Source organism: Jeotgalibacillus haloalkalitolerans (genome assembly GCF_034427455.1).
Taxonomy (GTDB): domain Bacteria; phylum Bacillota; class Bacilli; order Bacillales; family Jeotgalibacillaceae; genus Jeotgalibacillus; species Jeotgalibacillus haloalkalitolerans.
The window spans coordinates 172,285-287,627 of the sequence record NZ_JAXQNN010000003.1; the positions used below are offsets into that span (position 1 = coordinate 172,285).

Here is a 115,343-nt window from a genome sequence, read left to right on the forward strand (position 1 = left end):
ATTTCCTCTTCAGTTGCCTCACCGATAATTGTCCCCGGAGGCGGCATCATTTCATACACGTTATCAAATTCAATTACTTCTTCATCATCATGATGATTTGACATGTATAACACTCCTTACCTGTTAAATTATTCTAAATATATCACGGTTTTTGCGAAAAGATATGAATCTTAAGACCTGTAAATTGTGAAAAGGTAGACCCGGGATGGACCCTGCTCTACCTTTCCACATCGCCAAATCGTCTAAATCCTTCAAGCTTCGATTGCCAATATGAGTTTGTTAAACTTGTGATTTGTACACCATCGCCATCGTTAGCATGGATAAACTGGTCGTTACCAATATAGATTCCTACATGGGATATACCAGTTTTATAGGTATTTTCAAAGAAAACTAAATCTCCTGCTTGTGGAGGGTTTACGTAATAGGAACGTGCATGCTGATCCTCTGCATTCGTACGACTAATCTCCAAGCCGGTTTCCCTGAATACATAATAGACAAAACCGCTGCAATCAAACCCATCAGGTGTGGACCCGCCCCATACGTAAGGGACCCCAAGCTGTTTCATAGCAATATCCATAATGGTTTCCACCAAAGAAACACTGGTTTCCGTTGGAGTTGAAGTAATCGCTTCATCTGAGACAGTTAATTTTTGTCCCGGGACGATTAGATTCCCGGAAAGTTAATTAAGTTCCCTCAGTTTATCTACTGTCGTACTCTGATTTCTGGCAATAGATGCTAAAGTATCACCGGATGCTACAGTATAGATCCTACTCTCAGTGTCTGTTGTAAGCACAGCTTCCTCTGAAACTGCAGGGATCTTTAGTACTTGATTCGTTATAATTTCATTTGAGGAAAGCTGATTCAGAGTCTTGAGTTTAGCTACACTCGTCTGATGCTCAGTAGCAATTCGCCATAATGTATCCCCTGACTGGACTTGATAATGATCAATATTCTCTTCCGCTTCAGCCACAATCCCTGTAAAAGAGAAAATAATTGCAAGTGTCATAACCGCTGCTGCAATCTTCATCGTAACGCCTCCAATTGGTTAATAGATGATTTGTAAGAGTAGTATAACCAGATTTTAGATATTTTAACTGCGAGTGTAGAAGCGGAAGAAGAGGCAGCTAACCTTCAGCTCTCTTGAAACTTTCATTCATCTGAATCGTAGAGATTTATAAAGACATTAGAGATGAATACATACCAAAGGAGAAGGTCTCATGTACTTACTTGCGCTCATTGCGATCATCATCATTCTGTTCATCAGTTCGATTACAGTTGAAAAATACTTAAAAGAGCATTCGCGTCAAAATGAAGAGATTATCCGGATTTTAAATGAAATAAAAGGTAGATGACAATAGATTTAGGTGTCATTATTCTCAAACAGTATTGAGATTTTCTACCGGACAGGTTTTATGGGCAGTGTGAAGATTTCGCCGGAAGAGATTTGGACAAAAGGTAAAAAATGAGTTTCTAACAACTCTGATGATTGAGATAAAGCTTAGTTTAGTGGAGCGTAAGACGGCGACTCCGGGATGAATAGAGGGAAGCTGAGACCCCGCAGCCAAAGGCGAGGAGGCTTAGCGACCTCCGTCCGGAAAGCGTCCGCCTGAAGCGCAGCCAAACGATTTTAAAGAGCTGAGACATTTTTATGTCCCAGCTCTTTCTTAAATGATCTTTATCTATTTGAAATTAAGCAGCCAGCCGGATCGTCACTTTAAACAAATCCCCATCTGCATCAAGATCAAATTCACCGTCATGAAGGTCAATAATTGATTTTGCAATGGCAAGACCGAGCCCTGAACCTTCTGTATGGCGGGAGTCGTCACCTCGTTTAAACCTTTCAAACAGTTCATCAATATTGCCATTTAACTCATAGGCAGAAACATTCTTAAATGTAATGACATTCATGCCATCTGCAGGTTCCAATTGTATATAAACCCTTGTGTTCGGCAGTGAATACTTCATCATATTGCTGATTAAATTATCAAACACCCGCCAGATTTTCTGCCCATCCACATGTGCTGTCAGCGGAAGATCCGGCTTGGATACACGTAATTGGAGCGTACTTTCCTCGATCGCTTCGCTGTGTTCAGCAAGAGACTGCTCAAGCAGCTGATTCAGGTCGACCCGTGTTTTGGCTAGTTCAATACTGCCGCTTGCCATTTTTGAAGCTTCAAATAAATCCTCAATCAGCATTTTCAGCCGCTTTGATTTCTGATCAATTACATTCACGTACTGATTGCGTTCCTCATCAGTCAGCATCTGATCCTTTAGCAACTGCGTATACGTCATGATAGAGGTGAGCGGGGTACGCAGATCATGGCTGACGTTTGTGATCAGTTCAGTCTTCAGACGCTCGCTTTTTGCCTGCTCTCTTTTGGACACATTCACGTCCCGCTTGAGCTGATTAATATGGGCAGCATGCTGTGCAAGTGCAGAATTGCCACGGACCCTTACATCATCAGTCACTCTGCCTTCAGAAATTGCAGCGGTAGCAGAGGCAATTTTATTGAAGTCTCCGGTCCGTTTTAAAATGACAATGAGAAGAATGAATCCGATTACCAGCACAGGAAACAGTACAATGGGTAAGATGTATATATTCAGTCCGACCCCGACAATCGCTGCAACTGTAGCACCACCCGAAAAAAACAAATAGCCTGACATCAATAAAATCTGTGTACCGGTGCGTTTGTTCAAAAATGATTCTTTCAGGGCCTGGTAGCTGCGGTACAGAAGTGTGCGGTGCCAATCAGCTATTAAATCTGATGAGTATTTTATCCGTCTGAACAGATAAGTGATCTGGATCATTGTAAAACCAGTGATCAAAAGACCGAAAAGAGAATAAGTAACAAAATAATAAGCAATATCACCGATGTATTCTGAATATAGAAATGATGGATTTTCTAATTGCTCTATTACTGAAAAAATTGAAATCAGTAATATGAAGGCAGCCAGATCCAGAGGCAATCGATTATATTGTTTTTGCCATTTCTCAGGGGCCAGCTGATTAGCAAAATAAATATTTCTCTGCCATACATAAAGTGTCAGAAGTGATGTCAGACAGCCGCCGAAGTAGATCCAGTAATAATAAGGCTGTTCTGTAAAATAATATAAACGGTTCCATGCGTGAAAAATGCCTCCAACTCCATAAGATAGAAGCAATAGCCAGATCAGCAGCAGTGATTTATTTTTCAATTTTATATCCAATGCCCCACACCACCTTTAAATATCTCGGATTTTTAGGATTAATTTCAATTTTTTCACGGATTTTTCTGATATGTACGGCGACTGTATTTTCCGCATTAAAAGAAGGCTCTTTCCATACTTTTTCATAGATTTCATCAATCGAGAAGACACGTCCCGCGTGAATCATCAGTAATGATAAAATTTTTAATTCAATCGGCGTCAGCCTTACTGATTCACCGTCCACCGTAACCTGCTTAGCCTGTTGATCGAGGACAAGCCCGTTCACTCTGACAATATCTGTATCATCCTCGAACTGTCCGAACGTTACGTATCTTCTAAGCTGGGATTTTACCCGTGCGATCAGTTCAAGCGGATTGAACGGCTTCGTCACATAATCATCTGCCCCAATTTGCAGACCGAGAATTTTATCTGTATCCTCGCTTTTTGCACTCAGCATAATAATCGGTATATTGCGCTGTTCTCTTATTTTAAATGTTGCAGTGATACCATCCATTTGCGGCATCATAATATCAAGCAGGATCAGATGAATGTCATGCTCACTGAGTGCTTCAATCGCTTCGACACCATTTTGCGCCTGCACAACCTGTAAGCCTTCATTTTTTAAATAGATTTCGATCCCGTCTCTGATTTCTTTATCATCATCAACAATTAATACTGTATGTAATGTCACCTTGCATTCCCCCTTTCCGAAGTATATCACTGCAGCCGGCTGTGACTTAAGTATAGAAAGGAAATCTTAACAAATAGTGAGTGTAAATATGAAGAATTTCTTAAGAAGTATTACAGGTGCTCTGGTTATCAGTTCGCGAAATCAGTTGAAGGCGGGAGCGATGAAAGATGATGAAGAGCTGAAGGGAATCGTTCAGGATTGAAGGAATGACAGAAGGTGTCTGAAGGAATATAAGATGCTGCTGAAGGAAATATCATGGTTTATCGTCGATCTGAAGTGAAAAATATTATAACTGAATGAATCATTTCTTCTATGAGGGAATCGAGTCAGTCATTGAGGGGGAAGTTGCCATAATTGATGGAAAAAGATCACACACCATACCTGCACGATCTCCAGGATTTCCACTGCAAAACCGAGCGCTTAAGCATTTGAATAATGCAAAAAAGACCCGGTCGTTACATCCCGGGTCTGCAGCTTAATGCGCCATCATCTCATGCGCAATCTCTTCACCATCCATATCAGAGGGGTAATACGTCGGCCAGTTCACAACTTCTTCAAGCAGCGCTTCACGGTCATCGCCCCAGTACAGGTGATAATGATGCGCATCTGTCGGTGAAATGCCATGGTCACTGAACTGGATATAAGCAGGCATTGTGCCTTCCTGTGTTTCTTCAAGCTTAAAGATATAGCGTACACCACGATTACCTGCTTCATATGTCAGGACTTCATAGCCATCATAAGTATATACGCCGGAGGACTGTTCACCGTCCTCATAAAAAGTAAACGTGTCATCCTCAATCACAATACGATTCACGCCTGTTACATAGCCTTCTGTATAATATTCTTTATATTCCTCAGCTGTTTTGTCGCCTTCTTCAGCTTTATGGGCGAATACTTCATCAAGCGTTCCGTCCTTAAGGTAAGGATAGACTGACTGCCAGTCACCTTCCCAGTCAGAAAGCGGGCGGTCCTCAATCTGGTCATCTTCAAAGTAGCCATCGTAAATCTTCTGTGCCTCTTCATCAAGCTCATGGCTGTGATCGTGGTCATGATCATGATCATGACCTTCCGGCTCCACAGCAGGTGCTGCTTCAAGTGCAATATTCAGCTGCTCAAGATTATGTCTCATCAAAGAGAAATAGTCCTCATCGTTCTCGATGTCCTCATCTGTCAAAACAGAGAGATTATGCAGCATAAGCGTTTCTGCGCCAATTTCTTCTCTGATGATTTCAGCAATCTTTGTTGTAATATTCTGCTCAAAAAAGACATGCTGTAAGCCAAACTCTTCGGCTGTTTCTACAATTGATTGCAATTCTTTTTGAGATGGTTCCTGTGTTGGACTCAGTCCTGAAACAGCAATTTGATGAACTCCATAAGCTTCTTCCCAATACCCGTAAGCGGCATGGGAAACGATGAAGTGATTGCCGGATGCAGTTTCAATTTCTGATGAGAATTCCTGGTCCAGCGCTTCAAGTTCAGCTTTTAAGGCTTCGAAGTTTTCATCAAACATTGCTTCATCTTCCGGTTTTAGTTCTGTGAGTAATTCCTTAATGTTTTCAGCCATTTCAATTGAGTGGACCGGATCCAGCCAGACGTGGGGATCATAGTCTCCGTGATCATGATCGTGTCCATCTCCATGATCATGATCATCCCCCCCTTTACTTAATTCAAGACCTTCAGTCGCTTCAGCTATAGTAACATCCTCAGACTCTACCGCATCAACAATACTGTCAGCATAACCTTCAAGACCTGCGCCGTTTAAGATAAAAGCATCCGCTTCAGCGATCTCAATCATATCCTTGGATGTGGGCTCGTATGTATGTGAATCAGAACCAGGGGGGAGGATAGAGTTGACTTTTGCTACATCACCGGCAATCCGCTCCGCAAAGAATTGTAGTGGATAAACCGTCGTATAAATTGAAAGAGCGTCAGACTCATCTGATGAACTCTCCTCATTACTATTTCCACACGCAGCGAGCACGCCAATACTTAATAAACCTAAAGGCAGTAACCATTTTTTATTCATTGTTTTCCTCCTCATTTAAAATCACAAAAAACAATATATCGTAATGATTACGATTTGTAAATAGGAATGATTCTTTTTTGCAGAAACTAAAACATTTAATTATGTAAAGATATCTTTACTTTTTAATAGTCGAACAATATACTGAATGTAAAGATGTATTTACATTTTGAAATCCGGAAGGTCGTGATCAGGGATGCCGGTCAGAAACAATATTCAAAAGATCCGGAAAGAGAGAGGGATTAAGCAGATCAGGATGGCTGAAGACTTACAGGTCACACGCCAGACATTCACAGCGATCGAAAAGAATAAATACAATCCCAGTCTGGAGCTTGCTTTAAAGATCGTGCAATATTTTGATCTTCCCATAGAGGAAGTGTTTATTTTGGAAGAGGAGGAATCATGATGAAAAAGAAAAAACTGCAGAAATGGGGATTTACACTCGCTGGTTTTGGTGGGCTTGTTGGAATGATTGTTGGAACGCTGATTTTTAATGGCGCTGATTTTTCTGCGATCTTAGGTGCATTAACTGCTTTTATCATTATTTTCATTGTTAATGTTATCTATGTAAGATCCAAAAAAGATCAGACACCTGAAGTGGATGAACGGATCATACATAATATGCGCAAATACTACGCTGTTATTGCAAATGTGTTTCTTTGCATTCTTTTTGTAGCACTGTCAGCGCTTACATTTTTGGACTATGAACAGATTTCTATTTCTTATCTGTGGATGTTTGTCATTGCTTATATGCTGATTAGTGGTGTTGGGGCAATTGTTGTTAGTAAAAAATAATATATGATTTAAATACACTGCTTAAAGATTATTTCTGACTTGAATTATCGGATTTATTCAAATTTATGGTTGACAGCCCAAATTCTGAGCTGTAAGATGGGCTTTATAATTTAATCATCTTATCGAGATTGACTGAGGGAATGGCCCGATGAAGTCAAAGCAGCGGACCGCATATTGCGGAACTGTGCTAATTCCACGTACTTAAAGTACGAAGATAAGAGTGGATCAGGAAGCTTTAATCCCTCTTCTTTTCGTGGAAGAGGGATTTTTTTATCTCTAATTCCGATTAAATTGATTGGTTAAATAAGTTTTTGGAGGGAGGCTTTATTTTATGAGTCTGAGTACATTCAGTGAGATAGAACAGGAAATCGAAAAGAACTTCCAGCAGGTTGTCTCATGGAGGCGTCACTTACATATACATCCTGAACTCAGCTTTCAGGAATCAGCTACTGCTGCATTTATAAAAGATCAGCTGATCAGTTTTGGTTATGAGCATATCTCGTCTCAGGTTGGCGGTCATGGTGTCATCGCGACTTTAAACGGATCAGAACCGGGTCCTTCCATTGCTTTAAGAGCAGACTTTGATGCCCTGGCAATGCAGGACGAAAAGGAAGTCGATTACCGCTCCCAAAATCCCGGTGTAACCCATGCGTGTGGTCATGATGGACATACGGCTGCTCTGCTCGGTACAGCAAAAACGCTGTTAAAGTACAAACAGCATTTGAAAGGAAAAGTGATTTTTATCTTTCAGCCTGCTGAAGAAGTGCCACCTGGAGGGGCGAAGGCGATGATTGAAGAAGGTGTACTTGAAGGTGTGGATTATATCTACGGGATTCATCTGGATTCATCGATTCCTGTAGGGAAGGTAGCAGTTGGATCAGGTTACAGAATGGCTGCTGTTGATAAATTTGCGATTACAGTTAAGGGAAATGGAGGCCATGGAGCAGCACCACATCACACGACAGATCCGATCGCGGTCGGCAGTGAACTTGTGAATGCTTTACAGAAAATTGTAAGCAGACAGACGAATCCGCTTGATGCAGCTGTTGTTTCAATAGGGGTCTTTCAGGCAGGTCACGCTTTTAATGTGATTCCTGATAAAGCAGTGCTGGAAGGAACCGTCAGGTCTTTTGATCCGGAAGTCAGAAAGCAGATTAAGCGGTCAATTTACCGGATCGTTGAACATATCACTGCAGGGTTTGAAGCAGGTTACGAGATTGAATACATAGATGGCTATCCGGCTCTTTATAATCACCCGGTCGAAACTGAGCAACTGTCTTCACTGTTCAACCAGCTATTTGGCAATGAGAATGTTGAGGAATTTCCCGTCAGAATGGGAGCGGAAGATTTTTCGTATTACCTTAAAGAAGTTCCCGGAAGCTTTTTCAGAGTAGGGTCAAAAGGAGACGATCCTGCCACTCATTTCAATCATCATCATCCAAAGTTTGATATTGATGAGCGTGCGCTATTGATTGCTCAAAAGGCTTATATTCAATTAATTTATTCTAATTTAGCAATACAGGGAGGAAAACAATGAAGAAATTATACTTTTTAATCATCAGCTTATTTGTACTTGCAGCTTTAGCAGGCTGCTCAGGTTCAGAAGAATCAGCGGAAACAACGGGCGCATCTGCGGATTCAGGGCCTGTTGAGGGAGGCGAGCTGAATGTGGCGATCAGTGCAGACCCTAACACGCTCGACTGGATGTATACCGGTGAAAGTGCAGCGCGTAAAATCGGCTGGCATATCTATGAGGGACTGTTTGCGCTGAATCAGGATTATGAAGCGACGCCACTTTTAGCTGACAGCTATGAAGTCAGTGAAGATGGTCAGACCTATACGATCAACCTGCGTGAGGGCTTAACATTCCATAACGGTGAAGAGGTGACCGCTGAAGATGCAGTTGCATCAGTTGAGCGCTGGCTGAAGATCTCTTCAGTTGGAAAAATTACAAATGAACATGTTGAGTCTGTTGAAAAGGTTGACGACCTTCAGCTGAAAATTAACTTAAATAAAGCCTACAGTTCTTTGCTGTCAGATCTTGCGGCACCAAAGTCAGCTGCAGTTGTCCTGCCGGCTTCCGTGGCAGAAGAAGCGGGGGAGAATCCGCTTGACCATGATCAGTTTATTGGAACCGGTCCTTTTAAGTTCGATTCATGGAAGCGCGGCGATGAGATTGTACTTGGAAAGTTTGAGGATTATGTATCGCGAGAAGATGAAACAAGTGGTTTAACAGGTGAGAAAAAGGCTTATGTGGATGAGATTCATTTTAAAATCGTGAAAGATCCCCAGGTTGTACTAAACGGACTGAAAACCGGTTTATACGATTATGGGGAAGACATTCCGCTTGATCTTCATGAAGTAATTGAAGCAACTCCTGGTATTGAAGCAGAAACAGCTGTTAACGGTTATACAATCTTAACGCCGGATAAATCTGAAGCACCTTTCGATGATATGAAGGTTCGTCAGGCGTTACATGCAGCGCTTGATAAAGAAGCGATTGCAAAAGCGACCTATGGTAACGATGCGTTTTATGATTTAGACGGTGCACTGTTTACGCCGAATCAGACAGCCCTTTACTCTGATCAGCATATTGAAAACTTCAATGGCTTTGACACTGAAAAAGCCAAGCAATTATTAGAAGAAAGCAGCTATGACGGTGAGCCGATTAAAATCATTTTTTCAAATGATCACAGTGACTATAAGAAAATTGCAGAGATCTCAGAACAGCAGCTTGAAGCAGCAGGATTTGATGTAGAGCTGGAATCATTTGAATGGGCAACTTATCTTGAAAAATGGAGTGAAGCATCTAATTGGGACCTGGTCGTGATTGGCTGGTCGCCGTTCTTTTCACCAAATCAGGCAGGTATGCTCAGTCAGGACTCTAACAGCAGCGGCTGGTATAACAGCGAAAAGTGGCAGGGGCTGATTTCTCAGTGGGCGACAGCCGAATCAGATGAAGAGAAGGAGGACATTCTTGCTGCCCTGAACCAGACGCTTTCAGAAGAGCTCCCGTTTGAAAAGGTGACGAATGTATCTAATCTGGATGCACGTTCATCTGCGTTGGAAAACTTCAGCGAATGGTATGGTCCGAGATACTGGAACACATGGAAGTCTGAGTAACATAACTGGAAAATTGTCAGTGTCACAGCTGACAATTTTCTTTCTTTATTCATAAAGGGGAGAAGATGATTGATTAAGTATACCATTCACCGATTATTATCCGTTATTCCTGTCATGCTGGTTGTCAGTGTGATTGTCTTTATGATTGTGCATTTAACACCTGGAAATCCTGCGTTTTTGATTTTAGGAGAGGATAGTTCTCCGGAAGCTGTTGCAGCACTTGAAAAGCAGCTTGGTCTTGACCAGCCCTGGTATATACAGTTTTTCAGCTGGCTTTCACAAATTGTTACTGGTGACCTTGGTACCTCTGTCTACTCCTCTCAGCCTGTTACAGCATTGATTGTTGAAAACTTTGGTCCAACATTCAGTCTCATGATGTTATCAATGCTCTTGCTATTACTGATTGCAATTCCGACAGCCATTGTGATTGTGGCCCTGCGTAAAACAGTAATGGACCCGATTTTTACGACAGTTTCACTATTTGGTGTCTCGATACCGGAATTCTGGCTGGCTATTTTACTCGTGCTCGGTTTCGGTGTGGCGATACCGGTTTTTCCTGTCGCGGGTTATATACCGATTGCAGAGGGCGTGGGAGACTGGCTGCATCATTTACTGCTTCCGGCATTTGTGCTGGCAATCGTGGAAGTCGGGATTATTGCGAGAATGCTGCGTGACAGCATGCTTGAATCTGTGAATCAGGACTATACGAAAACAGCACGTGCCAAAGGAATCAAAGAGCGCGATGTACTGATGAAACACGTGTTTACAAATGCTCTAATTCCGACTACAACGGTTTTTGGTGCAACAGTTGCAGGGCTGCTTGGAGGGACTGTGATTATCGAAACCTTATTTACAATACCAGGAATTGGACAGCTGCTGATTGATTCCATTCACCGGCGTGATTATCCGGTTGTGCAGGGAGTTGTACTGTTTATCGCCGGAATTTATGTACTGGTCAATCTGCTTGTGGATCTGCTTTATACGCTTCTGGATCCGCGCATCCGCTATGATTGACCGTTAGAGGAGGAAAAGAAGTGATACTGAAGAAAAAGACAAATCTGATTGCAGTCACAACCTTTTTCATCATTGCACTAGCAGCAGTGACTGCAAATCTCTGGCTTCCGGTGTCACCGGGCACGATTGCACCTGATCAGCGGTTGACCGGGCCCAGTGCCGTACACTGGTTCGGTACAGATGATTTTGGACGTGATGTTTTTGCGAGAACCATTGTGGCAGCAAGAGTCTCGCTTGCTGTTGGGCTCATTGTGGCAGTCACAGCTACTGTCATTGGCACGGTTATTGGGCTGGCTTCCGGTTATTTTAAAAAAGTGGATTTTATTCTAATGAGAATCATTGATGGTTTTCTTGCTTTTCCTGCCATTCTTTTGGCACTGGCACTGGTAGCTGCACTTGGTGGCAGTATGACCAACATTATCATTGCACTGACGCTCGCTTTTTTCCCGGTTATGGCGAGAGTCGTCAGATCAGCTGCTTTACAGGTGAAAAATGAAGCCTATATTGAAGCTGCGCGTACGTCAGGTGTGAGTCATCCGGTGATCATCATGCGATATATTCTCCCAAACATTCTGTCGCCGGTTATTGTACAGAGTACATTTATATTTGCAAAAGCGATTCTTGCTGAAGCAGCGCTCAGCTTTCTGGGTGTAGGGGTGAACCCATCGACTCCGACATGGGGAAATATGCTGCAGGAGGCACAGATATATCTGACGATTGCGCCATGGTACTCTATTTTTCCAGGCCTGGCTATTGTCATCACTGTTCTCGCGCTGAATTTGTTTGGTGATGGTCTGCGTGATGCGAATGATCCGCGTCAAATTAAACAGAAGCGCAAGCTTAAAGCTGCTTAAAGGAGTGTGTAGCCAATGTTGAAAGTCGAAAACCTTCATGTTCATCTTAATACACCAGCAGGGGTCGTAAAGGCAGTTGATGGCATTACCTTCAATATTCAGCCAGGCGAAACTGTCGGTATTGTAGGGGAATCCGGAAGTGGAAAAAGTGTACTGGCGCATTCTCTGATCAGACTGAATCCGGAGCCGCCTGCCGTTTATCCTGATGGTGAAATCTATTTTGAAGACCGTTCAGTGTTACATATGAATAAAAAAGAGCTTCAGACCTTCAGAGGAAAAGAGATTGCAATGATCTTTCAGGATCCGATGTCGAGCCTGAACCCGGTGATCCGGATTGGCAGGCAGCTGACTGAAGCCATTCTTGCGCACAGGAAAATATCTAAATCTGAAGCGAAGAAGAAAGCTATTGAGCTGTTGAATGATGTTGGAATTCCTGATCCAGCTGTACGTATGAGAAGCTATCCGCATCAATTCTCAGGCGGCATGCGTCAGCGCGTGCTGATTGCAATGGCACTTGCTTCAGAGCCGAAGCTGCTGATTGCTGATGAACCAACAACGGCGCTTGATGTTACCATCCAGGCACAGGTGCTGGATCTGCTGAAAAGCATTCAGCAGAAATATGGCACGGCTATTATGATCATCACTCATGATATGGGAGTTGTCGCAAGGCTGGCTGACAGGATCATGGTCATGTATGCAGGGAAAATCGTTGAGTCCGGAAAGGCTGAAGACATTTTTTATCACACATCCATGCCTTATACATGGTCACTTCTCCGCTCTATGCCAGTTCTCGGCTCAACAAGGCATCGGCTGATTTCAATAGAAGGACAGCCGCCTGATCTGATCAATCCGCCAAAAGGCTGTGCATTTCAGCCCAGATGTCCATTTGCTATGGAGGACTGTGCACACAGTCAACCGGCGCTTGAACCCCGGTCTGAAGCGCATCACCTGGCTGCCTGTCTGTTGTCTGAATCAGCATTCGAGGAAAAGAAAAATCAAATGAAAGGAGTCCTGTCATCATGAGTGCGCTACTGGATATAAAGGATCTGCATGTCCATTTCCCCGTCAAAAAAGGAATCCTTCAGCGTCCCAAAAGCTATGTGAAAGCCTTAAATGGTGTCAGCCTGCAGGTTGAAAAAGGTGAAACACTCGGAATCGTAGGGGAATCAGGCTGTGGAAAAAGTACGCTGGCGAGAAGTATAGTCGGGCTTCAGCAGCCCACTTCAGGTGACATTCTGCTCAATGGTAAAAATTATTCCGGTGCCGGCGCAAAGGAGCTTTATCAGATGCGCAGAAATGTACAGATGATCTTTCAGGACCCGTATACAAGTCTGAATCCCCGCATGAAAGCAGGCGAAAGTATTGCTGCGCCATTGAAGGCTTACAAAAAAACGGAGCGTATGCAAACAAGAGTAAAAGAACTGCTCGAATTAGTCGGATTGAATCCTGATCAGCATTTTGATAAATACCCTCATGAATTTTCAGGCGGACAGCGGCAGCGGATCGGTATTGCAAGAGCGCTTGCATTAGAGCCTGAATTAATCATCTGTGATGAACCGGTCAGTGCCCTTGACGTTTCGGTCCAGGCTCAGGTGGTCAATCTTCTGCAGGATTTGCAAAAACTTCTTGGATTGACCTATATATTTATCGCACATGATCTTTCGGTGATCAGTCATATGGCGGATCAAATTGCTGTCATGTACCTTGGCAAAGTGATGGAAAAGCTCGATCATCATGCGTTTCAGAACCAGGTAAGCCATCCCTACACGCAATCATTATTATCAGCAGTTCCATTTCCGGATCCGGTCATGGAAAGAACGAGAGAACGGATCGTGCTGAGCGGGGAACTGCCATCACCTGCAAATCCTCCATCAGGCTGCGTGTTCCATACAAGATGTCCACGGTCTACTGATCGCTGCAGACAGGAAACACCTGCCTTGATAAAAAATGAAACGACAGGAAATGAAATCGCATGCTTCCATCCGGTTGAAAATGAAGAATATCAGGCGGTGGATAGAGAACGTGTGCTGACTTTTTAAATTGTTTGAGGTTAGAAGAAGCTGATGCATGACACATCAGAAACAGCTCTGTGTCATGCATTTTTTTCCAGTAGAATTTACGAAAATCTCGTCTACCCAATGAAAATTGGAATCTTTATGGTAAAATGAAGACAAATGTTTTAATGGTGGTGGGATTATGGTGAAAGTAGTCGATACGTTTAAAAACATGTTTTTGGATTTATTCTCAATGGGAAAAGGATTTGTGTACGGATTTGTGATGGTAGGATTATTCATTATTATTTGCGGAGTTCTGATATATGGAGCGCTCTATCTTAAAAACGTTGTTTTTTAAAGAGGCAGCTGTAACAAACAGCACTTGCAGGAGGGAATTTTTATACATAAATGAAAAACCGGTCGTTTCATTGGCGTGTGAGACGACTGGTTTTTGCTTGCAGCAGGGTATGCCTTGCATTAAGTAGATTTGTATAAGATTTATTGTAAACCTGCTGTAATTGATATGAAACTGAGAGAAGTCGAAGTTACACACTCATTTTCAATTTCTCGGCATACCCATCAATTTTTGCAGCAGTCTCAGTCAGCTCCTGAAAATCACTGATTGTCTCCCTGATTTGAGAAGAACCTTTCTGAATGATTTTTTCAACCTGTTCTGTTCCATTGCTGATTTCTTTTACCTCTGAACTGATTCCTTCTGCTGAGCTCCGGACTGTTAAAATGGACTCTTCAACTTTACCTGCAAGCTTTTTCACTTCTTTTGCTACAACATCAAAGCCCCGGCCATGTTCACCTGCACGTGCAGCTTCAATCGCAGCATTCAGTGCGAGCAGATTAGTTTGCGAAGCAATTTCCCGAATAGCAAACGTCAGCTGCTGGATATTCTCGGCCTGCATCATCAGTTGAGTAAGGGTTTCAAGGTTCTTTTTCGAATATTCAAGTGTATGATCAATACTTTCACGCAGTTCATCACTTCTTTTAATTCCGTACTCAGCTTTTTCGCTCATATTCCCGGACACATTTGAAAGGGAGGAGACGAGCTCTGATACGCCTGCCTGTCTGTTTGTAATATCTGTTGCAACTTTTACAACACCAGTCACTTTGCGATTCTCAAAGATTGGCATGTACGTTGCCTCAAGCCAGATCACTGAGCCATCACGTTTCTTTCGTTTGATTTTATCCTGAAACTGAACACCTGCTGATAAGTCTCTCCAGAATCGCTCATAGTCAGCTGATCCCGAAAAATCCTCAAAACAGAAAATCTGATGATGGCGTCCGATTAATTCTTCCGGACGATATCCTGCAGCACCGGCAAACAGGTTATTTACATACGTGACTTTTCTATCGAGGTCAAACTGAATCATCGCAAGGTTTTTCTTGAAAGCCTCCATTACATTACTTTCTGCTATCATGTTCATTTTACCCATCCCTCTTTTTATCTTTATCTATAAGTCTTATTACCTATTTCTTCATTCACTAAACGTATATTATGAATTAAAGATATAAGCTGAAAAGCTGCATCTAATCCGATGTTTTATATTCAGATCGAATAAACAATATTATATATTAAAATTAAACCAAAAGACCTGTATGAATGAAAATATTTTCTAATGAAGAATCGAAAATAAAGGAAATTCAGAAGAAAATGTCGTATGTTCTGATTATTGAACATTTTCTAAGGGGGCATTCATATGAAGGCAGCAATATGCACAGCTTATGGACCACCGGAAGTACTAAAACTTATGACGGTCGCACAGCCCGAACCAAAAGAGTTTGATCTGCTGATCAGGGTATATGCATCGGCAGTACAATCTGGGGATCGCAGAATCAGAGCACTTGATGTACCACCAGCCGGCCGTCTGCCAATGAGAATTGCACTTGGGTTCAAAGCGCCCAGAAAACCAGTCCTGGGCGTTGTTGTTGCAGGAGAAGTTGCAGCAGTCGGGAGTCGTGTTCAGCATTTTAAGGTGGGGGACCGGGTCTATGGACTCACAGGAATGAGACTCGGCGGTTATGCTGAATATGCCTGTATACACGCCCACAAGTGTATTCATCTGATGCCGTTGAATGCAAGTTTTAATGAGGCTGCAAGTCTGCCTTTTGGGGGTACAACTGCTCTTCATTTCCTGAGAAAGGCACAAATTGAGCAGGCAAATTCAGTACTGATTTATGGAGCTTCAGGTGCAGTAGGATCGGCTGCTGTTCAAATCGCTAAATATTATAACACTCATGTCACGGCTGTCTGCAGTGATCGTCATGCGGCTATGGTCAGAGACTTTGGGGCAGATGAAGTTATTGACTATCATATGGACGATTATGACAATCAGCTTTCGACATATGATGCTGTCTTTGATGCTTCAGGTAAAATCAACAAATTATCAGCCCGTAAACACGTTGAAAGGAACGGACAATTCTGCAGTGTGGCAGGGCAGGGGGTCGCCAAAGAACTGAGGGAAGATCTCACTTTGCTCAATCAGATGTTTGAAGCCGGACACTTTAAAGCAGTCATTGACCGGGTATATCCATTAGAAGAAATTGTGGAAGCGCACAGATATGTTGATTCCGGACGGAAATATGGGAATGTAATCGTTCAGGTTGTGGAGGAATAGAAATGATTAAATGTATGATACTAGATTTTGATGGATTGATCATTGATACAGAAACAAGTGAAATTGAATCTTTTGAAAAACTTTATGATACTTATCAGGTAGAGTTCCCTGTTGAAAAGTGGATGGAGGGAATAGGGAGTGCTTTAAAGTTTGATCCATATGAGCCACTAAGCGTCACAGGCGTTAAAAGAGAAAAATTGAGAAAACAGCGGGCACAGCTGTTTGAATCATTGATAAAAGATAAATCAACACGTGCAGGAGTAAAAAAATATTTAATTCGTGCAAAAGAGCTGGGAATGAACATCGCTCTCGCATCAAGCTCCTCAAAAAGCTGGATTGATCAGCATATGGAGCAGCTCGATATCAGACAGTATTTCGATTTTATCTGTACAGCGGATGATGTGGAGCATGTGAAGCCGGAGCCAGACCTGTACCTGAAAGTCCTGAACCATTTTAATATTCGGTCTGATGAAGCGGTGGTATTTGAAGATTCACCAAACGGAGCGCTTGCAGCAATCCGGGCAGGTATCCGGTGTGTCGCAGTCCCAAATCCTACAACTGAATCAATGAAATTTGATCCGGGAATTGTGCTCCGTTTGACTTCAAAAGAAGAGATGAGTCTGGATGAAGTGCTGAGCAGACTATGACTTTGCAGCTTTTATGAAATCAATTAATAGATGAAGCAGATCAATCAAAATAAAACCGGAATTCTTATTAAAGTAGAAAACTCCGGTTTTATTTCATTCAATTTTTAGTCAGGCTTTCACATCCACCAGCTCAAACCGCTCACAAACCAGCATCATATCTTCCTTATACTCAAGTCCGACCTCGCTCAATTCTTTTCTGAAAAAGCGCTCATGTGCTTTCTTCCAATAGCGATACGTTCTGTCACCTTCACCCTCAGCAATCGCAAACTCCTCAGGGACTTCATTCATCGGCATCTGATCCACCTGAGATGTACGGATAATGGCTAATGGTTCATCTTCGCTGCTGAGAATAATACTGTAATCATCAACTGCCGGAAGCGGTTCATTTTCCATTTCGTAAAAAATCAGGCCGGAGCAGGTAGCTGTTTTCACTCCGTCGATCACTAACTGTGCAAGTTCATCAGGCGCTGCGCCAAATTGCCATGCAGTCACTGATGACGGCTGTTCTTTCCCCTGTGCGTTCCAATATTCATTCCAGTATTTTTTCGATGCTTCATTCATATTGATTTCCCCTTAAATTGTGTAGTTCAGGTAGAGACCCGCCTCTACCTAGTGTGCATGCTCATTCTGATGACAGCACATCACCGTCTCGTCATGCGGATGTGCCTCATCCTCAAGCTGAATGGTCACATGACCGATCATCTCATGTGCAAGCTTGTGCTCTACTTCCCGCAGCAGCTCCTGACATTCAAGAATGGAAAGACTGCCGTCCACAACGGCATGGCAGGAGAGTGCATTGTTTCCGCTTGTAATGGACCAGACGTGCAGGTCGTGAATATCCCTGATTCCACTCACGCTCTTGATTGTTCCGATAACACGCTCCAAATCAATATTTTCCGGTGTACCCTCCATCAGCACATGGATCGAATCCTTCGTCACGCGCCATCCGCTGATCAATACAAGCACTGCGACAATGACACTTGCCAATGGATCAGCCCAGCCCCAGTTAAAGAAGATGATCAGAAGGGCGGCTGTAATAGCACCGACTGATCCAAGCAGATCGCCAATTACATGAAGAAATGCAGCGCGCAAATTCAGGTTATCCTTTGTATCTCCTTTACGCATCAGTAGCCATGCGACCACAATATTAACAATCAGTCCAAGTATAGCAATGATCAGCATCCCGGTTGAAGCAATTTCGGGCGGGTTGCTGAAGCGCTGAAAAGCCTCATAAAAAATATAGAACGCAATCAGTACGAGTGTGACGCCGTTGAACACAGCCGCTAAAATTTCAAAGCGCTTATAACCGTAAGTTTTACTTCGGTCAGCAGCCCTTTCACCCAGTGTAAAAGCGAGCAGCCCGACACCAAGCGAAATCGAATCACTCAGCATATGACCGGCATCTGATAGCAGTGCCAGGCTGTTTGTCAGAAAACCACCGATTGCTTCTACAATCATAAATCCGGTGATGATGATGAAGCTGAACAGCAAAGCTTTCTTATTGGATGTATGCGCATGATCATGTCCGTGTCCCATCATTTCACCTCCGTTAGTTTTAATGGCGGGCGTGCTCTATCATTTGTTCAAGTATCTTCATAACGTGCTCATCATCATGGGAATAGTATAGTGTTGTCCCTTCCCGGCGATACTTGACAAGCCGGAGATTTTTCAGAAATCTCAATTGATGAGAGACAGTAGATTGACGAAGGCTTAACGCTTCAGCGATTCCATTCACTGAATATTCATTGGCAAACAGCAGATGTAAAATCCTGATTCTCGTCGGATCACCGAGTGCTTTGAATGTTTGTGATACGACAAACAGCGTTTCTTCATCCAGGTTTTCAGTATTAGTATCCAAAAGACCACCTCCAAGGAATATATGTGTATATGAGTATGTATTCATATATTAAAACTGCAGAGTGAATTTGTCAATCGTATGAAAATGTTAATGAAGTACAGTACATTCAATAATGAGCACACCAGTCAGCAGTCCGGCTCAAAAGAAATCGGACTGCCCGCGTATTTATCAGTAGGATTGGTTTTTAAAAAAGCAGGTGAATTTTCTTTGCATTTTCATGTAGTGAAGGATGATCATGGCCTGTCGTCCTTCCGGTGTATGAAGTGATTGGAGGGGGGAAAGTCTTTGTATCAAGTCTGCATCACAGACACACCAGTTTCCTGTATCTCTGTAACATTCATCGTGGGCTTTACACGCGGCATCTAATTCATTAATCGGATCCCCGGGACCACTGCAGCCGGGGCCGCACCACCGGTAACCTGGAAACACACAAAACCTGATCCGTCTGCATCTTCTTCTGCGGCGCACAAATAATCACCTCCTTTGTTAATATCAAATAGCCGGAAAAGAGTCTTACGCTATCAGATTATGTATCAGGAAAATTCAATTACATAATAAATTATGAAAAAATGTCGTCTCGTGTATGGTTAAGTGTCTATTGTTTTGAAATAAAGCTCCTTTTTACAAGACTGGTTTAAGCACAAGAAAAGGTGCAGCCCTTTAATCAGAGCTGCACCTTTTCTCTATAGGAAAAACACAATAAATCCCTGTAAATAAATCTGTACCATCAGATAAAACGCAATCGCAAATTTATAGTTAAATAGAAAGCTGTTCTTCACAATACTCAATCCGTTTACCGAACTCAGTACGATTGTCGGCAGGATCAGCGGTGAAATCATAATGGATATGACACTTCCTGACGTGATGCCAAGCAGGACGATTTCAGGCGGATAGGGTACTTCAACGCCCTGCAGAATGCCCGATACTAAAACGATCACCGTCAGTGGACCAAGTCCGATAAAGCCGAGGATAATCACTACAAAAGGCAGCACCCAGAGGAAATTCAGAAATGGTATGGCATCTGATACGAAAAATAAACCGTCTACGATATATTCACCGTAGCCCGACTGATTCACGGCATCAATTAAAAATCCTGCGGCCAGCAGAATGGAGAATTGCTGGGCTTTATTTGGGATGCCTGTTTTAGCATAATCTTTACCTTTACCGATGATTTTTCCGGGCTTTTTGCGAATGATGAAGTTCACGATGACCCAGGCGATAATCACGAGTGGAATGATCAGCAGGAGGCTGGCACTCCATATTGAATTTAATAGAAAAATAGAGCCGAACAGTGTGACAAATAGAAAGATAAACTCTCTGACTTCTTTATTGCCTCCGGGCTGCTGACTGCCAGCAATATTAGCGAGCTGTTCCTGAATGCCTGCTGTCAGATCCACGCCATATCTCCGTTCGCGGATATAGGAGGTAAAGACAGATAACAGAATGCCGGCAAACGAGATCACAAAGCCCTGCAAAATCGACAGACCCAGTGACGCGCCAAGTGCATCCACTGCGAAGATAAAGCTTGGAATGCTGATGACCCACATCGTCGTTAAAGCGAAACCGCGCAGCAGGGCAGTACCCTTGTAATTCTCCCAGGCCTCACCGCGCTGATCACTTAAAAAGTTATTGACCATCCCGTACACCATGGGTATGGCACCGAATAATAGAAAGTAAGAAATAATCTGCGTAATCATCATCATGCCAAAGTAAAACTTTCTACTCGTATTCAACAGCCTTTGTGCAAAATGAATCACAGACTCTATATATGGTTTTTCCTCAAGCACCCAGCTGATAATCGGCACAATCAGAAGCAGCGCAATCAGTCCGCTCATTACGGTGAAACCTGATACAGATGCCTCTAAAAGAGAGGTGCCTGCAGAAAAGTGTATAATAACTGCAATGACTAACAGCATGAGTGAAATCGATGCCTGTTTTAAAGGCAGAAAAAAATAACCGATCGCAAAAGCTGTAAGTCCGAATAAAGAGAGCGGCGTTGTCAGTGAATCAGCTTGCGTCAGCGAAACGATAAAATGTGTAATTACATACAAAAGGATAAAAAGTGTGTAGCCCCATTTAGCAGTTTGTTTCATCACAGATACTCCCATCTGCTTTGTGTTATGTGCACAGTTATCGTATCATAGCGCGTGTGTATAATCTTATTTTGTGATTTTGATAGTAGCCTCAGATCCTGATATGCTTTTTACATGAGGTTCGTTTTAAGTGCAATCCATCATTATTTTCTTTCCTGAGGTTTGCGTATAAAAGGAGACAGGGAATTCTATATCATAAACAATTTATTTAAAGCTGAGGAGTGAAGATCAAATGAAAGCTGTACAAGTAATCGGATATGGCGATACAGATCAGCTTAAAGTAGTTGATATCCCAATTCCGGAACCAAAAAGTGATGAAGTATTAGTGAAAATAAAGGTGTGTGCGATTAATAACACGGAAATCTGGATGAGAGAAGGTGCTTATGGAACTGGTGAAAAATCCGGCTGGCGTCCTGAAGGTGTAAAGTTTCCGCGGATACCCGGCTCTGATATTACAGGTGAGATTGTAAGTGCCGGGAGTCAGGTTGATAAAGACATGGTTGGCAGACGTGTAGTGCTATTCCCTTTCACATCAAGTGGTGAAGAAGGGACAGAGCATATTGCAGAAGATATGTCATTTATCGGATCAGAATATGACGGCGGTTATGCAGAATACGTCGTCTGGCCGGCAGACCTCTGTTATGAGATGCCGCTTGAAGACTTTGCAGAGAGCGCGGTGTTTTCTGTCAGTGGACTGACTGCCTGGCATATGGTCAATCAGATACAGGCAAAGCCCGGTGAGACGATTCTTGTGACAGGGGCAAATGGCGGCGTCGGCTCATTAAACGTCCAGATCGCAGCGAATGTATTTGGCGCAAAGGTGATTGCGGTCGTTGGGGACTTGAAGGATGAGGAAAAACTGAAGGAGCTGGGTGCTCAGCAGGTGGTATCCTATCAGTCAGAAAGGCTGACAGAGGATATTTTAGAAGCTGCAGGTGGACCTGTTGATTCTGTACTTGATGTAGTAGGAGATGCGCTGTTTAAAACCTCTTTAGACGTTTTGAAAAAAGGCGGGAAGTTCTGTATCTCAGGTTCTGCAGGAGGTCAGCAGACAAACCTCGATTTCAGAACGCTGTATTTGAAGCATATTACAATGTACGGATCAGTGCTTGGAACGAGATCAGAATTTAAGGAAATGCTGGTGGCAATTGCAGAGGGAAAAATTGTTCCGGTGATTGATAGACGTTTTCCGCTGGATGAGGCAAGGGAAGCGCAGAAGTATTTCAAGAATAAAGGGAAGCTGGGTAAGATTCTTCTCATTCCATAAAAAGCTTTTTATATTGGACAGCAAAAAACTGAGGCACATGTGCCTCAGTTTTTTCAATCTATTTATTATTAAAATACCTTCTTCTCATCACGATCCTCAGTAATCAGCATAACAGCTTCCTTAAACCGCTGTGCATGAATAATCTCCCGTTCTCTCAGGAACCTGAGACCATCATTTAAATCCGGATCATCTGACTGGTCAATGATCCACTGATAGGTGGCGCGTGCTTTTTCTTCTGCGGCGATATCTTCGTAGAGGTCAGCGATCGGATCGCCTTTTGCCTGGATGTAGCTGGCTGTAAATGGAACGCCGGCTGCATTGCTGTAAAAGAGGGCGCTGTCATGACTGACGTAGTGTTCTGCCAGACCTGCTGCACGGAGCTGGTCTGGGGTGGCGTCTTTTGTGAGTTTACAAACCGTTTATTTTTTGCAACCTTGTGATATAATGCTGTCAAACATTATTATAACGGAGGTTGAAGCGTTATGGAGAGGGAAATTAAGAAGGTTGCGGTTTATGTCCGTAAGTCTCGTGAAGAAGAAACGGAAGACACATTGAACCGTCAACAATCAGTTCTTATTGACCTTTGTGAAAAGAATCAATGGGAATATGAATTGTTTAAAGAAGTTGGATCATCACAAGAATATGATCGTCCGCAATTACAAGAAATGTTGGAGAATATTAGAGCGTTTATGTATGACGGGATTGTTATTGCCGACCTTGACCGACTTTCAAGGAATACGGTTCACTTTGGACAAATTAAAGAGATCATTGTGAATAGTGGGGTTATTACAATCACACCAAGTAAAACATATGACTTCTCAAAAGATGATGATGATTTTATTAGTGACGTTCAAAGTGTTCTCTCAAAGCAAGAGTACAAAACAATCAAAAGAAGACTTGTTCGTGGTACAAGACAATCCGCAAAGGACGGGAATTGGCTTGGTAAAAAGGCTCCCATTGGTTACAAATATAATCGTGAAACAAAGCGATTAGAACCAAGTGAGGACGCTCATGTGATCCAAAGAATGTTCCAAGAATACATTGGAGGAAAATCCACAAAAGATATTGCATACGAATTTGACCTTGAAGGAGTTACAACAAGTGTTGGAATGATATGGACTCCAGCGGGTGTAACAAGAATGTTGAGTAATATTGTTTACGCTGGTCACTCTCTTTATGGACGAACCACACAAAAGAAAGTGAATGGTAAAAGAGTTGTGGAGAAAACAAGAGAAGAAGAACAAATTCTCGTTGAAAATACTCATGAAGCATTGGTTTCTCAAGAAGATTATGATGAAGTTCAAAGGATCAAAAAACAACGTAACTCAAGGCCTGTTCCTCTCAAGTTAGGAAAGCACAAGTTTAGTGGTCTCATTCGTTGTGGTATTTGTGGAAGAATCCACTCCTTTCAAACTTCAAAATACAAACGTAAAAGAATCTCCTCTTGTCAAACAAGGAATTACAATGGTGACAAATACGTTGTTTGTTCCAATAAGGGAGCCAATGTGAGTGAGTTTGAGAAACTATTCTATGCTCATTTCAAAAAGTATGTGGATCAAATTGAAGAATACGTTCACCTTATTGAACCAAAAGAGACAAACAATGAAGGGGAAATTCAAAGGAAAGAGACACAAGTCAAAAAGTTGAATCAAGACATTAAGAGAGTTCAACAAGGTTTCCTCATGGAAATCTTCACCGAGGAAGAAGCACATGAACAAATAAAAGGATTCAAGTCAAAGATAGAAGAACTTGAAAACGACATTGAAAGGTTGAAGGAACAAGAGAGTTTCAATGAGCAAGACTTCTTAAAAGAAAAATTGGATCGAATGAAATTGTTCTTGACCAATGGAGACGACATGGAGGAACGTGAAGCAAACATGATCCTTCAAGAATTTGTGGAAACAATCATATACACCAAGACGGATAATGAAATGGAATTGAACATTGTTATGAAAGACTTGAGTTGAATTGACTTGAGTCCTTTTTTTATGATTCAATAGTCCAAATTCTTACAATCTTATGTTATATTTGAAGTTATAATATGGGGGTGTGACAATGGATAAAGAAATATCTATTCCAACAGATAGTGAAGGGTTCTATTCTCTTCAATGTCCACATTGTAAGACAAGGTTTAAAGGATATGCTGGGGATCATGATTCAATAGATTACATAGAGCTATATTGTCCTTCTTGTGGATTATCTAGCAATAAATCATCTTTCACTCCAAAAGACGTTATTGACCATGCTATTACGATTGCAAGGAATTACATTCAGCAAGAATTTTATAATACTTTAAAGAAATCAACTAAAGGGAAAAATGGTTTATCATTTAAAGGGAAGAAACCTAGATTGGAAACGCCAAAATTACTGACGGAAGATGAAATTTTGGAGCAAATTGAATTACATTGTTGCGAGAAAATAATTAAAGTCAATATTGATCAAATCGCTTCAAATGTATATTGTCCATATTGTGGGGTGAATTAAATGAGTCAAGACGTGAAACTAGACGAAAAAGAATATCAAAAATTATCGTTACACTTTAGAAATGTTGCAAGTAGGTTTTTGAACTCTAATATTGATGACGCACCAGATAATTTGGAAAGATTCCTAATTTTTATTGAAGATTCACCCATTATCAATGAATTTATCCACGAGAATAATAAAGTTACCTATGATATTGAGAAGGTGTTGAAAAGTAGGAATTACAATGACCAAATAAAATTACCTATTCGTAAGTCAGAAGAAATTGCTTTTATATTTCAACTGATCAATTACGTTTCAATTAATAAATTTAGTTATTATAGTTTGGTTACAGGGTATGGAAGAAACTTTAATGATATGTGTAATAATTTTCATAATAATACAATTAAACCACTAGTGGATCATATTGTATCTTATTTAGGGGAGATGGCAATCGATATGGGGTTAAACAAAAAGTCAGGAACTCAATTCAATATTGGAGACTTTCGTGGGCAACTAAACCATGCGGAAGGACAGGCTTCAATTAGTGCTGAGCAAACATATAATGAAACCAAGGTTGAAGAACTAAAAGACGTTGCACAAAAGTTTGCTAAAGCGTTAATGGAAGACACGTCTATTCCTGATACCGATAAAGAGGACACTGTGGAATTAGTGGAAGCTGCAGTTCAAGAGGTTGAGAGTGAAAAACCAAAGAAGATCATACTAAAAACTGCTATTGAAAACGTAAAGAACATTAAAGAAGTTGCCACAACTGGAACCGCAGTCTACACATTGGGTGACCAACTTTTAACTTTAATACAATCATTCTCATAACCGTCTAATCAAGGCGGTTCTTTTTTATGATTGATATATTCTTTTGTTGTGAGTCGAAGATTCGAAGGCTTTGCCTTCACAGTACAGTCTTTCAACCTTGTGGAATAACAAGTTTTATTAACTATAACAACATTGGAAAAGAGTTGTGACAATTCACGTACGTATGTAAACCTAATTGAGAACGCATTGAGAATGACAAGTGTTCTTTGATAACCCTTGTGGCAGTAAGAGAGAAAGCATGTTAGTTTACATTGTAATATGCTAATTGAGAATCCATTGAGAACAGATTTTGTTGTCGAATGGGTGTCAACAAGTAGCGTAACGTACGGTTTAGAGACTTGCTAAAAATATTTGATCCACATAGAAAAAAGAGAACCCTCATTGTGAAGATTCCCTTTCCTTGATTTTACGATATAACGTTGCCTTGCTTACATTGGTCATTTCCACAATCTCACATATTGTATATTCCTTGGAGTCATAAAGTTTAAGAGCCTTGTGAACGTCCTTGGAGTTCTTCTTTGGTCTCCCTCCAACTCTCCCTCTTGACCTTGCCGATTCAAGACCAGCCTTTGTTCTCTCACTTATTATGTCTCGTTCCATTTCATTGAGGACAGTCATCATTCTAAACATTGCCTTTCCCATTGCGGTGGTTGTATCAATCTTATCTTGAAGGGAAACAAGTTCTACTCCCTTTTCTTCAAGTTGTTCCGCTATCTCAAGGACGTGTCTTGTGGATCGTCCAAGGCGGTCAAGTTTCCACACAAGGAGAATATCTCCCTTTCTTAATTTCTCCACAAGAGAGGTCAATTGAGGACGTTCCGTGTCCATTCCACTCTTTCTCTCCTTGTAAATTTCATCATACCCATATTGCTTTAAAGCGTCCTCTTGTAGACTCAAGTTTTGATCCTTTGTTGATACCCGTGCATATGCAAAAATCATTGTGTATCTCCTCCTTTGTTTTGTGCAGCCAGACAGTAACAAAAAGGGTTCAATATAGCAATAGTGAGAATTAGTTTTTGAGACGGTTATTGAGACCATGTGAACCCTCATTGTTCCGTTCATTGTGAAGTATCACAAGAACAGTATCATTAATGACCGTTATTGAGACTAACAATGAATGATCCTTGTTGTGACACACTCAAATAAAGGCTCTCACAAGACTTACACAATGTTTTGAATGGTTTAGTATTCGATACACAAGAACGCTTGTTCTGACTCAATCTGACAGCTCTGAAACACATTGATTGGGACACACTGGAGCACACAAAAAGAATCACAAAATGAGACACAAAGAGAGAACAAGGAGAACCGCAAAAACTTTGGTGAGACAAAGAATTGGAAGGGTACGGGTATGGGGAGCCACCCTCTCTCACCGCCACAACTCATTGTTGAAAAATATAGTGGAAAATTACAAGTTGAGTTTACATTCCTAATTGAAACAAGTTCAAATTCTTGTGAACGGTCATTGTTGAAGCAAAGGAGCAACAAAATTCACACACAATTTCTAAATACTTTGGTTTACATTGTGAAACACATTGAGTAGCAACTTATATTACATGAGGGTTTACAATGACTCTCATAAAAAATATCTCTCAATGAGTGAGTTATTTGTTTCATTCAATGACCTAAACAATGAGGGTATATGTGCTCTCATTGAAGCGTTCGTTTCCTTACACACATAGAACTCTCTTATTCCTTCTCTTTGGTAACCGCCAAGGAGTAGCTAGTAAAAAATAATGTAGAAAGTTACATGAAAATTGACTAGTAAAAAATAATGTAAGAAGTTACATGTATATGAATAGGGTGTTCATTTTAACGTAAGTTTTTACATGTATATGAACACACTGTTCATTTTTTCGCACATTTTTACACGAAAATAGACAGAGAACAATACCTAAATAACAGTACAATACTTAAATAACAGAAACAGTATATAGTGCGGTAATTCTAAAGAATTAATTCCTGACGGAACACAGTACCCACAAAATAGATAATATTATTTAAAAGATTCCACAATAATTAATTAAAATAAACTGGTTAAAGATCGGCGGAACTTTGTGGAACTGAATTAAAGATACTGGTATTAATGATTATTCCGCACCTCATCTTGTGGAGGTTGTAAAATTAATAGCATAGCCAATCTATATAATTAGGAAATAGCATACTTCTTTTCTCCAAAGCACGGGTGGACGCACTCGTGTTTTTCTTTTGAAGTATTAGCTATTAAACCCAATACAAAGGAGAGATTGTGGATATGAAAATTCATTTTACGGTAGAAAAGATTGAAGCAATGTTGAAAGCATTTAACCTTTCACAAACCGAATTGAGTAAACGTCTTGGAATTTCTCAAGTCTATATAAATCAAATTATTCGTGGAGAACGAAATATTTCAACCCGAGTTCAAAAAGAATTGAATCGTGTGTATGGAGAGTTATTAGATCGAGTCAAAGTCTTCGAGAACCAAATATCATAAAAAGGAGAGAATTATTGTGAAGTATGCTGTAAAAATTAATTCAAAACATATTGATCCGAGGAATGAAAATAAAATGAGTCCCAAGGAATTATTCTTGTTCGCTCAAATGAAATCACGAGTATCCTATTTTGGAAATCTCGATACAACAATTGACATGCTTTCATGCTTTGTGTCATTCAAGTCTAGGAAGTCTGATAACAAGAAGGAGATCAAGTCAATCATTTCAAACCTTGTTCAAAAAGGTGTAATTGTGGTGGATCAACAAGAGGAATACTTGCGGATCACTTTCCCACACATTGGAGGAAATTATGATCTCATTCCAATGGAGATTCTTGAAAAAGCAATGAACCCTCATGAGTTCATGTTATTAGTTTACATTTACCGATTTGACCACATGAACGGAGAATGTTTATTGTCATATTCTCGTATTATGGAACTCCTTGAGACTTCAAGAGGGAAAGCATTTGACATTGTGGAAGAACTGCTAATGAAAGGTATGATCCACAAGAAAAGTGGTGAAAGATTACAAGATTCTAAACGTCAAGAAATGAACAAATATCAAGTTGCTTTTGTGAAAGCACCTAGTGAAGTTGTTCTTCACGTGGAGCCACTAGACGCTGTTTCTGATTCCTCTGAACCCTCTCAAGAACCACAAGAGACCAATCTTCCTCAAGAACCTCATACCGCTCCAGGAACTGTTTCTGAGACTTTTCGTAAAGAAACAAAAAAAGAGGAGCCTTCTCAAGACCTTCCGCAAGATCAAGAAAAGACTCCAATTAGTGGGCCTGACTATTTCGCAATGTTAGAAAAAGAGAAAAAGGACGACCAACCAAGGGAGAAAAAGTTGGAACGTCCACAAGAACCAAACCTTGAAGGACTACCTGCATTTGTAAAGAAAGCAAAAATGAAAAAGTATGAGAAAGACCTTGGAAAGTATGAAAGAGATTTGAGAGCGGAACAAGGAACCACGGTGGAATTGGTTTTTTGATCCTATCTTCTATAACAATTTTCAATATGTATTGTGACAATCCTCTTGCTCATTTAAGGCTTGGGGATTTCTTTGTCTAAAGGTAGGGTTGTAAAACCACACGTATAGAAGCCTTTAAAAGTAGGGAAAGTTATTCCCTTTGTAATCATGAAGACCTCATGAAAGTTGGCAAAGAGAGAGCGAAGGAACCTAAAACGGTTCCACTTTCTCCTTTGTTCTTAATGTAAAAATAAATATTACATTCAATAAGGAGTTGAGAAAATTGAAAAGAAAAATGAACAAAAAAGAATTGAAAGCTGTTCGTCTTATTCTTGGATTGCAGCAACAAGAGTTTGCGGATATTTTGGGAGTTTCAAAAGGTCACTTATCACGTACTGAAAGCAATGGAAAAGACTCCTATGACGTGAGTGACAAACTTGATGAACTTGTGAAATACAAATTGAATGCAATGGAGATCAACGTTGTTGAAATCCTTGAACTTGCAAAGAAACGAGGAATGTTGAAATGACTTCACAAAGATTAAAAACCATTGGAATGTTCATTGAGAAATATCATTCCGCTTACACGGATCAACAAAGAAAATTGATTGTGGAAATGGCTTATAAATTTTTGAAAGAAAAGGAGAATGGAAATGAGTAAAAAACGATTACAAGATATTCAAAAAGAAATGGATAAACTTCAAGCCACGGGAGAAGACATTGAACTTCAAGTGAAAATGTTGAAATCACAAGCACATGAAAAACGTCAAGAACGTTATTCCCTTATGAAAAAAGATTTTGCAAAGAACAAAGAAGAAATTTTCAAACTTGATAAAGAAGAAAAAGAGTTGTGGGATTCCGTCAACTCCTTGAACGATTTTAAAGAAGAATTGGAAAAGGAGAAGGAAGAAAAAACAAAGGTTCTTGTCTTTGAAGCGGTTGAAATCCGATCGCAAATGGAGAAAAAGTTGAAAGAGGATCAACAAAAAGTGATCCAAGACCTTTTGAAAAAGAAATATATGTATCTAGTGGAAATTGAAAAGACGGTGAAGAAAAACCGCTCCAAGAACGCACAAGAACTTGAAGAAGTGAATGAGTTCATTCTTGAATATGGAAACGCAAAAATGCTTCCACGTGGACAATATACGGAAAAGACTCTTTCCATCGAAACGGGTTACGGGAGAAAGAACCTCCCTTCTCACATGGTTTCTTCTGATGACTACTCAACTTTATTTGGACGTGAAGACCAACAAAACTTCTCATATCGTTTGTTCAAGGAAACGGGAGAAATTGAACTTGATTCAACACAAGCACAAAAGAAATTACGGGAGTTGAAGAAATAAAATGAAGATTGTAAAACGTGAAGGAGAAACGGTTGAGGAATTGCTTGACCGTATGAAGAAACAAACAAAGAAAGACAAGAAACTTCATAATTTCTATGAAAAGAAATGTAAAAAGAAAGGTGGAAAATAACATGAGTGAGAAAACCGCCCGTGAATTATTAGCGGAAGCATATGGAGAAGAAACACAAGGAGGAAAGCAAGTAGAAACCGTGGAGAATGAAACAATTGAACTCACGGAAGAAGAAAGAGAACTTGCATTGAGAGAAGACATTGACTCCCTCCCTCATATGTTAAAAATCCGCATTGGATATATTAAACGGCACATTGAAGCACAAGAAGGAAAAGACAATGACAACGGGAACCCTGACGCTTAAAGGGTTCTCTTTTAATTTGTAAATGAGAAAGGAGGAAGCAACTTGAATAAGTGGGTAAAGAAATTTGAGTATGACGATTCACTCCCACAATTGAGTGAAATTCATGAAGGTCTTGAACAATTTGAAGGAGTTCCATTGGATTCTCCTGGATTCAATTTGAGTCATAGAGATAGAATGATCTGTTTTCTATACACGGTTAAAGAAACAAGTGGAATGACAAGTGACGAAATTGCGGATCAATTTGGACTCACAAGAGCACGTATTTACGCTATCTTGAGAAAAGATGAGTCAAAACGTTATATGTCACATTTGAATGACCTTATGTTTGAAGAATTGTGGCAAGACACCGTTAGGGAAATGAGAAAGATTCTAAAGAAATCTCATAGTGAATCCAATAAAATCAAGGTCATGGAAATGGTGTTGAAATCAAAAGGTATGTACAAGAATGAAATGAGTGTGACGGTTAAACAAGAAGAACAATATGACCTTGAAGCTAAGAAAAGAGAGATCATTGAAATGGACTTGGAGAAATTGGATTAACTCTCCTTGTCCTTTTTGCGTTGGTTTACATGCCACGAGAAGGAGTTGAGGTCTTCATGCCATTATTATTAGTCTGCCAACTACTAATGATGATAAACGGATCACGCCAAAACAAACTTTTTTATGAATGTGTTCTTGCAAAAAGATAATGAAAGGAGTGAAAGTGAATGAGAAAACATGTGTTTGAAGTTGTTGTGAAAGGTTTAGAAATCTCAATTTTAGAGCTTCCATTGGAAGAGCCGTTGTATATTAAATGGATCAAACGTGAGGGACGCTTGCACACGGAGTTCTCAATGTTCCATATTGACGGGAAATATACAAACATTAATCCACAAAGAGACCTCCTTATTTTAGATAAATTATTATACGCACGAGATAACATTTCTTTTCAAGTGAAAAACCGTGAACTATTTCAAGAAAAAATTATGATTACGATTTGGGGAGATTAATTCTCCCTCCCTCTTTTTCATGTATCCAATCAAAACAGTGAAAATGTGGAATGAAGCCACAAGCTTTTACACTTTCTACAAATTTAAATTTAAGTCGTTAAAAAAAACGAAAAATTAGGCGGGAACTACAACATACATAATTGAGCGAATAAAAACTGTAACTTATTCTTTTAGGTTGATTCAGGGATCAAAAAAGCGTTTATTCAAGTATGACTTTGATTTTATGGAGTCCTATAACATTGTAGAAATCTCACAATAATTTAAATAATCGTAATGAATAAGGATCACTTTGTTGGTTTTGAAAACGGTTTGTTCCTATTATGGATATTTATGTTCAATTATCAGGTGTGTGGATTTATTCTCTATTACCTAGAATCAATGGTAGGATAAAAAAGGGAAAATGAAGTAATATGTTGAATTTGTTCAGAATAACGATATATACAAGGGGATTTGTAATGATAGAGATAAAAAATCCATATAGCAGAAAACGATTTTCGCTAAAAGAAAAAGCACAAAAGAAATTTACAAGGCTAGTTGTTCCTTGGATTAGGAAGATTCCGCTTAATGATGATTACAATGCAAAGAGAAGGTTTGTTCCACAATCAATAAATAGATTGAGAATTGATATCGAATATAAAGGGGGAAGCTTATGGACAAATAATATTCCTTCAGGTGTAGAAGTAAATTTAGTTTCAATGTATGTTGCTGAATATATTCCAATTGAAAATATCGACAAACTTAATAAAGGGCTGAAAAAAATTTTTAAGAACTTTGCTCCAAAAAGATTTAATACAAACGATATTTCAAGAATAGATGACTTTTGTCGTAAAGTTAAAGAAAGTATTCATGGAACTCGTTGGAGCAGGTTTGGCTTTCTTGAAATTGATAAAGAACATGAATTGAGTAAGTTTGTAAAGCGAATAAGTGTAAATGGCTCACAAATTTCTTCATCTTCAATAATTATTGAATTTATTATTGAGCCCTCTGATAATTTTCACAAAGAGTACAAGGAACTGATTGAAAAAAACGTAGAAGAAGAAACCGTTCTCACACCTAAATTCAAATATTTCTTTAGCTCTTGGGGTTCCACAACTCCTTCTAATATAATCGCTAAAGAACAAATGGTTGAAGATTTCTTATTAGAATTAAAATGGCGAACTTTAAAAGAAATCAGCAAATATTTCGATATGTATTTTACTATAAATAAGTTAATTCCTCCTAGTATTGAAGTGTATAAAATAAATCAAAATTCATGTGAATTAAAATCAACAAAAAATGAATTTTGGGAATCAATAGGTATGAGAAATAATTATTTACATGAAATATCTAAAGATGGTTATTGGCAGTTATTTGTAAATGATAGGGATACTATTGATAGTTCTATTAAATTTGCTTGTAATAATGAAGTACCTAAAGATGATATGTTTCACAGTCTCGATTTTCAGTTAGAATATCGTATAAAAGAACTGGCATTGCATTTGTTTCCTATTATGGTTATGAGAGACTTCACTCTTAGTCTGAGCAAAAAAATAGCAAAGCAACAAGAAAAAACATTTAAATCAATTAAGAAAGAAAATCCAAATTACAATAAGCTGATAAATATCAGATATGAACTTGAGCAAAATCTTCAGATACTGAAGCGGTTTAAGAATGAAATGGGAAACGATGAATTTGAGTGGATAAAGGGTAAAATCACAAGTAATTTGAATGAATTTGAACCAGCAATAAAAAGAGCAAATCATAAACCTTTTGGAAAAGTCATTGTTGATAACACAATCTTTTTAGTTGGAAAAACAGATACCTTATCCTTGAATTTCGCTAAAATTATTGATGATACAGTTAAGTTGCTTGAATTGAAAACCAACAATTCTTTAAGAACAAGAACTTTTTGGCTGACTGTGTCTACTTCATTATTGTCTGTATTAGCAATTGTTATTGCTACGCTGCAGTTGACTGATGATAAGATTTCAAGAATCAAAGAGTTTTTAGAGTCAATAGCAAATTTCTTTATATGAGACCATTATGGTCTCTTTTTTTTGTATATATTATGTAAGGATTTTTATTGGATTTAGGTAATTTGTAAGATAAACTTTAAATATGAGGAAATATATGGAGGTCTTGTAATGAATTTAATAGAGGACATTGATTCATACATAAACGCAATGAGAGAAATACAAGATTCAATAAATCAGCTTCAAGGAGAACGGCTTTTGAAGAATCACCAAAAGACCTTGCTCTTTAGTTTGTTAGAGACGATCTCAAATGGAGTGTATGGTGATAGATACCGTAATGCAGATAGGTTCAAGAAATTCATCTTGGAGTTTTGTGAATGGGAAGAAGCAGAACGAGTGAGTCTTCAACAATTATTTTTAGTTTTCAAGGAAGGAAAACCGTCTCAAGAATTTCGTGATCTAAAGATACATGTACTTAATGGGTTACAAGACTATCCTCCTGCAAGTCCAGTTCCATTTAGTTGTGACTCAACTCTTGAAGAAATCAAAGCACTAATGCCAAATAATGAAACTACGATAAATGGTGTGGATATACACAATCTTACACACGTAAACCTCTTATGGAAATATCGCAATGCTTTAGTGCATGAAGCAAGGTCAAAAGGTGCAATGGAGTTGTTTGACGGTACTGACTATCCTCACTATGTTCATTTCACAAAGATGGGGAAGAACGGTGAATGGGAAGTTTGGAAAATCTCTTATCCTATTAAGTTCTTCAATAGCCTCATTGATAAAGCGCTGGTGAATGTGAGAGAAACATTCATAGATATGGAACATGATCCAAGAAGTAATTATGACTTTGGTGAACTATGGGTGAAATCAAAACAAATGAAATAAAAAGGAGTTGGTGTTATGTTAAAGAGATTATTTGGGATCAAAAGTAAAAAAGAAAGTGAACCGCAAAAAATTGAAAATAATGAATCAAACTTCAATACTCAAGTGGAGAGAAACCTTCAAGGGAAAGAGTTAGAGAGTCAAGGTAAGCTTGAGGAAGCTAAAGAATTATATCATCTAAACGTAAATGAAGGTTTTGAAGGAAACCACCCGTATGATCGGCTTGCAATCATTTACCGAAAAGAAAAAGCGTTCGATAAGGAAAATGAAGTTTTAGAGAAAGCTATCAATGTCTTTGAAAGTAAGGTAAGCAATGAAAGAGCGGATCGACAACCAAAGTTGGAACGCTTTAAAAAGAGACTTGAAGACGTGAAGAAGAAAGCCTCTCAATAAGAAAGGAAATATCTAATGAATGATATTCTTACAACAATCCTGACAAGTGGGATTACAACTGCAGGTATATTGGCATTATATCGACATTTTTTAAGTAGAAATATTGAAGCGTTCAAGAGTAATTTATTATTTGACTCACAAAGGAAGGTTCATGACTTCCAACTATTCACCACCAAGAAACATGAAACTTATCCAAGGTTATACGGGTTGTTATACAAGTCAACAGATTCAATTTTAAATGTAACAAGTTGGTTCCAAGAATATCCTTCATTTGTGGAATACTCAAAAACTGATTTAGAAAATTATTTAAGTAAACACGAACTTTTAGAGGTTGATAAAAATAGAATTCTTTCTCTTTGGGAAACCGATAAACAAAAAATGCAAAAAGAATTACACACTCTTATACAAAATGAAAAGTTTTATGAAGCGGATCAATTAAGAATTGACGCATACAGATTGTTTAGCGAATCATTACTTTATCAATCAGAAGACGTTAAAAAGATTGGTGAAGAAATAGTGAAGAAACAAAGAGAATTGCTTTTAGACCATGATTGGTATAGACAAGAAGTTGAACCAAAAGAGAGGAAGGAAATACGTAACAAAATTAAAGTACATAAAGACACACTTGATAAATTAAGAAAAGAATTGTTGGAGACAATGAAAACAGAGTTGACCGTGGGATATTATGAAGAAACTCAAATGAAATCAACAACATGAAGCAAAGAGGAACCTTAATTGGCTCCTCTTTTTTTTATGTGTTTAATTCATTCAAACACAACGAAATTAATGCAATCATTCTAAAGAAAAGGTAATCAACATGTTTTTTGTCGTTTACTTTTATCTTACCTCTTTCAAAGTGCCTAATTTGAAACTTATTCCCTATATCCGTTAAAGATCGAAATTCAGCTTCCAATACTTCATCAAAGTTGTTAGTACCACGAGCAACTTCTTCAATCAATGTATTTGCTGAGTTTCGTTTGTTCATACCTTCATAATAAGTTTTCATTCTCTCATATGCGTCCCAAATTTTTTCAAGGGCAAATGTTCTTTTTTCTATTTCAGGTTTGTGTATATTATCAATTGCCAACTTTATTAATTCATTTAAATTATCATCATTAGTTTTCACTGGAAGATCGTTTATTAAATTACCCATTTCTATGGGTAATTGTCTCTTTATATTTCCATTTTCATCAACGTAAAAGACAATTTGATTTCTTTCAAATATTTGGTTGACTTCTTTTCTAAAGGCTTCCTTCTTTTCATTTGTGCTCATGGTGATATATGTATCTCTACCAAAAAAGTCAGTCTCATCATAATACACATCTGAGATTTTAGAATAACAATATTGAACAAAATCCAAGACAGAATATTTATTTGGAAAATTCCATTCCTCAAATTGTCCAAATTCTTCAAAAGAAGGAATATAACCTTTAATATCAGCTATTAATGTTTTTCTATCTGTACCAATTATTTGTCTTCTATCGTTATACATAGGGAAGTGTTTACAAAAACAAAGTTCATACCTGTTGAAAATACCTACAATTGCATTAAAAACATTAAAGTTAATTTCTTCGGAATTTAACTCTTTTTTTCCAAGTTCATTATCACTAAAAAAGTCCAAATTTCTTCCTCCTTCTAATACCAATATTTTCATTTTACTATTACAAAAGAAAGTTGACCACGAAAAGTCACATATTTTTCTCGATGTTGTTACTCCGAATAGGACAATCTCTTGTCCTCATAACCTGTATGGAGGGGGAGACAACATGGAGAAGACTATCATTGATGAATACACGAGCGGAAAAGAACCAATTGAGGAACATAAGATTGAAGGTGTAGGGATCGTGAAAGTGTATGGAGAATTGAACGTGGAAAAGTTAGTGCAACGATTACTCAAAACAAAATACATGGCAATATAATAAGGAAGCAAGGTGTGAGATTGATCCACTCCAATGCTTCCTTTTCTTTTTGTATATTGATTGCATTTTATAATTAATTTGTTTGTAAATCATTGTTGCAATCATTTCAAGATGGGCAAATTCTTCTGTCGCAATATCATTCAACACGCCGATCACTTTATCCGGAATGGTGTAGCGCTGATTCATATAGCGAAGGGCAGCAGCGAGTTCACCATCAGCGCCGCCGTATTGCTCCATTAAGTATTTTGCAAGGGTAGGGTTACATGTACTGACTCTTACAGGATACATAAGCTTTTTTTCATAGCTCCACAAATCGCATACCTCCTTAATTAAAAGCGGAAGGCGCTTGCTCAGCTGCGACAAGCATAAGACGCGGAACGAAAAAGGGCGAACTTTCCCTTTATCGTTCAGTGGCTTATGACTCGAGCAGGTAGCGCCAGAAGCTGGATAAAGTGCTTAGACCTGCCATGGCCATGGGGATTCAGCCCATTCCCAGTGCTGGAGTTCCTGCGTCGGCATTCCAAAACGAAGCGGACCAAAACACGCTTCAAATTCAGTCTTCAGTCTGCTGCTATAAGCACTGTAATAATTGTACTGCTGAATCGCCTGCGCATCATCAGGGTGGGTATTAAGGTAGAGCACCAGATCATAAATCACAAAATCTATTGCCTGAATCGCCTCAAGCTTTGTGTAATACTCTTTTGGCAGCTGTCTTTCCATCGGGTGAACCTCCTTTATCCGCGATAGGGGCTCTCGTAGTAATCAAAAAACGGTTCCCAGAGCGTGCCTTTTTTGAGTGCTTCTAAAGGTGGGAACTGGGGGAAATCAGGTGGCTGGAATCCGATAAATAAGTTTGGCGGTACGACATATACTTTTGGACCAAGCGGCGGGCATGGATCGAACATTCCCCGGAATGGAGTGTGAAAACGTCTGAATGGGTTATTCGGCTGAGACATAGCTGTCCCTCCTGTGGATTCATATTACCTGAAGAGTATATGCTGGTGGGGAAGGGAGTAGAAGTGGTGATTGTCGGTATAGTTACTGGAGTTGTAGCGATACACCTGGGAGGTTATCGCTATCCCCGGCTAGGTTGTAGCAGTTCGTCCAGCAGATGTCTCAATCTCATACTTCGAATGCCGCACCACACCCTCTTAATGCATTTAAGAAACTAAGTCCTGGTTTCCCAAATGCATGCAGGGCTGCAGCAGCCGTTTGTCGCTATTTTTGCTGGGGGTGTAGTAATCAGGGCTGAGTATGTAGCGATACACCCGGAAACCTGTAGCAATTCACGCCGTTTTTGTAGCGTTCCACTCAAATGGATGTCCTATCGACCACTTTGAGTGTAGCCACGGTTCCCGTTTTAAGTCCAAACAAAAAAGAACCGCCATCCCAGGCGGTTCCTTTCTAATCTAATTATCGCTGTTCCAAACGTGCAATACGCTCATCAAGATCCGGATGAGTAGAGAACAATCTCATTACGCCGCCCTTACCACTGATTTTCATCGTAGCAACAGCTGAATCATCTGTATGATCTTTTACATTTGTACGGTTAACCTGTGCTTTTAATGAACGCAGTGCGTGCGCCATTTTATCATTACCTGCTAAATCACCGCCACCACGGTCTGCATGGAATTCACGGTGTCTTGAGTAGGCACTCACAACCAGGCTTCCGAGAATCGAGAATAGAATCTGGAAGATAATGATTGCTGCGAACTGCACCACAAACTGCAGATCTTCACGGACAAAGCGGCTGAGTATGATCGCAACGATACGCGACAGAAATACAACAAATGTATTCACGATACCCTGAAGCAATGTCATTGTTACCATATCTCCATTTGATACGTGTGCCACCTCGTGTGCGATGACGCCTTCAACTGCATCGTCATCCATGTTATCTAGAAGCCCCTGAGATACCGCTACAAGTGACTTCTTTTTAGAAGGACCGGTTGCAAAGGCGTTGACTTCAGGAGACGGATAGATCCCGACCTGCGGCATATGCGTTAAGCCTGCAGCACGTGAAAAGCGGTGTACCTTTTCAACTACCTCACGTTCCTGTGCAGTCAGGCTGCCATCCGGATCTAATACCTTTACCTTCATCATCCATTTAGCCATCATGCGTGACATTGCAAGCGAGATGAATGATCCTGCAAAACCTACAATTAAACTGAATACACCCAGCGAAATGAAATCAATACCAAGCCCTGGTCCACCTGTCTGGAATGAACCGTTAATTCCTGTATATGAAACAATGAGTGACCAGACGATCACAATTGTCGTCATGACAAGGATGTTCGTTAAAACAAAAAGTAAAATTCTTTTGCCCATTTATGCGCCTCCTAATAGATTAGTTTGTGATTATTGTAGCATAGTTTTCTTTGGAAGGCGTGACAAAAGAATGGCGGAATATTGCTTCATTAAAGCGTCTTAATTGTTTAAGTGAAAAACGGTCAGTACAATTAAACCATGATCTAAACAGACAGGAGATTTTAACATGAATCAACCAGTACTTATCGTCGGAGCAGGGTTAAGCGGTTTATATACGGCATCATTACTTTCAGACAATGGAATCACGTGTAAAGTGATCGAATCAAGAGACAGAATCGGAGGAAGGGTTCTGTCTGAAGAGGCTGCAGGGTCAAGGTTTGACCTGGGACCAACCTGGTTTTGGCCGGAACATGAGCCAGCCATTACAGCGCTCATAAAAAAGCTCGGATTAAAAACATTCACCCAGCACACAAAAGGTGAACTGTTATTTGAACAGGCTGCTGACAGCCCTGCACAGCGACATACCCTGCCTGCTCATGCGGCTGAACGGTCGGAGCGCGTTGAAGGTGGCATGCAGTCACTGATCGAAGCAGTCGCAAAGACGCTCCCTGCCGAAACAGTGGAATTAAATACAACGGTAACTGAGATTGAAATGAATCAGAAAAATGAAGTGAGCGTTCATGCAGTGAATGGAGATGAGGAGGACGTGTCGTATGAAGCAGCCTCAGTCATACTTGCACTTCCCCCGCGCCTGTTGAAAAGGATTTCCTTTTCACCTGAGCTGACCGGATTGTCTGATCTGCCAACCTGGATGGGTGGGCAGGCAAAAATCATCTCAATTTATGATCGTCCTTTCTGGCGTGAAAAAGGTCTTTCGGGTCAGGCGATGAGCTGGATCGGACCACTTCAGGAAATTCATGATGCATCACCGCAAAAAGGACCCGGTGCACTGTTTGGCTTTTTCAGCTTAACAGCTGCACAGCGGCTTGAAATAGGAGAAGAAAAAGTAAAGACCCTTGTGAAGGATCAGTTTGAGAGGTTATATGGTCGGGAAGCCGGACAGCCGGTTGCTTTATTGTATAAGGACTGGGCAACAGACACTGATACAGCAGCAGATGAAGATGCGCTGCCGCTGACTGATTTCCCCCAGTATCAACCGCAGCGTCCATTTGATGTAAAAGATCCCTGGCACCATACATTATTCTTTGCCGGAACAGAAACATCTTCAGGATCCGGGGGGCATTTAGAAGGGGCGATCCGGTCAGCAGAGCGGGTGGCTGCCTCAATCATCAAGCTGAATTAACTAATTAATCTAATATTAAAAAACACTATTGTACTGTTAGCGCTTACCCATTTACACTGATCTGTGAATTGAATCACAAAATTTACATGGAATTCAGGATGGTGAAGAATGGAACAGTCTACAATTGAGAAATTATTAGGCGCCGCTACTTTAAAAAGAGACTTACTGAAGGAGCAGCCAAATCATTATATAGTACGTGCGATGCTTGCCGGCATGTATGTGGGAATGGCCGTTGTGATGGCATTCCGCCTGGCGCAGCCGTTTTACGAGGCAGCATCACCGGCGACTTATTTTATTAATGCAATCTTCTTTGGCGTTGCATTTTGCTTAATTTTATATGGGAAAACGGAGCTTTTTACATCAAATACGATGTATATGGTCGTCGGCGCGATGAAGAAAAAGACGAACTGGATGGACACACTGCGCGTATGGGGCGCATGCTACCTTGGGAATCTGGTCGGTATTTTATTTTTCACAGGACTCATTGTGATGACCGGACTTTTTGCCACAATGGACCCGGCAGAATCTTATCTGATCACGGCTGCTGAAAAGAAAATGAACCTGCCTTATTCAGAGATGTTCTTCAGAGCGATCCTTGCCAACTGGCTTGTCTGTCTGGCTGTATGGATTCCGCTTCAGGTAAAGGATGACATGTCTAAAATTGTACTGATGATTTTATTTGTCTTCACCTTCTTTATTTCCGGATATGAACATAGCATTGCAAACATGGCACTGTTCTCAATCGCACTGACAGCACCGCACACGGCACTTGTCACTGTACAGGCAGCGGTAGAAAACGTGCTGATCGTCACGCTTGGTAACATCGTTGGAGGCGCGTTCTTTGTAGGCGTTCTCTACACATATCTCAACTCAGTAAAGAAAGAAAAAGAACTTACATCATCTGCTAAAGCGTCAACGCATAAGGCTGCTTTAGAAAAATAATGAACAACAGACTGTCTTTATTCAGTGGGAACTGAGTAAGGGCAGTTTTTATTTTACATAAATTCAATTGAAATATTTTACATGCAAAAAAAGGTATTTCAGCGGCTGTATTGAATAATACCCTTTATTGGAATCATTTGTAGTGAGAAAAAGGGTGGGGGGAGTCAACTGAGTCCGGCTGAAAATATCAATTTTATGATCATTGCATTGGCGGTACTGCTATTGATCGGGATCACGTGGGGGATACTGAGAAAGAAAAGAAAGGCTGCAATGTCAATCTCAATTCTGCTGATCATTGTTTACGCGGCTGGTTATGTCTATTATCCAGTCTATAAAGAACAGACACATGCCAAGCGCTATAGTGAAATGATAGCTTATCTGGGTGCAACTTATCCGGAAGAAACCTTCAGTGTAAGACCGGAAAAATATGAAGAGGGTGTTACGGTCGGAAGATTTAATATTGCACGTGCAGGTACACCGGAAATGGGTGTCACCATGAAGGTGGATCAGGATGGTCACGTAATTCAGACAGGTACCTGGACAGATAAAGCCGCTCCGGAGCAGGAAGAGCTGTGGCGTGAGATCAGATTTATCCGGAGTCCTGGTTACAGCCTGGATCAGGAGCTTCCAGAGGTGCAAAAAGTGGATCAATTGATTGATGGCGATTTAACGGTATTTGCACTTGAGATCAACCAGGCTCCCGCGATTGCTGTATTTAATTACAATCAGGGCGGATACAGCCTGCTGGCATTTGAAGAAGGTCATAAAAATGAATTTGTACAGGCAGAATCTGAAGGGTATCTGTATGTGTATATTGATAAAGCTTTTAAAAGAGACAGGATTGATCTTTTGAACAGGGAAGGTGAAACGCTTGATATCTCTGGACAAAAAGGCATGCTGATCGTAAAAAAATAATATAATCAGGAGGCTCATATGTTTACAAAACTCGGACAGGTCATGTTGTATGTCAAGGATCAGCAGGCAGCCAGACGTTTCTGGACAGAAAAAGCAGGTTTTCAGGTCATTGCAGAAGAAAGCTCACACGGTATGCACTGGATTGAGATCGCACCTGATCAGGACTCGGAAACCACAATTGTCCTTCATGACAAAGCAGCTGTTGAGAAGATGTCACCGGGTGTTCATCTCGGCACACCTTCCCTGATGTTTTACAGCCATCAGCTTGACGTACTTTATCAGGATCTTACAGCAAAAGGCGTAACGGTCGGGGAGATTGTGGAGATGCCGTCCGGAAGGGTATTTAATTTTGCTGATGATGAGGGTCAGTATTTTGCAGTGATGGAAAAGTAAAAGTGTGAACTTAATTGAATAAATTCTATACTGATAGGGAATTTCTTTCTATATACCAATAGAGAGAAATTCCTTTTTGCCTTCAGTCAACTTTTTTCCCTTTGATTCACTTCATTTAACACCCTAAACACTAATGACTCCCTATAAAAAGGTTTGTATAGACCCACTCAGGGGCAGTCTGGTAGGATAATGAAGCTGCAACAAATTTGCACAGGTGGTGTTGGAAATGAACAATCGATTTAAAGAAGCGGAATTTGCCACATGGGTCGGAATCGTGGCAAACACGCTGTTAACGATATTAAAAGGTGTATTCGGTTATATTTCAGGAAGCCGGGCACTTGTGGCGGATGCGGCTCACTCTGCTTCAGATGTAGCCGGGTCAGTCGCTGTGCTTGCCGGACTCCGTACAGCAAGAAAACCGCCTGATGAAGATCACCCTTATGGTCACGGGAAAGCAGAAAATATCGCGACAATCATTGTAGCGATTCTGCTCGTGGTTGTAGGTGTGGAGATTGCGACTTCATCAGCAGGGGTTTTCTTTGGAGAGGTGCCTGAAGCGCCGGGCACGATTGCGCTTGCTGTCATTTTATTTTCTATTCTTGTAAAAGAAATTCTATTTCATTATAAAAAACGGATCGCTAAAAAAATTGACAGTTCTGCGCTGATGGCTGAAGCCTGGCATCACCGGTCTGATGCCCTTTCATCTGTCGCTGCGTTCCTGGGGGTTGGAGGTGCAATCCTTGGTGAAAGAATGGACCTCACATTTTTACTGTATGCCGATCCGGTTGCAGGATTAATTGTCTCGCTGATTGTTATCAAAATCGGTTTTTCACTCGCGAAGGAAGCCGGTTCAATCATGATGGAGCAGGTGCTTGATTCCGATAAAACAAATCCATTCGTCGAAACAGTCATGGCAACACCCGGTGTTAAACGGGTAGATGAGCTGTTAGCCAGAACGCACGGTCATTACATTGTCATTGATATTAAGGTAAGCGTGGATCCATACATCACTGTAGAAGAAGGACACCGCATTTCTAAAAACGTAAAACGCCGGTTGCTCGAGCGCCATCAGGATATCAATAACGTGCTGGTTCATATTAATCCGTATAACGAAGAATGATTTCCTTTCATAAATATGTTCAGACACGCATGATGACGCTGAATAAGGGTATCGGTAAGGTAGGTAATTTATTTTACGCTTTATTAAAGTCCATTGTTGTTTCTGCACAGCTGGTGATTGAAGCGTAAGGGGGCGACTCCTGCGGGCTCAAGGACAGGACCAAAAAACGGTCCACCGACGGAAAGCGTCCCCCTGAAGCGGAAATTAACAGCCAACTTTAACAAAGCGTTATTTTAAAGGATTCCATATTAAATATAGTTAGCAGGATTGAAAATGTGCTAACGTAATGAAAAGAATCTGTGCCTATCAGCTGGATGAACGAAAGGAGCACGTCTCATGGCTGTGATCGAAACAGATGTACTGATTATCGGAGCAGGACCCGCCGGACTTATGGCTGCAAATGTCATGACGAAGCGGGGCGTGGACTATATCTGCCTGGAGAAAAAACCGGGCCGTTCAGTGCTGTCAAAAGCACTTGGGATCCAGGCGAGGTCACTTGAGCTGTTTGAATTCCTCGGCGTCAACAAGCCTTTTTTAAAAAGAGGCTATCCGGGCCCCGGTGCAAAGCTTCACCTGGCCGGAAAGCATCCATCTTATGTTGAAATGTATCATATAAAAAGCAGATATCCTTACCTGCTCATTATTCCGCAGGATGAAATTGAAGAAATATTAGAGAATCATCTCAATGAAAGAGGCGGACAGGTTTTCAGGCAGCACGAAGTCCTTGATGTTGTGCAAAAGGATAACGGTGTGTATGTAACGGCTGTTCACAATGGCATCACCAAAACATACTTTGCCAAATATCTGCTTGCCTGTGACGGTGCGCACAGTAAAGTCCGTAAAGAACTCGATGTGCCATTTATCGGTGAAGATGAAGGCATCACATTCTTTACAGGTGACGTTGAAATTCCCGACATGAAAGAAATTCATATTAACCTTCACCTGAATGACAGGGGGGCTGCCGCATTCTTTCCATATAAAGACGGCACCTACCGCGTTGTCGGCTTTGACCGGACAAGGCAGGGCGGTCCGCGCAGGCGTGAAATGAAGCTGCACGAACTTCAGACAACGCTGGATACCATTCTTGACCACTCTTACAAAGTCCAGCATCCGAAATGGCTTGCCTACTTCGGCACAGCACACAGACAGGTACCGAATTACCGTGTCGGAAATGTATTTTTCGTTGGAGATGCAGCGCATGTCAACAACCCACTCGGCGGTCAGGGAATGAATATCGGACTTGAAGACGTCGGAAATCTCTGCTGGAAAATTGACACGGTTTTAAAAGGCTATGCGGGCAACCCATTTTTAGATACGTATCACGAAGAACGTGCGCCTGTAGCCAAAGAAGTCATCTTTAATACCACAATGGAGCTCAAGCTCATTCACATGAAAGGGTTACTCGGCACAGCTAGAAACTGGTCGGGAAAAGCAGTCCTGACACAAAAATGGGTTCAGTCCAGATTCGCCAATGCCCTTTCTCACGTGCACAGTGATTATGATAAAACACCGATTAACCGTTCATTTAAAGACAAATCCTTACCGCGAAAAGCAATTCAGGCCGGCGAACGCGTACCGGACCAGATTCTTTTTAATGAAGGAACCACAGATGAACGCCTTTACCCGCTCATTCAGCGGATCGGCTACGTCTGCCTGATTTATATTGACTGCTATGAGCAGGACCTGATTGACTATGCGTATGACTTCGCCCATGAAGCGAACCGGGCGTTTCCGGATATGCTGAAGGTCTATCTCGTTGCGCGTGGCGGCACTGTCATCACAGAGCGGGACGAGCTCCCGATTATCTACGACGTGCATCGCGACCTTGATCAGAACCTCGGGATGCAAAAGGGCAGCACGCTCTTCATCCGTCCGGATGGCCACGTCGGCTTCCATGATGGATCAGCTGATGTGAGGAAAGTGATGGCGAAGCTGAAGCGGTATTTTATTTAAATATTTAATGTTATGAAGAAGCCTTGCTTTTTGGGGGGCTTCTTTTTTTGTTTGGAAGTGTTTGGACGGATGGGGGGCTGGTTGGGCGGCGATTGGTACAAGATCGGAGTGAATAGCTACAAGTATCCGGGCGTATCGCTACAACTTCAGCCGAGATTGCTACAACTCCGGCAGAAACACCGACAACTGGCGTCAGCTGCCCTGCATGCCTTTAGGAAACAGATCTTTGGTTACTTAAGGGCATGAAGAGGATGGTTGAAACAACCGCAGTGTGTGAAAGGTCATGGTCGGCCGGCGATTGCTACAAGATTGGGGTGAATGGCGACAAGAATCCGGACGTATCGCTACACCTCCGGGCGTAATTGCTACAACTCTGGTGGAAACACCGACAAGCAGCACCGGCTGCCCCAAAAAACTTTTTTCAAAAAAAGTGATCCAAAACAAAACTCCTTACGTTAGCTGTTCAGAGAAACATAATACAGTTCAGAAAAGGAGACATATCATGACAAACAAAAAATTACTTAAACGAATCGCAGCACCCGTACTTGGACTATCATTAATCGCACCTACTACAGGGCTTGCAGCAGAGGAGCCAACGGCAATCACGCCGGCATCGGATCTCCGTTCAACATTGGATCAGTTACTTTCAGAGCATTATGTACTGGCAGTGAATGCGATGGTGAAGGATTACAACGATGCACCGGATGAAGAGCAGGCTTATGCAGCGCTTGAACAAAACGCATTAGATATGACACCGGCAATCGAATCAATCTACGGTGCAGAAGGTGCACAGCAGTTTGAAGATATTTTCGTTAATCATAACGATTACTCACCGGACTTTGTGGAAGCAGCAAAATCAGATGATGCTGATTTAAGAGCACAGGCAGAAGCGGAGGTTGAAGAATTTACACAGGAATTTGGCGGTTTCCTGGCGACAGCAACAGAAGGGAATCTTCCTGAAGAAGCGGCAGTAGAAGTACTTGTTGCACACGAACAGGATGTTATTAGCGCTTTTGACAGCTATGTAGAAGGTGACTATGAAGCTTACTTCACTCACTTCATGGAAGGCTATGACAGAATGTTTGATATCAGTAAAGCACTATCTGTCGCAATCGTAACGCAAATGCCGGATAACTTTGAAGGATCAAAAGCAGATGCACCGGCAGCTGACCTGAGATCTACTCTTAACAATCTTGCAGCTGAACACTTTGCACTTGCAGCAATGAGCATGCAAAAAGGTGTAAGTGGTGCTGAGGATTATGACTTTGCAACATGGGCTGAAGATATGCACACAGATGAATTCACTGCAGCAATCGGTTCAATCTATGGTGAAGAAGGCGCAGCACAGTTCAAGGAGCTTTGGACTGGAGAGCACATCAATGCTCAGGCTGACCTTGTAAGTGCAACAGTAGCAGGTGATGAAGAAGGAATTGCCGCAGCAAAGGAAAGTCTTTCAATGTTTACTGAAGAATTCGGTATGTTCCTTGCAACAGCAACTGAAGGAAATCTTCCTGAAGAAGCAGCAGTGTCATCATTGAAAACACATGAAGACCAGGTTGTAAAAACGTTTGAATCATATGTAGCAGAAGACTACCAGACAAGCACTGACACATTCCGTGAAGGCTATGCGTTCATGTTTGGTGTAGGTGAAGCACTTGGTGATGCAATTGTGAAACAGATGCCAGATCAGTTCGCTTCAGATATGCCGGCTGATATGCCTAACACAGGTCTTGGCGGAGCAGCAGAACAGCAGACACCAGCAGCAGTTTGGGTAGCAATTGCAACAGCAATGCTTGCAGCAGCAGGATTTGCTGTTAAGAAGAAAACAGCTAACCAGGAATAATAGTCTCACTGAATAGTTGGAAGAGCGGTCTGAACCGCTCTTCTCTATTCTTATAAATGGAGGAATGAAGCCATGAAGAAAAAGCTTTTTGTTCTTATAGCAGTAGTGATTCTGCTTAGTGTGGTCAGTTATCAGGCGATTGCAATGAACCAGTCAAAAGAAGAACCACAATCAGCTTCAACAGATGAAACGCAGGATCTGAAAGAAGAAATAGAAGAAGAAACGGCAAAGCAGACAAAGGCAGTTGCTCATAAAGGAGACGAGTTTGTTCTTCTTGACTCTTTAAAAAAACGTCAGACAGAGCTTGAAGAACAGCTAAAGATTCAAGAAGAGGGAATTAACCCTGCCCGTATTCAGATCCCAAGTCTTGATATCGATACAGGGGTCATTCCGGTCGGCCTGCTTGAAAATGGTGAAATGGAAGTGCCAGAGGAAACAGATGTAACCGGCTGGTATAACCGCGGCGTGCAGCCTGGTCAGACAGGGAACTCTGTCATTGCAGGTCACGTCGACAGTAAGGAAGGTCCTGCAATTTTCTTTTATTTAAAAGATATCGAGCCGGGTGCAGAAATTATTGTGACTGATGAAAATGGTGTTGAGCTTACTTTTGAAGTGAAAACGAAAGAAAGCTATCCGACGGATGAATCGCCGATCGAGAAAATATTTGGTCCGTCTGATAAAAGAAACCTGAACATCATCACCTGTACCGGTACATTTGACCGCGAGCAGCATTTATATCCGGACAGACTGGTCGTCTACACAGAACTCGTTTCTGAAGAAGAACCCACTGACCCGTTAAAAGTCACTGCAGCACCTGAGAACGTTGAATACGAAGCAGGCTCAGTGACATGGTACGCGGTCCGCAATGAAACAGTGATCGGCTACCGCGTCTATAAAAAGTCAGAACAGGATCCGCGCTTTGTACATGTCGCAAGCGTGTCAGCGCATGAGCGGAAAAACTATTATGATCCGGATGCCGCTGCAGGTGACCAGTATTATGTCACTGCTGTGAATTTGAAAAATAAAGAGTCAGCTCCATCGAAAAAGGTAGAGGGGAATTGAGTGTGACCGCAAAGCGCCGGGGGTGCTTTGCGGTTTTTTGAATGTGAAGATAATAGGGGAATTTAGCGGTCGGATGGGATAGGTCAAAAGTTACTATTCCATGAACCAACGCGATTATTCTACGAACATCAGCTGATATTCCACGAACAACCGCATTTTTCTACGAACCGAACCCGCCGCTCCAATCAACTCACTTCTCCAAATAAGAAAGCCCCTCATTCACAAAACTGTTAATCAGCACTGCGAGCTCCTGAGACGGCTGATCGAGATCATTTGCCAACCATTCTTTAATCACGTGAATGGCACCACTCACAACAAATGTGCTTAAGTATTTAGATTCCGCCTGCCGGATCCCATTGTCATTCATCAGATTATTCATCATATAAAGTCGGGTGAGTTCCATCACTTTTTTCTCAAATGCTGAAGAGCCGTTTTGACTGAGCAGCGCCTGGATAATATCTTTATGCTCAATCATATAGTCGAGGATCTTCTCAGTAATCTTCAATGCTTCTTCATCAAGCTCTGTTGTGTATCGCTGCAGGTACCGTCTCATATCCTCAACAATTTCCTCTTCAATTTTATGTAACAAATCAAAGTGATCCTGGTAATGTGTGTAAAAGGTGGAGCGGTTAATATTCGCGATTGCACAGATTTCTTTTACAGTCACGGATGAAATCGGCTTTGATCCAAGCAGCTGGATTAAGCTGTCCTTCAATACTTTACGCGTATACTTTTTACGGTGATCGAGTTTTTCAGTCATCCAAATGACACTCCTTATGTTAAAGCTTTGTGAATATCCAACACTTAATAGACGTTGTGTTGGATAACTGACAGAACGAAACAGACTGTCTGTTGAATACCCAACACGGTGTCAATATAATATTAGAGTGTATGAAAGTGCTGCGCAAGAGAGGATGACGCTTTATCGACTGGACGTCACAGGTAATAAAACATAAAAAAAGTATTGTAATCATCTTTTTTATACTGACGATTGTGAGTGCGGCAGCCCAGTTTGCTGTCTCAGTGAATTACAATATGGCAGATTATCTGCCGGATGATGCACCGTCCATCGAGGCTGTGGACATCATGCAGGAAGAATTCGATGAGCCGATGCCAAATGCAAATGTGATGATTAAAGATGTAACCATTGCTGAGGCGCTGGATATAAAAGAACAGTTAGCAGAGATTGACGGGATCTCAAGCGTCACCTGGCTTGATGATGTGATGGATCTGACGGTTCCGCTTGAAATGGCGGATGAAGAGATGCTGTCATCCTATTATCAGGACGGAGCGGCCCTCATTTCTGTCACGATTGAAGAGGAACAGGAAGTTGCTGTTACGAATGAAATTTATGACCTGATCGGCGATGAAAATGCGCTGACAGGTGAAGCAGTAACGACGGCGGTTTCCCAGCAGATGGCTGGAGACGAGTCTATGTATGCTGCGCTGCTGCTCGTTCCAATCATTATCATCATTCTGATTTTATCCACGAATTCATGGATTGAACCGGTCTTCTTTTTAACTGCGATCGGAGTATCAATTCTGATTAACCTTGGAACAAATATTTTTCTCGGGGAAGTTTCATTTATTACACAGTCAGTTGCCCCGATTCTCCAGCTCGCCGTATCGCTGGATTATGCAATTTTTTTACTCCACAGCTTTGCTGATTACCGTAAAAAGGTTGATGATCCAACGACAGCAATGAAGCTTGCGATGAAGCGCTCTTTCCCGGCGATTATTGCAAGTGCCTCAACAACCTTCTTCGGGTTTATGGCGCTGACTTTTATGGAGTTTGGGATCGGATCAGATTTAGGTGTGAATCTTGTAAAAGGAATTCTGCTCAGCTTTATCAGTGTCATTATTTTCTTACCGGCGCTGACGCTAATGTTTTATAAATGGATTGATAAGACGAAGCACCGTCAGTTCATTCCTGATTTTAAGGGTGTCGGTACACGAGTCATGAAGCTTCGTATCCCGAGTTTAATCTTAGTGATGTTGCTGATTGTGCCGGCCTTTTTGGCACAGAGCAATACAACGTTCATCTATGGAGCGGGGGAGCACCCTGACAACACGCGTGCGGGGCAGGATGCGATAGCAACAGAAGAGGTATTCGGAAAGGAAACCCCAATGGTGCTACTTGTTCCTGCAGAGGACCGCGGAACAGAGGAGGAGCTGGTGCGGGAGCTTGAGACGCTCGACAATATTTCCGGCATCATGTCTTATGTGAATGTGGCCGGTGCAGCGGTCCCGCCTGAATATCTGGATGAATCAGTCACCGACCAGTTCTACTCAGAGAACTATGCGAGGATTACGATTTTTGCTGAGACGGAAACGGAAGGGGATGCAGCCTTTACACTAATCGAAGAGGTAAAGGAAACAGCAGACAGTTACTATGATGACACACATCTGCTTGGTGAGAGTGTCACGCTGTATGATATGAGAGAGATTGTTCAAAAGGATAATACGTTTGTGAATATCATGACAGTGGTGACAGTCGGACTTGTCCTGCTGCTGACATTCCGTTCTATATCCATTCCGGTTGTGCTGCTGATTACGATTCAGGCGTCTGTCTGGATTAACCTGGCGATTCCGTATTTTACGGATGCACCGCTCGTCTATATCGGCTACCTGCTGATCAGTACAATTCAGCTTGCTGCAACGGTGGATTACGGCATTCTTTTCACAGAGAATTATTATAAGCTCCGGAAGGAAATGACGGCGCTTGAAGCGATCAAAAAGACGATTGATGATAAGCTGTTTGCGATCTTTGTGTCAGCTTCCATCCTCTCAAGTGTCGGCTTCATTCTCTGGATCACCTCAACAAACCCGGTTGTCTCATCAATCGGATTGCTGCTCGGACGCGGGGCACTGTTAGCCTTTATCATGGTTGTCTTTGTACTGCCGGCACTGCTGGTGGTTTTCGATAAAGTCATTGAGAAAACAACGTGGAAAGCAAACTTTTTTAAGGGGAAATGACAATGAAATTTAAACGAACAAGCGCAGGATTCGCAGCATTTCTGCTGACCATGCCAACCCTTCTAGTCTCGGCGGAAACGCAGAATACTGTTGAAGACAATGAACAGGCAGGAGAAGGCGCTTTTGATAAAAAGACAGAAGTCGTCTATGCGACCCTGGACGCTGCTGGGGAGCAAAAGGACCTTTATGTCGTCAATAACTTTACCGTAAGCGAATTCGGGGAAATCACGGATTATGGTGATTATACAAGCATACAAAACCTGACTGACCTGACTCCGATTGAGCAGCAGGAACGGGAGATTACACTGAACGCACAGGAAGAGGAGTTTTACTACCAGGGAAATCTTGAGAACCGCGCACTGCCATGGGATTTTGATATCAGCTACACGTTAAATGGTGAAGCAGCAGATGCTGACTCATTAATTGGTCAGGACGGGGAACTCAACATTCAAATCGATTCCTCAAAAAATGCTGATGGTGAAGCACTCTTTTTCAACAACTACATGCTCCAGATCACGCTGACATTGGATGCTGATCGCTTTAAAAATATTGAAGCACCTGATGGAACGATTGCAACTGCCGGTAAAAACAGGCAGGTGACGTTTACCGTATTGCCTGAAAAAGATGAAAGCTATCAGGTGAGTGCGGAAGTAACGGATCTTGAGATGGAGGCCATTGAAATTGCTGCGGTTCCATCATCCATGTCCATTGATGCGCCTGATACAGCTGAAGTCAAAAAGGAAATGACGTCACTCTCTGATGCGACAGCTGAAGTGAATAATGGGGTTGGCGAGCTGCAGTCCGGCATTGCTGAACTGAATGACGGAACAGCAAGCCTGTATGACGGCTCTGCACAATTCCGGGATGGGATCAGCCAGCTTTCACAAAATGCAGGCGGACTGAACGAAGGATCTGCTTCGATTCAACAGGCGATAAATCAGATGAGTGAATCCGTCGGAGCAGGCATTGACGACGTTGATACAAGCCAGTTCAGTGAGCTGCCGGGTGCATTCAGACAAATTGCCGGGGGACTTGAAGAAGTGGAAAGCGGGATGACAGACTTGAGCGGAAGCTATGAGCAGGCTTACCACGCATTTGATCAGGCGATCGCAGCAGTTCCTGAACATCAGGTCAGTGAAGAGGAAATCGCAGCGCTTTATGAAAGTGGAGCAGATGAAGCAACAATTAATAAGCTTGTTGAAAGCTATCAGTCATCACTTGCTGTAAAAGAAACCTATAGACAAACGCAGGAAGCCTTTGCAGCCGTACCAGGTGCACTTTCGGGAAGCACTGGCGCTTTAAGGGAAATGAGCAGTCAACTGTATTCAATTGCTGACCAGCTTGAAAACGGTCTGGCTGCAACCAATATGGATGAATCCTTAGGTCAACTGCAGCAGGGTTTAGCAACGCTTGCTTCAAACTACTCAGAGTTCCATTCAGGACTGACTGAATATACCGGAGGCGTCAGTGACCTTGCAGGTTCATATGGCGAACTTCATAGCGGAATCGGCGGACTGACAGGCGGTACAGAGAAGCTTGAAACCGGAGCTGGCGCGTTATACAGCGGCACTTCAGAACTTGCATCAGCAACAAGCGAACTACCTGACCAGCTGCAGGAAGAAATTGATGCGATGCTGAGTGAATTTGATAAATCCGATTTCGAGCCGGTTTCTTTTGTATCTGACCAGAATGAAGATGTTGAATCTGTCCAGTTCGTCATTAAAACAGACAGCCTGAAGAAGGAAGATGCAGATGAGACGGAAGAGGAAGCTGAGGAAGAGAAGAGCTTCTGGGACCGTTTGGTAGATTTGTTCAAATAATATCACAGGCCTATCTGACAAAATCAGATAGGCCTGTTTTAATCAGTATGGTTAATAAAGGCTAATGCAGTTTTTACATTGCTGAATGTAGTAAGAGATTTCATATCTGCCTTTAAAGCAGTCATTTTTTGAGCAAGTGAGGGCTGGATGCCTGTAAATATAGCACTTGTGCCGGTGATCGATATCAATCTCTCGAGATCAAACAGGTGATTGACTGCAATCTCATCAATTTCCACGAGACCCGACAAATCAATAATCAGATAATTGTCAGTCGTGTTTTGAAGATAGATCATGACATTATCAATCAGCATGTGGTATCGGCGCTCGTTTAATTGACCAATCATTGGTAGAACAGAGGCTGTATCACTGACGGGAACAATAGGGGTAGACATTTGCTCCATTTCCTTCACATTAGCCTTAAGCTGATCTTTTTGCTGCATATTTTCAGTGATATCTTTCTGAACACCGACAAAATAGACTTTGTTATCTAAATACAACGGATCTATAAATAACTCATTCCAGAAAATTTTATTCCCTTTCGTGTAATTCAGGATTTGCACATTTACAGATTCACCGGCTTTTATCCCATCTCTCAGCTTTCCAATCGTTGCTGAATCAGTTTTTTCACCCTGGAGAAAACGGCAGTTCTGTCCAAGCACCTCTTCTTTACTGTAGCCTGTCATATCCAAAAAACCTTTATTCGTATAAATAATCGGATTGTCAGGCAGTGAGGAATCTGTAATGATCAACCCTGCTCTGGTGTAATCAAGTGCTGTTTCTATGAACCTTGCAAGTTCCTTGTTGTTTTCAGATAATATCAATCTCTTCACCTGCTTCATTATGATCCATTCAGTTCATATTATTGAACTAAATGCTGATAGAAAATATAATATGATAATTTTTACCCATTTTCCATTCTTTTTAACCTTTCGGGAACAAAAATAAATAATGAACGCTGAGTACCTTCACAGCAGCTTTTCAGTTTACATTAAGAACGTTTGTTCGTATAATGAAAGTACAAGGAGGAATGATCATGAAAGAGAAATTATTCCGCTACTGGCAGCAGGGTCTTACAGTTAAAATAATTTATATGAAAAGCGATGGCGTCTGTTCTGAGCGAAGAGTGCGGATCAGAAAGCTTGGGGAAGCTTCATTTACTGCTTACTGTCTGAAGAGAAGAGCTGTGCGTACTTTTCACTATGACCGTGTTCTGTCAATTAAACCAATGATAAAAAAGGAAAAACTGATTATCTGAGTATTTTTAAGAGTCCTCCCGTAAGCGGATGCTTCAAAAGGACTCTGCAATTACATATTACTGTTCTCTTTCTTCTTCGATTCTCCTGATCTCTTCATACCGCTGGCGCTGTCTGTAGCCATAGGTGGAAGACAGGACAACTTCTTCGTCTTCAAGGGCTGAACCGAGTGCGCCGATAATTGTGGCAATACTCGTTGCTGTCCAGGCAATATAGAAATAATTCACGTACCCGACATCCGGGGAAACCTCAGATTGCAGCAACCCCATTGGAATAAATAAAATCACCGCAAATGAAAATAAAACAAACAGCAGCAAGTAATAAAAACAAACAGACGTAAAGAGTGTCAGAAACGTTGAAGCATTATAAAGCTTCCTGAGATGTGATGCTTTTTCGGTGAACTGCTTTTTCTCCCACAGCTGATGCGCTGAGATAATCCAGAATACCATTGCAAGGATTGAGATGTTTGAAAGCAGGAACATCCTCCAGACGCTGTATTCATTGCTCAGCATCCACAAGGTCGGAAACACCAGTGCATAAGCGCCGGTTGTAAAAGCAAGCATAATGACTTTCTTGAATGATGAAAACATGACCCATGGCTTATTAGCACGGACCATACCGGTTAACAGACGCAAAGCACTGCCGGAGTATGAATTCACTTTAAATCTCACATCAATATTTTCTGTATCTTCAGGTGTTTCTCTTTTAATTGGTGATACTTTATCAAACCCTTTTCTGCCTAACAGCCTCTTTGGATTTCTTGTTTTTAGTTCTTTATCTTCTGTCTGATCCTTCTTTTCGAGCCTTTGTTCAGCTCTTCTCCGGCCCTCATCAGACGTTGTATAAAACATTTCATTTACAAGCTGCAGGATTGAATCCCTGACTCTGCGTGCAAGCGGAACTGCGCCAAGACCAGGCAGGCTGATTAAAGCAACACGCTCCTCTTCATATGCTTCTGCGATAATCGCTTTTTTACCCTGAAGCAGTGGAAGGTCTGTAATCGCTACTGTAAAATTCCATTTGTTCTCGTCTCTCAATGATAAAATGGCCCTCATCACTTCTTCAGACTGATCAGTGCCACCTGTTATAGAATCAATTGAGCAGTCTATTTTCCAGTGCCGATGATCATCAACATAATAATCCAGCAGTTCAGGCAGGTCAGCTTTCAGCGAATCAATTAATTCTTTTGGATATCCCGGTGCCGCGATCAAGCCTACTGTATAATCAGATCCGCTCATTTTCTCACCCCGCAAATTCTATGTATGTCTTACTTCTTTAACCTAAAATGAGGGTGTTAAAAACGCTCATTTCCAATTTATAATATTTATATAAAAAAATATGATTATATCTGTTGACCTTCACGCAACGTAAAGCCTTATGCTTAATCTGTCAGGAGGGGTTTAGATGGAATATACAGTTCAGCAGCTGGCAAAGCTGTCCGGTGTGAGCGGCCGCACACTGAGATATTATGATGAGATTGGTCTGTTAAAGCCTGCGAGAATCAGTTCCTCAGGTTACCGGATTTACAGTCAGAAGGAATTGGATCTGCTGCAGCAGATTCTCTTTTACCGGGAGCTTGAGGTGAGCCTTGAGGAAATTAAAAATATCATTCATCACCCGGATTTTGATCTGATCTCAGCTTTGCAGCAGCACGTTGAAAAACTGGAGGAAAAGCATACCCGTCTTGAACAGATTATTTCAACCGTAAAGAAAACGATTGAAAGCAAAGAAGGAGGTACTCCAATGTCAGATCAGGAGAAGTTTGAAGGATTTAAGAAAAAGATGATTGATGAAAATGAAGAGAAGTACGGAAAAGAAGTGCGTGAACAATATGGAGATCATGTTGTAGATGACAGCAAAGCCAAAATGATGGGGTTGTCTGAGGCTGACTTTAGACGGATGAATGAAGTGGAGAAAGCACTTTTTGAAGCCCTGAAGAATGGCTATGAAACAGGTGATCCTGCTTCGCCTGAGGCACAAAAAGCAGCTGCACTGCATAGGGAATGGCTGAGCTTTACCTGGCCAAAGTATACAAAAGAGGCGCATGCAGGTCTTGGGGATATGTATGTGAGCGACGAGCGGTTTACTGCGTATTATGACAAACACTTTGAAGGCGCAGCAGTATTTTTACGGGATGCGATTGATGTTTATACGGGAAAATGATATTGATCGAATAGTCATCTGCAGACGTGCAGATGACTTTTTAGGCTGTACCGACTCTATAGTTTAAAATAAAGATTAAGTTCAATTTATGGTAAAACGAAAGGGTGGACAGCAATGATCACATGGAAAGAAGAAACAATCATTACTGCGAACATTGAACATGTATGGGACTTATTCAAAGATAAAAACATCAAAAGAATTATGCCAAAGGTGTTATCACACGAGCTTGTGGAAGGTGAGGAGACTGTAGCTGGCGCAAAGCATCAGCAGCAGTACGGTGAGGGTAAACGCGTGGAGACTTATATTGTACATACCCTCGCTTATGAAGATTATGAAAATGAAAAGTTTAAGAAAGTAAACTTTGTTCTTGGCAAAGCCTTTGACACGACCTTTTCTTTTAAACTGGTAAAAGAAAGCGAACAGCAGACCAGACTCATCTATGAAGGTGAAAATAAGGGAGCTAATTTTATAGGCAGGGCAATGCTGAAATTTGCCGGTAATAAGCAGGATCATCAAGTTGTACTCGATTTCCTTAAAAGAGTAAAAAGTGAAGCGGAAAGTGCCTGAAGAGAGATTGAATATTCTTAATTTAAATGATTGTATTGACTTATCCGAGTGAATCACTTATATTTCAACAATCAATAAAAACTTCATAACCATCTTCTTATGATGAGAGGCGGAGGGACTGGCCCTTTGAAGCCTCGGCAGCGGACTCGCAAGTTGAGTACTGTGCCAATTCCAGCAGGCGTTTTTGCCTGAGAGATAAGAAAAGTTGTTTGCTTATACAAGCCTCTTCTTTTTCTTATTGGAGAGGTTTTTTTGTGTCCTGAAAAACCTTTCCAACGTTTAATTCACCCCGGAGTGGGTACATTCAGCAGGGCACGATACTATTTCAGGAGGCTCGGACAAATGAATCAGGAGAATATTCAAAGCAATCCGCTGGCACTTATTCCGTTCGGCGTATTCATTTTACTTTTTATCGGATCAGGTATTTTAACAGGCGACTTTTATTTCATGCCTGTATTAGTGGCATTGTTCACAGCGATTTTAGTGGCAATGCTCATGAATAGAAAAACAGATTTTCAGACGAAAACGATGCAGCTTGCAAAAGGTGGCGGACATCCGAACATTATTTTGATGGTTGTGATCTTCCTTTTAGCCGGAGCTTTTGCTTCAGTAGCAGAGGGAGCTGGTGCGGTTGATTCAACCGTTAACCTTGGACTGTCACTGCTGCCGCAGAATCTGCTCATTGTCGGTCTGTTTGTGATCGCATGCTTTATCTCAATTTCAATGGGAACGTCAGTCGGAACAATCGTTGCGCTGGCACCAATTGGTCTTGGACTTTCAGAACAGACAGATATCGGTGTGGCGCTTGCTATGGGTGCAATCGTCAGTGGTGCAATGTTTGGTGATAACCTGTCAATCATCTCTGATACGACGATTGCAGCAGTTCGCACGCAGGGAACAAAAATGAAAGATAAATTTAAGGCGAATATCTTTATCGTATTACCGGCCGCCATTATTACAGCGATCATTTTTGGTGTGCTGACAACCGGCAACAGTGCTTCAATTGATGGGGATAACCCATATAATTTAGTTCAGGTGCTGCCTTATCTCGGTGTATTGATTTTTGCTGTAGCCGGAGCAAATGTGATTTTGGTGCTGCTTGGCGGAATCATTTTTGCAGGAATTGTTGGTCTTGCGCTCGGACAGTACAGCTTTATGGACTTAATCGGTCTGATTGGTGATGGCTTTACAAATATGCAGGAGCTCGCGATGATCGCGATTCTGCTTGGTGGACTAGTGGAGCTGATCAGAGCAAACGGGGGAATTGAATCCCTGCTTCAGGCAGTAACGAAACGTGTGAAGACGAAAAAAGGCGGGGAAGCCGGTATTGCAGGGCTTGTAAGTACAGTAAACCTTGCGACGGCTAACAACACGATTTCCATTATTACTGCTGGACCGCTTGCAAAGCAGATTGCAGATGAGTATGACATAGATAAACGAAGGTCAGCGAGTTTACTTGATATTTTCGCGAGCTCTGTGCAGGGTGTGATCCCTTATGGCGCGCAGCTTCTGGCTGTTGCAGGGGTCGCTGGTATTTCGCCGGCTGAGATTGTACCGTATTGCATTTATCCGATTCTGATTGCATTGTCAGGTGCAATTGCGATCGCGATTCAATATCCGAGATTTATAACAAAAAATGATTAGATGAAGGTCTGCCTGGCAATTAGTTAATCACTGACTGCCAGGCAGACTTTTTTAATTGAAAGGATCCCTGTTGTGGAAGAGCACAATCAGTGCTATTTTCTCTTTATTCTTGAACCTTTCTATCCGAGCTGTTAAGATTTAAAGCAATTTGATAATCTCATACAGCAGGATTGTGACTGATAAGCAGGCAAGACCTGAAAACAGGAAGAGACCATTAAGGATCTTCCATGTTTTCGGGTCTTTTTTATTTCGCATAATCAGGGAGGAAGAAAGAATGGATAAAAAATGGTTTGTATTAGCTGGAGGAGCAGGTGTTGCAGCGACGATGCTGATATTGTCACAGCAAACCGATCAGCCTGTTCCGGATCAAGAACAGGAAAGGACGCAGGAAGTGAATGAACGGTCAACCGAAAGAGTAGAAGATGCACCGGCACCCACTCATGTATTAAGTGAGGATGCGCTTCATCAATGGGCGTTTAATGAAGCACGCGGGATTGCTGCTAAGGATGTTGGCTTGGATCAGCTTGATGATGTAACAGCAGCAAAGCCGTCAGGTCTTGAATGGAAAAGTGGTATTGATCATGGTGCTCTGCTATTTGATGGATATTCCAACTGGATGGAGAGGCCTCCTGAGAATGTTCAGGTGCCTGAAGGGTCGTTTTCTATTGAAGCATGGGTAGCACCGAGAGCCTATGAATGGGGAGATGAAGGAAAAACTTCTGCAATCATCAACCAGCATGACAGGGAACAGCAAAAAGGTTTTATCGTTGGAATGGGGAGACACGGTTATGTTACCTTTCAGCTTGCCCTGAACGGGGAGTGGCATGAGCTCTGGTCTCCGGCAGGAAAAGTGTTGCCAAAGGATCAATGGTCGCATATTGTTGCTCAGTTTGACCAGAAGGCAGGAAGAGTCCAGATTCTGATCAATGGGAAAGTCGTTGCTGAAAAAGAAGTATCTGCTGATATGCAGCTCACCCCTGCTGAAAATATACCGCTGCAGGTTGGAAAACATAATCAGGCAACTGCAGTTTCTGAAGTATTTCAGGCAAATATGTTTAATGGTCTTATGGACAATGTTTCGATATATGGGCGTGCTTTTTCGGAAGAAGAAATTTTGCAGCAGGTCAATGAAGTGAAAAATCAATACAATGGTGAGCTGCCGGCACCTGAGACTTCTTATGATCGAACTGTCTATCGAGGAGATCGTTATCGTCCGAACTATCATTTTACGGCACCACAACACTGGATGAATGAACCCCATGCGCCGATTTATTATAATGGTGAATATCATTTGTTCTATCAGTTCAACCCTGCAGGCCCATTTTGGCATCAGATTCATTGGGGGCATGCAACGAGTGAGGATATGATTCATTGGGAGGACCGGCCGGTAGCCCTGAGTCCGACTGAAGGAACTGTAGCCAGGGATGGTGTCTGGTCGGGCAGTGCTGCTTATGATGAAAATGGTGTGCCGGCTCTATTCTATACAGCCGGACACGATGAAATGATCCCTAATCAGATGACAGGTATAGCCAGACCAGGAAACCCTGATCATGCAAAGCTGGATGAGTGGAACATGAATGCTGACGCTGTCACTGTTCAGGAGGAAAACCTGACTACGCCTGAGGGGAAAGTGTTATTTGGGCAGTTCCGGGACCCTTACGTCTGGAAAGAGGGCGACAAGTGGTTCCAGCTTGTAGGGTCCGGAGTTGAAGAAGCAGGAGGAACTGCACTCTTATACAGTTCAACTGATATGGAGAACTGGAATTATGAAAAACCGTTCTTGATTGGAGATAGTATGGAATTCCCTAAAACGGGTGATGTGTGGGAGCTTCCATTCCTGGTGCCAATTAAAAACACTAAAACAGGTGAGGAAAAACATGTCTTTATGATCAGCCCGTATTACATGGAGTCCAGTCCCTATGCAGCGCGATTCACCTTTTACTGGATTGGCAGCTGGGATGCTGAGACAATGACATTTACACCGGATCATCAGGAACCGCGTGAATTTGATTATGGAGAGCATTTCACCGGTGCGCAAGGGTTTGTCGATCATGAGGGGCGCAGTCTGGTCACGAGTATTTTGCAGGACCGGCGCTCCGAGCAGGATAAATATGAATCCGGATGGGCGCACGGGGCAGGAATGCCGATCGAGTTATTTCTGAATGAAAAACAGGACCTGGGGATTAGTCCAATTGAAGAAGTCGCTTCTCTCAGACAAAAAGAACTTGTCTCAATTGAAAATGCCACAATGAAAGAAGCAAATGAAGCATTGCAACATGTGCAAAGTGACCAGCTGGAAATCGAACTGGAGTTAGACGTCAGCGATACAAAACACGCAGGGTTAAAAGTACTGGTATCACCTGGAAACGAAGAAGAAACTTTTTTGTTTTATAACAACGAAGACGGTTCCTTCAATATTGATCGAGGCCGCTCAAGTCATAATCCGGACATTGAAAAAGGTGTTCAGGGGGGGCCGGTAGAATTGAATGGGGACACTTTATCACTGAGAGTTTTTGTGGATAAATCTATTATTGAAGCTTATGCTAACAATGAAAAAAGCATTTCATCACGTGTTTTTCCGGAGCTTGAAGAGTCTAAGGGAATTGAAATTTATGGGATTGAAGGTGCACCAAAAGTAAATAAATTATCGGTTTGGCAAATGGAAGAAGCGATACCTGAAGAGCGCGATTAAAATGAGCTAAATGTCTGATCTTTTTAATTTTCTGAAAAACCTTTCAGAAATGAATTGAAAGCGGTATGCAAATGACGATAGCCCCCCTTCCTGGATTAAAATGAATAATTTAATTTGTATTTAATGGGAATTTAAGATGAAAATACACATTTATCAGGAAAGGTATAACCGCCTATTGAATTGTGAACAGTAAGTGACTAGAATGAGAAACGTAAATCAATAGCGCGGGATTGTGACTGGAAAGCAGGCAAGACCCAAAATGTGAAAGAGGATAACAACGCCCTTTTTAATAGGCGTCCTCTGACCATTTTGGGTCTTGTTTTTTTATTTTCTAATGAGCACTCCTGTACATAACAACTAAATGGAGGATGAGAAAAGTGGGAAACACAAAACGTAAAACAAAAGTAATCGGCAAGCTGATTATTGCCGGTGTGCTGACTGTCAGTGGTTTGACAGCTATTCCGGCGCAGGCAGAAAGCAATGCAGCGTATGATACATCCGTATGGTCACGTCAGATGGCTGAAAAGGTTGAATTAACAAAGGACAATACAGCACCGGAAATTGACACAGACTTTGATCTTGTCGCACCCGATCACTGGGTATGGGATACATGGCCGCTTCAAAACCGTGATGGCTCTTTAGCTAAAATTAAAGGATACCGTGTGGCATTTGCTCTTGTTGCACCGCGTAATCTCGGATGGGGTGCACGTCACACAGAAGCACGTATCGGCATGTTCACGTCTAAGAACGGAAAAGACTGGACTTATCAGGGGATTCCTTACGAATATGAAGAAGCACTTGGTCATATGCAATGGGCCGGCAGTGCAATGTTAGATGAAGAAGGTAAAGTACACTTTTTCTATACGGCAACAGGCGAAAAAGAAAACTGGCAGCAGGATAACTGGGAGAGAACTGCTCCACAGAAGCTTGCTAAAACGACATTTGATATAAGTGCAGATAAAGAAGGCGTCCATTTAACAAACGAAGGTGAGCATGAAATTATGCTTGAGGCTGATGGTGAGTATTATGAAACAATTGAGCAGGCAGACAGCCCGATTATTACTGCATTCCGTGATCCTTACTTCTTTCAGGATCCTGCAACTGGTAAGGAATATATTCTGTTTGAAGGTCAGACTGGAGACAACTATGACTATCTGAAGCCTGAAAACATCGGTGATGAAGAGTATCGTCAAACAGCTGATGTTCCAGCAGGAGCTGAAAAATACAACGGAAATATCGGGATCGCAGAAGTGACAGATGATGATGCCTCAGAGCTTGAAATGATGCCGCCACTACTAGAATCAATTGGTACAAACCACCAGATGGAACGTCCTCACATGGTAGTGAAAGACGGAAATTATTATTTGTTTACAATCAGTCACACGTTCACGTATGCACCAGGTCTTACCGGACCGGATGGTGTCTACGGTTTTGTAAGTGAAGAGGGAATGTTTGGTGACTATGAGCCGATGAATGAGAGTGGGCTGGTGATTGCCAATCCTGAAGACAACCCTTATCAGGCATACTCGTGGAACATTCTTCCAGACTTCCAGGTGATCAGCTTTATTAACGAGCCACGTGATGAAAACGGAGAAGTGCAGTTTGGAGGAACATTCGCTCCGACACTTCAAATTGAAGTTGATGGTAAGACTTCCACAATTACAGAAGAAAGAAAACATGGCGAGATCAAACCGTTTGGCTCATATAGCAAACAATACTAAGGAGGAAACTTCATGAAAACAAATCATAAAAAATGGTTATCTGTTACACTCGCAGCAGGAGTTGTTCTATCAGGTTTTGCAGCACCACAAGTAAGTGCAGAAGGTGAGTCAGAAACGTCTTACTGGACGAGAGAACAGGCAGAAAAAATTGAACAGAATGAAGATAATACACTTCCTTACACAGATGTCAGTGAGCTTGAAAAGTTTGCAGAAGGTTATCATGTATGGGATTCATGGCCATTAACAGACCGCGATGGAGAGATTGCCAGAATTAAAGGGTATCAGGTTCTTTTCGCTCTGACAGCACCTGATGATGTCCTGCCGGGCAAGGTACATGATATTGCACGTATCCGTTATTTCTATTCTAAAAACGGTAAGGACTGGGAAATGGGCGGCACACTATTCCCGGATGGCGCATCTCTTGGATCACGTGAATGGGCTGGGTCAGCTATCATGGACGATGGCAAAATTCATGCATTTTACACAGCAACCGGTCGCCGTGGCGAAGAGGCATCTACTTTTGAACAGCGTCTTGCAATGGCAACAGGAGACATTACAGCAGATAAAAATGGTGTTCATTTTGACAACTGGGGAGAGCACAAAATCACGCTAGAGCCGGACGGTGAATACTATCAGACGAAAGAACAGGCACAAAATGGAGAAGGTGGCGGTTACGCCTTCCGTGATCCGCAATGGTTTAAGGATCCAAAAACGGATAAAGAATATATTTTGTTTGAAGGAAATTCAGGCGGTGCTGTTGATGAGCGAACATTTAAAAAAGAATTTGCAGGCAGCGATGAATACTTAGCCGAAAATCCGGTTCCTGAGGGCGCAGTGCATGCAAATGCCAATATCGGGATCGCTGAGGTAATTGATGGAGATCCATCAAACCTTAAAATGATGCCGCCTCTTTTAGAAGCAAATTATGTGAATGAAGAATTAGAACGCCCGCATATTATCGTAAAGGACAAGCAGTATTACTTATTTACTGATACTCATGTTAATAAGTATGCTGAAGGAATTTCCGGCCCTGAAGGACTTTATGGATTTGTATCAGATACACTGATTGGTGGATATGAACCGTTAAATGAAAGTGGACTTGTTCTTGCAAATCCGGAAGAGAATCCATACCAGGCTTATTCATGGCTTGTGCTTCCAAGTTTAAATGTTGTTGGATTTGCGCACTTCGGTGATATTGGTGACTTATCTATTGGAGACTTGGGCAATCAGCCTGCTGATTATCAATTCGAGAAATTTGGCGGGACATTAGCCCCGACAGCAAAAATTTCGATTAATGACGATACGACTGAGTTTGTAAAACAATATGAGCAGGGTTGGATCAAATAAGAAGTTTACTAAGAATGGTTTACTAATGGATGCTCCATTAGTAGGCCATTCTATTCGTCTTTTATCAGGTTCTTTTGGATCTTTTTATGATTCAGTAAGAACGTTACGCTTATTTCCATTCATACAGGGTAGTAATGAAAAGTTGTTCGAACCAAAACAAACAGGTAGCAGGTGAAAGAAATGAAGATTAAAAAGATCTTGAATAACAGTGCTGTTGTCATAAAAGATTCGGATGGAGAGAAGATCGTGATGGGTGAAGGAGTCGGCTTTCAAAAGCGCAAAAACGACCTGGTCAGTCCAGCAAAAATAGATAAAGTTTTTACCATGAATCAATCAAATGATCATCAGAAATTTGAAGAAGCCTTCAAGCAATTTCCTGAGCAGCATATATCTCTTGCGCGTGATATTCTGAGCCAAGCAGAAAAAGATCTGCAAATTAAAATTAATCAATATGCATACCTCAGTTTTACCGATCATTTATCCTTTGCAATTGAAAGAATACAAAAAGGGTTTATTGTAGAAAATGCGCTGCTTGATCAAATCAAAATTCTTTACAGAAAAGAATATGAACTCGGGCTGTGGGCAAAAAACTACATTAAAGAAAAAACAAATATCGATATTCCTGAAGATGAAGTCGGTAATATTGCTTTGCACCTGCATACTGCCAGAATGAAAATAAATGATATGTCATCAACACTCGATAAAACTGCAACGATTCAGGAGATTACATCAATCATTGAGAACAGGTTCAACATTAATATTGTCGAGGATTCACTGTCGTATGAGCGTCTTTTATCACATTTACAGCTATCTTTAAAACATTTATTTTCTGATGAACGCGCTCATCAAATGGATGCACAAATGAGTACATTACTAAAAAATCATTTGTCGGAGTCCTATGATTGTGCGCAGGAAGTAGGCAGATTCATAGAAGAGAAATATAAAAAGCCTTATCCGGAAGAAGAGATCATCTATATTGCTATGCATATTGAACGGTTTTACACGAGATCTTTGAAAACGGGAAAAGTAAGGTTATAGCAACGAAAAAGAAGTGTGTTCAACGATGAATACACTTCTTTTTCTGGAATTATATGAAAGTTGGCTGAAAAGAGAGAAAAGCGTATAGGTCAAATTACATGATTCTACGAAACCAGGCCATTTTTTCTTCGAACATGGTCAATTTTTCTCCGAACCATGCGTGTTATTCTGCGAACCACCGCCACGATTCTCCGACATCAGCTGTTATTCCACGAACCCCACACCATTACCACCACCCAAAAATCCCCTTGCAAAATCCCAACACCTGTAATAAGATTGAAAGCACTTACATATAAGGTCATCAGATGACCTTATGACACCATTTGCATTGAACAAAGGGATTACGACGACAAAGGGGATGATGAGTATGGCGCTTGGGACGCTGGCACTGTTTGCTATGGTGCCGATATTGACGGTATTGGTTTTTCTTGTGGTGTTGAGGTGGCCTGCAAAGTATGCGATGCCGCTTGCGTTTGCGGTGACGGTAGCAATGGCTTTATTTGTCTGGGATGTGCCGGGCAACCAGATTGCAGCAGCGAGTACAAAAGGGGTTGTGACGGCACTTGAAGTGTTGTTCATTGTATTCGGTGCAGTACTGATGCTGAATACGCTGAAGGAAAGCGGCGCGATTCAGACGATCAGGCAGGGATTTATTGATATTTCACCTGACAGACGGATTCAGGCGATTATTATCTGCTGGCTGTTCGGTTCTTTTATTGAAGGGGCATCAGGATGGGGAACGCCTGCTGCTGTGCTGGCACCGCTTTTAGTGGCAATCGGATTCCCGGCGATGGGGGCTGTCATGGTGGCGCTGATTATTCAGTCGACGCCAGTTTCGTACGGAGCGGTTGGTACACCGATTCTGATCGGTGTGTCATCCGGACTGACGGGGTCAGATGCTGTTAATGCCGAGGCTTCAGCACTTGGTGTGAATTTCAATGAATACATACAGATGATCGGCGGTCAGGTGGCGATTTTTCACGGCATTGTCGGACTGCTGATTCCGCTTTTTATGGTCATGATGCTGACATTCTTCTTTGGGGAAAAGAAGTCGCTGAAGGCTGGGGCGGAGGTATGGAAGTTTGCGCTGTTTGCGGGACTTGCTTTTACCATTCCATATGCACTTGTGGCAAATCTGCTTGGACCTGAATTCCCGTCATTGTTTGGCGGATTAATCGGTCTCGCGATTGTTGTTCCGGCTGCGAAAAAAGGGTTTCTTTTACCGAAAACGCAGTGGGATTTCCCGCCTGAATCTCAATGGGATCCTGACTGGTCAGGGACACTTAAGGCGGACAGCTTAAAGCCTGCGTATATTTCACCATTTAAAGCATGGTTCCCTTATATTTTGATGGGGCTGCTGCTGGTATTAACGCGGCTTGGAACTTTGCCGTTTGGTAACTGGTTAAAAACGCTTGAACTCTCTGCATCAGAAATATTCGGTACACAGATTTCAATTGTCAGTACACCGTTGTTTTTGCCTGGGTTCATCATGATATTGATGTCTATTATGGGATATTTCCTTTACAGTATGAATAAGGAAACTTATGGAACAGCGGTTAAAAATACGACAGTGATGATTATCAGCGCTGCGCCGGCACTGCTTTTTGCGGTTCCGATGGTGCAGGTATTTATTAATTCAGATGTTAATACGACAGGATATATGAGTATGCCGCTTGTACTTGCTGAAGCGGTATCAGCCATGATGGGAGAGAACTGGCCGCTTGTTGCGCCTGCGATCGGAGCCCTCGGCGCATTCGTTGCAGGCAGTAATACGATCAGTAATATGATGTTTTCCATGTTCCAGTTTGGGACGGCTGAAAATGTCGGGCTTACCCCGGCAATTGTTGTAGCACTTCAGGCAGTCGGCGGTGCAGCAGGGAATATGATTTGCGTGCATAATGTTGTCGCAGCATCAGCGACAGCAGGCCTGATTGGAAAAGAGGGCGCTTTAATCAGAAAGACGCTGATTCCGACTGCTTACTATGTGATCTTTGCCGGAGCGATTGGCTATATCGCGTTAAATGGGCTCGGGTTTAACATTGGAACCATGATCGCAGCGGTTGTGGTGGTTACAGTCATTTCTATCATTGTAAAAGGACTTCGGGAAAAGGATTCGGAATCTGCTGTTGAAGTCAGACAGCAAAAATTTGGAGGTTGATTGGATATGAAAGTTTCACTTTTTATCACATGTTTAGCGGATGTATTTTATCCGGGGGTTGGGAAAGACACAGTTGAGGTGCTGGAGCGGCTCGGATGCGAGGTGGATTTTCCCGAGAAGCAGACGTGCTGCGGACAGCCTGCATTTAACAGTGGCTACCACAAGGATACAAAGAAGGTCGCAAAGCATACAATTGAAACTTTCTCCCACTCAGACTATGTCGTACTGCCATCCGGTTCGTGCGCGTCAATGATCCATGAGTACCATGAACTGTTGAAGGATGAACCGGAGTGGCAGGCGCGTGCGAAAGCATTATCAGAAAAAACATATGAATTTACGCAATTCCTGGTCCATGTATTAAAGGTCGAAAAGGTAGACGCAAAGCTTGAGGCAAACGCAACGTACCACACATCATGTCATATGACGCGCCTGCTAAAAGAAAAAGAGGCGCCATTCCGACTGCTTGAAAATGTAGAGGGACTAAATCTGGAAACACTGCCAAACAGAGAGGCATGCTGCGGTTTCGGCGGTACCTTTTCAGTGAAAATGGCGCAGATCTCTGAACAGATGGTGGATGAGAAAGTACGGCACATTGAAGATACGAAAGCAGAAGTGTTAATCGGCGCAGATTGCGGATGTCTGATGAATATCGGCGGCCGTATCGAACGGAAAGGTAAGCCTGTCAAAGTGATGCACATCGCGCAGGTATTAAATAGCAGAGCGTAAAGGAGCTGAATGAAATGGGCGTAAAAATTGGCGATCCGGATTTTAAAAAGCGGGTGGATAAAGGCTTAAAGGATACTTTTATGCGTGATGCAGTTTCTTCAGCACAGGAGCGTCTGAAGAATGCAAAAGGGAAAGCCGAAGAGGAGCTTGGAAACTGGGAAGAGTGGCGTAACCTTTCTGAGGAAATCAGAACGCATACGCTTGAAAATATAGATTATTATCTGTATCAGCTGAGTGAAAACGTCAGCAAAAACGGCGGGTCTGTCTTCTTTGCTAAAACGGCAGAGGAAGCAAACCATTATATTACTGAAGTTGCTAAAAAGAAAAATGCCAAAAAAGTCATTAAATCAAAGTCGATGGTAACGGAAGAAATCAGCATGAATGAAGCACTGGAGAAGGCTGGCTGTGAAGTGATTGAGTCAGATCTCGGTGAATATATTCTGCAGATCGATGACCATGATCCGCCATCCCATATTGTTGCGCCGGCGCTTCACAAAAATAAAGAGCAGATCCGCGATACGTTTCGTGATAAAAAGGGATACACCAATACCTCCAATCCTCAGGAACTCACGCTATTTGCACGTGAACAGCTGAGAAAAGAATTTCTTGAAGCAGATATTGGTGTGACCGGCTGTAACTTTGCTGTAGCGGAATCAGGCAGTATCTCGCTTGTCACAAACGAAGGGAATGCGCGTCTTGCTACAGCGCTTCCTAAAACACAGATCACAGTCATGGGTATGGAGCGCGTAGTCCCGACATGGGAAGAGCTTGATATTTTAGTGAGCATGCTGTGTCGCAGTGCAGTTGGTCAGAAGCTGACAAGCTATGTAACCGGACTGACTGGTGCGAAAGGCGAAGGCGATCTTGACGGACCGGACGAGTTTCATCTGGTGATTGTCGATAACGGGCGTTCAAAAATCCTCGGCACGGAATTTCAGGCAGCACTTCACTGTATCCGCTGTGCGGCATGTATCAATGTATGTCCTGTGTACCGTCATGTTGGCGGTCATTCTTACGGTTCCATTTATCCGGGACCAATCGGCGCTGTATTGACACCGCTTTTGGAAGGATATGAGGATCATCAGGAGCTGCCTTATGCGTCCACGTTATGTGCAGCCTGCACGGATGCCTGTCCGGTAAAAATTCCGCTGCATGAGATGCTTGTCATGCACAGACGTAATATTGCAGAAGAAAAACGTACAACATTATCTGAAACGCTTGCGATGAAAGGATTTGGTATGGTCGCGAGTTCACCGTCACTTTTTAATATGAGTACAAGAACCGCGCCGTTTATGCTGTCTCCATTTACAAAAGAAGGTTCAATCAAAAAGGGGCCGGGCCCGATGAAACCCTGGACAGATGTCAGAGATTTCCCTGAAACAAGTAAAGAACGTTTCCGTGACTGGTTTAAATCACGCGACGGGAAAGGAGACGCACAATGATACAAAACCGGGAAAGCTTTCTATCACATCTGGCAGAACAGCTCGGACGTAAACCGCGTACTGAAGGGGTTGTGCGGCCAGACTACAAACACAAGCCGCATCTGGAAGTGATGAAGGGATATTCGAAGGATCAGCTTGTCGAAGTGTTAAAAACGCAATGTCTGGCGATCCACACTGATTTTAAACAGACGAAAAAAGCTGAACTGACTAATGTGATCGATCAGGTGCTTGAAGAATATGATGCTGAGTCTGTGATTACATGGGATGATCCCCGCTTTGAAGCGTTTGGTCTGAATGATTTTCAGTCAAGAGCGTCAGTCGATGTCTGGCGTGCTGAAAACGGCAGTGATTCAGTAGAGCTTGCTGAAAAAGCGGATGTAGGGATTACGTTTTCAGATTACACACTTGCTGAATCAGGAACGGTTGTGCTGCTGAGTGAGAGCGGGAAGGGCCGTTCTGTCAGCCTGTTGCCGACTTATTACATTGCGATTATTCCAAAGAGCACACTTGTGCCCCGGATGACGCAGGCAACGACTGCGATTCACCAGATGGCTGAAAGAGGCGAGCGCGTTCCATCCTGTGTGAATTTCATCAGCGGACCGAGTAACAGTGCTGATATTGAAATGAGTCTTGTAGTTGGTGTGCACGGACCGATCCGTGCGTGTTATATCCTCGTTGATGATGAGTAAGACCAGAGACCGGCTGAGACAGAAATCAGCCGGTCCTGTGCTATAATAAGGATACTAGAATCAAACGGGGTGCAGGATATGGCGTTTAAACAGGTACAGACAAAAAAGATATCAGAAGTAATCCGTGAACAGCTGGAAGAGATGATCCGCAGAGGAGATTTCAAGCCGGGAGAAAGGCTCGATTCAGTTGAAAAGCTGGCAAAGGAATTCAACGTCAGCCGCTCAGCAGTGCGTGAAGCACTCAGCGCCCTGCGCGCCGTCGGACTCATCACGATCCGTCAGGGAGAAGGCACGTTTATTAATAAATTCGATTTCTCTGAACTAATCGCACCGGTGGCAGACACATTTATCTCAAAGCAGGAAATGCTGGAGCTGTTTGAAGTGCGGAAGATTCTTGAGGCAGGTGCAGCAAAGCTTGCCGCTGAAAACCGTACAGATGAGCATTTAGCTGAAATGAAACAGGCACTTGCTGAAATGGATGCTGCTGGTGGCAATCAGGATCTCGGTGAAAAAGCCGATGTGAAATTCCATCTGGCGATTGCTGAAAGCTCAGGTAATAACCTGCTGAAGGATATGATGCATCAGATGGCAGAGACACTGGGTAAAACGATGTATGAAAGCAGAAGGATTGCTTTATTTGCTGATCAGGAGCAGTTTAACAGACTGCAGGTCGAGCACAAGGCAATTTTTGAGGCAGTCAGCAGCAGAAATGGCGGAGAGGCTGAACAGGCGATGCTTGAACACCTGATTAATGTAGAGCAGACATTGATTAATTTTCATGAGAATAAATGAACTGAAAGCAGCCGCAGTATGGTGACTACGGCTTTTTGCTGTGGCGTCCCGTCATGAGTCGGGGGTAATAGATCAAGCGTTCTTTCATAGTATAAGAAATAAAGTGTACTTTTTGAAAGGGGTTATATGCTTTTAAAAAAGAGCATGGCAATCGTTTTTGGAAGTCTCATGCTGTCTGCAGGGATCAATGGCTTTTTAGTCCCGCATCATCTGCTTGACGGAGGAATGATCGGTCTTGCGCTGATTGTTCATTATTATTTTGGCATACAGGCGGGGCTGGCAATGATTTTGTTAAGTCTGCCGTTATTTATTTATTCCTGGTTTAAGAATAGAGCGTACTTTTTTAATAGCCTTCATGGTTTATTTGTTTCATCACTTCTTATTGACTGGCTGTCACCGCTTAGAACGTTTTTTCAAATATCGATTCTTCCAAGTGTATTAGCAGGCGGTTTGTTAATCGGGTTTGGGATTGGCCTGATGTTGCGCTTTGAGACAAGTACAGGAGGGACAGACCTGCTGGCCCATATCATTTCAAGAGCCGTCTCAATTAATGCAGGTGTCGTTATTTTTATTGTGGATGGGATTGTGATTTTGCTGGGTTACCAGGTGCTTGGTCTTCATACGTTTTTATATTCCTGCGGTGTAATCACAATTGTCGGTGCTGTAACAGCGATTATTGTACACAGGAAACCGGACAGGTAACTTACACAAAATTCAACAAATATCTTAGTATGAATTCTTCCTTGCCAAAAGTTAATCTTTCAGGTAAGATGTCATTATTCAATATATAGTGTTTATTTGTGAATATAAAACTACATATAGTGTTGCCGAAAAATAAGATGCGATTGATCGCTTAAAAGGGAATCCGGTGAGAATCCGGAACTGCCCCCGCAACTGTATGTGCTGACGAAATGAACAGTCCACTGTATAAGAGAGCTCTGAATAAGGGTGCTTATATGGGAAGGGTTCAGAGTAGAGTGACGCACAAGTCAGGAGACCTGTCTTATTTTTTGTTTTCATTTCTTCGGGGTGTGAGGAAAGAAACGATGGCTTTATCAGACAGGTCCCGTGTGTGGACTATGTTCTTATAATGCAAATCGTTTATTTGACCGCCTATTCCGATAGGCGGTTTTTGTTTTGTCTTTACAAGAGGGGGCTGAGATTTCCGCTTCAGGCGGACGCTTTCCGCGGCCGGGCGGTGAGCCCCTTCATGCTTCGCATTACAGGGTCTCACCTGTCCCTTTCCGCCGCAGGAGTCGCCACCTTACGCTCCAATCCCAGCGGTGAAAATAAGAGACAGCCAATAACATCCTACATGACTTCATAAAAACCGGAGGGAAACAATCATGACCACACAAAATTCAAACAATCTGCACCAGACGTTACAAACGATCAAGGATACTGCCGTCAAACACAAACTCAATGCAACCGAACTGATGAACCAGCTCACTCAAAGGGAAGACACAGCACGTGACTTTGCGATGCACTATGCGCTCAACTGCGTGGCAATGGACGCACCGGACTGGACATTCCTTGCTGCAAGACTCTACCTGGACGAACTGTATGATCAGGCAGCAGCCAACCGGAATTATGATCCCATGCAAAAATACGGCAGCTTCCATAACCTGATTCAGACGCTGATACATAAAGACATTTACACAGAAGCTCTCAATACTTATTCAGAAAAGGAACTTGAAGAATTAGGCAGGGAAATTACGCCTGAGCGGGATCAGCTCTTTAACTATATCGGTCTGTTCCTGCTCGCCGACCGCTATCTCGCGCGTGACCATGACCGCAATCTTTACGAGCTGCCGCAGGAGCGCTTTATGATCATTGCGATGCTGCTGATGAAAAATGAAGCGGCTGAAAAGCGTCTCGAGCTTGTAAAAGAAGCCTACTGGGCAATGAGTAATTTATTCATGACCGTCGCGACACCGACCTTATCAAATGCCGGTAAAAAGACCGGACAGCTCGCATCATGCTTTATTGATACAGTGGAGGATTCGCTGGACGGGATTTACACAAATAACTGGGATATTGCGCGGCTAAGTAAAGACGGCGGCGGGATTGGCGTTTATTACGGAAAGGTAAGGGCGCTCGGGTCTGATATTAAAAAGTTTAAAGGAAATTCTTCAGGCGTGATTCCGTGGATCCGTTTGCTGAACAATACAGCAGTCAGTGTCGATCAGCTTGGTCAGAGACAAGGCGCTGTGGCAGTCTATCTGGATGTGTTTCATAAGGATATGATGAACGGCTTTCTTGATCTGAAAACAAATAACGGGGATGAAAGAAGAAAAGCGCATGATATTTTCACAGGCGTAACGATTCCGGATCTGTTTATGGAAAAACTTCAGGAGACAGATGAGACGGGTCGCAGTATTGGGGAATGGCATACGTTCTGCCCTCATGAAGTGAAAACGGTGATGGGATGGAAAGACGCACAGGGAAATCCACTTGGCTTAGAAGATTTTTATGATGAGTCGGACCGGACATATTTTACTGAGAAATACGAGGAGGCTGTGAACCATCCACTGCTACCGAGAAAGACATACCGCGCGATGGATATCATGGCGCGCATTATGGTCTCGCAGCTTGAAACGGGGACGCCTTATATGTTTTACCGTGATGAAGTGAACCGTCAGAATCCGAATAAAATTGCTGAAGGCCGGACGTCAATTTACTGCAGTAATCTGTGTACTGAAATTGCACAGAATATGTCTGCCACCACCATTACGAAAGAGTATGAGGATGAGAATGGAAACATTGTGATTGTGCGTAAGCCGGGTGATTTTGTTGTCTGCAATCTCTCCTCTATTAACCTTGCGCGCGCTGTAAAAGGTGATGTGCTGAAACGGCTGATTCCCATTCAGGTCAGAATGCTTGATAACGTTATTGATCTGAACAATATTACGGTGGGTCAGGCGCAGCGGACCAATAAGAAATACCGTGCGATCGGGCTTGGGACATTCGGATGGCATCACCTGCTCGCACTTGAAAACATTCATTGGGAATCTGATGAAGCTGTTGAGTATGCGGATAAATTATATGAAACGATTGCATTTGAAACGATCAAAGCATCAAGTGCACTTGCTGAGGAAAAGGGGACGTTCAGTCAGTTTGAAGGATCAGAATGGCAGAGCGGACGCTATTTTGAGAGAAAAGGATACCAGACTGAAGCGTGGCAGGCGCTGCAGCAGGAGGTCCGGGAAAAAGGAATCCGTAACGGCTGGCTGATGGCAGTTGCACCGAATTCATCCACTGCAAAAATCGGCGGGTCAACAGATGGGATAGATCCAATTTATGCTGTTGAATATGCTGAGGAAAAGAAGAACTTTAAGTTCAAAGTAACGGTGCCGGACCTTGATCATCATACTTACAGCTATTACAGAAAGAGCCGTCATGAGCTTGATCAGCTGTGGAGTATCAGGCAGAATGCCGCACGTCAAAAACATGTGGATCAGGGAATCAGCTTTAACTTTTACGTGAAGCATACGATTAAAGCAAAAGATCTATTGAATATGCATATGGAAGCCTGGAAAAACGGGCTGAAGACGACTTATTACGTCAGAAGTACATCACAGGCTGAGATTGAAGAATGCGAAGCGTGCCACAGCTAAGGAGGAAGAATGATGACACAGACACTGAAGAAAATGAAGCTATTAAATCCGGAGCATCCGAATAAATCAACGGGTATTATTAATGGGGAGAACTCAGGGTTATTAAACTGGAATGATATTGCGCATCCGCAGATGTATGATCTGTATCAGACGCTGCTCTCAAACTTCTGGAAAGCGCAGGAGATTAATATGCAGGACGATATCAAGCAGTGGGATCAGCTGAGTGAAAAAGAAAAGGATATTTTCCTGCGGATCAATACCCAGCTAGCTTCACTCGACAGTTTGCAGACACCGACGATGAATCAGGTTATGGATTATGTGACGGATTCAAGCTTTAAAGCGATTTTTGCAGTGATTTCGCAGCAGGAAGCCGTCCATAATGAATCGTATTCTTATATTTTGAGTTCACTTGTACCGCTGAGCGAACAGAATGATCGCTTTAACCAGGCGAAGTCAGATCCAATTGTGAGAAAGCGCAACGAATATATTTTAGAAGCATACGAGCAGTTCAGAGAGGAACCGACGCCTCAGAATCTATTCAAACTTGCGGTGAACTCTATCAATCTTGAAGGCATTTATTTCTATGCAGGGTTCGCATTCTTTTATCATCTCGCACGCAATCAGAAGATGCTGAAGACAAGTACGATGATCAGCTATATTCAGCGTGACGAGATGCAGCATGCTTATTTCATGTCACAGTTTATCAGAATTATTTTAGCGGAGAATCCTGAGCTGAATACCGCTGAAAATATTGACTATATCTATCAGTCGATTGGCAGAGCGGTCGAGCTTGAGAAGGAATGGTCACATGAGATTTTAGCTGAGATTGATGGTATTGACCTTGATGAATTTGAGCAATACGTTGAATATCTGGCGAACAAACGCCTCAGACAGCTTGGGCTTGAAAATTCATTTGAAGAAATTCAAAACCCGATGCCGTGGATTCAGGTTTTCAGTGATGAAATGATGAATGAGACAAAGTCGGATTTCTTTGAACAGAAGTCCAGAACGTATACAAAGGTGTCGTCATCAAACGGATTTGATGAGCTGTGAAGGCGCTGGTGGTGTACGCCAGCAGGACGGGCAATACTGAGCAGCTGGCAATGCTGATCAAAAGCGAGCTTGAGCAGGTTGTTTCAGATCTTGATTTTGTAAGGATTGAAGATTTTCATGAAGACCTGTTATCTGCTTATCAGGCGTGCGTGATTGTAACTTATACTTGGGGAAATGGAGATGTGCCTGAAGAGATGAATTCTCTTTATAAAGCAATTGAACAGCAGCCGTTGTCATCACTTGTCACCGGGATCGCAGGAACCGGTGATCAGTGCTACCCTTATTTCTGCGGTGCAGTCGATCAATTCCGGGATATGCTGTATGTGCATACAAAGCTTTCAGTCACGTTAAAAGTGGAGCTTTCCCCGCAGCAGTCAGACGCCGTGAAATGCAGAAAGTTCGCTGAAAAGATGATTGAAAAAGTAAATGAAGTGACAGCAGTCTGCTGATCATAAATGGCCGGACGATCATTAATCGTTCGGCCATTTGCTTGCATTGTCCTTAACCAGTCCGAATAATTTTTTTCTGCGCTCCGTTTCCTCTTTAAATGACCGCTCAAATTTATCTTGATCCAGAATTGGAATCCCCTTCTGAACGAGTATCTCAGGATCGGGAACAGGCGGCTCATCTGCTGCTGCACGGATATGTGTACCGTGTAAGGTTTTCAGATAATCATCAATCGCAGATCTGTTTTCCTTCAGCAGCAGGGTATTCGGCCAGTATTTTACCGGAATGCCCGAATAGATCATTGTAATGGCTTCATCCAGCGCAGCTACAGCAACGACGCCTTCTGTTTGTGCGTTCGTACTGTGATAGTGGTGAAGAATCGGATACGCTTTATGTTGTGCCGTTAATTTACTCAGCTCAGTTGAAAATGAATTCAGCAACAGGTCCAGGTTATGAAGATTTTGTCCATTCCATGCGGAGCTGACAATCTCCGTTCCGCTTTTACCGATCCCGCTGACACTCTGGGCAAAAGCTCTTTTCTGAGTAACCGCACTTAAAACAGATAATAGATAGGTGACAGCAAATGTAATAGAAAACATACCTGTACCAGTTGCGATGATCGTCATGACTTTCCAGTTATCGCCGTTTGGAACGATTTCCCCGTTTCCGAGTGTGAAAAAAACGTATCCCGTAAAATAAATATGATCCATAAAATCAGCAGGCAGCCCATATTGCGTATTAAACAGTGCACCATAATGGCTGGCAAAAATGAACGTCCACCCAGTCCAGAACAGAATGACCCAGACAATAATGGTCATTACTAAGATAAGTGGTCCTGCAAGACTCAGCACTTTGGAGTTTCCTCTGCTAATGTTCTTCATTAACCGCCAGATTCCATTTGATAATTGATTTGTGACAGGACCGGCACCACCTTCAATCCACAAGGTTGTCCAGATAAAATCGATCAGGGTAATCACTAATAGAATGATGCCGAGCCACATCGTCCATTCATTCAATGTCTGACCCTCCTTCATAAAATCTTATAGTGTGCTATTACCTTAATCTCTCATTTTAAACAGGAAATAGAAGTGACGCTGGCCCGGTTATGTTAAAGCGCTTTGAAACCGGGAAGGATATTCATACGTACAGAATATAAAGGATGGTGCATTACAATGGAATCAAGAGCTTATCTGGAAAGTGAATTAGATCGAATCAAAAAATGGGAAAAGGATCAGGGTGGCGGATGGTTTTGGGATAAACTGATGCGACTGCCTTTTAAAGTGCTGGACAGGCTGACGCCTAAGTTCATTCAGAAAAAAATCGGTGTGCTGCTCGATGAGATCGGGAGCTTTATTCAGACTGGCGGGCGCTACCTTGCCAGTGAAAAGAGAGTTTACCGGTTTTTTGAAAACACAACGGGACACCGTATTCAATCGAAAGACGATTTTCAATATGTACCGCTTGAGGATATGAAAAAAGCCTCGCAAAAGGTGGCTACCCGTATGAAAAATACTGCGACCGCACAGGGTGCAAGCACTGGTGTCGGCGGCATTTTCACACTGGCAATTGACATTCCGGCAATCCTGACGCTGTCATTAACCACGCTTCAGGAAATTGCCCTGATGCACGGCTATGACCCCGATGACAAACTGGAGCGTGTCTTTATTATTAAGTGCCTTCAGTTTTCAACAGCAGATGTCGTCGGGAAAGAAGCTATACTAAAAGAGCTGTCAAATTATCATTCAGGCGAAAAATCAAATGATGTGATCTCACAGATTCAGGGATGGCGCGAGGTGACGCTGACATTCACGGAACAGTTCGGTTTAAAAAAGCTGCTTCAGATCGTCCCGATTGCAGGCATTTTAATCGGCGCGCTGATTAACAGAACAATGATTGATGAGCTTGCAGAGACCGGCACGATGCTTTATCAGAAGAGGAAGATTATGGAGCGGCTGCAGGAAGCGGCGTAGGACGGTCGATCCCGTCTCGATCCCGTACTCGGCTAGCGGTTTTATGACGGCCGATTGATGAAATACAACGTTCGATCCGGAGAATACAGCACTTAACCCGGGTGTATCACTACCTCAATCAAAAAAACACAGCACTCAACCCAGGTGTATCGCGACCTCAATCGGAAAAACACATACTTCACCTGCAGGTTTGTGATCACTGCACCAGCACTCTTGATGCCTTAGAGAAACGAAAACGCCGTTTCTTAAAAGCATCAAGAGCGATGGTGCAATTTTTTTACCGTTATCACAACTATATATCCTCCAGCAGTCCTGCAGGATAAATCAGCCCATCTACCTTTTGCATTCCACTTCAAACTCTTTTACACTAAATCCATAACCAGATACTGGAGGCAAAGCGATGAAATCTGTGCACAGTGATATTCTGCAGTTCAGGGGAACACATTATGATTTTGGTGTCTTTCAGGGGGAGAAACTGAAAGATTCACTTACCGTTAAAAATAGAGAAAAGCAGTGGAAGGTAAGGATTCCGCGTTTTACTGTGAAGGAAGAGGAAGTAAAAGAGGCCATTACAAAAGTGACGCCAGGGATATGGGATGAGTTGATCGGACTGCGTGATGCGCTTGAATGGCCGATGGAGCGTGTGATGATGGAGTTCGGAGGGTACCGGACGGATTATAAGCGTTCCGGCTGCTCGATTTTAACCGGAGACAATTATCTGATCAGAAATTATGATTATATGCCGAAAACTTATGAAGGGCGCTACAGCTTTTTTCAGCCGACTGATACAGGCTACGCAATTGCAGGACCCACCCAGCGCATTACCGGACGTATGGATGGGATGAATGAGCATGGGCTGACCATGGGCTATAATTTTATGCATCGTAAAAAGCCTGGGGACGGGTTTATCTGCTGTATGATCGGCCGGCTGATTTTAGAGGCGTGTGCAAATGTCGATGAGGCGGTGGCGATGCTAAAAGAGATCCCGCACCGTCATTCATTCAGTTATACAGTCCATGATCGGAGCAACCGGACTTATGTCATTGAGACATCCCCGCGCGGTGTGGCTGTAAGAGAGTCAAATGTGTGTACGAACCATTTTGAAATCATGAAAGAAGAAAACAGAAATCATCTGGTAGATTCAATGAAGCGGCTGACTGCGATGAACAATCGCCGTGAAGAGTTGAAAACAGCATATGATGCATTCCGTTTGATGAATGATTCAGATAAAGGTGTATTTTCGGATCTGTACAGTCAGTGGGCCGGCACGATTCATACAGCGGGCTATCTGCCAACCGAAATGAAAACCTGGTTCGCGCTCGGCGGTGATCAGGAACCTGTGGAATTTGATTTTGCAAAATGGCTGGATGGGGAAGATATTTTGCTTGAGAAGATTACTGGAGAAGTAGATACGGATATTCCGTTTGTGCATATGGATGAAGGTGCTTACTGGAGCGCCGGGAAAAAGAAAGCTGTGAAATAAAGAGGATGAGAAGCCTGGTGGACAGGCTTCTCTTTTTGATTTTGACCAATGCAGTCAACATGGCTGATACGACGTTCAATCCGGTGAACATGACAGTCGGCGGGTGCAATACAAAACTCAACCCGGGTGTATCGCTACGTCATAAGCCGGAATAGCACCACCGCCTGGAAGAAACACAACATTGGAGCGCCACCACCCCCCGCATACATCCACTGTTCCTGTCCTCCTTCACTCAAGCGACTTCTCAAGCCCGGCCAGTCCCCATCTCAGTACATCCTCATCATTCGTATTTGCTGCGTAACGTACAAGAACCGTCATAATGAAAACAGCCTTAAACCGTGCCAGCTCCTCTGTGCGGGCATCAATATCGCCATATGCCTCAAAAAACTCTGCGCGTACTGCTTTTGACATACAGGCAAATCCAATTGACAGATCGGCTGCCGGATGCCCGATATGCGCATCTCCCCAGTCAATAATCCCAACGAGCCTGCCGTCACGCACAATCATGTTTTTCGGATGCAGATCGCCGTGCAGGGGTACCGTGCCGGCGGGGTTCTCCCATTCTTCAAGCTGCTCAATATATTGTTTTAACTTTTCATATAATGGTTCAGGTATCACTGAAGCTGATTCTTTAGCAATCTCGTAAAAATGCTTTTTCCGGAGTTTTGAAGATAGCCGGTGCAGGTGATCAGGGTCTGCGTCTACCTGATCAACAGGCAGTGCATGTAAGTTTTTCAGAAAAGCACCAAGCTCTTCGGCATGCTGATGCAGAAGGTCCGTATCGGTTTTTTCAGTTAAGACCCGTCCTTTGATGTTTGAAAATCCGACATAAGGATAATCTTCACTTTCTGACTCCTTATAAAAAACCGGCCTCGGATATTCAAAGCCTCCATTAAATCTTAACTTCACAAGACTTCTGAGCATCCGGTTTTCAAACTGCATCGCTTCATAGCCAAGCTGCCGGCGTGGAAATCTGAACACAAATTCCCCGTTCACCTCATACACCGTATGATCAAAACCGGAACCGCAGGGTCTCACCTGTACCGGTTGCAAATGTGGAAATGCACGTTCTATCTTCTCTTTTGCTTTCTCCTGTGACACTGGATGTGTCGCTTCCCATGGATTCAAATCGATCACTCGTTTCATTCGCTGATTGTATAAATTTCATCATACAACTTTCCAGCAGGAATCTGAAGGAGATAACAATTATTTCTAAAGTAACGTGTACTTGATTCTGCTGAAGGGAATAACAATCATTAACATTACATATGAAGGGGAGAAAATGATGAGCGTAACTCAAACTAAAAATATTCAGCAGATGTTTCAGGAGATTCGTGCGTATAGTGAAAAACTCGTTGCTGGAATGGAGATTGAAGATTTTATTCTGCAGGCAGACAACTTTGTCAGCCCGACAAAATGGCATCTGGCTCATACCACATGGTTTTTTGAAAAGTTTATCCTGACAGAGTTCATAGAGGGATATGAACCTTTTAATGAACAATTTTTCTATTTGTTTAATTCATATTATGAGACGGTGGGAGAGTTTCATCCACAGTCAAAACGCGGGCTGATTTCCCGTCCGACTGTTAAAGAAACACTTGCCTACCGGAAGCATGTGAATGAGCAGGTGAACAAGCTGCTTGATACCACTGAAATGACTGATCATTTATATGATTTGATCGAAATGGGTCTGCAGCATGAACAGCAGCATCAGGAGCTGATTCTGATGGATATTAAATATAATCTGTCATTTAATCCGCTGTATCCTGCATTGTTTGAGCAAAAAGCACCCGTCGGCGGAAAGGCACCTGAACTGACATTCACTCCTTTTGAAAAAGGGATGACAAGAATCGGTACGGATGCAGATGAATTTGCTTTTGATAATGAAACACCGTGTCATGATGCTTATCTGAACGGTTGTCAGATTGCAAACCGTCCTGTGACGAATCGTGAATATCTTGCATTTATTGAAGACGGAGGTTATGAAAGGGCTGAGCTCTGGTTATCGGATGGCTGGCAGCTGGTGAAAAAAGAAAAGTGGTATGCTCCGCTTTACTGGGTGAACAAAGATGATCAATGGTCGTATTTTACTCTAAGTGGTCTGCAGGCAATTGACTGGGAAGCGCCTGTGACGCATGTCAGCTATTATGAAGCTGATGCTTACGCAAGGTGGGCAGGAAAGCGTCTGCCGACTGAACAGGAATGGGAGCATGCGATGAAGGGGGAAGAGGTCAGAGGAAACTTTATGGATGATGACCGCTATCAGCCGGATGCTGCTTACAGCGGCTCAAAGTTTGAAAAAGTGTTTGGTGATGTATGGGAATGGACGCAAAGTCCCTATACACCTTACCCGCGCAGTAAGCCGCTTGATGGCGCACTTGGTGAGTACAATGCTAAGTTTATGTCCAACCAGATCGTCCTGAAAGGCGGATCATGCGTGACGCCTCTCTAGCATATCAGGCTGACGTACCGTAATTTCTTTTATCCGCATATGAGGTGGCAGTTCAGCGGGATCAGACTGGCAGATGATCCGGTGGAATCTTAATCCTTAAACATCCTGCCGAACCTTTTGGCGGGGTGTTTAGCCTTTTGTCCTAACACGTATATCTTTCGGTGTGATGATGCCCTGTTATTGTGATAGTACAGAATTTGAATAGTACAGATAAAATATTTTACGGAGCTTATAAAATAATAATGGATACGATTACAACAGAAAAATGTGTAGTCTGTATTAGTGTGAAACAGTTACTGTAACACAAAAATATTTTTGCGTTATAGGAGTGACTGTGATACTCTTTAACTGACAATTTCATTAATTTATTTACTGGGGGAGCCGAGTGGCTGAGACAGTCTTTAGCTGAACCCTTTGTACCTGATCTGGATGATGCCAGCGGAGGGAAGTATGCTTACATAGTTACGCGCATAAGCCGCTTCCTTTAAAAGGCAGTGGTGTTTTTTTATGTAAAAGAAGAAAGGAGGCAGACGATGAGTGAAACATGGTATTTTCTTGATTCCGGTCATGGCACACCGTCATTTAATATGGCGATGGATGAAGTGCTGATGAATTGGCACAGTGACGGAAAGATCCCGCCGGTACTGAGATTTTACGGATGGAAGCCCGCAGGTATATCAGTCGGCTTTTTCCAAAAGGTCGGTGGCAGTATAGACCTTGAGAACGCGAAGAAGTACGGCGTTGAGCTTGTACGCAGGCAGACCGGTGGCAGAGCAGTTCTGCACGATGATGAGCTGACGTATAGCGTGCTTGTATCTGAAGATCATCCCGCAATGCCAAAGTCGATTAAGGAAGCTTATCTTGTCTTATCAAAAGGCATTCTTGAGGGATACCGTGCGCTTGGTATTCCGGCTGAGTTTTCGATTCCAGAGGAGAAACAGAAGCAGGCCGGTTCAGCCGTCTGCTTTGAGGAACCATCGTGGTATGAACTGATGGTTGATGGCAAGAAGGCAGCCGGCAGTGCGCAGACGCGTAAAAAAGGTGTAATTCTTCAGCACGGTTCGATCCCGATCTCTATGGATATCGAAAAGTTATTTGACTTATTTATTTATCCAAATGAAAAAGTAAAAGAGCGTGCACGCCGCGCATTTACAAATAGAGCCGTCGCGATTAATGATGTGCTTGAGCGTCCTGTTACATTTGAAGAAGTGAATCATGCATTTAAAGAAGGGTTCATGAAAGGGCTTGAGATTGACCTGGAACCTTTTACACCGCCAGAAGAGATGTTAAGAGAAGCAGCAGAGCTTGAGAAGAAGTATCGGAGTGAAGAATGGAGTTATAAGCGGGAAGGGAGACAAAAAGTATGACAAATGCAAAAGAACATGTACGTAAACCGGAATGGTTAAAGGTAAAGCTGAATACGAATGATTCCTATAAGAAGCTTAAGAAAATGATGCGTGAGAAAAAGCTGAACACAGTATGTGAAGAGGCGAAATGCCCGAATATTCACGAGTGCTGGAGTGAACGGAAAACAGCAACATTCATGATCCTTGGGGACACCTGTACACGCGCATGCCGCTTCTGTGCTGTCAAAACCGGTCTGCCGAATGAACTTGACTGGGGCGAGCCGGAGCGGGTAGCAGAGTCTACTGAAATGATGGGCCTAAAGCACGTTGTTGTCACAGCGGTTGCACGTGATGACCTGAATGATGGTGGCGCAGCTGTATTTGCTGAGACTGTCCGTGCGATCCATCGCCGTCTGCCAAGCTGTACAGTGGAAGTATTACCATCAGATATGAAAGGTGATTATGAAAGTCTTCATACGCTGATGGACGCCGAGCCGGATATTTTTAACCACAATATCGAAACAGTCCGCCGCCTGACAAAGAGAGTGCGCGCGCGTGCCACGTATGATCGTTCACTGGAACTGCTTGCACGTGTAAAGGAAATTGCGCCGAACATCCCAACGAAATCAAGTATCATGGTTGGTCTTGGTGAGACAAAGGAAGAGCTGATTGAAGCAATGGATGATCTGCGTGCACACAATGTGGATATCCTGACACTTGGTCAGTATCTGCAGCCGACGAAAAAGCATCTGGATGTTGTGCGTTATTATCACCCTGATGAATTTGCAGAGCTGAAGGAAATCGCGCTTTCAAAAGGCTTCAAGCACTGTGAAGCAGGGCCAATGGTGCGTTCTTCATATCATGCGGATGAGCAGGTAAGTGAAACATCAGCACAGCGCCGGATTAAGTATCTAAAGGGCGTTGAAGCAGATGGCAGAACAGTAGACAACCTGCAGTAATAACTGAATACAGCTTGACCCACTGGGGGAGCCGGTTAAACCGGCTGAGACGGACTGTTGTCCGGACCCTTTGAACCTGATCTGGATCATACCAGCGTAGGGAAGTGGACGTATATGTGAACCTTGTTATATACGCCGCTTTCCAATATTGGGAAGCGGTGTTTTTTATTTGGTTTTGTTAAAGCTGGCTGATGATTGCAGCTCCAGGGGGACTTCACGACCGGGCGGTGAGTCCGCAGGCTTCGCCATGGCCTCACCTGTCCCTTCCTGCCATAGGAGTCGCTCCCTGCAGCGAGAATCACCAGCTGTGCAAGTTCAATAATGGTTTTAATAATACTTATTTAGTAACTGGCTTGGCAGATTTATTAAATGAAGGAGGAATCATTATGACTTTTTGTTCAGAAGTAAGAGAGGAATGCAGTGGGCTTTGGGAGGCAAGCTTTACGCATCCTTTTGTAAAAGGGATTGCAGACGGGACACTGCCGCTTGATGTATTTAAGTTCTATGTGATGCAGGATGCGTATTATTTAACCCATTTTGCGAAGGTGCAGGCAATTGGGGCTGTGAAAGCGGAAGATCTGAAGACAACAAAAAGCTTTGCACACCACTCAGAGCAGACCTGTGCAGCAGAGCTTGCGCTACATGAATCCTTTATGGAGCTGCTTGGCGTAACAGAAGAAGACTGGGCGTCATTCGAACCATCTCCGACTGCCTATGCCTATGTGTCACATATGTACCGGGCAGCTGATGGAAATCTGGCAGATATACTTGCCGCGATCCTGCCGTGCTACTGGCTTTACTATGAGATTGGCGAACAGCTGAAGAATAAGAAGCCGGATCATCCAATCTATCAGAAATGGATTGAGACTTACGGGTCTGAATGGTTTGGTGAACTCGTGAATGAGCAGATCAACCGAATGAATGAACTCGCAGTGGGGCTTTCTGAAAAAAGAATCGGAGAGTTAAAGATGCATTTCAGAAGAAGCAGCTATTACGAATGGAATTTCTGGGAACAGGCTTGGACGATGGAGTTTTGGACAATTCAACCAAAGGAGCGTGTGACACATGATTAATCAGCTAAGAGAAAAGAATCCGCTGGTCCATTGCATCACGAACTATGTTGTCGCTAATTTTCAGGCTAATGGCATGCTGGCACTTGGTGCATCGCCGGTGATGGGGGATGAAGAGAAAGAGGTTGAAGAGCTGGCATCGGTTGCTGATGCGCTGTCACTCAATATCGGTACGCTTCATCAGCGTTCAGTTAACAGTATGATACTGGCCGGCAGGGCTGCAAATAAAAAAGGGATTCCTGTCGTGCTCGATCCGGTTGGCGCAGGGGCAACCTCATACCGGTTATCAGTGATAGATGAGATTTTAATCGAAGTGAAGATTACGGCGCTCAGATGTAATGCGGGAGAACTGGCAACGATCATGAGAAAAGACTGGTCTGCTAAAGGTGTGGATGCAGGGGAAGGCGAGGGGGATCTAACTGAACTGGCTGTGGAGGCTGCAAAAAAATACGGCTTCATTGTTGCTGTAACAGGCCCTGTGGATATTGTGACTGACGGGCAAATCGTACATGAGATTCATGCAGGACACGCCATCATGTCGTCAGTTACGGGTATGGGATGCTTACTCTCAAGCGTTACAGCAGCTTTTCTGACTGTTGATCAGTCAACAGACGCTGTTGCGGAAGCTGTTCAGTATTACGGGGAAGCGGGTGAAAAGGCTGCCAGGATTTCTGACAGCCCGGGCAGTTTCAAAACAGCATTTATTGATGCAATGTTTTCACTCAATGAAAGCAGGCTTCAAAAAGGAGGCAGACGATGAAACAGGTACTGACGATTGCCGGATCAGATTCCGGAGGCGGAGCGGGCATTCAGGCGGATATTAAAACTTTTCAGGAGCTTGATGTATTCGGGACCTCTGTCATCACAGCAGTCACCGCTCAAAATACACGCGGTGTAATAGATGTTGCACCGGTGCCAATTGAAAATATTGAAAAGCAGCTGCAGGCTGTCGGTGATGATTTTGATATTGCAGCTGTCAAAACCGGTATGCTGTTTGATGCTGTAACGATCCGGACAGTGGCGGATTCGATTAAGCATTACAACTGGCAGCGCCTTGTTGTAGACCCTGTCATGATTGCCAAAGGAGGGGCGAGTCTGCTGAAGGAGGAAGCAAAAGACTCACTGATTAAACATCTTCTGCCGCTTGCCACGCTGGTCACACCTAATATTCCTGAAGCTGAGGCATTAAGCGGCATTCAGATTTACAATGAACAAACAAGACGGATGGCTGCTGAACAAATTCTTAAGAGCGGTGCGCAGGGTGTTCTCATAAAAGGCGGACATGGTGCAGACCCGGACTTTACAGAAGACTTTTATCTTGATCAGCATGGAGGCTCACTTGTGCTGAGATCCTCACGCATTCAGACAAAGCATACGCACGGCACCGGCTGTACATTTTCAGCAGCGCTTGCAGCAGAATTTGCAAAAGGAAAATCCATAGAAGAGGCGTTTCTGACTGCGAAGCAATTCATTCAAAGTGCAATTGAACATTCATTAAATATAGGTGCCGGTCATGGGCCGACAAACCACAGCGCTTATCGTCATTATGCGCAAAAGGAGATGATCAGATATGTTCACTAGGCCTGCTGTTTATTTTATTTTTGGTACTGCAAATACCGGGCAGAAGGATCCGTTTCAGCTGCTTGAAGAAGCGCTGAAAGGAGGGGTCAGTCACTTTCAATTAAGAGAAAAAGGACTTGGCGCACTCACCGGTCAGGCATTAAAGGAATTTGCACTTCAGTGTCAGATCCTTTGCCACTCATATAATGTCCCCTTTATCGTAAATGATGACGTTGACCTTGCCTGTGACATCGGGGCAGATGGCATTCATATTGGTCAGGAGGATACTGCTGCGTCAGCTGTAAAAGCAAGGATTGGGGATAAGATGATCCTTGGTGTTTCAGTACATTCACTTGAAGAAGCTGAACGTGCAATATCAGATGGTGCTGATTATCTTGGAATGGGGCCGGTGTATGGCACGAAAAGTAAGTCAGATGCAAAAGATCCATCAGGTGTTGCTAAGATCATCCTTGTGAAAGCCGGCTTTCCAAAAACACCGGTGATTGCCATCGGCGGGATCACTGCATCTAATGCAGGTCCTGTCTGGAAAGCGGGAGCTGAAGGGATAGCAGTCATATCTGCTGTTACTGAGGCAGAAAATGTTCAGGAGGAAGTCAAGCGTCTGACGGCTTCTTATGAGGGGGAATATGTATGAGTACAAGGAAGCTTGTCGTGATGGCTATGTTTGTCGCCATTGCAGTCGCAGGCTCGGCATTTGTATCGTTTCCGGCAGGCGTTGCAAGAGCTTATCCGGTACAGCACGGCATCAACGTCATTGCAGCTGTACTGTTTGGTCCGGGCCTTGCAATTGTTATTGCTTTTATGACTGGTCTGGTTCGCATATTAACCGGCACGGGGTCACTTCTTGCATTTCCGGGAGGCATGATCGGTGCAGCACTTGCAGGTCTGTTTTACTTGTGGAGCGGACGGGTCTGGATGGCTGCAGCTGGTGAAATCATTGGGACAGGACTCATTGCATCACTTGTGGCAGTACCATATGCAGCCATCCTGATGGGAACTGAGGCAGGTGCGTTCTTTTTCATGCCGGCATTTCTGGTGTCGAGTATCAGCGGAGCGGTAATTGGATTCGTAATGTCTGAGAGATTAAAAAATATGTCGGCACTTCTTCAAATTTAAAAGGTAGATTATAAATGCATCTTTCCTTGATATGACTGGGATTGAGGGTTTTTGTCGTTTTTTTTATAAAGAATTTGTCAATTTTCCCTTTTCAAATATACCTAATGAGCGTATTATAATTAGTAAAAAAAGGAACGTAATTATGCGCTACTCAGACACTTTAGCAATTGAAAACATCATCAGTGCTGTCGACCATCATTTAGCCGTTGCATTTATTGATCTTAATGGCCGTTTTGAATATGTAAATGATAACTTTTGCAAGGCTACTCAGTATACAGAGGAAGAGTTAATGAATGGTCACTTTTCCATGGTGCTTCATGAAAATCATGATATTGAGCAATTGACTAAAGCACTGAAGCAGATCAGAAAAGGTCAGCTTTGGCAGGGGGAAATGTTGAACAAAAAGAAGGATGGATCCCCTTTATGGGTGAATTCCACCATTGTGCCAATGCTGGACGGGGAAGGAAGACCTTTCCGTTATTTTACGTATAAAACAGATATTACAGAAAAGATAGAAATGAAAGAAAAGCTGAGTGCGACTGAACAAAAGCTCAAGCTGTCAGTCAGTGAAGCGAACTACCTGAAGCACGTGCTTGACCAGTCCTCCATGGTGACCATCATTGACCGCAATCGGACCATCCTGTATGTAAATGACCGGTTTGCGGAGCTGATGAAGCGAAAACCGCTCGACATTATTGGAAAGCCGCTGGACGATTTAAATGCCAGGTGTCATCCGGATTCCTTTTACGATGAGATGTGGGAAACGGTTTACCGCGGGGAGATCTGGTCAGGAGACGTTCAGACGAGAACAAAAGACGGTGAATTGAGATGGACAAGTACACGTATTTTTCCGATGATGAATGAAGGCGATGAGCCTGCCCGGTTTATTTTTGTCAGTCAGGATATTACACATGCGAAAGAATCAGAACAGCTTATCCTCCGTTCTGAGAAGCTGTCTGTATTAGGAGAACTGGCTGCAGGTATCGCCCATGAAATCAGAAATCCGCTCACCTCTTTAAAAGGGTTCACCGCCTTACTTGAAGAAGGGGAAACTGCGCCTGAAAAGAAAGCATATTTATCCGTATTAAAATCAGAAATTGACCGGATAGAGTATACGGTCAATGAATTAATGATGCTTGCAAAGCCTCAGAAGTCTGAAATGAAATCGGTGAAGATTGAAGAGCTCGTCCGGAGTGTCTGCGGCTTCCTGCGACCGGAGCTTACGATGAAAAATATTGAGCTCAGCTGTGATGGTAAAAATCCGTCTGCTGAGGTGCTGTGTGAGCCGAATCAGATTAAGCAGGTTGTAATGAATGTGCTGAAGAATGCTATTGAAGCAATGAATCAGGGCGGCCGTATTCATGTCTCATACCTTTACCAGGACAAGAAGATGTCCATTGTGGTTAAGGATGATGGTGAGGGGATGAGTGAAGAGGTCCTGAAAAAGATTGATACACCTTTTTTCACGACCAAACAGACAGGAAACGGGCTTGGGATTCCGATGTGTCAGAATATCATGAAGCTCCATCATGGAGAGATGAGAATATCAAGTATACCGGGTGCAGGGACAACCGTTGAACTTGTATTACCATACTGAAAAAACGTTCAGTCACATAGAAATGGCTGAACGTTTTTATGTGGTCTGATCAGTAAAGCTGATCGTCTGTTTGAAAAGCCGTTCCAGGTCAGTCAGATCCGTCACCGCCCTGATCATGGCATTGATATATTCAGTCCGGTCCAGCTGATCATACTGCCATTCAATCCCTTTTGACCAGGCATATTCATGAAGGAAGGAGCGGATTGTCCGTCCGTTACCTTCACGGAAAGGGTGCAGCATATTCAGCTCTGATTTGAAATAAGCAAGCCTTTCAGCCGCATGTTCAAGCGAGGTCCAGTCTTTCTCAGCCGCAAGTGCTTCAAAAATCCGGGCTGCATAACTGTCCAGAAACTGGGCCTGGCAAAACCGGGTGTTACCTTTCATCAATTGTACAGTCCGGAATTGGCCGGCAAACGGATAAATATCCTGAAAAAAGTGGCGGTGCAAATCTTTAAAGCTTTGAATATCAAATGAGGAAACCTTATATTGCTTTCTCACAAACTCCGCGGCACGCAGGGAAAAAGTGACTGCTTCCGCCTCCATCAGTGCTTCTTCATCTGTAACCCCAAGCAGATTGTACTTCAGCAGAAAATCATCATTTTCACTGCTGATGTACTTATCCACGTGACAGCAGGTCCTTAATCACTGAAGGTGTGATCGGCTTATCTGCATTAATTGTTTCAAGTACTTTCTCCTGTAATCCTTCAGTCAGGGACAGGTTTTCCAAATGCAGATTCTTCATAATTCTCTTAAACTCCGGTGATTCGATTTTGACATCTTTCATTCAGCGATTTCCCCACCTTTTCATGAGTTCTTATGTTTTTATTATACCATGAAAAGCTTATCAATAAGCGATTTCATTAGCTCAGGCGACTTAAAATCCGGTGAATGATAATCAGTGTAATAAAGGTTCCAACAACACCGGTCATCATGCCTGCAAGCTGTGCTGTATCAGCTGCGTAACCGCCTGATAACAATGCGTTTTCAGTGAGCTGATAGACAAACAAACCGAGCAGGACAGACGCAATCAGATTGGCAATACTCACCGTTACTTTATACGAGAGCGGCCGTGCATCAAAAGCACCCATCTGCTCTTTTAGATGAGCCTGGGCTTCATCCAGGGAAAGGTATTCCCCGACCATTTCTTCCTCACTGTAATAATGACTGTTTTGTGATTTTGAACTGAAGAATACGTAGTAGGTACCGTTTTCTTTCCGGATATCATATTTATGGATTCCGAGTACACCTTTTTTGGCGACTCTTTTTGTTCTTGTTCGTATATGCTCCATCATAGACCTCAAATCCTTACATTATTCTTTTCTCTATTTATCGTACCACAAATCAAAAAATCTCTGATACCCGGCTGTTGGATGCTTATAAAAATATGATTACGATATTGTAATTTTAAAGATGATCGGCTAATATTTAGAAATGCCTTACAATATCATACATATACAGGGGGAAGAACGTTGAATCATCAGGGGATTAAGTCAGAAAGAGAAACAGTTTACTTTGTACTGTCAGCCATATTCAGTGTGCTGATCTATATTATGGCTGCTGTTTCGATCATTGGAATCGGGATTGCGCTTGCTGTCCTTGCAGTCGTTCTTTTTACAAATGCACTTATGCTCGGCTCAATCCGTGGTAACGGGGTAAGAGTCAGTGAAAAACAGTTTTCAGATGTTTATGAGCGGACTGTTGTTTTATCGAAGGAAATGGGGTTGAAGAAAGTACCTGATTTCTTTGTCATTCAGTCTGAAGGGGCTTTGAATGCTTTTGCCACAAGATTTTTCGGGCGTAATATGATTGTCGTGTATTCAGAAGTATTTGAATTGGCAAGACAGAACGGCCAGGAAGAGCTGGACTTTATCATTGCGCATGAACTTGCACATATTAAACGTAATCACGTATGGAAAAATATTCTGGTGCTGCCTGCACAGTTTATCCCATTTTTATCTCAGGCTTACAGCCGCTCATGTGAATATACATGTGACAGGCATGCTGCATATCAGGTTGGTAACGCTGATGCCGCTAAGCGTGCACTGACGCTGCTGGGTGTCGGTAAAGTGATGTACCGTGAAGTGAATGAAGATGCGTATCTTGAGCAGATCCATTCAGAATCTAATGGGGCAGTATGGCTGAGCGAAGTACTCTCGACACATCCGCTGCTGCCAAAAAGAATTCTTTCAGTGGAACGCTTTATGAATCCATCAACACCTTATACTTACAGTCAGCAGCCGGGCCGGATTGTGGTGGGAGCAGGATTGCTGTTCGGAGGGCTGGCAGGCGCTTATATCGCAGTGATCGTCTCTATGACACTTGCCGGCGTTGTTTTTGCTTCAATCCTGCCGGATGATTTGAGCGCTGCAGATGATGCGTTTTATGAGGATACTTACGAAACAGATTTTGAAACCACACCATTAATGGATGCTGTCAATATGGGCGATGTTGACGAGGTATTGACATTAATTGATAATGGGGCCGATCTTGAAGCGACGGATTATGAAGGCTCAACTGCGCTGATGTATGCTATTTACAACAGTAACCCGGAAATGCTTGAAATATTGCTTGAGGCAGGAGCTGATCCGAATACACAGGATGATTATTCAACACCATTAATTATTGCAATCAATCTTGATGACAGGGAATCGGCTGCATTACTTGTGGAATATGGTGCAGATCCATTCATGGCAGATGCGGATGGTGACACCCCTGTTGATTATATCAGTACAGAAATGGGCGAAGATTTTTATACCTGGATTGAAGAATAAGGAAGAGGCTGGCACAAAAATGTGTCAGCTTTTTTTATTGTCCGGTTGTGTTTCCTGAAGCCGTGTCTTAAAGTATCATGCATCATCTTGAGGGTAAATATTAAATTTACATCCCTGAAAAAGATCAGTATGATAAAATGAATGAGTATTCATTACATTCAGACAAAGGGGATATGAGGATGTCAGAAGTATGGTCAAGAATGACAACAGCAATGAACGCCAATCCGGAACCGATACGGAATGAAAATGTGCGTTATGAGTTTCAGTTGAAAGAAGGAGAAGCAAAGCAGCTTGTTCTTCAGAATGGGGAAGCGTCAATTGAAGAAGCCGGCACAGCTGAGCCGAATTGTACATTGAAGCTGAGTGAAAAAGATCTGGTGAAAATGATCGAAGGAGATTTGAGCGCATCAGGTGCATTTATGTTTGGAAAACTGAAAGTGGAAGGCAAGATGGGGTACGCTTTGAAGCTTGAGTCATTGCTGAGTGAGTATACCTTTTAAGATGTTCTAAATGTGAAACAGGTTCGCTGCGCGGAGGACTTTCCGCAGCCGGCGGTGAGGCCCCTTCACACATTACAGGGGCTCACCTGTTCTTTTCCGCCTGCTGTTTTTTAGAATACCTCTACACAACCTCAAGACCAATCACCTGTTCAAAGGAGATGGTCTTTTTCATATGGTCTGAAGTTGTCATAAGTAAATAGCGCTGCTGGTAGTTAATTAATGTAATGATTCCTTTTACACTGTCACGTCTGTTGTGCTCAAAGATTTTCAGGTCAACCTTCTGTTGGAACTCAAGCGCTTCCTGAATACCAAGAAAAATCATGTCAAACATCTGTTCATCCAGTTCAGGTTTCGTTTCCTGTTCCATTTCTTCGTAAAAGTCTTTCAGCATTTTTACGTGTTCAGGCAGCATCATTGAAGTCCACTTAATTGTGCCGCGATCCTTATTCATTATATTCACGCCCCTTTTTTATCATTATAGGAACGTTTGTTCTGTTTTGTAAATAGGTAAGTGATGGATTTTAGAAGTTTGTTCAGAATGGGGAAGGGATAATCGTGATTCTGAGGTCTTGAAATCGTTCCGCTTCGCTTCAGGCGGAGGCTTTCCGCGGCCGGGCGGTGAGCCCCTTCCATGCTTCGCATTACAGGGTCTCACCTGTCCCTTTCCGCCGCAGGAGTCCCCGCCTTCCGCTCCGCTGCACTTAGATTTACTTTGAAAGAAAAGTGATTACATCTCTTCTTACTTATTTTAACCTCTCACTTGAAAACCACTACTTTAAAAAAGTCTTTATAGTCCTCCAGGTGAAAGTCTGCCGGTTTGTTGTTTTGAAAGAGGCAGGTGTATAGGCCGAGCTGTCTGGCCGGGATGATGTCGAGTTCACGGTCGCCTACTGCAAGGTCAATGCGGTGTTTGTCGTGCAGGTATTTGTAGGACGCAGGGTCGGGCTTGCGCGGGAAGCCGTCATCAGCGGTTACAATTTCAGAAAAGTACTTTGTGAATCCGTAGAAATCGAGTACTTTATAGGCACCTGTACGATCTTTATGCGTCATGATCACGTTGCGGCCAGCCTTTTTCAGGATATCTTCAACATGATCAAAAGGCGGCATTTCTTCAGGGCTGATGCTGCTGATCAAATGGTTATATTCTTCAATTTGTGATTCTGACAGACGGAAAAAGCTGATGGCATGTGTTGCAGAAATTTTCAGCTCTTTATAGCAGTCTGCTTCGGATACTTTACCGCCCAGCACCTGACTCATTCGTTTTGCATAAGCAGGGTAGGTGTTAAAGAGGGTGCCATCGTAATCCCAAAGTATATTCATATGACACTTCCTTTCTATTCATGAATACTCTCCACCATAAATATTATCATAGTGTAACAAGTGAATCCTTTTTCATAATTTTGTTTAAAATAAGAAGGACTTAAGTCTCTATTTGTCGAATCGCTATTTATGGAGGTGCATATCAATATATGAAGGAACAAATTTTCCTGTTGTCCATTGCCACGCTATTTTTCCTGTCTGGATGTGCCCCGGAAGAAAGTGCAGTAGCTGATATTCAAATGAAGAGTAATGAAGAGCTGTCTGTCATGACGGATTCGTTTACACGTGAAGATTTTTACAATACGCTGAGCCATGTGATGGAGGAAGCAGATCGTTTTGAAGCTGAGGGTGATCTTAAAAAGTGGATCATCAGAACAATTTCTGAGGAAGCGCTGTATTATGCGGATGACCTGACAGAAGAAGAAATCATAGAAATTTCCAAAGCGCGTCTTACAGAAGACCAGGTCTGGAAAGAAATCGCTGAGACGAAATACGGTGTTACAGTGAGTGAGGAAGAGTTGAATGAGTACATTGATAATGTCACGCAGTCATTTGAATCACCGCTCCAGCAGGCTTATGCTGATATTCTCGGATTAACGGTTGAACAGCTGAACCATGGATTTGATATGGATGTATATGAAAAAAATCTGTTATGGGAAAAGCTCAGGCCCAAACTTGAAAAAGCATATGGCACCACTGACAATAATAAGCTTGTTGAAAAGTATAATGAGGAAGTAAGTGAAGGGAGCAGGTAATCATCTCTTATATCTGGATTGACATATTCATAAAAGCCGGGTTGTTAGCGGGCCTGATCATCCTGTTGTATATGATTTTCAGAAAAGACAACAGGAAGCTGCTGATGACTGTACTGATTTACTTTACAGTGTTATCGCTTGTGTTTTTAATCGGATTATTTCAAATCAGCCATCATTATCAACTTTTTGATGCACCGGTTGATGGCGGATTTTCTGCGAAGTTTAACTGGGTTGCAACTTTTGCGTATCTTTATATCATCCCACTCATTATCCTGTTTTCAAATAAAGGATTCAGAAGGGCGAACGACAGGTTTTATTCCAGCGTTTCGCGTATCATGGTGAAAGTGCTGCTCGTCGCAGCGTTCATCGCAGGTGGTTACATAGCTATGTTCGGATTTGTCCTTACATATTACGGATTTGCGCCATAAAACTGTCTCTGCGTTCATGCAAAGACAGTTTTTTTAGAGTCCAAACGAGGTGTATCCTGCCACAAAAAACACAAAAGTGGAAACTGCAATTGAAATGGCACCGTAAAAAGTTTTGTTCTCTTTCAGCCTTTCAATCCCGGTAATTAATAACAGCAGGGCAAGCGGAAACATATAGAAAGGGACGACAGACCGGTCGCCTGTGAACAGGCTGTAGCCCGCAACGATGATAACAATTCCGCTTAACACACTAGTAATGATCGTACGCAACTGGAGATCCTCCTTTATACGTTGATAATTGATATACGTCAAAAACGCTGTTCAGGTTTCACCAGTTTTTTGAAACGCTTCCGCTTCAGATTCGTATACATTAAAAACGAATGGAAAAAGAGGTGCTGATGATGAGAAGGTGGCGGGAAAGAAAGGCAGTCAAATCGAAAAAACGTAAAGCTGAAGGAAAATACAGTTTTTGGGATGGACTGACAGATGTTCTGATATGGGTTCCGGAGTTAATCATTCTGCCATTTCGTCTGGTATACCTGCTGGTCAGGCTATTCGGAAGAGTATTCAGGGATGGATTTGATTCGATTTAATTGTCAGGTGTGATTTGAAATGAAATGGTTTGAAAAGCTGTATACATTTTTTATTTTAGGTGCTGTGGGTATTGGACTGGTCTTCAGTCAGCTGAACGGAGCCGGTTTGCTTGCAGAAGTGCTGATTCTGCCACTGCTTGCTTTCATGATCTATCTGACGTTTTTACAGATTCCTTCAAAAGAGATAAAAGCGTCCTTTCGGAATAAAACATTCAGCACCAGCGCTGTGCTGATTAATTTTTTATGGACACCTTTTTTTGCCTGGGTGCTGACGCTGGTGTTTTTCCCTGATCAGCCTGCTCTTGCCATTGGCCTGATTATGCTGCTTGTGACGCCGTGCACGGATTGGTACTTAATCTTTACGGGTGTTGCTAAAGGGAACACAGCACTGTCAGCAGCGATTCTGCCGCTTAATCTGATCCTGCAGATTATCCTGCTTCCGGTTTATTTATTCATCTTTTTTGGAGCAGGTGAAACGGTGGAAACCGCTTATCTGGTAGAAGGTGTCATATGGGTATTATTCGTCCCGCTGATGTTAGCCGCACTGACTAAAGCATTGTTAAAAGGAAAGCGTCTGCCTGCATCTGATCTGCTGCAAAATCTTCCTGCTGTCTTTTTAGTATTGGCAATCGTTGCAATGTTTGCGGCACAGGGGAATATGATCCTTGAAAACGCAGGGATATTCCTGCAGATCCTGCCACCACTCGCCATCTTTTTTGCCGTTAATTTTTTCATCAGCCGTCAGACTGGAAAGCTGTGCAAGCTGCCTGCTGGAGACCGCGTGAGCCTGACAATGACGACACTTGCAAGAAACTCACCGCTCGCACTTGCCATTGCAGTTGCTGCATTTCCTAATGAACCGCTGATTGCACTGATCCTCGTCATTGGTCCACTGATTGAACTGCCGGTACTCGCGCTGGTGTCTAAAGTGCTTGTTAAAATGGATAGAGGAAATTAATACGTAAAAAGAAAATGGGACAAAACAATCTATTTTGTTAAATTAAACAGTATTATCAAAACCTAAGTGCAGCGAAGCGTAAGGCGGCGACTCCACCGGGATGTGACGGACAGGTGAGACCCCGCAGGCGCGAAGCGTTGAGGAGGCTCACCGCCGTCCCCGGGGAAAGCGTCCGCCTGAAGCGTAGCGGAACGAGAAAAAAGGACGAGACAACTTTGTCCCGTCCTTTTGCTGCTTAACACAAAGTATCTTTTGGCTTTGGATTTTTTAAGCCGAAGATCGGTCTGATGAACAATGCAAGTCCTGTACCAAGCATCGCCATCACAGCCCATACCCAACCGTGAAGGCTGAACGATGCAATACCGCCGAAGTACGCGCCGATATTACAGCCGAAAGCAAGTCTCGCACCATAGCCCATCAGCAGTCCGCCGATAATTGAACCTGCTGCGATCCCGGGCTTGATTTTTTTCGGCTTGAACGCACCTGTCGCAGCCGCTGCAATAAATGCGCCAATAATGATACCGAAGTTCATCACACTCGTTGAATCGGCAAGAATAGAATTTTGTAATTGCTCAGCATTTCCCTGCCAGTATCCCCATGAAGCCACATCTACACCAAACAGTTCAAGGAACTTAGAACCCCATAGTGCAAATGCAGATGTGATCCCCCATGGATTTCCTCTAAGTGTCAGTGTTAAAGCGTTCAGTAACGCTAAAATAATCGCTGCTGCAAACAATGGCCACGCGCCGCGGAAAATCTTTTTAAATCCGGTTGTAGTCGGTAGCGGCTTCATCGCAGGAGCGTTTCTCTTAGCTGCGATAAACTTCAGACCATAATAAATTGCTGCAAAGAGTGCCATTTGAACAACCCAGGCACCAAAGAATCCAAGATTAGTAGATTCAGCTAATGAAAACGGCTCAAGTGCCCATGTTTCCTCCATCCAGAATGTAAAGTGATAAGCCCCGATGACTGATCCCGCAATAAATCCAATCAGTGTCAGAATCATAGATGAAGACCCGCCGCCTACTGAATAAAGTGTTCCTGAGGCACAGCCGCTTCCGAGCTGCATCCCTATACCGAAGATAAATGCACCGAAGATCACACTGATTCCAACAGGAGATACATATCCTGCAGGTGTAACGCCTGTGAAGCTGAATCCGGTACTTAAAATGATTGCAAATAAAGTGGAAGCGACCGCAAGCATCACCATATGTGCCTGTATTCCCTGCGCATTACCTACTGCCATCAGTCTTCTGAAAGCTGAGGTGAAACCAAATCGTGCATATAGTAATGTCAGACCAAGTGCCAGTCCGACAATAAATAAAATGCCCTGAACAGCATCAGTTGTAAAAATAATGACTGCAAATAATGCAAGAGCAGCCGCAATACCAAGTAAAACAAACGGCTTTTGCATAGGTGCAAGATCTGTTACGAATGTCGTACGACCGCGTTTCCACCCTTTAGGTGTTTCCTGAACCTGTTGAGTCAAATTGAAAACCTCCAATTCCTATTCGTATGATAGGAATTAATTTAGCACAGGTTGTATTGAGATGTAAATTTATAAGTTTCTCTTGAAAAGCTATTGGAAAAATTTATTTATAATACCCTTGCATTACAAGATACTAAAAAGTATATTATGTATATACCTTGTAATACAAGATAAAGAAATGGCGGGTTGCAGATGTCACAAACACAAATGATGAAAGGGATCCTTGATGGCTGTCTGCTTGCCATTATCCGCGGGAAAGAAGTATACGGATATGAAATGGCAGAGCGGCTCAGTGAATATGGATTCGGTGAAGTAAGTGAGGGAACCATTTATCCACTGTTAATGAGGATGCAGCGTGAAGGCCTGGTCACTTCAGTTAAAAAGGCATCTACTGCCGGTCCGAAAAGGAAGTATTATTCTCTCACTGATAAAGGCCACGAGGAGCTTGAAGCATTTCTTGAAAGATGGAAAAGGTTAGAGAAAAGTGTAAATGAAGCCATCAGACAGGAGACAAAAGAGGGGAGTGAGGGCAGTGCCTGAATTATCAAAGGAAAGCAGAAGGTTTATGGATGACCTTAGACTTTATTTATTGTCGTCAGGTAAGAATGAGCAAGAGATCAGAGAAATCGCTGAAGAAATTGAAAGTCATTTAGAAGAAGCAGAGAGAAACGGTAAGCCGATTGAACAGGTAGTAGGTGAGTCGCCGAAGGAATATATGGAAATGATATCAAATGAAATGAAGTTTGATAAGAAAGCGTGGCTTAAATACATTCCACTGATTATTTTCGGTGCGATTTCGTTTTCAGTTATGGGTCAGCTGATAGACAATTTGAGACTCAGCTACAGCTATGCTTTGATCGGGGGAAGTGTGTTCATCAGTTTTATTTTTATTCTGCTGGTTTTCGGTGTATTTAAGTATACTGCAAGCAGGCAGGTGTCAAAGGTGAAGGAGTTCTTTTTGATTATAATTCCGGTGTTTGTGAACCTGATCTTGTTTGGCGGGTTGATTTTCTGGGATATGTATTCTGAGCTGCCGGGATTTGAGTTAGGTGTGACAGCAAGTATGATTGTCGGTGTGCTTCTTTTGGGGATGCTTATCTGGATTTCAGTCTGGGCGAAAACAGCGGTTCTGCTTGTCATGCTGTCAGCAATTCATGTACCGGAGCTGCTGCTGAGAATGACGCAGCTTGGACTGGAAGTGAAACTGGTTACGAATCTGCTTTTGACTTATCTCATTATTGGGCTTTATATGTATTATACGTTTAAAAAAATGAAGAAGGCTGAAGCTGCTGCAGGCTGACCGGAATGGGACGGTAATTGGTTCGTAGCTGAGCAGACACTTCTCAGGCCAAACAAAAAGTTCTCATCCAGACAAAAGGATGAGAACTTTTTCATTTTTTCTCTAAATAAAAACCGAGCTTCATCAATGCGCGCTCCAGGTTTGTTTCAACATCAAACTTTGTAATATCAATCTGCGACTGATTTGCCTGGAGTGCAGTTTCAGGGCGGATGCCGGTCAGGATGGCATGTACGCCGAGCAGACTCAGCAGGTTAACAATTTTAAGAAGAGATCCGATGACAAGGTCATCCACTTCAATAATGCCGGAGAGATCAATGATCAGGTGCTCAAGTTCAAGCTCCTGACTTCTGTTAAGTGTCAGCTCAATGATTCTGCCAACTCTGATTTCATTGATGCTGCCAATGACAGGAAGAACCGCTACACCCTGTGTAATCGGTACAATCGGCACTGATAAGTTGTCGATCTGCTTTTGGGCACCGTCAAGCTCAAGTACATAAGAAAGGAGAGAGCTCATCGTCTCAAGCAGCTCCATTTGTTCCTCAGTCAAGTCAAAGGGTTTCGTATCAAGACCGCAGATGGTGCCATAGTTTTTACCATTTTCAAAATAAATCGGAACCCCAACAAAGCTTCCACTGCCGAGATTCTGTGTGACAGCAAGCCCTTTTGTTTTTTCATCCTGTGTAATATCAGGGATCAAAAGTAATTCGTTACCGTGATCCACGCTGACTTTGCAATATGTATCTTTAAATGGGAGTTGTTCGCCAGCCTTTAGCAGCTGCTGGTCTTTATTAATCACCTTTACGATCTCGTTGACCTGCTGATCATTTTTCGCAATAAATAATGTATTAATCTCCAGAATACCGGCCATCATTTGCAGGATGCTATCTGCCGCTTCATCGAAATTTTTAAATTTCACTGTATGTATCTGATTCATAAGTAAATCCTTTCTATGTAAAAAGTCTGAGGCCTGAAGTATCTAATTCCCTATGTTCAAAATAGATAAACTGATTTCGTGAAATAAAAATAAAACTGCAGGAATAGGCGGTTTTCACCGCGTTATTCCATGCAGTTTCATTGTTATCCCTGATGTGCCATCTCTTTAACCTGATAAAGAGGAGGCGGGATCAGCCAGCCTTTTTCCTTGCTGAGACGCAGGGCTTTTGCAGCGAATGCCACTTTTTCTGTATGGAACTGTGCAAACATCAGTCCCACATCTTCGCGGATACACTGGGCAATCATCTGACTGTCAGCAACCATTGCGGTACCAGTGCTTGCCTGTATGGATGCAGCAATCTCAGGATCCTGAAAACGTGCACCATCCGGAATCTGGTCAATACTTGCTTTAGCCCGGGCTGGTGGTGATGGAGGAACCTGAATCTGATGCTCGATAAGCAGCTCCTCAAGCTGGCGGGCTTCATCCTGACCCAGTTTGATCGCTTCCTCAATCAGCTGTCTTAATTCACGGTCACCGGCATGGTTTAACAGCGTCTGATTAGCGGCAATGCTTGACTTAGCCGTTAAAAGCGCAGACCATACCCCATAAATTTCACCATAATGCAACGGTTCATTTTTCGGTGCTCCACTTAAAATTCCCATGATGATCCCCCTTTGCGAAGTTGACTGAATCAGTCAAAAGGTAGTATGCACTTTTATGATTTAACTATTCAGTTACGGGTAGTTAGAATAGGACAGTAAATTTCTGGAGGGATTCGATGGAGAAAATCAAAGCGCTTATTTTAAATGCATCGCTTAAATCATCTGATGAAGAATCAAATACCGGTTATATGGCAAAGCAGGTTGCGGAGATACTGGAGCAGGAAGAAGCTGAGACAGAGATTGTCCGGTTAGCTGATTACAACATTGCTTTCGGAATTGATACTGATATGGGTGATGGTGATCAGTGGCCGGAGATTTACGAAAAAGTCAAAGCAGCTGATATTGTGATGATCGGAACACCATTATGGATTGGTGAAAAAAGCAGCCTTGCTACGATGGCAATGGAAAGGCTGTATGGCGGCAGCAGTGATACAAACGATAAAGGGCAGGCGGTTTATTACAATAAGGTTGGCGGTGTGCTGATTACCGGAAATGAGGATGGTGCAAAACAGGCGGCAGCTTCAGTGCTTTACGGACTCTCACATATCGGCTTTACAGTACCACCGAATGTAGATGCGTACTGGGTGGGCGAAGCAGGACCAGGTCCGTCCTATATAGAAGCTGAAGGGTATAAAAGTGAGTTTACAGAGTCCCATATTCAGATGCTTGCCTACAATACGCTGCATCTGGCAAAAATTTTAAAGGAAAATCCAATTCCGGCTAAGGGAAATACGATGTAGTGATGGACGGCTTTTAGGCCGTATCATCAGCAGTTATGCGCCAACCATTTTGGTAAGGTGGTTGGCGCTAATTGCATCACCTTTTGCGATATATCTGACACCTCCTTCATGAATTACGTCACCTTTTAGGTTTTTCATCCCCAAAGTCCTGGTCAGATGATTTTTACGTCAGCTCAGGCGATATTTCCATCACTTCCCCACTTATTTCAATCACCTTTTCGCTTTTTCGCGCAGTCCCTATCGTCCCCCTTCATGTTCTTGAGAAACTAAAGGGTTTTCAGTGCAGTTTTCTTTATGTGAAGATAAACTGCTTCTGCCTCCAGGGGTCTTGCTGTAGAATAGAAGTTCATAGGAATAAAAGATAAAGGCAGGAGAGGGCTGATTGTGTGGAAGACTACAGCAGCTTGGCTGAAAGCGTCAGATTCAATGATGATGACTCAGTATTAAAGGCTGCGTCTGAGTGTTTACTGATTGGCGTTGGCAGAAGTGCAGCAGTATTTAAAATAAAGGATCAGGATAAAGTTATGAAGGTATTCTTTCCAGATCACGAGAAAACAGCTGAAGAGGAGGCAGAGATTTATCACCTGCTTGCTGGAAGTGAATTTTACCCTTCTGTATATGATTCGGGTGAAAACTATCTGGTGATCGATTATGTGGAAGGTAAAACCTTTTTTCAATGCCTTTCAGAAGGAATCGTCATTGAGAAAAAGCATATAGATGAAGTGGATGAAGCGCTTGGTGTTGCAAGAAACAGAGGGTTAAAACCGTCTGATGTGCACCTGCGTAATATTATGTTGAAGCCTGATGGGCATATTATGATGATTGACCTTGCCCGCTTCAGGCAGGAGAAGGTATATGAAAGGCAGTGGGAGGATTTGAAACGGGTCTGGAAGTATTATCACAAATCATATTTCCCGAAAAAAATGCCTGCTGCTGTACTGAATGGTGCAGCATTTTTATATAAAAAAGGCTGGGAGAGAGTAATCGCCAAAATGCAGACCTGACAATTTCCCGGAGGATCTGACGGGAAAATGAAAAAAAGGTCGAAACATTTCGCAGAGACATTTTGAGTAAAGTTAGAGAAAACCTTTGAACTTTGTTAGTATTAAAATCACAGGATTAAATACTTATAGCAAAGGTGATCTTATGAAAAACAATCCCAGTATTACGATAGACGGACTGCAGTTTGACTGGAACTTATCCAAAGGGGAATTTCTTTTCGAACAGGAAGATGCTGTTTTATTCTGGATTACCAGCGCAATGAAAGAGTTCTTCGATACGATTGAAGAAATATCAGGTGAAGAGGCTTCAACGCTTGTTTTTGAAACGGCCGGCTTCAGACAGGGAACTGTTGTTGGAAAATACTTCGAGGACTTGAAACATCTAAAGGTTGAAGAAGCTGCTGAAATGATTACGGCTACATATGCTTCAGCCGGTTGGGGTTATGCACATATTGAAGACCTTGATACAGCATCTAAAACTGTACGGGTCAGGTTAAAAGGCAGCTGGGAATATAAGATTAATAAAGCGCAGGGCAAGAAACGGAGAGGCAATTTCCTTCCGGCTCATTACGCAGGTATCTTCAGCGTGTTTTTCGGACAGAATGTATGGTTTGAGATTAAAGAAGATCAGATTGCCGGTGCTGAAACCACTGTGATTGATTATTTCCCTTCAACGATTACGATCACTGAAAATATTCATGCACTTTTAAGGAAAAAAGAGTCACAGCAGATCATGCAGCTGGAAGCGATGGTAGAGGATAAAACGAGAGATCTGAAAGAATTAATCAAGCAGATTTCATCTCCGGTTATTCCGGTTCTTGATGGGGTGGTTGTGGTACCGCTGCTTGGGAAGTATGACCAGGAGCGGGCGGAAGAACTAGTCTATAATACGCTGAATAAGCTGCCTTCTTACAAAGCGAACTACCTTGTGCTTGATCTGACAGCACTTGATGATGAGGTTGATCAGCTGACAATCAGTCTGCTTGAAAAAATCAGCGGTGCGGCAGCGCTGATTGGAACGGAGACCGTACTTGTCGGATTGTCAGCGAAATTAAGCATCACAATTGCAGAATCAGGTATAGATATCTCACGCTTCCACTGCTTCCAGACGCTGCAGCATGGAATTTATTATGCACTCAGTCAGCAGGGGAAACAGATTATCTGATGAAAAGCTTCAGCGTATGCTGGAGCTTTTTGTGTAAACAGGTTTAACGGGCATTAACTTGTGTCTTGTCAGGAGTAAAGTTAAAATAAAACCATCTGTTCTAAAAAGGAGATTAAGCTGATGACTACACGTGCTTTGATTAATATTGATTATACAAATGACTTTGTTGCAACGGATGGCGCTTTGACCTGTGGTGAACCCGGACAGGTGATTGAAAAGGAAGTGGTGCGCCTGACGAGTGAATTTCATAAGAATGGTGAACTGGTTGTGTTCGCCATTGACCTTCATGAAGAAGGTGATCCTTATCACCCGGAAACAAAGCTTTTTCCGCCGCATAATATCCGCGGAACAGAAGGAAGAGATCTGTATGGGTCGCTGCAGAAATTATATGATATGATTCAAGATGATGAAAATGTGATATATATAGATAAAACGCGTTACAGTGCTTTCGCCGGGACAAATCTTGAGCAGCTGCTGCGTGAACGGGGCATTACGGAAGTGCACCTCGTTGGTGTGTGTACAGATATCTGTGTATTGCATACAGCAGTAGATGCTTATAACAAAGGATTCAATATTGTTGTGCATAAGGAAGCGGCAGCAAGCTTTAATCAGGCCGGCCATGAGTGGTCGCTTGATCATTTTGCTTCGTCGCTGGGTGCGGAAGTAAGGTAGCGGTAAGGAGCTAATCGTTTATGGATACATTAGGCAACTATACTGATGACAGTCTGATGCTGCATACAGACCTCTATCAGATCAACATGGCAAAGACATACTGGGAAGACGGCATGCATGAGCGCACTGCCGTTTTTGATCTTTACTTCAGATCACTGCCATTCGGTAATGGTTTTGCCGTGTTTGCGGGGCTTGAAAGAGTGCTTGATTATTTAACGAACTTTCAATTTACAGAATCAGACCTGAACTACTTACAACATGAAGCGGGTTATGAAGCGGATTTCATTGAGTACCTAAGAAATCTGCGCTTCACAGGAACTGTCAGGTCTATGGTGGAAGGCGAGCTTGTATTTGGCAATGAACCGATCATGCGTGTTGAAGCACCCCTTGTTGAAGCTCAGTTAATTGAGACTGCGCTGCTTAACATTGTGAACTATCAAACACTCATTGCAACGAAAGCTTCGAGAATTAAGCAGGTTGTCGGTGATGAAGTGCTGATGGAGTTCGGTACACGCCGTGCGCATGAGCTTGATGCTGCCATCTGGGGGACGCGTGCTGCTTACCTGGGCGGATTTTCAGCGACAAGTAACGTTCGTGCCGGTAAAATGTTCGGGCTGCCAGTCGCAGGGACTCACTCTCACGCGATGATTCAGGCATATCGTGATGAGTATACTGCGTTTATGAAATACGCGGAAACTCATAAAGAATGTGTATTCCTTGTAGATACGTATAACACGCTGAAATCAGGCGTTCCTGCAGCCATTGCAGTAGCAAAAGAAATGGGTGACCGCATCAATTTCAGAGGCATCCGTCTTGATAGCGGAGATATTGCCTATTTATCAAAAGAAGCCCGGAAAATGCTTGATGAAGCAGGTTTTAAAGATGCAAAAATTATTGCGTCGAATGATCTTGATGAGTATACAATTCTAAACCTGAAAGCACAGGGAGCTGTCGTGGATATCTGGGGCATCGGTACGAAGCTGATTACTGCTTATGACCAGCCGGCGCTTGGTGGCGTCTATAAGCTTGTTTCGATTGAAAATGAGCAGGGTGAAATGATCGACACAATTAAAATCTCAAGTAATGCTGAAAAAGTTACAACCCCAGGGATGAAACGGGTGTACCGGATTATAAACAGGGTAAATAATAAATCAGAAGGTGACTATATCACGCTTGAAGGAGAAGACCCGCAGGCGGAGGACCATTTGAAAATGTTCCATCCTGTGCATACATTTGTCACGAAGTTTGTGACAAATTTTGAAGCGAGGGATCTTCACCAGACCGTGATTGAAGGAGGACAGCTGCAATATGAGCTGCCATCACCTGAACAGATTAAGCAGTATCTGACCGAAAATCTGGAGCTGCTGTGGGACGAGTATAAGCGCTCGATGAACCCGGAAGAATATCCGGTCGATCTCAGTCAGAAGTGCTGGGATAACAAAATGAGAAACATTCAGGAAGTAAAACAGGCAGTCAAGAATGCACAGGCTGCACAATAATGTAATGAGGTGATCTTTGTGGCAACATTGCAGGACCAGATCGTAAAGGAAATGGGTGTATCCCCCGAGATACATCCGGGTGAAGAAATTCGCCGCAGTATTGATTTTCTGAAGGAATATGCGAAGAAGCATACATTCCTGTCATCATTTGTACTCGGAATATCAGGTGGTCAGGACTCTACGCTGGCCGGGACGCTCGCACAGATGGCTGTGAATGAACTGAATGAAGAAGCCGGAGAAAAGAAGTATACGTTTATTGCACTCAGACTGCCTTACGGGGAGCAGGCAGATGAGCAGGACGCCAAAGATGCAATTGCTTTTATGAATGCGGATGAAACAGTAAGAATTAATATAAAGCCCGCAGTTGATGCAAGTGTCCAGTCATTGGCTGACGCAGGCGTAAAGCTGAGTGATTTTGTTAAAGGGAATGAAAAAGCAAGAGAGCGTATGAAAGCACAGTATGCAGTCGCAGCGATGCGAAATGGTGTTGTGATCGGAACTGATCATCCGGCAGAAGCGATTACAGGCTTTTATACGAAGCATGGAGATGGCGGTGCGGACATTCTGCCACTCTTCAGATTGAATAAAAGACAGGGTAAGCAATTATTAAAAGAGCTCGGTGCACCTGAGCATCTGTATATGAAAGCGCCGACTGCGGATCTTGAGGATGACCGTCCGCAGGTTGCTGATGAAGAAGCGCTCGGTGTAACCTATGACGAAATAGATGATTACCTTGAAGGTAAAAAAGTAAGTGAGCAGGCACAAAAAACAATCGAAAATCATTATCTGAAAACGCAGCATAAACGGCACCTGCCGATTACAGTATTTGATGATTTTTGGAAATAACGGTTAGTTTCAGCAAGGCTGGTCCATAATGGTAATAGCCTCCAGTAAGCCCTGCTGATTCTTCTCGCCGGGCTGAAGAAGCAACCTTCAGCCCGGTTTTTATGTGGGCAGAATACTCAGCGCCAGCCGACAGTTGTAAGTGGCACTTATTTCTATTATTCTAAATAGAGTGTCTATTATAAGTAGAATACGGGTGAAATTCGCCTTAAATAATAGAGAATATTATAAGAAATGGGAGGGAATACCATGTATCACCAAAAGTTAGAACAGGTACTGACGAACATTGAACGGGTCATGATTGGTAAAAGAACAGTGGCTGAATTAAGTCTTGTTTCACTGCTGGCCCAGGGGCATGTGTTACTTGAAGATGTACCCGGCGTAGGAAAAACAATGATGGTGCGTGCACTTGCCAAGTCTGTAGGTGCAAAGTTTACCCGCATACAATTTACTCCGGATTTACTTCCCTCAGATGTAATAGGTGTTTCAATTTATAATCCAAAAGAAATGACGTTTCAATTCCGCCCGGGTCCGATTATGGGGAATATTGTGTTAGCGGACGAAATTAATCGTACATCCCCTAAAACTCAGTCATCATTACTTGAAAGTATGGAAGAAGGCAGCGTGACAGTGGATGGATTTACACATAAGCTCGCCAAGCCATTTTTTGTCATGGCTACACAGAACCCGATTGAATATGAAGGAACATATCCTCTCCCTGAAGCACAGTTGGACCGTTTCTTACTGAAGATGCAAATGGGTTATCCGGATGCAAAAGAAGAAATGGAAGTACTGAACCGGATACAATTTGCTCCGCCAATTGACGACCTGCAGCCTGTGATTACATTAGAAGAGCTGCAGCATCTTCAGGAAGAAGTAAAGAAAGTGATTGTGGATGAAAAAATTAAAGAATACATTGTGGATCTGGCTGGAAAAACACGTGATCATGCAAATGTGTATCTCGGCGTAAGTCCGCGTGGCTCTATTGCGCTGATGAAATCCTGCCAGGCGTATGCGATGCTCCATGGCCGGGATTATGTGCTGCCGGATGATGTACAATTTCTTGTGCCTTACGTATTTTCACACCGGATGATTCTGAAATCCGAAGCAAGATATGAAGGGATTGAGCCGGAAGAAGTCATTGAGCGGATCCTTGCACGGACAAGAGTTCCGGTTCAGCGGATGGCAAAGTGATGAAGCTGCAAATTCTGCTTGGGATCGCAAAAGTCTTGCTTGTAACAGTGCTGTTGGTTGGGACTTTTTCATATGCAATGTTCCAGGGAGGTTTTGTGAGCTGGTTTTTATTTTACAGCTTTCTGCCTTTTGGCCTGTATTCTCTCATGATGATGGTCTATCCGTTAAATGATTTTAATGTTGTCAGAGTGATCAAGTCCAGAGAATTGAAGGCAGGTGCGAATGTAGCGATCAAAATTCACCTGAAGAGAACATTGCCATTTCCGCTCTTTTATCTAGTAGCAGAGGAGCATATAACAGGAAACGTTTTTCAACAGGGAAGTACAGCTAAAAAGCTTGTTCACCCCTGGTTTAAAAGAGAGATTGTTCTAGAGTATGAAATTCAGAACATCTCACGCGGTGAACACACCTTTGAAAGTGTTGAATTAAAAACAGGAGATTTTCTCGGACTGGTGCAGAAATCCAGCCGCCTTGAACACAAACAGACGATCCTGGTTTATCCTTCACACGTGTCTCTGGATTATCAGCCGCTTCAGGCACGCTTTGATCAGGGAGTCTCCTCATCCAATGTCAGGATTCAGCAGGATACGACACTTGCAACAGGCGTGAGAGATTATGAGACAGGTGACCGCGTTTCATGGATTCACTGGAAGTCATTTGCACGGACAAACGATTTAAAAACAAAGGAATTTGAAGAACGTAAATCTCATGATGTGATGGTGGTACTTGACCGGACGCCAAGCCAGGCATTTGAAGATATGGTTGTTCTGACAGCATCAGTGATCAGAGGTGTGATCAGAAAAGGTGCACAGGCTGGTTATTTCTCACGTGGAGAAACTGTTCAATTTGCCCCTCTTAAAAGTGGGGAAAGTCATCAAAAGCAGATTGATTATTATCTGGCAAAAGTACAGCCTGATCAGGAAAACAGCTTTGAAACGGTCTTGCAACAAAATGCCGGAGATATCTCAAAAACGTCAGCGCTGATTCTGATTACGTCACAGCTTACAAGAGAGAGTATTGATGAAATCAGTAAGGTATCTAAAAACAGTCAAGCTACGATGATTTTATTTGTGAAGCATCCTTCTGTCAGGTTAAATCAGGATCACAGACAGCTTGCAGGACTCGCTGCTTCCAAAGGCATTGCGTTGAGAGAGTGTGACAAACGTCAATTTGCATCTGTCTTTAAGGAGGTGAAGCAGGCGTGAAAACAGATTTCGGGTGGAGCGATGTTGCAACACTGATTTTGTATGTGCTGAGCTTCTTTCTTCTATGGGAATGGCTTAGACCGATAGAGCAGATTACGGAAACGGCAAATGTGCATTTCTTTGTTATTTTCGCCGGACTGTCGCTCCTGTTGTATTATTTTGAAGTAAACTGGATTATTTCCGGGGCAATAAAAACAGTTTTTATTGTTGTCGTGCTGCAAAATTTATATTTCGATGTGCCATTGATTGGTCAGGGAGAATGGATTGGGGATTTCACTTCATCTGTTGGAGAAAGTGTCGTCATGACCGTCCAGCAGAACTGGGGCGGAGTATCTGATTTATTCCGAAGTCTATTATTCTTTGTATTATTATGGTTGACTGCTTACCTGATGAACTACTGGCTGGCAGTCAGAAAACAGATGTTTTTATTTTATCTGTTTACAGTTATTTATATTACGATCCTTGATACTTTCAGTCCGTATGACGGAAGTATGGCGATTGTAAGGGTTATTCTGTTCGGCTTCCTTCTGCTTGGTCTGCTTGGCCTTCAGAGAATGGCTGATCAGGAGAGAATATCGTTATCTATGAATCAGCTGCAGAGATGGCTGCTTCCGCTTGCAATATTGATTGCGTTCAGCTCGGCAGCTGCTTATGCGGCACCTAAAGCTGAACCTGTCTGGCCGGACCCGGTACCATTTTTGACGTCTTTTGGTGAAGGATCAGGCTCTGGTTCTGGAGGCGTGAACCGCCTTGGTTATGGAGTGGATGATTCTGAACTTGGCGGATCATTTGTCGGAGATGAAACAAAGGTTTTTGAAGCAACCGTCGAGGGAGACCAATACTGGCGGATTGAAACAAAAGACACTTATACAGGAAAAGGATGGGAGCAATCAAGGGAAGCGGAGAACCTGACCCCGTTTACGGTAAATGAGCCTGCACCTTTATCGCTATCCAGAATAGATGAAGAATCGGAGACTCAGACAGTATCGATTGATGTTGATCTGACTTACGATCACCTTGTCTATCCTTATGCGCCTGATCAAGTTGTAAGTGCTGATGTTGATGAATTCCGATTAAATCCTGTTACTGAAAAAATCACCTCTGTACAGGGTGAAGAACTAGTGGAGCTTGGTGAGTATGAATGGGAATTCCGTGAACCAAGATACAGTCTTCAGGCATTGAGAAATACAACTGGTCTTGGTGAAGCGGCAGACTCAATGGCGCCGTATCTCCAGCTGCCTGAAAATCTGCCTGAAAGAATCCGGGAGCTCACGCTGGATATCACAGAGAGTGAGGACAACTGGTACGATAAAGCCAAAGCAGTTGAAGGATACTTTTCAAGGAGCGGCTTTATTTATGAACAAGAAGATGTACCGGTACCTGAAGGTGATGAAGATTATGTAGATCAGTTTCTATTTGAGACGCAGCGGGGCTACTGTGATAACTATTCAACTTCAATGGTTGTTATGCTGCGCTCTATTGATATCCCTGCGCGCTGGGTTAAAGGTTATACTGAGGGAGAAGTGATCGAAAGTCTTGGAGATGGCCGTTCGGTATATGAAGTCACCAACAATAATGCGCACTCCTGGGTCGAGGTATTTTTTCCGGAAATCGGATGGGTGCCATTTGAGCCGACTGTGTCGTTTTCAAATAATATTTCTTTAAATTATGACCTTGATCTGGATTCTGAGACAGAAACGCCGGAAACACCTGAAGAAACAGAAACACCGGAACCTGAAGCACCGGAACCGCTGGAAGAAGATGCCGGTGTCATCGGTGATACAGATGATGATGGATCGTCCGGAACAGGCTTTCTTGAGTCAGTCAGAAATTTTGTCGCAGAAAATCGTCTGATGTTATTTCTGGTCAGTGTCATACTGGTCTTAACAGGAACCGTTCTTTACCGCAGAAGAAACCGCTGGATGCCATATGTGCTGATCCGTTATTACCGTTCGCAAAAGGGCAGTGAGGTTTACCCGAAAGCTTATGCTTCGCTGTTAAAACAGCTTAAGCGTTATGGTCTTCGCAGAAAAGAAACTCAGACGCTGAGTGCGTATGCAAGAGAAGTTGATAACTTTTTCGGTACGCATGAAATGAGCAGACTGACGGATCAATATGAGCGGATTCTGTACCGTAGGGAGGATCCAAAAGATAAATGGTCGAATATGCGTGAATTGTGGGAAGATTTAATTAAAAAGACAACCGGTTGACCGGGCATGAGCAAGGCGTTAAAATGGTGAAAATTAATGACAGCTTCATAATACCCCTTCATATATGTCCGATAATATGGGTCGGATGTTTCTACCGGATCACCATAAATGGTCTGACTATGGAGGCGGTCTTTTTAAGATATCTCTGTTAGTTTGTCTGTTGACCTACGCTCCAGGCGGACGCTTTCCAAGTGGGTGGGCCGTTTTTTGGCCCCATCTGACCTCCTCAGCTTCGCTTACGGGGGTCTCACGTGTCCGTCTTCTCCCGCTGGAGTCGCCGCCTTACGCTGCGGTCAACGGTGCATTAAAACAGAATCTTAAATCATAGAATATAAGAGTTCACTTTATAGGTGTTAAACCTTCATGAGCTCTTTTACCTTTGATAAATAGACCGCCTTGTTAAAACGCTTGAAGGGAAGAAGAGGATGACTCTTTTTCGTACAGGCGTTTTTTCTATTTTAGCTTTGTTAAGGTGTGATGAAGTGTTTTCACAGCTGATGACTGGAGCGTAAGGCGTCGACTCCGGGACGAATAGAGGGAAGCTGAGACCCCACAGTCAAAGGCGAGGAGGCTCAGCAACCTCCGTCTGGAAAGCGTCCGCCTGAAGCGGAAGTCATTAGCCAGTGTAACAAAGCTATTTATTTTGAAGGTGTAAATGTATAGATTTAAAATAATTGAATGAGGTGACCATCCATGCTAGGTAAAGAAGAAATGCATGATCAGGAAATGATCGTTGTACTCGATTTTGGAAGTCAATATAATCAGTTAATTACACGCCGTATCCGTGAGTTCGGTGTATACAGTGAATTACATCCGCACACGATTACTGCAGAGGAAATCAAGGAACTTAACCCGTCAGGTATTATTTTCTCAGGCGGTCCGAATTCTGTATATGACGAGAATTCGTTCCGTGCAGATGAGCGAATTTTTGACCTTGGCATTCCTGTCCTTGGTATCTGCTATGGTATGCAGCTGATGACAATGCATTTTGGCGGTAAAGTAGAAAAGGCCAAGAATCGTGAATACGGTAAAGCGGATATTCAGGTCCAGGAAGCAAAGGGTCTATTCAAAGATCTTCCGCTTACTCAGACAGTATGGATGAGTCATGGTGATCTTGTCGTTGAAGCGCCGCCTTCATTTGACGTCGTTGCAACAAATCCTTCATGCCCGGTTGCGTCAATCAGTAATGAAGAGCAGAAGCTTTATGCAGTTCAGTTCCACCCGGAAGTCCGCCACTCTGAATATGGCAATGATATGCTGAGAAACTTCGTATTTGACGCATGTGGCTGCACGGGTGACTGGTCAATGGAGAACTTTATTGAGATTGAACTTGAGAAGATCCGCCAGGAAGTCGGCGATCGCCAGGTGCTATGTGCACTTAGCGGTGGGGTGGATTCTTCAGTAGTAGCTGTATTGATTCACAAAGCAATCGGTGATCAGCTGACATGTATCTTTGTTGATCACGGGCTGCTTCGTAAAGGTGAGGCAGACAGCGTGATGAAGACTTTTGCTGACGGATTCAATATGAATGTCATCAAAGTTGACGCACAGGACCGTTTTCTTAACAAGCTGAAGGGTGTATCTGACCCTGAGCAGAAGCGTAAGATTATTGGTAATGAATTTATTTATGTATTTGATGATGAAGCGACAAAGCTCGATGGTATTGATTTCCTTGCGCAGGGAACACTTTACACAGACATCATCGAAAGTGGTACAGCAACTGCACAGACAATCAAGTCTCACCACAATGTAGGCGGTCTGCCGGAAGATATGCAGTTCAAATTGATTGAGCCTTTAAATACATTATTTAAAGATGAAGTGCGTGCACTTGGAAGTGAGCTTGGTATTCCTGATGAAATCGTATGGCGTCAGCCTTTCCCTGGACCGGGTCTTGGTATTCGTGTGCTTGGGGAAATTACGGAAGAAAAGCTTGAAATCGTGCGTGAATCAGATCATATTCTGCGTGAAGAGATTAAAAAAGCTGGACTTGACCGCGATATCTGGCAGTACTTCACAGTGCTTCCTGACATCAGAAGCGTTGGTGTAATGGGTGATGCAAGAACATATGATTACGCAATTGGAATCCGTGCAGTGACATCCATTGACGGTATGACTTCTGACTGGGCAAGAATTCCATGGGATGTGCTCGAAAAAATCTCTGTGCGTCTTGTCAATGAAGTAAATTCAATTAACCGCGTACTGTATGATGTAACGAGTAAGCCACCTAGCACAATCGAGTGGGAATAACGAATATTACCATAAAATTTATTGAATAATGTTCGTATTTTGTATTGACGCTTATTTGGAGTGTTGATACAATAACAGCATCAAATAAATAATTTTTCGTCGTATAACGTCGGGGATATGGCCCGAAAGTCTCTACCAAGCTACCGTAAATGGCTTGACTACGCTGATTTTTAAAAGTTCAACCTGGACTTTTCTCAATCCTTTTAGTCATCCCTGAGCGACGAGTGTGCGCTCAGGGGTTTTTTCGTTATACTTCGTATTTTTTCGGAGGGAACAGTCGTGAAGAAGTATTTTCAGTTTGAAGAATTAAACACGAATTATAAGCGTGAATTTATCGGGGGATTAACAACCTTTCTTGCGATGGCATACATTCTGGTCGTCAATCCGTTAACGCTGACATTAGCAGATGTTGAAGGATTACCGGATGCGATGCGTATGGACTACGGCGCAGTATTCGTAGCGACTGCACTTGCTGCTGCGATCGGTTCACTTGTGATGGGTCTGCTCGCCAGATATCCAATCGCACTTGCGCCTGGTATGGGATTAAATGCATTCTTTGCTTACTCGGTGATC

At 42.8% G+C, this 115,343-nt stretch carries 117 protein-coding genes, 3 pseudogenes and 7 riboswitches (2 of these 127 only partly in view); of the genes and pseudogenes, 86 read left to right on the forward strand and 34 right to left on the reverse strand.

Going from position 1 to position 115,343, the window contains the following annotated elements; genetic code table 11:
- The 3 genes from UFB30_RS10960 to UFB30_RS10970 all read right to left on the reverse strand — a co-directional run.
- A protein-coding gene (locus tag UFB30_RS10960) for a hypothetical protein (RefSeq protein ID WP_322421736.1) crosses the window boundary here: on the reverse strand, nucleotides 1–104 show its 5' end (the start). 271 nt of this gene lie to the left of the window's left edge; only the first 104 of its 375 coding nucleotides appear in the window; it begins with the start codon at nucleotides 102–104; the stop codon falls past the left edge of the window.
- Nucleotides 105–217: 113 nt separating this feature from the next.
- The gene (locus tag UFB30_RS10965; protein ID WP_322421737.1) at nucleotides 218–577 is read right to left on the reverse strand and encodes a C40 family peptidase; all 360 of its coding nucleotides are present in this window, start codon (nucleotides 575–577) and stop codon (nucleotides 218–220) included.
- 102 nt (nucleotides 578–679) lie between these two features.
- On the reverse strand, nucleotides 680–1,027 hold the full coding sequence (locus UFB30_RS10970) for a LysM peptidoglycan-binding domain-containing protein (RefSeq protein ID WP_322421738.1): 348 nt from the start codon (nucleotides 1,025–1,027) through the stop codon (nucleotides 680–682).
- A gap of 190 nt (nucleotides 1,028–1,217) precedes the next feature.
- Between UFB30_RS10970 and UFB30_RS10975 the strand changes: the two genes are divergently transcribed.
- A complete protein-coding gene (locus UFB30_RS10975) occupies nucleotides 1,218–1,352 on the forward strand; it encodes a hypothetical protein (protein WP_322421739.1) in 135 nt (44 codons plus the stop codon).
- A 337-nt stretch (nucleotides 1,353–1,689) separates the two neighbouring features.
- Here UFB30_RS10975 and UFB30_RS10980 read toward each other — a convergent pair whose 3' ends face one another.
- The 3 genes from UFB30_RS10980 to UFB30_RS10990 form a co-directional block, all read right to left on the reverse strand.
- Complete coding sequence (locus UFB30_RS10980; protein ID WP_322421740.1) at nucleotides 1,690–3,207, reverse strand: HAMP domain-containing sensor histidine kinase; 1,518 nt, start codon at nucleotides 3,205–3,207, stop codon at nucleotides 1,690–1,692.
- Nucleotides 3,185–3,877, reverse strand: coding sequence for a response regulator transcription factor (locus tag UFB30_RS10985; RefSeq protein ID WP_322421741.1), 693 nt, complete (start codon nucleotides 3,875–3,877; stop codon nucleotides 3,185–3,187). The genes UFB30_RS10980 and UFB30_RS10985 overlap by 23 nt, the downstream gene beginning before the upstream one ends.
- A 475-nt stretch (nucleotides 3,878–4,352) precedes the next feature.
- On the reverse strand, nucleotides 4,353–5,903 hold the full coding sequence (locus tag UFB30_RS10990; protein ID WP_322421742.1) for a metal ABC transporter solute-binding protein, Zn/Mn family: 1,551 nt from the start codon (nucleotides 5,901–5,903) through the stop codon (nucleotides 4,353–4,355).
- 193 nt (nucleotides 5,904–6,096) lie between these two features.
- On the opposite strand from UFB30_RS10990, the gene UFB30_RS10995 reads away from it, so the two are divergent.
- The 9 genes from UFB30_RS10995 to UFB30_RS11035 all read left to right on the forward strand — a co-directional run bounded on the left by UFB30_RS10995 (nucleotide 6,097) and on the right by UFB30_RS11035 (nucleotide 14,038).
- Entirely contained in the window at nucleotides 6,097–6,306 is a 210-nt protein-coding gene (locus tag UFB30_RS10995; RefSeq protein WP_322421743.1) for a helix-turn-helix transcriptional regulator, read from the forward strand.
- Nucleotides 6,306–6,695 carry a hypothetical protein gene (locus UFB30_RS11000; protein ID WP_322421744.1) on the forward strand — a complete coding sequence of 130 codons (390 nt, stop codon included), beginning with the start codon at nucleotides 6,306–6,308 and terminating at the stop codon, nucleotides 6,693–6,695. Before UFB30_RS10995 ends, UFB30_RS11000 begins: the two co-directional genes overlap by 1 nt.
- A gap of 116 nt (nucleotides 6,696–6,811) precedes the next feature.
- A riboswitch (SAM riboswitch) is annotated at nucleotides 6,812–6,916 on the forward strand.
- Between the two features lie 110 nt (nucleotides 6,917–7,026).
- A complete protein-coding gene (locus tag UFB30_RS11005) occupies nucleotides 7,027–8,232 on the forward strand; it encodes a M20 metallopeptidase family protein (protein ID WP_322421745.1) in 1,206 nt (401 codons plus the stop codon).
- Entirely contained in the window at nucleotides 8,229–9,818 is a 1,590-nt protein-coding gene (locus UFB30_RS11010; RefSeq protein ID WP_322421746.1) for an ABC transporter substrate-binding protein, read from the forward strand. The genes UFB30_RS11005 and UFB30_RS11010 overlap by 4 nt, the downstream gene beginning before the upstream one ends.
- A 69-nt stretch (nucleotides 9,819–9,887) precedes the next feature.
- A complete protein-coding gene (locus UFB30_RS11015; RefSeq protein WP_322421747.1) occupies nucleotides 9,888–10,832 on the forward strand; it encodes an ABC transporter permease in 945 nt (314 codons plus the stop codon).
- 20 nt (nucleotides 10,833–10,852) lie between these two features.
- A complete protein-coding gene (locus UFB30_RS11020) occupies nucleotides 10,853–11,686 on the forward strand; it encodes an ABC transporter permease (RefSeq protein WP_322421748.1) in 834 nt (277 codons plus the stop codon).
- Nucleotides 11,687–11,701: 15 nt separating this feature from the next.
- Entirely contained in the window at nucleotides 11,702–12,709 is a 1,008-nt protein-coding gene (locus UFB30_RS11025) for an ABC transporter ATP-binding protein (RefSeq protein ID WP_322421749.1), read from the forward strand.
- A complete protein-coding gene (locus tag UFB30_RS11030) occupies nucleotides 12,706–13,725 on the forward strand; it encodes an ABC transporter ATP-binding protein (RefSeq protein WP_322421750.1) in 1,020 nt (339 codons plus the stop codon). Before UFB30_RS11025 ends, UFB30_RS11030 begins: the two co-directional genes overlap by 4 nt.
- Nucleotides 13,726–13,882: 157 nt before the next feature.
- Nucleotides 13,883–14,038 (forward strand): hypothetical protein, encoded by a 156-nt coding sequence (locus UFB30_RS11035; RefSeq protein WP_322421751.1) that lies wholly within the window; start codon nucleotides 13,883–13,885, stop codon nucleotides 14,036–14,038.
- A 187-nt stretch (nucleotides 14,039–14,225) separates the two neighbouring features.
- Here the strand turns inward: UFB30_RS11035 and UFB30_RS16635 are convergent, their stop codons facing one another.
- Nucleotides 14,226–14,705 (reverse strand): methyl-accepting chemotaxis protein, encoded by a 480-nt coding sequence (locus UFB30_RS16635; protein WP_435390883.1) that lies wholly within the window; start codon nucleotides 14,703–14,705, stop codon nucleotides 14,226–14,228.
- Between the two features lie 60 nt (nucleotides 14,706–14,765).
- Nucleotides 14,766–15,125 (reverse strand): annotated as a pseudogene (locus UFB30_RS16640) (PAS domain-containing protein); the annotation flags it as partial.
- 264 nt (nucleotides 15,126–15,389) lie between these two features.
- On the opposite strand from UFB30_RS16640, the gene UFB30_RS11045 reads away from it, so the two are divergent.
- Both UFB30_RS11045 and UFB30_RS11050 read left to right on the forward strand, forming a co-directional pair.
- Entirely contained in the window at nucleotides 15,390–16,307 is a 918-nt protein-coding gene (locus UFB30_RS11045; RefSeq protein ID WP_322421753.1) for an NAD(P)-dependent alcohol dehydrogenase, read from the forward strand.
- Nucleotides 16,308–16,309: 2 nt separating this feature from the next.
- On the forward strand, nucleotides 16,310–16,954 hold the full coding sequence (locus UFB30_RS11050; RefSeq protein WP_322421754.1) for an HAD-IA family hydrolase: 645 nt from the start codon (nucleotides 16,310–16,312) through the stop codon (nucleotides 16,952–16,954).
- Between the two features lie 108 nt (nucleotides 16,955–17,062).
- On the opposite strand, the gene UFB30_RS11055 is transcribed toward UFB30_RS11050, so the two are convergent.
- The 5 genes from UFB30_RS11055 to UFB30_RS11075 all read right to left on the reverse strand — a co-directional run bounded on the left by UFB30_RS11055 (nucleotide 17,063) and on the right by UFB30_RS11075 (nucleotide 20,905).
- Nucleotides 17,063–17,515 carry an ASCH domain-containing protein gene (locus UFB30_RS11055; RefSeq protein ID WP_322421755.1) on the reverse strand — a complete coding sequence of 151 codons (453 nt, stop codon included), beginning with the start codon at nucleotides 17,513–17,515 and terminating at the stop codon, nucleotides 17,063–17,065.
- 48 nt (nucleotides 17,516–17,563) lie between these two features.
- Nucleotides 17,564–18,490, reverse strand: coding sequence for a cation diffusion facilitator family transporter (locus UFB30_RS11060; RefSeq protein WP_322421756.1), 927 nt, complete (start codon nucleotides 18,488–18,490; stop codon nucleotides 17,564–17,566).
- A 19-nt stretch (nucleotides 18,491–18,509) separates the two neighbouring features.
- A complete protein-coding gene (locus UFB30_RS11065) occupies nucleotides 18,510–18,812 on the reverse strand; it encodes an ArsR/SmtB family transcription factor (RefSeq protein WP_435390881.1) in 303 nt (100 codons plus the stop codon).
- Between the two features lie 168 nt (nucleotides 18,813–18,980).
- Nucleotides 18,981–19,280: a phospholipase gene (locus UFB30_RS11070; RefSeq protein ID WP_322421758.1), complete on the reverse strand. Its 300-nt coding sequence runs from the start codon at nucleotides 19,278–19,280 to the stop codon at nucleotides 18,981–18,983.
- Between the two features lie 215 nt (nucleotides 19,281–19,495).
- Complete coding sequence (locus UFB30_RS11075; protein ID WP_322421759.1) at nucleotides 19,496–20,905, reverse strand: hypothetical protein; 1,410 nt, start codon at nucleotides 20,903–20,905, stop codon at nucleotides 19,496–19,498.
- Nucleotides 20,906–21,137: 232 nt separating this feature from the next.
- Between UFB30_RS11075 and UFB30_RS11080 the strand changes: the two genes are divergently transcribed.
- Nucleotides 21,138–22,172, forward strand: a complete 1,035-nt coding sequence (locus UFB30_RS11080; protein WP_322421760.1) for a zinc-binding dehydrogenase — start codon at nucleotides 21,138–21,140, stop codon at nucleotides 22,170–22,172.
- A 68-nt stretch (nucleotides 22,173–22,240) separates the two neighbouring features.
- Here the strand turns inward: UFB30_RS11080 and UFB30_RS11085 are convergent.
- Nucleotides 22,241–22,588 (reverse strand): annotated as a pseudogene (locus UFB30_RS11085) (manganese catalase family protein); the annotation flags it as partial.
- Between the two features lie 66 nt (nucleotides 22,589–22,654).
- On the opposite strand from UFB30_RS11085, the gene UFB30_RS11090 reads away from it, so the two are divergent.
- The 3 genes from UFB30_RS11090 to UFB30_RS11100 all read left to right on the forward strand — a co-directional run bounded on the left by UFB30_RS11090 (nucleotide 22,655) and on the right by UFB30_RS11100 (nucleotide 25,466).
- On the forward strand, nucleotides 22,655–24,139 hold the full coding sequence (locus UFB30_RS11090; RefSeq protein WP_322421761.1) for a recombinase family protein: 1,485 nt from the start codon (nucleotides 22,655–22,657) through the stop codon (nucleotides 24,137–24,139).
- An 88-nt stretch (nucleotides 24,140–24,227) separates the two neighbouring features.
- Complete coding sequence (locus tag UFB30_RS11095) at nucleotides 24,228–24,656, forward strand: hypothetical protein (protein ID WP_322421762.1); 429 nt, start codon at nucleotides 24,228–24,230, stop codon at nucleotides 24,654–24,656.
- A complete protein-coding gene (locus UFB30_RS11100; RefSeq protein ID WP_322421763.1) occupies nucleotides 24,657–25,466 on the forward strand; it encodes a type 1 periplasmic-binding domain-containing protein in 810 nt (269 codons plus the stop codon).
- A gap of 378 nt (nucleotides 25,467–25,844) precedes the next feature.
- On the opposite strand, the gene UFB30_RS11105 is transcribed toward UFB30_RS11100, so the two are convergent.
- Complete coding sequence (locus UFB30_RS11105; protein ID WP_322421764.1) at nucleotides 25,845–26,405, reverse strand: recombinase family protein; 561 nt, start codon at nucleotides 26,403–26,405, stop codon at nucleotides 25,845–25,847.
- A gap of 1,315 nt (nucleotides 26,406–27,720) precedes the next feature.
- On the opposite strand from UFB30_RS11105, the gene UFB30_RS11110 reads away from it, so the two are divergent.
- From UFB30_RS11110 to UFB30_RS11165, 12 genes are all read left to right on the forward strand, one after another.
- Nucleotides 27,721–27,939, forward strand: coding sequence for a helix-turn-helix transcriptional regulator (locus UFB30_RS11110; RefSeq protein ID WP_322421765.1), 219 nt, complete (start codon nucleotides 27,721–27,723; stop codon nucleotides 27,937–27,939).
- A 16-nt stretch (nucleotides 27,940–27,955) separates the two neighbouring features.
- The gene (locus tag UFB30_RS11115; RefSeq protein ID WP_322421766.1) at nucleotides 27,956–28,927 is read left to right on the forward strand and encodes a hypothetical protein; all 972 of its coding nucleotides are present in this window, start codon (nucleotides 27,956–27,958) and stop codon (nucleotides 28,925–28,927) included.
- A gap of 262 nt (nucleotides 28,928–29,189) precedes the next feature.
- Nucleotides 29,190–29,435, forward strand: a complete 246-nt coding sequence (locus UFB30_RS11120) for a helix-turn-helix domain-containing protein (RefSeq protein WP_322421767.1) — start codon at nucleotides 29,190–29,192, stop codon at nucleotides 29,433–29,435.
- 123 nt (nucleotides 29,436–29,558) lie between these two features.
- A complete protein-coding gene (locus tag UFB30_RS11125) occupies nucleotides 29,559–30,248 on the forward strand; it encodes a hypothetical protein (RefSeq protein WP_322421768.1) in 690 nt (229 codons plus the stop codon).
- A 1-nt stretch (nucleotide 30,249) separates the two neighbouring features.
- On the forward strand, nucleotides 30,250–30,378 hold the full coding sequence (locus UFB30_RS11130; protein WP_322421769.1) for a hypothetical protein: 129 nt from the start codon (nucleotides 30,250–30,252) through the stop codon (nucleotides 30,376–30,378).
- 1 nt (nucleotide 30,379) lies between these two features.
- Nucleotides 30,380–30,622 carry a hypothetical protein gene (locus UFB30_RS11135; protein WP_322421770.1) on the forward strand — a complete coding sequence of 81 codons (243 nt, stop codon included), beginning with the start codon at nucleotides 30,380–30,382 and terminating at the stop codon, nucleotides 30,620–30,622.
- A 42-nt stretch (nucleotides 30,623–30,664) separates the two neighbouring features.
- Nucleotides 30,665–31,162 carry a helix-turn-helix transcriptional regulator gene (locus UFB30_RS11140; protein ID WP_322421771.1) on the forward strand — a complete coding sequence of 166 codons (498 nt, stop codon included), beginning with the start codon at nucleotides 30,665–30,667 and terminating at the stop codon, nucleotides 31,160–31,162.
- A 167-nt stretch (nucleotides 31,163–31,329) separates the two neighbouring features.
- The gene (locus UFB30_RS11145; RefSeq protein ID WP_322421772.1) at nucleotides 31,330–31,611 is read left to right on the forward strand and encodes a hypothetical protein; all 282 of its coding nucleotides are present in this window, start codon (nucleotides 31,330–31,332) and stop codon (nucleotides 31,609–31,611) included.
- A 455-nt stretch (nucleotides 31,612–32,066) separates the two neighbouring features.
- Entirely contained in the window at nucleotides 32,067–33,626 is a 1,560-nt protein-coding gene (locus tag UFB30_RS11150; RefSeq protein WP_322421773.1) for a hypothetical protein, read from the forward strand.
- Nucleotides 33,627–33,734: 108 nt separating this feature from the next.
- The gene (locus UFB30_RS11155; protein ID WP_322421774.1) at nucleotides 33,735–34,460 is read left to right on the forward strand and encodes a hypothetical protein; all 726 of its coding nucleotides are present in this window, start codon (nucleotides 33,735–33,737) and stop codon (nucleotides 34,458–34,460) included.
- 15 nt (nucleotides 34,461–34,475) lie between these two features.
- Nucleotides 34,476–34,850: a hypothetical protein gene (locus UFB30_RS11160; RefSeq protein ID WP_322421775.1), complete on the forward strand. Its 375-nt coding sequence runs from the start codon at nucleotides 34,476–34,478 to the stop codon at nucleotides 34,848–34,850.
- Between the two features lie 15 nt (nucleotides 34,851–34,865).
- Complete coding sequence (locus tag UFB30_RS11165; RefSeq protein WP_322421776.1) at nucleotides 34,866–35,567, forward strand: hypothetical protein; 702 nt, start codon at nucleotides 34,866–34,868, stop codon at nucleotides 35,565–35,567.
- A gap of 34 nt (nucleotides 35,568–35,601) precedes the next feature.
- Here UFB30_RS11165 and UFB30_RS11170 read toward each other — a convergent pair whose 3' ends face one another.
- Nucleotides 35,602–36,471, reverse strand: coding sequence for a hypothetical protein (locus UFB30_RS11170; RefSeq protein ID WP_322421777.1), 870 nt, complete (start codon nucleotides 36,469–36,471; stop codon nucleotides 35,602–35,604).
- A gap of 145 nt (nucleotides 36,472–36,616) precedes the next feature.
- On the opposite strand from UFB30_RS11170, the gene UFB30_RS11175 reads away from it, so the two are divergent.
- Entirely contained in the window at nucleotides 36,617–36,769 is a 153-nt protein-coding gene (locus UFB30_RS11175; RefSeq protein ID WP_322421778.1) for a hypothetical protein, read from the forward strand.
- An 81-nt stretch (nucleotides 36,770–36,850) separates the two neighbouring features.
- On the opposite strand, the pseudogene UFB30_RS11180 reads toward UFB30_RS11175, so the two are convergent.
- The 4 genes and pseudogenes from UFB30_RS11180 to htpX all read right to left on the reverse strand — a co-directional run.
- Nucleotides 36,851–37,081: pseudogene (locus UFB30_RS11180) on the reverse strand (manganese catalase family protein); the annotation flags it as partial.
- Nucleotides 37,082–37,225: 144 nt separating this feature from the next.
- Nucleotides 37,226–37,489: a spore coat protein CotJB gene (locus UFB30_RS11185; RefSeq protein ID WP_322421779.1), complete on the reverse strand. Its 264-nt coding sequence runs from the start codon at nucleotides 37,487–37,489 to the stop codon at nucleotides 37,226–37,228.
- 14 nt (nucleotides 37,490–37,503) lie between these two features.
- On the reverse strand, nucleotides 37,504–37,725 hold the full coding sequence (locus tag UFB30_RS11190; protein WP_322421780.1) for a spore coat associated protein CotJA: 222 nt from the start codon (nucleotides 37,723–37,725) through the stop codon (nucleotides 37,504–37,506).
- 457 nt (nucleotides 37,726–38,182) lie between these two features.
- Entirely contained in the window at nucleotides 38,183–39,097 is a 915-nt protein-coding gene (gene htpX / locus UFB30_RS11195) for a protease HtpX (RefSeq protein WP_322421781.1), read from the reverse strand.
- Nucleotides 39,098–39,263: 166 nt separating this feature from the next.
- Here htpX and UFB30_RS11200 point away from each other — a divergent pair, with 166 nt between their 5' ends.
- The 8 genes from UFB30_RS11200 to UFB30_RS11235 all read left to right on the forward strand — a co-directional run bounded on the left by UFB30_RS11200 (nucleotide 39,264) and on the right by UFB30_RS11235 (nucleotide 48,568).
- Nucleotides 39,264–40,340, forward strand: a complete 1,077-nt coding sequence (locus tag UFB30_RS11200) for a flavin monoamine oxidase family protein (RefSeq protein WP_322421782.1) — start codon at nucleotides 39,264–39,266, stop codon at nucleotides 40,338–40,340.
- A gap of 108 nt (nucleotides 40,341–40,448) precedes the next feature.
- Nucleotides 40,449–41,282, forward strand: a complete 834-nt coding sequence (locus UFB30_RS11205; RefSeq protein ID WP_322421783.1) for a formate/nitrite transporter family protein — start codon at nucleotides 40,449–40,451, stop codon at nucleotides 41,280–41,282.
- 195 nt (nucleotides 41,283–41,477) lie between these two features.
- On the forward strand, nucleotides 41,478–42,197 hold the full coding sequence (locus UFB30_RS11210; RefSeq protein ID WP_322421784.1) for a hypothetical protein: 720 nt from the start codon (nucleotides 41,478–41,480) through the stop codon (nucleotides 42,195–42,197).
- Between the two features lie 18 nt (nucleotides 42,198–42,215).
- Nucleotides 42,216–42,590 (forward strand): VOC family protein, encoded by a 375-nt coding sequence (locus UFB30_RS11215; protein WP_322421785.1) that lies wholly within the window; start codon nucleotides 42,216–42,218, stop codon nucleotides 42,588–42,590.
- A gap of 226 nt (nucleotides 42,591–42,816) precedes the next feature.
- Nucleotides 42,817–43,710: a cation diffusion facilitator family transporter gene (locus UFB30_RS11220; protein WP_322421786.1), complete on the forward strand. Its 894-nt coding sequence runs from the start codon at nucleotides 42,817–42,819 to the stop codon at nucleotides 43,708–43,710.
- A gap of 336 nt (nucleotides 43,711–44,046) precedes the next feature.
- Entirely contained in the window at nucleotides 44,047–45,663 is a 1,617-nt protein-coding gene (locus UFB30_RS11225) for an FAD-dependent monooxygenase (protein WP_322421787.1), read from the forward strand.
- Nucleotides 45,664–46,165: 502 nt separating this feature from the next.
- Nucleotides 46,166–47,506 carry a copper amine oxidase gene (locus tag UFB30_RS11230; RefSeq protein ID WP_322421788.1) on the forward strand — a complete coding sequence of 447 codons (1,341 nt, stop codon included), beginning with the start codon at nucleotides 46,166–46,168 and terminating at the stop codon, nucleotides 47,504–47,506.
- Between the two features lie 72 nt (nucleotides 47,507–47,578).
- Nucleotides 47,579–48,568: a class F sortase gene (locus tag UFB30_RS11235; RefSeq protein ID WP_322421789.1), complete on the forward strand. Its 990-nt coding sequence runs from the start codon at nucleotides 47,579–47,581 to the stop codon at nucleotides 48,566–48,568.
- Between the two features lie 190 nt (nucleotides 48,569–48,758).
- Here UFB30_RS11235 and UFB30_RS11240 read toward each other — a convergent pair whose 3' ends face one another.
- Nucleotides 48,759–49,328 carry a TetR/AcrR family transcriptional regulator gene (locus UFB30_RS11240; protein ID WP_322421790.1) on the reverse strand — a complete coding sequence of 190 codons (570 nt, stop codon included), beginning with the start codon at nucleotides 49,326–49,328 and terminating at the stop codon, nucleotides 48,759–48,761.
- A gap of 275 nt (nucleotides 49,329–49,603) precedes the next feature.
- On the opposite strand from UFB30_RS11240, the gene UFB30_RS11245 reads away from it, so the two are divergent.
- Entirely contained in the window at nucleotides 49,604–51,544 is a 1,941-nt protein-coding gene (locus UFB30_RS11245; protein ID WP_322421791.1) for an efflux RND transporter permease subunit, read from the forward strand.
- 2 nt (nucleotides 51,545–51,546) lie between these two features.
- Entirely contained in the window at nucleotides 51,547–53,364 is a 1,818-nt protein-coding gene (locus UFB30_RS11250; protein WP_322421792.1) for a YhgE/Pip domain-containing protein, read from the forward strand.
- Between the two features lie 38 nt (nucleotides 53,365–53,402).
- Here the strand turns inward: UFB30_RS11250 and ytvA are convergent, their stop codons facing one another.
- Nucleotides 53,403–54,185, reverse strand: a complete 783-nt coding sequence (gene ytvA / locus UFB30_RS11255; protein WP_322421793.1) for a YtvA family blue-light photoreceptor — start codon at nucleotides 54,183–54,185, stop codon at nucleotides 53,403–53,405.
- A 212-nt stretch (nucleotides 54,186–54,397) separates the two neighbouring features.
- Here ytvA and UFB30_RS11260 point away from each other — a divergent pair, with 212 nt between their 5' ends.
- Nucleotides 54,398–54,619 carry a transcriptional regulator gene (locus tag UFB30_RS11260; protein WP_322421794.1) on the forward strand — a complete coding sequence of 74 codons (222 nt, stop codon included), beginning with the start codon at nucleotides 54,398–54,400 and terminating at the stop codon, nucleotides 54,617–54,619.
- A 57-nt stretch (nucleotides 54,620–54,676) separates the two neighbouring features.
- On the opposite strand, the gene UFB30_RS11265 is transcribed toward UFB30_RS11260, so the two are convergent.
- The gene (locus UFB30_RS11265; RefSeq protein WP_322421795.1) at nucleotides 54,677–55,855 is read right to left on the reverse strand and encodes an MFS transporter; all 1,179 of its coding nucleotides are present in this window, start codon (nucleotides 55,853–55,855) and stop codon (nucleotides 54,677–54,679) included.
- A 166-nt stretch (nucleotides 55,856–56,021) separates the two neighbouring features.
- On the opposite strand from UFB30_RS11265, the gene UFB30_RS11270 reads away from it, so the two are divergent.
- The 16 genes from UFB30_RS11270 (at nucleotide 56,022) to UFB30_RS11345 (ending at nucleotide 76,715) form a co-directional block, all read left to right on the forward strand.
- Nucleotides 56,022–56,780, forward strand: coding sequence for a MerR family transcriptional regulator (locus tag UFB30_RS11270; protein WP_322421796.1), 759 nt, complete (start codon nucleotides 56,022–56,024; stop codon nucleotides 56,778–56,780).
- Nucleotides 56,781–56,894: 114 nt separating this feature from the next.
- Complete coding sequence (locus tag UFB30_RS11275; RefSeq protein WP_322421797.1) at nucleotides 56,895–57,347, forward strand: SRPBCC family protein; 453 nt, start codon at nucleotides 56,895–56,897, stop codon at nucleotides 57,345–57,347.
- Between the two features lie 94 nt (nucleotides 57,348–57,441).
- Nucleotides 57,442–57,549: riboswitch (SAM riboswitch) on the forward strand.
- A gap of 140 nt (nucleotides 57,550–57,689) precedes the next feature.
- A complete protein-coding gene (locus UFB30_RS11280; protein ID WP_322421798.1) occupies nucleotides 57,690–58,991 on the forward strand; it encodes a Na+/H+ antiporter NhaC family protein in 1,302 nt (433 codons plus the stop codon).
- A 274-nt stretch (nucleotides 58,992–59,265) separates the two neighbouring features.
- The gene (locus UFB30_RS11285; protein WP_322421799.1) at nucleotides 59,266–61,683 is read left to right on the forward strand and encodes a GH32 C-terminal domain-containing protein; all 2,418 of its coding nucleotides are present in this window, start codon (nucleotides 59,266–59,268) and stop codon (nucleotides 61,681–61,683) included.
- A 377-nt stretch (nucleotides 61,684–62,060) separates the two neighbouring features.
- Nucleotides 62,061–63,404: a glycoside hydrolase family 68 protein gene (locus UFB30_RS11290; RefSeq protein ID WP_322421800.1), complete on the forward strand. Its 1,344-nt coding sequence runs from the start codon at nucleotides 62,061–62,063 to the stop codon at nucleotides 63,402–63,404.
- A 12-nt stretch (nucleotides 63,405–63,416) separates the two neighbouring features.
- A complete protein-coding gene (locus UFB30_RS11295; protein ID WP_322421801.1) occupies nucleotides 63,417–64,751 on the forward strand; it encodes a glycoside hydrolase family 68 protein in 1,335 nt (444 codons plus the stop codon).
- Nucleotides 64,752–64,931: 180 nt separating this feature from the next.
- Nucleotides 64,932–65,789: a PRD domain-containing protein gene (locus tag UFB30_RS11300; RefSeq protein ID WP_322421802.1), complete on the forward strand. Its 858-nt coding sequence runs from the start codon at nucleotides 64,932–64,934 to the stop codon at nucleotides 65,787–65,789.
- 367 nt (nucleotides 65,790–66,156) lie between these two features.
- Nucleotides 66,157–67,947, forward strand: a complete 1,791-nt coding sequence (locus UFB30_RS11305) for an L-lactate permease (protein ID WP_322421859.1) — start codon at nucleotides 66,157–66,159, stop codon at nucleotides 67,945–67,947.
- 6 nt (nucleotides 67,948–67,953) lie between these two features.
- On the forward strand, nucleotides 67,954–68,673 hold the full coding sequence (locus UFB30_RS11310) for a (Fe-S)-binding protein (protein WP_322421803.1): 720 nt from the start codon (nucleotides 67,954–67,956) through the stop codon (nucleotides 68,671–68,673).
- A 14-nt stretch (nucleotides 68,674–68,687) separates the two neighbouring features.
- A complete protein-coding gene (locus tag UFB30_RS11315) occupies nucleotides 68,688–70,115 on the forward strand; it encodes a LutB/LldF family L-lactate oxidation iron-sulfur protein (protein WP_322421804.1) in 1,428 nt (475 codons plus the stop codon).
- Nucleotides 70,112–70,804, forward strand: coding sequence for a LutC/YkgG family protein (locus tag UFB30_RS11320; RefSeq protein ID WP_322421805.1), 693 nt, complete (start codon nucleotides 70,112–70,114; stop codon nucleotides 70,802–70,804). The genes UFB30_RS11315 and UFB30_RS11320 overlap by 4 nt, the downstream gene beginning before the upstream one ends.
- Before the next feature lie 78 nt (nucleotides 70,805–70,882).
- A complete protein-coding gene (locus tag UFB30_RS11325) occupies nucleotides 70,883–71,596 on the forward strand; it encodes a FadR/GntR family transcriptional regulator (RefSeq protein ID WP_322421806.1) in 714 nt (237 codons plus the stop codon).
- A gap of 126 nt (nucleotides 71,597–71,722) precedes the next feature.
- Nucleotides 71,723–72,298 (forward strand): YitT family protein, encoded by a 576-nt coding sequence (locus tag UFB30_RS11330; protein WP_322421807.1) that lies wholly within the window; start codon nucleotides 71,723–71,725, stop codon nucleotides 72,296–72,298.
- Nucleotides 72,299–72,416: 118 nt separating this feature from the next.
- Nucleotides 72,417–72,616, forward strand: a riboswitch (cobalamin riboswitch).
- Between the two features lie 326 nt (nucleotides 72,617–72,942).
- A complete protein-coding gene (locus UFB30_RS11335; protein ID WP_322421808.1) occupies nucleotides 72,943–75,213 on the forward strand; it encodes a ribonucleoside-diphosphate reductase subunit alpha in 2,271 nt (756 codons plus the stop codon).
- A gap of 12 nt (nucleotides 75,214–75,225) precedes the next feature.
- Nucleotides 75,226–76,266, forward strand: coding sequence for a ribonucleotide-diphosphate reductase subunit beta (locus tag UFB30_RS11340; protein ID WP_322421809.1), 1,041 nt, complete (start codon nucleotides 75,226–75,228; stop codon nucleotides 76,264–76,266).
- A complete protein-coding gene (locus tag UFB30_RS11345; RefSeq protein ID WP_322421810.1) occupies nucleotides 76,263–76,715 on the forward strand; it encodes a flavodoxin domain-containing protein in 453 nt (150 codons plus the stop codon). The genes UFB30_RS11340 and UFB30_RS11345 overlap by 4 nt, the downstream gene beginning before the upstream one ends.
- A gap of 21 nt (nucleotides 76,716–76,736) precedes the next feature.
- Here the strand turns inward: UFB30_RS11345 and UFB30_RS11350 are convergent, their stop codons facing one another.
- Complete coding sequence (locus tag UFB30_RS11350; RefSeq protein ID WP_322421811.1) at nucleotides 76,737–77,729, reverse strand: potassium channel family protein; 993 nt, start codon at nucleotides 77,727–77,729, stop codon at nucleotides 76,737–76,739.
- 156 nt (nucleotides 77,730–77,885) lie between these two features.
- On the opposite strand from UFB30_RS11350, the gene UFB30_RS11355 reads away from it, so the two are divergent.
- Both UFB30_RS11355 and UFB30_RS11360 read left to right on the forward strand, forming a co-directional pair.
- Nucleotides 77,886–78,683 carry an EcsC family protein gene (locus UFB30_RS11355; RefSeq protein ID WP_322421812.1) on the forward strand — a complete coding sequence of 266 codons (798 nt, stop codon included), beginning with the start codon at nucleotides 77,886–77,888 and terminating at the stop codon, nucleotides 78,681–78,683.
- Nucleotides 78,684–79,083: 400 nt separating this feature from the next.
- Nucleotides 79,084–80,166, forward strand: coding sequence for a C45 family peptidase (locus UFB30_RS11360; RefSeq protein ID WP_322421813.1), 1,083 nt, complete (start codon nucleotides 79,084–79,086; stop codon nucleotides 80,164–80,166).
- A gap of 228 nt (nucleotides 80,167–80,394) precedes the next feature.
- On the opposite strand, the gene UFB30_RS11365 is transcribed toward UFB30_RS11360, so the two are convergent.
- On the reverse strand, nucleotides 80,395–81,294 hold the full coding sequence (locus tag UFB30_RS11365) for a phosphotransferase (RefSeq protein ID WP_322421814.1): 900 nt from the start codon (nucleotides 81,292–81,294) through the stop codon (nucleotides 80,395–80,397).
- A 157-nt stretch (nucleotides 81,295–81,451) separates the two neighbouring features.
- Here UFB30_RS11365 and egtB point away from each other — a divergent pair, with 157 nt between their 5' ends.
- The 9 genes from egtB to UFB30_RS11410 all read left to right on the forward strand — a co-directional run bounded on the left by egtB (nucleotide 81,452) and on the right by UFB30_RS11410 (nucleotide 90,287).
- Complete coding sequence (gene egtB / locus UFB30_RS11370) at nucleotides 81,452–82,618, forward strand: ergothioneine biosynthesis protein EgtB (RefSeq protein ID WP_322421815.1); 1,167 nt, start codon at nucleotides 81,452–81,454, stop codon at nucleotides 82,616–82,618.
- Nucleotides 82,619–82,982: 364 nt separating this feature from the next.
- Nucleotides 82,983–83,082, forward strand: a riboswitch (TPP riboswitch).
- 69 nt (nucleotides 83,083–83,151) lie between these two features.
- Entirely contained in the window at nucleotides 83,152–83,985 is an 834-nt protein-coding gene (locus UFB30_RS11375) for a lipoate--protein ligase family protein (RefSeq protein WP_322421816.1), read from the forward strand.
- Nucleotides 83,982–84,923 (forward strand): lipoyl synthase, encoded by a 942-nt coding sequence (gene lipA / locus UFB30_RS11380; protein WP_322421817.1) that lies wholly within the window; start codon nucleotides 83,982–83,984, stop codon nucleotides 84,921–84,923. The genes UFB30_RS11375 and lipA overlap by 4 nt, the downstream gene beginning before the upstream one ends.
- Nucleotides 84,924–84,937: 14 nt before the next feature.
- Nucleotides 84,938–85,043: riboswitch (TPP riboswitch) on the forward strand.
- 266 nt (nucleotides 85,044–85,309) lie between these two features.
- On the forward strand, nucleotides 85,310–85,996 hold the full coding sequence (gene tenA / locus UFB30_RS11385) for a thiaminase II (RefSeq protein WP_322421818.1): 687 nt from the start codon (nucleotides 85,310–85,312) through the stop codon (nucleotides 85,994–85,996).
- On the forward strand, nucleotides 85,989–86,753 hold the full coding sequence (gene thiM, locus UFB30_RS11390; RefSeq protein ID WP_322421819.1) for a hydroxyethylthiazole kinase: 765 nt from the start codon (nucleotides 85,989–85,991) through the stop codon (nucleotides 86,751–86,753). The genes tenA and thiM overlap by 8 nt, the downstream gene beginning before the upstream one ends.
- Complete coding sequence (gene thiD / locus UFB30_RS11395) at nucleotides 86,750–87,574, forward strand: bifunctional hydroxymethylpyrimidine kinase/phosphomethylpyrimidine kinase (protein WP_322421820.1); 825 nt, start codon at nucleotides 86,750–86,752, stop codon at nucleotides 87,572–87,574. The genes thiM and thiD overlap by 4 nt, the downstream gene beginning before the upstream one ends.
- Complete coding sequence (gene thiE / locus UFB30_RS11400) at nucleotides 87,564–88,208, forward strand: thiamine phosphate synthase (RefSeq protein WP_322421821.1); 645 nt, start codon at nucleotides 87,564–87,566, stop codon at nucleotides 88,206–88,208. The genes thiD and thiE overlap by 11 nt, the downstream gene beginning before the upstream one ends.
- A complete protein-coding gene (thiW, locus tag UFB30_RS11405) occupies nucleotides 88,205–88,690 on the forward strand; it encodes an energy coupling factor transporter S component ThiW (RefSeq protein WP_322421822.1) in 486 nt (161 codons plus the stop codon). The genes thiE and thiW overlap by 4 nt, the downstream gene beginning before the upstream one ends.
- 142 nt (nucleotides 88,691–88,832) lie before the next feature.
- On the forward strand, nucleotides 88,833–90,287 hold the full coding sequence (locus UFB30_RS11410; RefSeq protein ID WP_322421823.1) for a PAS domain-containing protein: 1,455 nt from the start codon (nucleotides 88,833–88,835) through the stop codon (nucleotides 90,285–90,287).
- A 36-nt stretch (nucleotides 90,288–90,323) separates the two neighbouring features.
- Here UFB30_RS11410 and UFB30_RS11415 read toward each other — a convergent pair whose 3' ends face one another.
- From UFB30_RS11415 to UFB30_RS11425, 3 genes are all read right to left on the reverse strand, one after another.
- Entirely contained in the window at nucleotides 90,324–90,911 is a 588-nt protein-coding gene (locus tag UFB30_RS11415; protein WP_322421824.1) for a Fic/DOC family protein, read from the reverse strand.
- A complete protein-coding gene (locus UFB30_RS11420; protein ID WP_322421825.1) occupies nucleotides 90,904–91,071 on the reverse strand; it encodes a Zn-dependent hydrolase in 168 nt (55 codons plus the stop codon). Before UFB30_RS11420 ends, UFB30_RS11415 begins: the two co-directional genes overlap by 8 nt.
- Before the next feature lie 76 nt (nucleotides 91,072–91,147).
- Nucleotides 91,148–91,576: a hypothetical protein gene (locus tag UFB30_RS11425; RefSeq protein WP_322421826.1), complete on the reverse strand. Its 429-nt coding sequence runs from the start codon at nucleotides 91,574–91,576 to the stop codon at nucleotides 91,148–91,150.
- Between the two features lie 180 nt (nucleotides 91,577–91,756).
- Between UFB30_RS11425 and UFB30_RS11430 the strand changes: the two genes are divergently transcribed.
- Together UFB30_RS11430 and UFB30_RS11435 are read left to right on the forward strand one after the other, a co-directional pair.
- Complete coding sequence (locus tag UFB30_RS11430) at nucleotides 91,757–93,058, forward strand: M48 family metallopeptidase (protein ID WP_322421827.1); 1,302 nt, start codon at nucleotides 91,757–91,759, stop codon at nucleotides 93,056–93,058.
- A 179-nt stretch (nucleotides 93,059–93,237) separates the two neighbouring features.
- Nucleotides 93,238–93,558 (forward strand): SCP2 sterol-binding domain-containing protein, encoded by a 321-nt coding sequence (locus tag UFB30_RS11435; protein ID WP_322421828.1) that lies wholly within the window; start codon nucleotides 93,238–93,240, stop codon nucleotides 93,556–93,558.
- A 121-nt stretch (nucleotides 93,559–93,679) separates the two neighbouring features.
- On the opposite strand, the gene UFB30_RS11440 is transcribed toward UFB30_RS11435, so the two are convergent.
- Nucleotides 93,680–94,009 carry a YolD-like family protein gene (locus UFB30_RS11440; protein WP_322421829.1) on the reverse strand — a complete coding sequence of 110 codons (330 nt, stop codon included), beginning with the start codon at nucleotides 94,007–94,009 and terminating at the stop codon, nucleotides 93,680–93,682.
- Between the two features lie 305 nt (nucleotides 94,010–94,314).
- Nucleotides 94,315–94,878 carry an HAD-IA family hydrolase gene (locus tag UFB30_RS11445; RefSeq protein WP_322421830.1) on the reverse strand — a complete coding sequence of 188 codons (564 nt, stop codon included), beginning with the start codon at nucleotides 94,876–94,878 and terminating at the stop codon, nucleotides 94,315–94,317.
- Nucleotides 94,879–95,027: 149 nt separating this feature from the next.
- Between UFB30_RS11445 and UFB30_RS11450 the strand changes: the two genes are divergently transcribed.
- The gene (locus tag UFB30_RS11450) at nucleotides 95,028–95,633 is read left to right on the forward strand and encodes a hypothetical protein (protein ID WP_322421831.1); all 606 of its coding nucleotides are present in this window, start codon (nucleotides 95,028–95,030) and stop codon (nucleotides 95,631–95,633) included.
- Between the two features lie 104 nt (nucleotides 95,634–95,737).
- Nucleotides 95,738–96,061, forward strand: a complete 324-nt coding sequence (locus UFB30_RS11455; protein WP_322421832.1) for a hypothetical protein — start codon at nucleotides 95,738–95,740, stop codon at nucleotides 96,059–96,061.
- Nucleotides 96,062–96,094: 33 nt separating this feature from the next.
- Here UFB30_RS11455 and UFB30_RS11460 read toward each other — a convergent pair whose 3' ends face one another.
- Nucleotides 96,095–96,328: a DUF3953 domain-containing protein gene (locus UFB30_RS11460; RefSeq protein ID WP_322421833.1), complete on the reverse strand. Its 234-nt coding sequence runs from the start codon at nucleotides 96,326–96,328 to the stop codon at nucleotides 96,095–96,097.
- 131 nt (nucleotides 96,329–96,459) lie between these two features.
- On the opposite strand from UFB30_RS11460, the gene UFB30_RS11465 reads away from it, so the two are divergent.
- Nucleotides 96,460–96,651, forward strand: a complete 192-nt coding sequence (locus tag UFB30_RS11465) for a hypothetical protein (RefSeq protein ID WP_322421834.1) — start codon at nucleotides 96,460–96,462, stop codon at nucleotides 96,649–96,651.
- Between the two features lie 19 nt (nucleotides 96,652–96,670).
- Complete coding sequence (locus UFB30_RS11470; RefSeq protein WP_322421835.1) at nucleotides 96,671–97,609, forward strand: arsenic resistance protein; 939 nt, start codon at nucleotides 96,671–96,673, stop codon at nucleotides 97,607–97,609.
- A 235-nt stretch (nucleotides 97,610–97,844) separates the two neighbouring features.
- Here the strand turns inward: UFB30_RS11470 and UFB30_RS11475 are convergent, their stop codons facing one another.
- A complete protein-coding gene (locus UFB30_RS11475) occupies nucleotides 97,845–99,098 on the reverse strand; it encodes a YeeE/YedE family protein (protein WP_435390882.1) in 1,254 nt (417 codons plus the stop codon).
- 192 nt (nucleotides 99,099–99,290) lie between these two features.
- Between UFB30_RS11475 and UFB30_RS11480 the strand changes: the two genes are divergently transcribed.
- On the forward strand, nucleotides 99,291–99,638 hold the full coding sequence (locus tag UFB30_RS11480) for a PadR family transcriptional regulator (protein ID WP_322421836.1): 348 nt from the start codon (nucleotides 99,291–99,293) through the stop codon (nucleotides 99,636–99,638).
- Nucleotides 99,631–100,398 carry an HAAS domain-containing protein gene (locus tag UFB30_RS11485; protein WP_322421837.1) on the forward strand — a complete coding sequence of 256 codons (768 nt, stop codon included), beginning with the start codon at nucleotides 99,631–99,633 and terminating at the stop codon, nucleotides 100,396–100,398. Before UFB30_RS11480 ends, UFB30_RS11485 begins: the two co-directional genes overlap by 8 nt.
- Nucleotides 100,399–100,489: 91 nt before the next feature.
- Here UFB30_RS11485 and UFB30_RS11490 read toward each other — a convergent pair whose 3' ends face one another.
- Both UFB30_RS11490 and UFB30_RS11495 read right to left on the reverse strand, forming a co-directional pair.
- On the reverse strand, nucleotides 100,490–101,332 hold the full coding sequence (locus UFB30_RS11490) for an STAS domain-containing protein (protein ID WP_322421838.1): 843 nt from the start codon (nucleotides 101,330–101,332) through the stop codon (nucleotides 100,490–100,492).
- A gap of 143 nt (nucleotides 101,333–101,475) precedes the next feature.
- Nucleotides 101,476–101,994, reverse strand: coding sequence for a DUF3231 family protein (locus UFB30_RS11495; protein WP_322421839.1), 519 nt, complete (start codon nucleotides 101,992–101,994; stop codon nucleotides 101,476–101,478).
- A 116-nt stretch (nucleotides 101,995–102,110) separates the two neighbouring features.
- On the opposite strand from UFB30_RS11495, the gene UFB30_RS11500 reads away from it, so the two are divergent.
- The 11 genes from UFB30_RS11500 to UFB30_RS11550 form a co-directional block, all read left to right on the forward strand.
- Complete coding sequence (locus UFB30_RS11500; RefSeq protein WP_322421840.1) at nucleotides 102,111–102,734, forward strand: flavodoxin family protein; 624 nt, start codon at nucleotides 102,111–102,113, stop codon at nucleotides 102,732–102,734.
- A gap of 386 nt (nucleotides 102,735–103,120) precedes the next feature.
- Nucleotides 103,121–103,738, forward strand: coding sequence for a protein kinase family protein (locus tag UFB30_RS11505; protein ID WP_322421841.1), 618 nt, complete (start codon nucleotides 103,121–103,123; stop codon nucleotides 103,736–103,738).
- 142 nt (nucleotides 103,739–103,880) lie between these two features.
- Complete coding sequence (locus UFB30_RS11510) at nucleotides 103,881–104,900, forward strand: STAS domain-containing protein (RefSeq protein ID WP_322421842.1); 1,020 nt, start codon at nucleotides 103,881–103,883, stop codon at nucleotides 104,898–104,900.
- A gap of 120 nt (nucleotides 104,901–105,020) precedes the next feature.
- A complete protein-coding gene (locus tag UFB30_RS11515; protein ID WP_322421843.1) occupies nucleotides 105,021–105,572 on the forward strand; it encodes a cysteine hydrolase family protein in 552 nt (183 codons plus the stop codon).
- 20 nt (nucleotides 105,573–105,592) lie between these two features.
- A complete protein-coding gene (locus tag UFB30_RS11520; protein ID WP_322421844.1) occupies nucleotides 105,593–107,071 on the forward strand; it encodes a nicotinate phosphoribosyltransferase in 1,479 nt (492 codons plus the stop codon).
- A gap of 18 nt (nucleotides 107,072–107,089) precedes the next feature.
- Nucleotides 107,090–107,917: an NAD(+) synthase gene (gene nadE, locus UFB30_RS11525; protein WP_322421845.1), complete on the forward strand. Its 828-nt coding sequence runs from the start codon at nucleotides 107,090–107,092 to the stop codon at nucleotides 107,915–107,917.
- A 246-nt stretch (nucleotides 107,918–108,163) separates the two neighbouring features.
- Nucleotides 108,164–109,108, forward strand: a complete 945-nt coding sequence (locus UFB30_RS11530; protein WP_322421846.1) for an AAA family ATPase — start codon at nucleotides 108,164–108,166, stop codon at nucleotides 109,106–109,108.
- Nucleotides 109,108–110,313: a DUF58 domain-containing protein gene (locus tag UFB30_RS11535; RefSeq protein ID WP_322421847.1), complete on the forward strand. Its 1,206-nt coding sequence runs from the start codon at nucleotides 109,108–109,110 to the stop codon at nucleotides 110,311–110,313. The genes UFB30_RS11530 and UFB30_RS11535 overlap by 1 nt, the downstream gene beginning before the upstream one ends.
- Nucleotides 110,310–112,523, forward strand: coding sequence for a DUF4129 domain-containing transglutaminase family protein (locus tag UFB30_RS11540; protein ID WP_322421848.1), 2,214 nt, complete (start codon nucleotides 110,310–110,312; stop codon nucleotides 112,521–112,523). The genes UFB30_RS11535 and UFB30_RS11540 overlap by 4 nt, the downstream gene beginning before the upstream one ends.
- A gap of 38 nt (nucleotides 112,524–112,561) precedes the next feature.
- Nucleotides 112,562–112,663, forward strand: a riboswitch (purine riboswitch).
- 553 nt (nucleotides 112,664–113,216) lie between these two features.
- Nucleotides 113,217–114,770, forward strand: a complete 1,554-nt coding sequence (guaA, locus tag UFB30_RS11545; RefSeq protein WP_322421849.1) for a glutamine-hydrolyzing GMP synthase — start codon at nucleotides 113,217–113,219, stop codon at nucleotides 114,768–114,770.
- Nucleotides 114,771–114,849: 79 nt separating this feature from the next.
- Nucleotides 114,850–114,951, forward strand: a riboswitch (purine riboswitch).
- Between the two features lie 98 nt (nucleotides 114,952–115,049).
- Nucleotides 115,050–115,343 carry the 5' portion of an NCS2 family permease gene (locus UFB30_RS11550; RefSeq protein WP_322421850.1) on the forward strand. Its footprint extends 1,044 nt past the window's final position, so 294 of the gene's 1,338 nt are visible here — the first part of the coding sequence; its start codon is at nucleotides 115,050–115,052; the stop codon falls past the right edge of the window.

Excerpts from the sequence above, each read along its gene's own strand:
- UFB30_RS11245 (WP_322421791.1), top strand. The coding sequence starts at position 49,604 with ATGGCAGATTATCTGCCGGATGATGCACCGTCCATCGAGGCTGTGGAC.
- UFB30_RS11335 (WP_322421808.1), top strand. The coding sequence starts at position 72,943 with ATGACCACACAAAATTCAAACAATCTGCACCAGACGTTACAAACGATC.
- UFB30_RS11010 (WP_322421746.1), top strand. The coding sequence starts at position 8,229 with ATGAAGAAATTATACTTTTTAATCATCAGCTTATTTGTACTTGCAGCT.
- UFB30_RS11210 (WP_322421784.1), top strand. The coding sequence starts at position 41,478 with ATGATCATTGCATTGGCGGTACTGCTATTGATCGGGATCACGTGGGGG.
- UFB30_RS11295 (WP_322421801.1), top strand. The coding sequence starts at position 63,417 with ATGAAAACAAATCATAAAAAATGGTTATCTGTTACACTCGCAGCAGGA.
- UFB30_RS11235 (WP_322421789.1), top strand. The coding sequence starts at position 47,579 with ATGAAGAAAAAGCTTTTTGTTCTTATAGCAGTAGTGATTCTGCTTAGT.
- UFB30_RS11075 (WP_322421759.1), bottom strand. The coding sequence starts at position 20,905 with ATGAAACAAACTGCTAAATGGGGCTACACACTTTTTATCCTTTTGTAT.
- UFB30_RS11000 (WP_322421744.1), top strand. The coding sequence starts at position 6,306 with ATGAAAAAGAAAAAACTGCAGAAATGGGGATTTACACTCGCTGGTTTT.
- UFB30_RS11305 (WP_322421859.1), top strand. The coding sequence starts at position 66,157 with ATGGCGCTTGGGACGCTGGCACTGTTTGCTATGGTGCCGATATTGACG.
- UFB30_RS11280 (WP_322421798.1), top strand. The coding sequence starts at position 57,690 with ATGAATCAGGAGAATATTCAAAGCAATCCGCTGGCACTTATTCCGTTC.
- UFB30_RS11215 (WP_322421785.1), top strand. The coding sequence starts at position 42,216 with ATGTTTACAAAACTCGGACAGGTCATGTTGTATGTCAAGGATCAGCAG.
- UFB30_RS11450 (WP_322421831.1), top strand. The coding sequence starts at position 95,028 with ATGAAGGAACAAATTTTCCTGTTGTCCATTGCCACGCTATTTTTCCTG.
- UFB30_RS11420 (WP_322421825.1), bottom strand. The coding sequence starts at position 91,071 with ATGAAAGATGTCAAAATCGAATCACCGGAGTTTAAGAGAATTATGAAG.
- UFB30_RS11500 (WP_322421840.1), top strand. The coding sequence starts at position 102,111 with ATGGAGAAAATCAAAGCGCTTATTTTAAATGCATCGCTTAAATCATCT.
- UFB30_RS11135 (WP_322421770.1), top strand. The coding sequence starts at position 30,380 with ATGAGTGAGAAAACCGCCCGTGAATTATTAGCGGAAGCATATGGAGAA.
- UFB30_RS11230 (WP_322421788.1), top strand. The coding sequence starts at position 46,166 with ATGACAAACAAAAAATTACTTAAACGAATCGCAGCACCCGTACTTGGA.
- UFB30_RS11375 (WP_322421816.1), top strand. The coding sequence starts at position 83,152 with ATGAGTGAAACATGGTATTTTCTTGATTCCGGTCATGGCACACCGTCA.
- UFB30_RS11270 (WP_322421796.1), top strand. The coding sequence starts at position 56,022 with ATGGAATATACAGTTCAGCAGCTGGCAAAGCTGTCCGGTGTGAGCGGC.
- UFB30_RS11130 (WP_322421769.1), top strand. The coding sequence starts at position 30,250 with ATGAAGATTGTAAAACGTGAAGGAGAAACGGTTGAGGAATTGCTTGAC.
- UFB30_RS11535 (WP_322421847.1), top strand. The coding sequence starts at position 109,108 with ATGAAGCTGCAAATTCTGCTTGGGATCGCAAAAGTCTTGCTTGTAACA.
- UFB30_RS11315 (WP_322421804.1), top strand. The coding sequence starts at position 68,688 with ATGGGCGTAAAAATTGGCGATCCGGATTTTAAAAAGCGGGTGGATAAA.
- UFB30_RS10965 (WP_322421737.1), bottom strand. The coding sequence starts at position 577 with ATGGATATTGCTATGAAACAGCTTGGGGTCCCTTACGTATGGGGCGGG.
- UFB30_RS11340 (WP_322421809.1), top strand. The coding sequence starts at position 75,226 with ATGACACAGACACTGAAGAAAATGAAGCTATTAAATCCGGAGCATCCG.
- tenA (WP_322421818.1), top strand. The coding sequence starts at position 85,310 with ATGACTTTTTGTTCAGAAGTAAGAGAGGAATGCAGTGGGCTTTGGGAG.
- UFB30_RS11165 (WP_322421776.1), top strand. The coding sequence starts at position 34,866 with ATGAATGATATTCTTACAACAATCCTGACAAGTGGGATTACAACTGCA.
- UFB30_RS11025 (WP_322421749.1), top strand. The coding sequence starts at position 11,702 with ATGTTGAAAGTCGAAAACCTTCATGTTCATCTTAATACACCAGCAGGG.
- UFB30_RS11495 (WP_322421839.1), bottom strand. The coding sequence starts at position 101,994 with ATGGGAATTTTAAGTGGAGCACCGAAAAATGAACCGTTGCATTATGGT.
- UFB30_RS11100 (WP_322421763.1), top strand. The coding sequence starts at position 24,657 with ATGAGTCAAGACGTGAAACTAGACGAAAAAGAATATCAAAAATTATCG.
- thiW (WP_322421822.1), top strand. The coding sequence starts at position 88,205 with ATGAGTACAAGGAAGCTTGTCGTGATGGCTATGTTTGTCGCCATTGCA.
- UFB30_RS11125 (WP_322421768.1), top strand. The coding sequence starts at position 29,559 with ATGAGTAAAAAACGATTACAAGATATTCAAAAAGAAATGGATAAACTT.
- UFB30_RS11190 (WP_322421780.1), bottom strand. The coding sequence starts at position 37,725 with ATGTCTCAGCCGAATAACCCATTCAGACGTTTTCACACTCCATTCCGG.
- UFB30_RS10975 (WP_322421739.1), top strand. The coding sequence starts at position 1,218 with ATGTACTTACTTGCGCTCATTGCGATCATCATCATTCTGTTCATCAGT.
- UFB30_RS11275 (WP_322421797.1), top strand. The coding sequence starts at position 56,895 with ATGATCACATGGAAAGAAGAAACAATCATTACTGCGAACATTGAACAT.
- UFB30_RS11200 (WP_322421782.1), top strand. The coding sequence starts at position 39,264 with ATGAATCAACCAGTACTTATCGTCGGAGCAGGGTTAAGCGGTTTATAT.
- UFB30_RS11510 (WP_322421842.1), top strand. The coding sequence starts at position 103,881 with ATGAAAAACAATCCCAGTATTACGATAGACGGACTGCAGTTTGACTGG.
- UFB30_RS11225 (WP_322421787.1), top strand. The coding sequence starts at position 44,047 with ATGGCTGTGATCGAAACAGATGTACTGATTATCGGAGCAGGACCCGCC.
- UFB30_RS11470 (WP_322421835.1), top strand. The coding sequence starts at position 96,671 with ATGAAATGGTTTGAAAAGCTGTATACATTTTTTATTTTAGGTGCTGTG.
- UFB30_RS11005 (WP_322421745.1), top strand. The coding sequence starts at position 7,027 with ATGAGTCTGAGTACATTCAGTGAGATAGAACAGGAAATCGAAAAGAAC.
- thiD (WP_322421820.1), top strand. The coding sequence starts at position 86,750 with ATGAAACAGGTACTGACGATTGCCGGATCAGATTCCGGAGGCGGAGCG.
- UFB30_RS11185 (WP_322421779.1), bottom strand. The coding sequence starts at position 37,489 with ATGGAAAGACAGCTGCCAAAAGAGTATTACACAAAGCTTGAGGCGATT.
- egtB (WP_322421815.1), top strand. The coding sequence starts at position 81,452 with ATGAGCGTAACTCAAACTAAAAATATTCAGCAGATGTTTCAGGAGATT.
- UFB30_RS11435 (WP_322421828.1), top strand. The coding sequence starts at position 93,238 with ATGTCAGAAGTATGGTCAAGAATGACAACAGCAATGAACGCCAATCCG.
- UFB30_RS11030 (WP_322421750.1), top strand. The coding sequence starts at position 12,706 with ATGAGTGCGCTACTGGATATAAAGGATCTGCATGTCCATTTCCCCGTC.
- UFB30_RS11455 (WP_322421832.1), top strand. The coding sequence starts at position 95,738 with ATGACTGTACTGATTTACTTTACAGTGTTATCGCTTGTGTTTTTAATC.
- UFB30_RS16635 (WP_435390883.1), bottom strand. The coding sequence starts at position 14,705 with ATGAGCGAAAAAGCTGAGTACGGAATTAAAAGAAGTGATGAACTGCGT.
- UFB30_RS11060 (WP_322421756.1), bottom strand. The coding sequence starts at position 18,490 with ATGGGACACGGACATGATCATGCGCATACATCCAATAAGAAAGCTTTG.
- htpX (WP_322421781.1), bottom strand. The coding sequence starts at position 39,097 with ATGGGCAAAAGAATTTTACTTTTTGTTTTAACGAACATCCTTGTCATG.
- UFB30_RS11320 (WP_322421805.1), top strand. The coding sequence starts at position 70,112 with ATGATACAAAACCGGGAAAGCTTTCTATCACATCTGGCAGAACAGCTC.
- UFB30_RS11150 (WP_322421773.1), top strand. The coding sequence starts at position 32,067 with ATGATAGAGATAAAAAATCCATATAGCAGAAAACGATTTTCGCTAAAA.
- UFB30_RS11490 (WP_322421838.1), bottom strand. The coding sequence starts at position 101,332 with ATGAATCAGATACATACAGTGAAATTTAAAAATTTCGATGAAGCGGCA.
- UFB30_RS11260 (WP_322421794.1), top strand. The coding sequence starts at position 54,398 with ATGAAAGAGAAATTATTCCGCTACTGGCAGCAGGGTCTTACAGTTAAA.
- UFB30_RS11110 (WP_322421765.1), top strand. The coding sequence starts at position 27,721 with ATGAAAATTCATTTTACGGTAGAAAAGATTGAAGCAATGTTGAAAGCA.
- UFB30_RS11360 (WP_322421813.1), top strand. The coding sequence starts at position 79,084 with ATGAAATCTGTGCACAGTGATATTCTGCAGTTCAGGGGAACACATTAT.
- UFB30_RS11310 (WP_322421803.1), top strand. The coding sequence starts at position 67,954 with ATGAAAGTTTCACTTTTTATCACATGTTTAGCGGATGTATTTTATCCG.
- UFB30_RS11520 (WP_322421844.1), top strand. The coding sequence starts at position 105,593 with ATGGATACATTAGGCAACTATACTGATGACAGTCTGATGCTGCATACA.
- UFB30_RS11330 (WP_322421807.1), top strand. The coding sequence starts at position 71,723 with ATGCTTTTAAAAAAGAGCATGGCAATCGTTTTTGGAAGTCTCATGCTG.
- UFB30_RS11055 (WP_322421755.1), bottom strand. The coding sequence starts at position 17,515 with ATGAATGAAGCATCGAAAAAATACTGGAATGAATATTGGAACGCACAG.
- UFB30_RS11250 (WP_322421792.1), top strand. The coding sequence starts at position 51,547 with ATGAAATTTAAACGAACAAGCGCAGGATTCGCAGCATTTCTGCTGACC.
- UFB30_RS11205 (WP_322421783.1), top strand. The coding sequence starts at position 40,449 with ATGGAACAGTCTACAATTGAGAAATTATTAGGCGCCGCTACTTTAAAA.
- UFB30_RS10970 (WP_322421738.1), bottom strand. The coding sequence starts at position 1,027 with ATGAAGATTGCAGCAGCGGTTATGACACTTGCAATTATTTTCTCTTTT.
- UFB30_RS11465 (WP_322421834.1), top strand. The coding sequence starts at position 96,460 with ATGAGAAGGTGGCGGGAAAGAAAGGCAGTCAAATCGAAAAAACGTAAA.
- UFB30_RS11090 (WP_322421761.1), top strand. The coding sequence starts at position 22,655 with ATGGAGAGGGAAATTAAGAAGGTTGCGGTTTATGTCCGTAAGTCTCGT.
- UFB30_RS11045 (WP_322421753.1), top strand. The coding sequence starts at position 15,390 with ATGAAGGCAGCAATATGCACAGCTTATGGACCACCGGAAGTACTAAAA.
- thiE (WP_322421821.1), top strand. The coding sequence starts at position 87,564 with ATGTTCACTAGGCCTGCTGTTTATTTTATTTTTGGTACTGCAAATACC.
- UFB30_RS11145 (WP_322421772.1), top strand. The coding sequence starts at position 31,330 with ATGAGAAAACATGTGTTTGAAGTTGTTGTGAAAGGTTTAGAAATCTCA.
- lipA (WP_322421817.1), top strand. The coding sequence starts at position 83,982 with ATGACAAATGCAAAAGAACATGTACGTAAACCGGAATGGTTAAAGGTA.
- UFB30_RS11240 (WP_322421790.1), bottom strand. The coding sequence starts at position 49,328 with ATGACTGAAAAACTCGATCACCGTAAAAAGTATACGCGTAAAGTATTG.
- UFB30_RS11530 (WP_322421846.1), top strand. The coding sequence starts at position 108,164 with ATGTATCACCAAAAGTTAGAACAGGTACTGACGAACATTGAACGGGTC.
- UFB30_RS10990 (WP_322421742.1), bottom strand. The coding sequence starts at position 5,903 with ATGAATAAAAAATGGTTACTGCCTTTAGGTTTATTAAGTATTGGCGTG.
- UFB30_RS11155 (WP_322421774.1), top strand. The coding sequence starts at position 33,735 with ATGAATTTAATAGAGGACATTGATTCATACATAAACGCAATGAGAGAA.
- UFB30_RS11410 (WP_322421823.1), top strand. The coding sequence starts at position 88,833 with ATGCGCTACTCAGACACTTTAGCAATTGAAAACATCATCAGTGCTGTC.
- UFB30_RS11035 (WP_322421751.1), top strand. The coding sequence starts at position 13,883 with ATGGTGAAAGTAGTCGATACGTTTAAAAACATGTTTTTGGATTTATTC.
- thiM (WP_322421819.1), top strand. The coding sequence starts at position 85,989 with ATGATTAATCAGCTAAGAGAAAAGAATCCGCTGGTCCATTGCATCACG.
- UFB30_RS11050 (WP_322421754.1), top strand. The coding sequence starts at position 16,310 with ATGATTAAATGTATGATACTAGATTTTGATGGATTGATCATTGATACA.
- UFB30_RS11220 (WP_322421786.1), top strand. The coding sequence starts at position 42,817 with ATGAACAATCGATTTAAAGAAGCGGAATTTGCCACATGGGTCGGAATC.
- UFB30_RS11480 (WP_322421836.1), top strand. The coding sequence starts at position 99,291 with ATGTCACAAACACAAATGATGAAAGGGATCCTTGATGGCTGTCTGCTT.
- UFB30_RS11160 (WP_322421775.1), top strand. The coding sequence starts at position 34,476 with ATGTTAAAGAGATTATTTGGGATCAAAAGTAAAAAAGAAAGTGAACCG.
- UFB30_RS11265 (WP_322421795.1), bottom strand. The coding sequence starts at position 55,855 with ATGAGCGGATCTGATTATACAGTAGGCTTGATCGCGGCACCGGGATAT.
- UFB30_RS11105 (WP_322421764.1), bottom strand. The coding sequence starts at position 26,405 with ATGATTTTTGCATATGCACGGGTATCAACAAAGGATCAAAACTTGAGT.
- UFB30_RS11355 (WP_322421812.1), top strand. The coding sequence starts at position 77,886 with ATGGAATCAAGAGCTTATCTGGAAAGTGAATTAGATCGAATCAAAAAA.
- UFB30_RS11080 (WP_322421760.1), top strand. The coding sequence starts at position 21,138 with ATGAAAGCTGTACAAGTAATCGGATATGGCGATACAGATCAGCTTAAA.
- UFB30_RS11515 (WP_322421843.1), top strand. The coding sequence starts at position 105,021 with ATGACTACACGTGCTTTGATTAATATTGATTATACAAATGACTTTGTT.
- UFB30_RS11300 (WP_322421802.1), top strand. The coding sequence starts at position 64,932 with ATGAAGATTAAAAAGATCTTGAATAACAGTGCTGTTGTCATAAAAGAT.
- UFB30_RS11440 (WP_322421829.1), bottom strand. The coding sequence starts at position 94,009 with ATGAATAAGGATCGCGGCACAATTAAGTGGACTTCAATGATGCTGCCT.
- UFB30_RS10995 (WP_322421743.1), top strand. The coding sequence starts at position 6,097 with ATGCCGGTCAGAAACAATATTCAAAAGATCCGGAAAGAGAGAGGGATT.
- UFB30_RS11095 (WP_322421762.1), top strand. The coding sequence starts at position 24,228 with ATGGATAAAGAAATATCTATTCCAACAGATAGTGAAGGGTTCTATTCT.
- UFB30_RS11325 (WP_322421806.1), top strand. The coding sequence starts at position 70,883 with ATGGCGTTTAAACAGGTACAGACAAAAAAGATATCAGAAGTAATCCGT.
- guaA (WP_322421849.1), top strand. The coding sequence starts at position 113,217 with ATGCTAGGTAAAGAAGAAATGCATGATCAGGAAATGATCGTTGTACTC.
- UFB30_RS11425 (WP_322421826.1), bottom strand. The coding sequence starts at position 91,576 with ATGGAGCATATACGAACAAGAACAAAAAGAGTCGCCAAAAAAGGTGTA.
- UFB30_RS11285 (WP_322421799.1), top strand. The coding sequence starts at position 59,266 with ATGGATAAAAAATGGTTTGTATTAGCTGGAGGAGCAGGTGTTGCAGCG.
- UFB30_RS11175 (WP_322421778.1), top strand. The coding sequence starts at position 36,617 with ATGGAGAAGACTATCATTGATGAATACACGAGCGGAAAAGAACCAATT.
- UFB30_RS11445 (WP_322421830.1), bottom strand. The coding sequence starts at position 94,878 with ATGAATATACTTTGGGATTACGATGGCACCCTCTTTAACACCTACCCT.